The 112476-nt window shown below is 63.2% G+C and carries 107 protein-coding genes (2 of these 107 only partly in view); 53 read left to right on the top strand and 54 right to left on the bottom strand.

Annotated elements, in window-relative coordinates:
- The 7 genes from KI611_RS02530 to glnL form a co-directional block, all read right to left on the bottom strand.
- Positions 1-1213 carry the 5' portion of a DUF4178 domain-containing protein gene (locus tag KI611_RS02530; RefSeq protein ID WP_226418264.1) on the bottom strand. The gene continues 722 nt to the left of window position 1, outside the view, so the window shows 1213 of its 1935 coding nt (coding positions 1-1213); its start codon is at positions 1211-1213; the stop codon falls past the left edge of the window.
- Positions 1214-1223: 10 nt separating this feature from the next.
- Entirely contained in the window at positions 1224-2240 is a 1017-nt protein-coding gene (locus KI611_RS02525; RefSeq protein ID WP_226418263.1) for an SPFH domain-containing protein, read from the bottom strand.
- Positions 2241-2257: 17 nt separating this feature from the next.
- Positions 2258-2659 carry a DUF350 domain-containing protein gene (locus KI611_RS02520; RefSeq protein ID WP_226418262.1) on the bottom strand — a complete coding sequence of 134 codons (402 nt, stop codon included), beginning with the start codon at positions 2657-2659 and terminating at the stop codon, positions 2258-2260.
- Between the two features lie 91 nt (positions 2660-2750).
- Positions 2751-3485, bottom strand: a complete 735-nt coding sequence (locus KI611_RS02515) for a type III pantothenate kinase (RefSeq protein WP_226418261.1) — start codon at positions 3483-3485, stop codon at positions 2751-2753.
- Positions 3482-4300, bottom strand: a complete 819-nt coding sequence (locus tag KI611_RS02510; protein ID WP_226418260.1) for a biotin--[acetyl-CoA-carboxylase] ligase — start codon at positions 4298-4300, stop codon at positions 3482-3484. The genes KI611_RS02515 and KI611_RS02510 overlap by 4 nt, the downstream gene beginning before the upstream one ends.
- Before the next feature lie 81 nt (positions 4301-4381).
- Complete coding sequence (gene ntrC / locus KI611_RS02505; RefSeq protein ID WP_226419863.1) at positions 4382-5800, bottom strand: nitrogen regulation protein NR(I); 1419 nt, start codon at positions 5798-5800, stop codon at positions 4382-4384.
- 49 nt (positions 5801-5849) lie between these two features.
- The gene (glnL, locus tag KI611_RS02500; RefSeq protein WP_226418259.1) at positions 5850-6920 is read right to left on the bottom strand and encodes a nitrogen regulation protein NR(II); all 1071 of its coding nucleotides are present in this window, start codon (positions 6918-6920) and stop codon (positions 5850-5852) included.
- A 90-nt stretch (positions 6921-7010) separates the two neighbouring features.
- Between glnL and KI611_RS02495 the strand changes: the two genes are divergently transcribed.
- Both KI611_RS02495 and KI611_RS02490 read left to right on the top strand, forming a co-directional pair.
- Positions 7011-8099, top strand: coding sequence for an efflux RND transporter periplasmic adaptor subunit (locus KI611_RS02495; RefSeq protein ID WP_226418258.1), 1089 nt, complete (start codon positions 7011-7013; stop codon positions 8097-8099).
- A gap of 3 nt (positions 8100-8102) precedes the next feature.
- Positions 8103-11243: an efflux RND transporter permease subunit gene (locus KI611_RS02490; RefSeq protein WP_226418257.1), complete on the top strand. Its 3141-nt coding sequence runs from the start codon at positions 8103-8105 to the stop codon at positions 11241-11243.
- Positions 11244-11332: 89 nt separating this feature from the next.
- On the opposite strand, the gene KI611_RS02485 is transcribed toward KI611_RS02490, so the two are convergent.
- The 3 genes from KI611_RS02485 to KI611_RS02475 all read right to left on the bottom strand — a co-directional run bounded on the left by KI611_RS02485 (position 11333) and on the right by KI611_RS02475 (position 14665).
- A complete protein-coding gene (locus KI611_RS02485; protein ID WP_226418256.1) occupies positions 11333-11779 on the bottom strand; it encodes a DUF4124 domain-containing protein in 447 nt (148 codons plus the stop codon).
- 111 nt (positions 11780-11890) lie between these two features.
- Positions 11891-13306 (bottom strand): type I glutamate--ammonia ligase, encoded by a 1416-nt coding sequence (gene glnA / locus KI611_RS02480; RefSeq protein ID WP_226418255.1) that lies wholly within the window; start codon positions 13304-13306, stop codon positions 11891-11893.
- 186 nt (positions 13307-13492) lie between these two features.
- Positions 13493-14665: a cation diffusion facilitator family transporter gene (locus KI611_RS02475; protein ID WP_226418254.1), complete on the bottom strand. Its 1173-nt coding sequence runs from the start codon at positions 14663-14665 to the stop codon at positions 13493-13495.
- A gap of 47 nt (positions 14666-14712) precedes the next feature.
- On the opposite strand from KI611_RS02475, the gene KI611_RS02470 reads away from it, so the two are divergent.
- The 4 genes from KI611_RS02470 to clsB are packed head-to-tail and all read left to right on the top strand — an operon-like array spanning position 14713 to position 18273.
- The gene (locus KI611_RS02470) at positions 14713-15165 is read left to right on the top strand and encodes a rhodanese-like domain-containing protein (protein ID WP_226418253.1); all 453 of its coding nucleotides are present in this window, start codon (positions 14713-14715) and stop codon (positions 15163-15165) included.
- Positions 15166-15208: 43 nt separating this feature from the next.
- Entirely contained in the window at positions 15209-16306 is a 1098-nt protein-coding gene (nadA, locus tag KI611_RS02465) for a quinolinate synthase NadA (RefSeq protein WP_226418252.1), read from the top strand.
- A gap of 7 nt (positions 16307-16313) precedes the next feature.
- A complete protein-coding gene (locus KI611_RS02460; protein WP_226418251.1) occupies positions 16314-17072 on the top strand; it encodes an endonuclease/exonuclease/phosphatase family protein in 759 nt (252 codons plus the stop codon).
- Entirely contained in the window at positions 17062-18273 is a 1212-nt protein-coding gene (gene clsB, locus KI611_RS02455) for a cardiolipin synthase ClsB (protein ID WP_226418250.1), read from the top strand. The genes KI611_RS02460 and clsB overlap by 11 nt, the downstream gene beginning before the upstream one ends.
- Here the strand turns inward: clsB and gluQRS are convergent.
- The 10 genes from gluQRS to KI611_RS02405 form a co-directional block, all read right to left on the bottom strand.
- Positions 18248-19195 carry a tRNA glutamyl-Q(34) synthetase GluQRS gene (gene gluQRS, locus KI611_RS02450; RefSeq protein WP_226418249.1) on the bottom strand — a complete coding sequence of 316 codons (948 nt, stop codon included), beginning with the start codon at positions 19193-19195 and terminating at the stop codon, positions 18248-18250. The genes clsB and gluQRS overlap by 26 nt on opposite strands.
- Positions 19196-19215: 20 nt before the next feature.
- Positions 19216-20571 carry a GTPase HflX gene (gene hflX / locus KI611_RS02445; RefSeq protein ID WP_226418248.1) on the bottom strand — a complete coding sequence of 452 codons (1356 nt, stop codon included), beginning with the start codon at positions 20569-20571 and terminating at the stop codon, positions 19216-19218.
- 120 nt (positions 20572-20691) lie between these two features.
- Positions 20692-21663: a bile acid:sodium symporter family protein gene (locus tag KI611_RS02440; protein ID WP_226418247.1), complete on the bottom strand. Its 972-nt coding sequence runs from the start codon at positions 21661-21663 to the stop codon at positions 20692-20694.
- A gap of 46 nt (positions 21664-21709) precedes the next feature.
- Entirely contained in the window at positions 21710-23299 is a 1590-nt protein-coding gene (locus KI611_RS02435; RefSeq protein WP_226418246.1) for a gamma-glutamyltransferase family protein, read from the bottom strand.
- Between the two features lie 12 nt (positions 23300-23311).
- Positions 23312-24007, bottom strand: coding sequence for a GntR family transcriptional regulator (locus KI611_RS02430; protein WP_226418245.1), 696 nt, complete (start codon positions 24005-24007; stop codon positions 23312-23314).
- Complete coding sequence (locus tag KI611_RS02425) at positions 24007-24987, bottom strand: ABC transporter ATP-binding protein (protein WP_226418244.1); 981 nt, start codon at positions 24985-24987, stop codon at positions 24007-24009. The genes KI611_RS02430 and KI611_RS02425 overlap by 1 nt, the downstream gene beginning before the upstream one ends.
- Entirely contained in the window at positions 24984-26048 is a 1065-nt protein-coding gene (locus KI611_RS02420) for an ABC transporter ATP-binding protein (protein ID WP_226418243.1), read from the bottom strand. Before KI611_RS02420 ends, KI611_RS02425 begins: the two co-directional genes overlap by 4 nt.
- Entirely contained in the window at positions 26045-26941 is an 897-nt protein-coding gene (locus KI611_RS02415) for an ABC transporter permease (RefSeq protein WP_226418242.1), read from the bottom strand. Before KI611_RS02415 ends, KI611_RS02420 begins: the two co-directional genes overlap by 4 nt.
- A gap of 13 nt (positions 26942-26954) precedes the next feature.
- Positions 26955-27908, bottom strand: coding sequence for an ABC transporter permease (locus KI611_RS02410; RefSeq protein WP_226418241.1), 954 nt, complete (start codon positions 27906-27908; stop codon positions 26955-26957).
- Between the two features lie 63 nt (positions 27909-27971).
- Positions 27972-29582 carry an ABC transporter substrate-binding protein gene (locus tag KI611_RS02405; RefSeq protein WP_226418240.1) on the bottom strand — a complete coding sequence of 537 codons (1611 nt, stop codon included), beginning with the start codon at positions 29580-29582 and terminating at the stop codon, positions 27972-27974.
- Between the two features lie 326 nt (positions 29583-29908).
- Here KI611_RS02405 and KI611_RS02400 point away from each other — a divergent pair, with 326 nt between their 5' ends.
- The 14 genes from KI611_RS02400 to KI611_RS02335 all read left to right on the top strand — a co-directional run bounded on the left by KI611_RS02400 (position 29909) and on the right by KI611_RS02335 (position 41416).
- On the top strand, positions 29909-30244 hold the full coding sequence (locus KI611_RS02400) for an ArsR/SmtB family transcription factor (protein WP_226418239.1): 336 nt from the start codon (positions 29909-29911) through the stop codon (positions 30242-30244).
- A 24-nt stretch (positions 30245-30268) separates the two neighbouring features.
- Entirely contained in the window at positions 30269-30769 is a 501-nt protein-coding gene (locus KI611_RS02395) for an arsenate reductase ArsC (RefSeq protein WP_226418238.1), read from the top strand.
- A gap of 49 nt (positions 30770-30818) precedes the next feature.
- Positions 30819-31184 carry an arsenite efflux transporter metallochaperone ArsD gene (gene arsD, locus KI611_RS02390; RefSeq protein WP_226418237.1) on the top strand — a complete coding sequence of 122 codons (366 nt, stop codon included), beginning with the start codon at positions 30819-30821 and terminating at the stop codon, positions 31182-31184.
- 16 nt (positions 31185-31200) lie between these two features.
- Positions 31201-32973, top strand: coding sequence for an arsenical pump-driving ATPase (arsA, locus tag KI611_RS02385; RefSeq protein WP_226418236.1), 1773 nt, complete (start codon positions 31201-31203; stop codon positions 32971-32973).
- A gap of 12 nt (positions 32974-32985) precedes the next feature.
- The gene (gene arsB / locus KI611_RS02380) at positions 32986-34041 is read left to right on the top strand and encodes an ACR3 family arsenite efflux transporter (protein ID WP_226418235.1); all 1056 of its coding nucleotides are present in this window, start codon (positions 32986-32988) and stop codon (positions 34039-34041) included.
- 127 nt (positions 34042-34168) lie between these two features.
- Positions 34169-35599 carry a F0F1 ATP synthase subunit beta gene (atpD, locus tag KI611_RS02375; RefSeq protein ID WP_226418234.1) on the top strand — a complete coding sequence of 477 codons (1431 nt, stop codon included), beginning with the start codon at positions 34169-34171 and terminating at the stop codon, positions 35597-35599.
- Positions 35596-35997, top strand: coding sequence for a F0F1 ATP synthase subunit epsilon (locus KI611_RS02370; RefSeq protein WP_226418233.1), 402 nt, complete (start codon positions 35596-35598; stop codon positions 35995-35997). Before atpD ends, KI611_RS02370 begins: the two co-directional genes overlap by 4 nt.
- Positions 35994-36266: an AtpZ/AtpI family protein gene (locus KI611_RS02365; RefSeq protein ID WP_226418232.1), complete on the top strand. Its 273-nt coding sequence runs from the start codon at positions 35994-35996 to the stop codon at positions 36264-36266. The genes KI611_RS02370 and KI611_RS02365 overlap by 4 nt, the downstream gene beginning before the upstream one ends.
- Entirely contained in the window at positions 36266-36976 is a 711-nt protein-coding gene (locus KI611_RS02360) for a F0F1 ATP synthase subunit A (protein WP_226418231.1), read from the top strand. Before KI611_RS02365 ends, KI611_RS02360 begins: the two co-directional genes overlap by 1 nt.
- Complete coding sequence (gene atpE, locus KI611_RS02355; protein ID WP_226418230.1) at positions 36973-37239, top strand: ATP synthase F0 subunit C; 267 nt, start codon at positions 36973-36975, stop codon at positions 37237-37239. Before KI611_RS02360 ends, atpE begins: the two co-directional genes overlap by 4 nt.
- Before the next feature lie 9 nt (positions 37240-37248).
- Positions 37249-37992, top strand: coding sequence for a F0F1 ATP synthase subunit delta (locus KI611_RS02350; RefSeq protein WP_226418229.1), 744 nt, complete (start codon positions 37249-37251; stop codon positions 37990-37992).
- Positions 37985-39454 carry a F0F1 ATP synthase subunit alpha gene (locus KI611_RS02345; protein WP_226418228.1) on the top strand — a complete coding sequence of 490 codons (1470 nt, stop codon included), beginning with the start codon at positions 37985-37987 and terminating at the stop codon, positions 39452-39454. Before KI611_RS02350 ends, KI611_RS02345 begins: the two co-directional genes overlap by 8 nt.
- Positions 39438-40280, top strand: coding sequence for a FoF1 ATP synthase subunit gamma (locus KI611_RS02340; protein WP_226418227.1), 843 nt, complete (start codon positions 39438-39440; stop codon positions 40278-40280). Before KI611_RS02345 ends, KI611_RS02340 begins: the two co-directional genes overlap by 17 nt.
- 47 nt (positions 40281-40327) lie before the next feature.
- The gene (locus KI611_RS02335; protein ID WP_226418226.1) at positions 40328-41416 is read left to right on the top strand and encodes a DUF3616 domain-containing protein; all 1089 of its coding nucleotides are present in this window, start codon (positions 40328-40330) and stop codon (positions 41414-41416) included.
- Positions 41417-41527: 111 nt separating this feature from the next.
- Here the strand turns inward: KI611_RS02335 and KI611_RS02330 are convergent, their stop codons facing one another.
- The 3 genes from KI611_RS02330 to KI611_RS02320 all read right to left on the bottom strand — a co-directional run bounded on the left by KI611_RS02330 (position 41528) and on the right by KI611_RS02320 (position 43447).
- Positions 41528-41962: a cupin domain-containing protein gene (locus tag KI611_RS02330; protein ID WP_226418225.1), complete on the bottom strand. Its 435-nt coding sequence runs from the start codon at positions 41960-41962 to the stop codon at positions 41528-41530.
- A 41-nt stretch (positions 41963-42003) separates the two neighbouring features.
- Positions 42004-42846 carry an alpha/beta fold hydrolase gene (locus KI611_RS02325; RefSeq protein ID WP_413464013.1) on the bottom strand — a complete coding sequence of 281 codons (843 nt, stop codon included), beginning with the start codon at positions 42844-42846 and terminating at the stop codon, positions 42004-42006.
- A gap of 172 nt (positions 42847-43018) precedes the next feature.
- Complete coding sequence (locus KI611_RS02320) at positions 43019-43447, bottom strand: organic hydroperoxide resistance protein (RefSeq protein ID WP_226418223.1); 429 nt, start codon at positions 43445-43447, stop codon at positions 43019-43021.
- Positions 43448-43534: 87 nt separating this feature from the next.
- Here KI611_RS02320 and KI611_RS02315 point away from each other — a divergent pair, with 87 nt between their 5' ends.
- Positions 43535-44410 (top strand): AraC family transcriptional regulator, encoded by an 876-nt coding sequence (locus KI611_RS02315; RefSeq protein ID WP_226418222.1) that lies wholly within the window; start codon positions 43535-43537, stop codon positions 44408-44410.
- A gap of 457 nt (positions 44411-44867) precedes the next feature.
- Here KI611_RS02315 and KI611_RS02310 read toward each other — a convergent pair whose 3' ends face one another.
- Complete coding sequence (locus tag KI611_RS02310; RefSeq protein WP_226418221.1) at positions 44868-47204, bottom strand: penicillin-binding protein 1A; 2337 nt, start codon at positions 47202-47204, stop codon at positions 44868-44870.
- A gap of 66 nt (positions 47205-47270) precedes the next feature.
- Entirely contained in the window at positions 47271-48071 is an 801-nt protein-coding gene (locus KI611_RS02305) for a phytochelatin synthase family protein (protein WP_226418220.1), read from the bottom strand.
- A 341-nt stretch (positions 48072-48412) separates the two neighbouring features.
- Here KI611_RS02305 and KI611_RS02300 point away from each other — a divergent pair, with 341 nt between their 5' ends.
- From KI611_RS02300 to KI611_RS02280, 5 genes are all read left to right on the top strand, one after another.
- On the top strand, positions 48413-49465 hold the full coding sequence (locus tag KI611_RS02300) for a permease (protein ID WP_226418219.1): 1053 nt from the start codon (positions 48413-48415) through the stop codon (positions 49463-49465).
- A 42-nt stretch (positions 49466-49507) separates the two neighbouring features.
- Positions 49508-49738, top strand: a complete 231-nt coding sequence (locus KI611_RS02295) for a thioredoxin family protein (protein WP_226418218.1) — start codon at positions 49508-49510, stop codon at positions 49736-49738.
- Positions 49739-50096: 358 nt separating this feature from the next.
- Positions 50097-51002: a hypothetical protein gene (locus KI611_RS02290; protein ID WP_226418217.1), complete on the top strand. Its 906-nt coding sequence runs from the start codon at positions 50097-50099 to the stop codon at positions 51000-51002.
- Between the two features lie 242 nt (positions 51003-51244).
- Positions 51245-51721, top strand: coding sequence for a VF530 family DNA-binding protein (locus tag KI611_RS02285; protein WP_226418216.1), 477 nt, complete (start codon positions 51245-51247; stop codon positions 51719-51721).
- Positions 51722-51932: 211 nt separating this feature from the next.
- Positions 51933-52451 carry a hypothetical protein gene (locus KI611_RS02280; protein WP_226418215.1) on the top strand — a complete coding sequence of 173 codons (519 nt, stop codon included), beginning with the start codon at positions 51933-51935 and terminating at the stop codon, positions 52449-52451.
- A 784-nt stretch (positions 52452-53235) separates the two neighbouring features.
- Here KI611_RS02280 and KI611_RS02275 read toward each other — a convergent pair.
- Genes KI611_RS02275 through KI611_RS02260 form a run of 4 tightly spaced genes read right to left on the bottom strand, consistent with a single transcriptional unit; the run spans position 53236 to position 57464 of the window.
- A complete protein-coding gene (locus tag KI611_RS02275) occupies positions 53236-53805 on the bottom strand; it encodes an NTP transferase domain-containing protein (protein ID WP_226418214.1) in 570 nt (189 codons plus the stop codon).
- A 3-nt stretch (positions 53806-53808) separates the two neighbouring features.
- Positions 53809-54813, bottom strand: coding sequence for an XdhC family protein (locus KI611_RS02270; protein WP_226418213.1), 1005 nt, complete (start codon positions 54811-54813; stop codon positions 53809-53811).
- Position 54814: 1 nt separating this feature from the next.
- Positions 54815-56995, bottom strand: a complete 2181-nt coding sequence (locus tag KI611_RS02265; protein ID WP_226418212.1) for a xanthine dehydrogenase family protein molybdopterin-binding subunit — start codon at positions 56993-56995, stop codon at positions 54815-54817.
- Positions 56996-57005: 10 nt separating this feature from the next.
- Complete coding sequence (locus KI611_RS02260) at positions 57006-57464, bottom strand: (2Fe-2S)-binding protein (RefSeq protein WP_226418211.1); 459 nt, start codon at positions 57462-57464, stop codon at positions 57006-57008.
- A 205-nt stretch (positions 57465-57669) separates the two neighbouring features.
- On the opposite strand from KI611_RS02260, the gene KI611_RS02255 reads away from it, so the two are divergent.
- Positions 57670-58596, top strand: a complete 927-nt coding sequence (locus tag KI611_RS02255; RefSeq protein ID WP_226418210.1) for an AraC family transcriptional regulator — start codon at positions 57670-57672, stop codon at positions 58594-58596.
- Positions 58597-58615: 19 nt separating this feature from the next.
- Here KI611_RS02255 and KI611_RS22070 read toward each other — a convergent pair whose 3' ends face one another.
- Positions 58616-58738 (bottom strand): hypothetical protein, encoded by a 123-nt coding sequence (locus KI611_RS22070; RefSeq protein ID WP_264180022.1) that lies wholly within the window; start codon positions 58736-58738, stop codon positions 58616-58618.
- Positions 58739-58769: 31 nt separating this feature from the next.
- Complete coding sequence (locus KI611_RS02250) at positions 58770-59429, bottom strand: TetR/AcrR family transcriptional regulator (RefSeq protein WP_226418209.1); 660 nt, start codon at positions 59427-59429, stop codon at positions 58770-58772.
- 261 nt (positions 59430-59690) lie between these two features.
- Here KI611_RS02250 and KI611_RS02245 point away from each other — a divergent pair, with 261 nt between their 5' ends.
- The 4 genes from KI611_RS02245 (at position 59691) to KI611_RS02230 (ending at position 65988) form a co-directional block, all read left to right on the top strand.
- The gene (locus tag KI611_RS02245; protein WP_226418208.1) at positions 59691-60872 is read left to right on the top strand and encodes an efflux RND transporter periplasmic adaptor subunit; all 1182 of its coding nucleotides are present in this window, start codon (positions 59691-59693) and stop codon (positions 60870-60872) included.
- 10 nt (positions 60873-60882) lie between these two features.
- The gene (locus tag KI611_RS02240; RefSeq protein WP_226418207.1) at positions 60883-64020 is read left to right on the top strand and encodes an efflux RND transporter permease subunit; all 3138 of its coding nucleotides are present in this window, start codon (positions 60883-60885) and stop codon (positions 64018-64020) included.
- 1 nt (position 64021) lies between these two features.
- Positions 64022-65419, top strand: a complete 1398-nt coding sequence (gene adeC / locus KI611_RS02235; protein WP_226418206.1) for an AdeC/AdeK/OprM family multidrug efflux complex outer membrane factor — start codon at positions 64022-64024, stop codon at positions 65417-65419.
- A gap of 284 nt (positions 65420-65703) precedes the next feature.
- The gene (locus tag KI611_RS02230; protein ID WP_226418205.1) at positions 65704-65988 is read left to right on the top strand and encodes a hypothetical protein; all 285 of its coding nucleotides are present in this window, start codon (positions 65704-65706) and stop codon (positions 65986-65988) included.
- A gap of 21 nt (positions 65989-66009) precedes the next feature.
- Here KI611_RS02230 and btsR read toward each other — a convergent pair whose 3' ends face one another.
- The 13 genes from btsR to KI611_RS02165 form a co-directional block, all read right to left on the bottom strand.
- Positions 66010-66723: a two-component system response regulator BtsR gene (btsR, locus tag KI611_RS02225; protein WP_226418204.1), complete on the bottom strand. Its 714-nt coding sequence runs from the start codon at positions 66721-66723 to the stop codon at positions 66010-66012.
- The gene (locus KI611_RS02220; RefSeq protein WP_226418203.1) at positions 66720-68441 is read right to left on the bottom strand and encodes a sensor histidine kinase; all 1722 of its coding nucleotides are present in this window, start codon (positions 68439-68441) and stop codon (positions 66720-66722) included. Before KI611_RS02220 ends, btsR begins: the two co-directional genes overlap by 4 nt.
- An 85-nt stretch (positions 68442-68526) precedes the next feature.
- A complete protein-coding gene (locus KI611_RS02215; RefSeq protein ID WP_226418202.1) occupies positions 68527-68868 on the bottom strand; it encodes a hypothetical protein in 342 nt (113 codons plus the stop codon).
- 27 nt (positions 68869-68895) lie between these two features.
- Positions 68896-69288 (bottom strand): DUF2118 domain-containing protein, encoded by a 393-nt coding sequence (locus KI611_RS02210; protein ID WP_226418201.1) that lies wholly within the window; start codon positions 69286-69288, stop codon positions 68896-68898.
- A gap of 13 nt (positions 69289-69301) precedes the next feature.
- Positions 69302-69586, bottom strand: coding sequence for a hypothetical protein (locus KI611_RS02205; RefSeq protein ID WP_226418200.1), 285 nt, complete (start codon positions 69584-69586; stop codon positions 69302-69304).
- Positions 69587-69596: 10 nt separating this feature from the next.
- On the bottom strand, positions 69597-71135 hold the full coding sequence (locus KI611_RS02200) for an acyl-CoA carboxylase subunit beta (RefSeq protein WP_319002336.1): 1539 nt from the start codon (positions 71133-71135) through the stop codon (positions 69597-69599).
- Positions 71136-71156: 21 nt separating this feature from the next.
- On the bottom strand, positions 71157-72659 hold the full coding sequence (locus KI611_RS02195) for a methylmalonyl-CoA carboxytransferase subunit 5S (protein ID WP_226418198.1): 1503 nt from the start codon (positions 72657-72659) through the stop codon (positions 71157-71159).
- Positions 72656-73621 carry a formate/nitrite transporter family protein gene (locus KI611_RS02190; RefSeq protein WP_226418197.1) on the bottom strand — a complete coding sequence of 322 codons (966 nt, stop codon included), beginning with the start codon at positions 73619-73621 and terminating at the stop codon, positions 72656-72658. Before KI611_RS02190 ends, KI611_RS02195 begins: the two co-directional genes overlap by 4 nt.
- Positions 73622-73690: 69 nt before the next feature.
- On the bottom strand, positions 73691-74902 hold the full coding sequence (locus KI611_RS02185) for an acetate/propionate family kinase (RefSeq protein ID WP_226418196.1): 1212 nt from the start codon (positions 74900-74902) through the stop codon (positions 73691-73693).
- A 10-nt stretch (positions 74903-74912) separates the two neighbouring features.
- Positions 74913-76322, bottom strand: a complete 1410-nt coding sequence (locus tag KI611_RS02180; RefSeq protein ID WP_413463944.1) for a bifunctional enoyl-CoA hydratase/phosphate acetyltransferase — start codon at positions 76320-76322, stop codon at positions 74913-74915.
- 154 nt (positions 76323-76476) lie between these two features.
- The gene (gene pflA, locus KI611_RS02175) at positions 76477-77271 is read right to left on the bottom strand and encodes a pyruvate formate-lyase-activating protein (protein WP_226418194.1); all 795 of its coding nucleotides are present in this window, start codon (positions 77269-77271) and stop codon (positions 76477-76479) included.
- Positions 77258-79513, bottom strand: a complete 2256-nt coding sequence (gene pflB, locus KI611_RS02170; RefSeq protein WP_226418193.1) for a formate C-acetyltransferase — start codon at positions 79511-79513, stop codon at positions 77258-77260. Before pflB ends, pflA begins: the two co-directional genes overlap by 14 nt.
- Before the next feature lie 114 nt (positions 79514-79627).
- Positions 79628-81442, bottom strand: coding sequence for a carbon starvation protein A (locus tag KI611_RS02165; RefSeq protein WP_226418192.1), 1815 nt, complete (start codon positions 81440-81442; stop codon positions 79628-79630).
- A 306-nt stretch (positions 81443-81748) separates the two neighbouring features.
- Here KI611_RS02165 and KI611_RS02160 point away from each other — a divergent pair, with 306 nt between their 5' ends.
- Positions 81749-83398, top strand: coding sequence for an OFA family MFS transporter (locus tag KI611_RS02160; RefSeq protein ID WP_226418191.1), 1650 nt, complete (start codon positions 81749-81751; stop codon positions 83396-83398).
- Positions 83399-83486: 88 nt separating this feature from the next.
- Here the strand turns inward: KI611_RS02160 and KI611_RS02155 are convergent, their stop codons facing one another.
- Positions 83487-85124 carry a methyl-accepting chemotaxis protein gene (locus tag KI611_RS02155; RefSeq protein ID WP_226418190.1) on the bottom strand — a complete coding sequence of 546 codons (1638 nt, stop codon included), beginning with the start codon at positions 85122-85124 and terminating at the stop codon, positions 83487-83489.
- A 328-nt stretch (positions 85125-85452) separates the two neighbouring features.
- Here KI611_RS02155 and KI611_RS02150 point away from each other — a divergent pair, with 328 nt between their 5' ends.
- Genes KI611_RS02150 through KI611_RS02130 form a run of 5 tightly spaced genes read left to right on the top strand, consistent with a single transcriptional unit; the run spans position 85453 to position 89758 of the window.
- The gene (locus KI611_RS02150) at positions 85453-86421 is read left to right on the top strand and encodes an aliphatic sulfonate ABC transporter substrate-binding protein (RefSeq protein WP_226418189.1); all 969 of its coding nucleotides are present in this window, start codon (positions 85453-85455) and stop codon (positions 86419-86421) included.
- 12 nt (positions 86422-86433) lie between these two features.
- Entirely contained in the window at positions 86434-87273 is an 840-nt protein-coding gene (locus KI611_RS02145; protein ID WP_226418188.1) for an ABC transporter permease, read from the top strand.
- Between the two features lie 8 nt (positions 87274-87281).
- Entirely contained in the window at positions 87282-88100 is an 819-nt protein-coding gene (locus KI611_RS02140) for an ABC transporter ATP-binding protein (RefSeq protein WP_226418187.1), read from the top strand.
- Between the two features lie 15 nt (positions 88101-88115).
- Complete coding sequence (locus KI611_RS02135; RefSeq protein WP_226418186.1) at positions 88116-88628, top strand: OsmC family protein; 513 nt, start codon at positions 88116-88118, stop codon at positions 88626-88628.
- Positions 88625-89758 carry a trans-sulfuration enzyme family protein gene (locus tag KI611_RS02130; protein ID WP_226418185.1) on the top strand — a complete coding sequence of 378 codons (1134 nt, stop codon included), beginning with the start codon at positions 88625-88627 and terminating at the stop codon, positions 89756-89758. Before KI611_RS02135 ends, KI611_RS02130 begins: the two co-directional genes overlap by 4 nt.
- Positions 89759-89778: 20 nt before the next feature.
- Here KI611_RS02130 and KI611_RS02125 read toward each other — a convergent pair whose 3' ends face one another.
- Positions 89779-90306, bottom strand: a complete 528-nt coding sequence (locus KI611_RS02125) for a hypothetical protein (protein ID WP_226418184.1) — start codon at positions 90304-90306, stop codon at positions 89779-89781.
- A 208-nt stretch (positions 90307-90514) separates the two neighbouring features.
- Between KI611_RS02125 and acs the strand changes: the two genes are divergently transcribed.
- The 4 genes from acs to KI611_RS02105 all read left to right on the top strand — a co-directional run bounded on the left by acs (position 90515) and on the right by KI611_RS02105 (position 95100).
- The gene (gene acs / locus KI611_RS02120; RefSeq protein WP_226418183.1) at positions 90515-92470 is read left to right on the top strand and encodes an acetate--CoA ligase; all 1956 of its coding nucleotides are present in this window, start codon (positions 90515-90517) and stop codon (positions 92468-92470) included.
- Positions 92471-92900: 430 nt separating this feature from the next.
- Entirely contained in the window at positions 92901-93446 is a 546-nt protein-coding gene (locus KI611_RS02115; RefSeq protein ID WP_226418182.1) for a YkgJ family cysteine cluster protein, read from the top strand.
- Positions 93447-93671: 225 nt separating this feature from the next.
- Positions 93672-94559 (top strand): alpha/beta fold hydrolase, encoded by an 888-nt coding sequence (locus KI611_RS02110; protein WP_226418181.1) that lies wholly within the window; start codon positions 93672-93674, stop codon positions 94557-94559.
- A gap of 91 nt (positions 94560-94650) precedes the next feature.
- Positions 94651-95100 (top strand): c-type cytochrome, encoded by a 450-nt coding sequence (locus tag KI611_RS02105; protein ID WP_226418180.1) that lies wholly within the window; start codon positions 94651-94653, stop codon positions 95098-95100.
- 18 nt (positions 95101-95118) lie between these two features.
- On the opposite strand, the gene recG is transcribed toward KI611_RS02105, so the two are convergent.
- A complete protein-coding gene (gene recG, locus KI611_RS02100; protein WP_226418179.1) occupies positions 95119-97158 on the bottom strand; it encodes an ATP-dependent DNA helicase RecG in 2040 nt (679 codons plus the stop codon).
- A complete protein-coding gene (locus KI611_RS02095) occupies positions 97158-97538 on the bottom strand; it encodes a RidA family protein (RefSeq protein ID WP_226418178.1) in 381 nt (126 codons plus the stop codon). Before KI611_RS02095 ends, recG begins: the two co-directional genes overlap by 1 nt.
- Before the next feature lie 52 nt (positions 97539-97590).
- On the opposite strand from KI611_RS02095, the gene KI611_RS02090 reads away from it, so the two are divergent.
- From KI611_RS02090 to KI611_RS02075, 4 genes are all read left to right on the top strand, one after another.
- Positions 97591-97917, top strand: a complete 327-nt coding sequence (locus KI611_RS02090) for a tetratricopeptide repeat protein (protein WP_226418177.1) — start codon at positions 97591-97593, stop codon at positions 97915-97917.
- Between the two features lie 116 nt (positions 97918-98033).
- Positions 98034-98471, top strand: coding sequence for a hypothetical protein (locus KI611_RS02085; RefSeq protein ID WP_226418176.1), 438 nt, complete (start codon positions 98034-98036; stop codon positions 98469-98471).
- On the top strand, positions 98472-99014 hold the full coding sequence (locus KI611_RS02080) for a hypothetical protein (RefSeq protein WP_226418175.1): 543 nt from the start codon (positions 98472-98474) through the stop codon (positions 99012-99014).
- 89 nt (positions 99015-99103) lie between these two features.
- The gene (locus KI611_RS02075; protein WP_226418174.1) at positions 99104-99427 is read left to right on the top strand and encodes a hypothetical protein; all 324 of its coding nucleotides are present in this window, start codon (positions 99104-99106) and stop codon (positions 99425-99427) included.
- 1 nt (position 99428) lies between these two features.
- Here the strand turns inward: KI611_RS02075 and KI611_RS02070 are convergent, their stop codons facing one another.
- The 4 genes from KI611_RS02070 to KI611_RS02055 are packed head-to-tail and all read right to left on the bottom strand — an operon-like array spanning position 99429 to position 102439.
- Positions 99429-100238: an SPOR domain-containing protein gene (locus KI611_RS02070; protein WP_226418173.1), complete on the bottom strand. Its 810-nt coding sequence runs from the start codon at positions 100236-100238 to the stop codon at positions 99429-99431.
- Positions 100235-100768 (bottom strand): DUF2802 domain-containing protein, encoded by a 534-nt coding sequence (locus KI611_RS02065; protein WP_226418172.1) that lies wholly within the window; start codon positions 100766-100768, stop codon positions 100235-100237. The genes KI611_RS02070 and KI611_RS02065 overlap by 4 nt, the downstream gene beginning before the upstream one ends.
- A gap of 21 nt (positions 100769-100789) precedes the next feature.
- Positions 100790-101971 (bottom strand): OmpP1/FadL family transporter, encoded by a 1182-nt coding sequence (locus KI611_RS02060; protein WP_226418171.1) that lies wholly within the window; start codon positions 101969-101971, stop codon positions 100790-100792.
- 54 nt (positions 101972-102025) lie between these two features.
- Positions 102026-102439, bottom strand: a complete 414-nt coding sequence (locus KI611_RS02055) for an acyl-CoA thioesterase (protein ID WP_226418170.1) — start codon at positions 102437-102439, stop codon at positions 102026-102028.
- Positions 102440-102540: 101 nt separating this feature from the next.
- Between KI611_RS02055 and KI611_RS02050 the strand changes: the two genes are divergently transcribed.
- The 8 genes from KI611_RS02050 to KI611_RS02015 are packed head-to-tail and all read left to right on the top strand — an operon-like array spanning position 102541 to position 111893.
- Positions 102541-104358 carry an ABCB family ABC transporter ATP-binding protein/permease gene (locus KI611_RS02050; RefSeq protein ID WP_226418169.1) on the top strand — a complete coding sequence of 606 codons (1818 nt, stop codon included), beginning with the start codon at positions 102541-102543 and terminating at the stop codon, positions 104356-104358.
- Positions 104359-104396: 38 nt separating this feature from the next.
- Positions 104397-106322, top strand: coding sequence for a CHASE domain-containing protein (locus KI611_RS02045; RefSeq protein WP_226418168.1), 1926 nt, complete (start codon positions 104397-104399; stop codon positions 106320-106322).
- Positions 106315-107223, top strand: a complete 909-nt coding sequence (locus tag KI611_RS02040; RefSeq protein ID WP_226418167.1) for a response regulator — start codon at positions 106315-106317, stop codon at positions 107221-107223. Before KI611_RS02045 ends, KI611_RS02040 begins: the two co-directional genes overlap by 8 nt.
- A 12-nt stretch (positions 107224-107235) precedes the next feature.
- Positions 107236-108774, top strand: a complete 1539-nt coding sequence (locus tag KI611_RS02035; RefSeq protein ID WP_226418166.1) for a SpoIIE family protein phosphatase — start codon at positions 107236-107238, stop codon at positions 108772-108774.
- The gene (locus KI611_RS02030) at positions 108761-109693 is read left to right on the top strand and encodes a glutamate/aspartate ABC transporter substrate-binding protein (RefSeq protein ID WP_264180084.1); all 933 of its coding nucleotides are present in this window, start codon (positions 108761-108763) and stop codon (positions 109691-109693) included. The genes KI611_RS02035 and KI611_RS02030 overlap by 14 nt, the downstream gene beginning before the upstream one ends.
- 60 nt (positions 109694-109753) lie before the next feature.
- Positions 109754-110491 carry an amino acid ABC transporter permease gene (locus tag KI611_RS02025; RefSeq protein ID WP_226418164.1) on the top strand — a complete coding sequence of 246 codons (738 nt, stop codon included), beginning with the start codon at positions 109754-109756 and terminating at the stop codon, positions 110489-110491.
- A gap of 2 nt (positions 110492-110493) precedes the next feature.
- Positions 110494-111168, top strand: coding sequence for an ABC transporter permease subunit (locus tag KI611_RS02020; protein WP_226418163.1), 675 nt, complete (start codon positions 110494-110496; stop codon positions 111166-111168).
- Positions 111165-111893: an amino acid ABC transporter ATP-binding protein gene (locus KI611_RS02015; RefSeq protein WP_226418162.1), complete on the top strand. Its 729-nt coding sequence runs from the start codon at positions 111165-111167 to the stop codon at positions 111891-111893. Before KI611_RS02020 ends, KI611_RS02015 begins: the two co-directional genes overlap by 4 nt.
- A gap of 49 nt (positions 111894-111942) precedes the next feature.
- On the opposite strand, the gene rplQ is transcribed toward KI611_RS02015, so the two are convergent.
- Together rplQ and KI611_RS02005 are read right to left on the bottom strand one after the other, a co-directional pair.
- Positions 111943-112344, bottom strand: a complete 402-nt coding sequence (gene rplQ, locus KI611_RS02010; RefSeq protein WP_226418161.1) for a 50S ribosomal protein L17 — start codon at positions 112342-112344, stop codon at positions 111943-111945.
- Positions 112345-112402: 58 nt separating this feature from the next.
- Positions 112403-112476, bottom strand: the 3' portion of a protein-coding gene (locus KI611_RS02005; protein WP_226418160.1) for a DNA-directed RNA polymerase subunit alpha. Its footprint extends 901 nt past the window's final position; the window shows 74 of its 975 coding nt (coding positions 902-975); its start codon lies beyond the right edge, outside the window; the stop codon is at positions 112403-112405.

Raw genomic sequence — 112476 nt, 5'->3', positions numbered from 1 at the left:
AACTCAAGTCGCTGGCGGTCGATTCACGCGACAGCATCAGCGGCGGCGCGACGTAATCGACCACCCGGTTGGTTTCGCCGCGCCGGACGCGCCAGGTGAACTCGCCGGCGACCTGGATGACTTCGGCCGCCTGCGTCGTCGCAAAATGCTTGAACGCCTGCCCGCCGTAACGCACCGCATCGACTTCGATGATGCCGCTGGTGGCGGGCGGATTGGACAGCACGTCGGCAATGTTCCAGTGGCCGTTGTACTCGGTCAGCCAGCGATAGCTGCCATGCTCGGCGGCGAGCAGGTATTCGCGCCAGTCGTAGGCGATGCCATCGACCTTGCACAGCTTGACGAGAAAACCGATCACCTCGACCGCCTGATCCTCCAGTTTGCCCTTGCTGCCGAGCGGCAGGCGCGGCACGTATTTCTCGTCGCGCTGGCCGAGCGCTTTGGAAAGCACCTGGTAATTCTCGTTGGCCGTATCGACCACTGCCCCGCAACTGGCGCAGCCGACCGCCAGAATGTCCTTCGCGCGCGCCTGCAGCGGCGCGCCGCAACTCGGGCAGCGGAAAACCCTGGCTTCGACGATTACCGTCGGGATCGCCATGCCGTCGCGCAGGTTGGTCATTTTCAGCGACGAGAAAGCAACCGCCTCGCCGACAAAGAACAGCGGCGGCACTTCCGAATAATCGAGCGTCGCGAAATTGGCCCCGTTGCGCAGATCCACCGCAGCCACCGGGTAGCCGGCCCCGACCTTGAACGGCAACTCCCCCTGGCCGGCAACGCATTCGGCGTTTTCGATATTGCTGACCGTCCACGTCCGGCTGGCCAGCACGAAGCGCTGGCCGATCTTCAGCTCAGCCAATTGCGGCAGGGCGTCCGCGACAAATTCGGCAAATGTGAGTACATACTCGCCGCCCGCCTCCGACAGCCAGCCGGTGCGCATGTCATCGAACAGCAGGTGCCATTCGTTCCACAGGCCCTGGCTGTACTTGATCTGGATCCGCCCGATCAGCGCGAAATGGACGCCCTTGTAGGCGCCCTCGGCGCCGAGCTGGAGCGGCGAGCGGTCCTCGACCAGCGCCGCCATCTTGCCGATATCTTCGAGCGCCTGGTCGTGGCGGACCAGCGTGCTCTGACAGTAGGCGCAGACGGCAAAGACCGACGACGCCGACTGGAAGACAACCGGCGCGCCACAGGAAGGGCAGGAGGCGGTCAGCGCCACGGGCCGCCGATCAGGTCAGTTTCTTGAGCAATTCGACTTTCTTGGCCTCGAACTCCTCTTTCGTGAGGATGCCCTTCTCGACCAACCCATGCAATTTCTCCAGGGTCGCGACGACCTCGTCGGCCGACACAGACGCGACGCCCGGCGCGGCAGCCGGCACCGACGGGATGGCGGCGGCCATCGCCTGGCCCATGACCTGGCCGAAGCCGACCCCGGCGCCAAGGCCGACGCCCATGCCGGCCATGCCGCCCTCGTTCTTCGCCGCTTCCGGAATGGCGTTGGCGACCTGGTACTGGGTGTAGCGACCCATGTCGCCGATCATGTTCATGCCGATTTTCTGGTCGAGGATCTTCTGCAGCTCTTCCGGCAGCGAGACGTTCTGGACGACCAGCGAATCGAGGATCAGGCCGTATTCGGCGAACAGCGGCTTCATTTTGAAGAGCATGGCAGCGCCAAACTCGTCCTGATTGCCCGCCATGTCGACGAAGGAAACGCCCGACTCGCCGAACAGGTCAGTCAGGCCGGCCACCATGCTGTTGCGCAACTGGCCTTCGAGTTCCTCGCGGCCGTAGCTGTCGCGGGTGCCGGAAATCTTCTGGTAGAAAGTCTTGGCGTCGCTCAGGTGGTAGCTGTAGATGCCGAAGGCGCGCATCCGGACGATGCCGAATTCCTTGTCGCGGATGGTGATCGGATTCGGCGTGCCCCATTTCTGGTCGAGCTGGTGACGCGTCGAGAAGAAGTAAAGGTCGGACTTGAACGGGGATTCGAACAGCTTGTCCCAGTTCTTCAGGTAGGTCAGGACCGGCAGCGTCTGCGTCGTCAGCTTGTACATGCCGGGGCCGAAGACGTCGGCCACCGTGCCTTCATTGACGAAGAGGGCGAGTTGCGAATCGCGCACGGTCAGGCTGGCACCGTTCTGGATTTCCATTTCCTGCATCGGAAAACGCCAGGCCAGCGTGCCGTCGGCATCCTCGGTCCATTGCAGGATGTCGATAAACTGTTTCTTGATGAAATCCATCAGTGCCATGTAGCCTCCTTGAATGATCAGGCGATGCAGCCGGCGTTCAGAATGCCGACGCCGATCGAGAGCGATGCAAGAAAAATCCCCGAAGCCAGCTTGTCCTGGGGAATGTTGTGGTTGATCGTCGGCAGCGCCAGACGGGCCGCGCTGAAGGTCAGCAATTGGACGACGCAGGCCACTACGCCCCAGCCGAACATCGCGTAGAGATTGTGGCTGGTGGCAACGGCCACGGCGATCGGCAGGGCGAAGCCGATGACGGCGCCGCCGAGACTAACGGCGGCCGCCGTGTTGCCCTCGCCGATCAGCCGCAGTTCGCTGTACGGCGTAACAAAAACATAGAGGCCGAGAAACACCGCGAGAAGCGCGACTGCGGTCAGGAAAAAGCTGGCAAATGCCGGCAAACTGCTGAGTACCGGATCGAACATGTTATCTCCCGGAGGCGGTGCAAGAGCAGCGGATTGTCATGGTTTAGCCAAGTTAATTCAAGTCAGGCGCGCCGGGAAACGCTGGAATCGCCTAGCCTTCCGGCGCCTTGCCGTGGTCGAGGGCGATCTGCAACAAGCCTTCGAGCGGGAGATTTTCGACCAGCACATGGGGTATGACAAGACGATCGGCCAGCTCGCCGGCATTGCCGCCGGACAGCAGGCAGACGCCATCGCCGCCGGGCAGACGGCCGAATGCCCGCTCGATCGCCCCAGCCTGCGCTTCGAGCGCCCCGCTGACGATGGCATCGTCGGTACACCGCGGATGGACGGCGTAGTGCCCGTCGGCAAAGGGCAGCCCGGCCGTGTCGCGGGCCAGGGCACGGCGCATCAGGTGGCTGCCCGGCAGAATGAAGCCGCCGAGGAAATTGCCGGCGGCATCGAGCGTGTCGATGGTGGTCGCCGTGCCGGCCATCACCACGAGACAGGCGGCACGGCCGAGGCGGCGCGCGCCGATCAGCGCACACCAGCGGTCAACGCCGAGGCGTCCGGGGCTTTGGTAGAGATTGGTCACGCCGGCCCGCCTGAATTCGGGACTGACTTCGCGTAGCAGCGGCGACCATGCCGGCAGTAGCTCGCGGATGCGCTGTGCCGCGCCATCACCCGCCACATTGGCCAGCAACACCTGTTCCGGCAGCGGCCAGGCGGCCGGCAGAGCGGCCAGTTGGGCACTGTCGGCATGGCTTGCCGCGCCCTGGGCGAGCCACGTCCGGCCGTCATGGATGCCCCATTTGATACGGCTGTTGCCGCTGTCCAGGCAAACGATCATGCGGAGCGTCCCCCAAGGGTACTTCCTACGGGGCGGAGGCTGACGTCACCCGAGAAAATCCGCTCGATGCCGGCCGCCGTTTCGAGCAGCAGGGCGCCATCTTCATCGGCGCCCAGGCAACGGCCGACCAGCGGGGCCGCACCTTCGCCGAGAATCTGCACCGGCAGGTCCTGCCAGGCGTTGCGTTGCTGCCAGTCGGCTTTCAGCCCGGCAAATCCTTCGAGCGCAAACGTTTCCAGCACGCCAGCCAGTTCGCTCAGGACGGCGGCCAGAATGACATGCCGGTCGGCCACGCTATGACCGGCCTGACTCAAGGCGGCGGCCGGTTGCGCCAGGTCGCCGTCCGGTGGCGCCAGATTGATGCCGATACCGATGATCGCCTGGGTGCCGCGCCGGTCGCCGGCCAGCTCGACCAGAATGCCGGCCAGCTTGGCATGGCCCTCGCCGGTTTGCAGCAGCACGTCGTTCGGCCACTTCAGGCAAACCCCTTGCGCGCCGAGGCCTTCGAGAGCCTTGGCGACGGCCACGCCAACCGCCAGCGACAAGCCGCTGAGGCGGCCGAGCGGCCCGGAAAAACGCCAGAGCAGGGAAAAGGTCAGGCTCGATTCGGGAGCCGACAACCAGTTGCGGCCACGCCGCCCGCGCCCGGCGCTCTGCCGGTCGGTAACGATCACCGTGCCGGCCGGGGCGCCGTGTTCGGCGCGCCGCATCAATTCGCTATTGGTCGAATCGCATTCGTCCAACGCATCGACATCGAAGCGCCCGGCCAGGAAACCCAGCCGGGCTTTGAGTAGAACAGGATCGATCAGGGCCATGGCCGAATTTTACCCGTCCCGACGACAATCACCGCACACCATGCCGGGCAACGACAACGCCGCTCGGCAGGCAAAAGAAGCTTATTCGGCGGTGGCCGCCGCCTCCTTGCCGCCGTCGATGCCCAGTTCGGCGATCTTGCGGGTGATCGTGTTGCGGCCGATCCCCAGCGCCTGCGCCGCTTCGATCCGCCGGCCGCCGGTATGGGCCAGGGCGCGCGAAATCAGGATGCGCTCGAAGGTCTGGGCCAGCACGCCATGGACATCCGGCACGCCGCGCGCCAGCAAACGGTCGACTTCGCCTTCCAGCGCGCTTTCCCAGTCGGAAGCCAGGGCCATCGGAATCGATTCGCGCAGTTCGCCAGGCAGATCGCCGATTTCGACCTGCTGACCGGGGGCCATCACGGTCAGCCAGTGACAGAGGTTTTCCAGCTGGCGAACGTTGCCCTGAAAATCGAGACCGTTCAGATATTTCAGCGCCGCATCGGACAGGCGCTTGGCCTCGACCCCCAGTTCGCGGGCGCTCTTCTGCAGGAAGTGGCGGGTCAGCAGCGGAATGTCCTCGCGCCGCTCGCGCAGCGACGGCAGACGAATGCGGATGACGTTCAGGCGATGGAACAAGTCTTCGCGGAACAGGCCTTCCTTGACCCGGGTTTCGAGATTCTGGTGGGTCGCGGCGATCACCCGGACATTGGCCTTGATCGGCGAATGACCGCCGACCCGGTAGAAATGGCCGTCGGACAGCACGCGCAGCAGACGGGTCTGCAATTCGGAGGGCATGTCGCCGATTTCATCGAGGAACAGCGTGCCGGTTTCGGCCTGTTCGAAGCGTCCGCGGCGCTGCGCCTGGGCGCCGGTAAAAGCGCCCCGCTCGTGGCCGAACAGTTCCGACTCGAGCAGGTCCTTCGGAATGGCCGCCGTGTTGATCGCGATGAACGGCTTTTCCGAGCGCGGGCTGTGCCGGTGCAGGGCGCGCGCCACCAGTTCCTTGCCGGAGCCCGATTCGCCATTGATCAGCACCGTCGCATGCGACAGCGCCAGGCGGCCGATGGCCCGGAAGACCTCCTGCATGGCCGGCGCCTGGCCGAGAATTTCCGGAACCAGCCCTTCTTCTTCAAGCGCACCGCTTTGGTGCATCGATTCGTCGATCGCCCGCCGGATCAGCTCCACCGCCTGATCGACATCGAAGGGCTTGGGCAGGTATTCGAAGGCGCCGCCCTGGAAAGCCGCGACCGCGCTTTCGAGGTCGGAAAAAGCCGTCATGATGATCACCGGCACCGACGGGAAGCGGGTCTTCACCTCCTGCAGCAGCTCCAGGCCGGACTGGCCGGGCATTCTGATATCCGACATCAGCACCTGCGGCGGCTCGACGCCCTGTTCGAGCTGCGAAATGGCTTCGCTGGCCGAGGCATAACTCTTGAACGGAATGCCCTCGCGGGTCAGGGTTTTTTCCAGCACCCAGCGAATTGAACGATCATCGTCCACGATCCAGACCGGTTTCATATTCTGTTGGCTCATTTCTTCGTTAGTATGACCAACACACTAGCAAAACTCAGGCCTGCTCGACCGGCAGGCGCAACGTGAAAATCGTGTTGCCGGGCTGGCTGAAACAATCGATCGTCCCGTGGTGGTGCTGGATGAAGTTCTGGGCAATGGTCAGCCCCAGTCCGCTACCGCCCTCGCGACCGGAAACCAGCGGGTAGAACATGCGTTCGCGAATATCCTCGGGAATCCCCGGGCCGTTGTCGATGACCTTGATTTCCATGGCCAGCCGGTAACGCTTCTTGGCCAGCGTCACCTGACGCAAGGAACGCGTGCGCAGCACGATTTCGCCTTCGCCATGCATCGCCTGGGCGGCATTGCGGGCAATGTTCAGCACCGCCTGGATCAACTGCTCGCGGTCGCCGACCAGTTCCGGCAGGCTGGTGTCGTAGTCGCGGGCGATTTCCAGCGAGCCGGGAAATTCGGCGGTCAGCAGGCTGCGCACCCGTTCGAGGATTTCATGGATATTCACCGTCGTCGGCAGCATCGCTCGGTGCGGCGTCAGCAGGCGCTGCATCAGATCCTGCAGGCGGTCAGCTTCCTTGATGATGACCTGGGTGTATTCCTTGAGCGACGGGTTGGCCAGTTCGTGTTCCAGCAACTGGGCAGCACCGCGGATGCCGCCCAGCGGGTTCTTGATCTCGTGGGCCAGGTTGCGGATCAGTTCGCGGCTCGCCTGCTGCTGCTCGATCAGGCGTTCCTCGCGGGTCGCCGCCAGATGATGCTCGATCGGTTGCAATTCGAGCAGCAGGCGGACGCCGCCGGCCAAATCGGGGCGCAAGGGCGTCACCGTGCAATTGAGATGCAGCGTCTCGCCGTCGCTGCGCTTCAACTGGATATTCTGGCCGGTGTAGCCCCAGTTGTTTTGCAGGCCGTTGTCGAGCGCCGACTGCAGCGTGGCCGAACAGGTGCAGACAACCGCCAGGGTCTTGCCGACCACCGAACGACCGCTGACCGCCAGCAGGTTTTCGCCAGCCGGGTTGATATAGCGGATGAGCTGCCCATCATCGATCAGCAGCACCGCCGAAGCCAGCAGATCGAGGCCGGCGAAGGAAGCGTGGGTGACATTCATGTTCGTCATTGTAGCTATTTGCCCCTCCCCCATCAGGACAACTTGCGTTACTGACCGATCGTTCATTATCATCCGCACTCTTGCCTTCGGCCCAGGATCATGCACAAGATTGCCCCGCTTTCCGTTTCGCTGAGCCTCGTCGCAGCCACCCTGCTGGCCGGCTGCGGCAGCGATGTCGCTCCGCCCCCGGTGGCGCGCAGCGTGCTCGTCCAGCCAGCCGCCCCGGCGTCCCGCACCAGCAGCGTCTATACCGGCGAAATTCGCGCCCGCCACGAGTTCGACCTGGCCTTCCGGGTCGGCGGCAAGCTGGCCGCCCGCCTGGTCGATGCCGGCGCCGAAATCAAGGCCGGCCAGCCGCTGGCCAGACTCGACCCGGCCGATCTCGAACTGGCGGCCAGCGCCGCCCGCGCCCAACTGACGGCCGCCGAGAGCGAATTCGCCACGACCGGCGCCGAACGCGAACGCTACGCCGGACTGATCGCCAAAAAGTTCGTCAGCCAGGCGGCTTTCGAGGCCAAGGAAAACGCCCTCAGCGGCGCCCGCGGCCGCCTCGAACAAGCCCGCTCGCAAAGCCGGATCAGCGGCAACCAGAGCACTTACGGCACCTTGAGCAGCGAATTCCCGGCCATCGTCACTGCCGTACTGGCCGAAGCCGGGCAGGTGCTCAGTGCCGGCCAGGCGGTTTTCCGGCTGGCCCGGCCGGAGGAAAAGGAAGTCGCCATCGCCATCCCGGAAAGCCGGCTGGCCGAACTGAAGGCGGCCAAGGCCATTGCCGTCCTGCTGTGGGCCGACCAGGACAGCCGGATGAGCGGCGAATTGCGCGAACTGGCACCGGCCGCCGACCCGGCGACCCGGACCTACGCGGCGCGCATCCGGATCAACAACCCGCCGCCCGGCCTCAAGCTCGGCATGACGGCCCGTGTCGCGCTCGATGGCGCCGACGATGCGGCCCTGCTCGTCCCGCTCGGCGCGGTGATCGACCGCGGCGACGGGCCGACGGTGTGGGTAGTCAGCGACGGCCAGGCCAAGCCGCGGCCGGTCAAGCTGGCCGGCTACCGCGAAGATGGCGCCCTGGTCGCCGCCGGGCTGCAGGCCGGCGAGCTGGTCGTCGCGGCCGGCGCCGGCCGGCTGGTCGCCGGGCAAAGCGTGGACGCCAAGCCGGTCACCCCGCCGGCCCGGCAGCGCTAGATCGTGAGCCAGCGCTTCAACCTTTCCGACTGGACGCTGCATCACCGCACGCTGGTCGGCTATTTCCTGTTCGCCATCGCGTTGATGGGCATTTTTGCCTACGGCAAGCTGAGTCAGGCCGAGGACCCGCCCTTCACCTTCAAGGTGATGGTGATCCGCACCCTGTGGCCGGGCGCCACAGCCCGCCAGATGGAACAGCAGGTCACCGACAAGATCGAGAAGAAGCTGCAGGAAACGCCCTTCATCGAACGCGTCTCGAGCTATTCCCGACCCGGCGAATCGACGGTGATGTTCGTCGCCAAGGACAGCACCCCGCCAGCCGCCGTTCCCGACGTCTATTACCAGGTCCGCAAGAAGATCGGCGACATCCGCCAGACGCTGCCGAGCGGCGTTCAGGGCCCTTATTTCAACGACGAATTCGGCGATGTGTTCGGCAACATTTACGCGCTGACCGCCGAAGGGCTCGATTACCCGCAGCTCAAGGACACGGCAGAGCGCATCCGCGACGACCTGCTGCGCCTGCCGAATGTCGGCAAGGTGGAGATTTTCGGGATTCAGGACGAAAAGATCTTCATCGAACTGTCGAATACCAAACTGGCGACGCTCGGCATCGACCAGTCGGTCATCGTTCAGGCGCTCAGCCAGCAGAACGCCGTCGGCGGCGCCGGCTTTTTCGAGACCGAGAGCGAGCGCATCCAGATTCGTCCGGGCGGCGCCTTCGATACCGTACAGGCCGTCGCCGATACGCTGATCCGCTCGGGCAGCCGCAGTTTCCGGCTCGGCGACATCGCCACCGTCCGACGCGGCACCAGCGACCCACCGACCACCCGGGTCCGCTTCAACAGCAAGCAGGCGCTGGCGATCGGCGTCTCGATGAGCAAGGGCGGCGACATCATCGTGCTCGGCAAGGCGCTCGACGCCCGCATCGCGGCGCTCAATGCCACGCTGCCGCTCGGCGTTGAAATCAGCGAATCGGCCAGTCAGCCGGCCGCCGTCAAGCGCTCGGTCGCGGCATTCACGCATGCGCTGGCCGAGGCGATCCTGGTCGTCCTGCTGGTCACCTTCATCAGTCTCGGCTTGCGCACCGGCATGGTCGTCGCCATTGCCATCCCCCTCGTGCTGGCCGCCACTTTCCTCGCCATGAACCTCTTCAACGTCGGCCTGCACAAGGTTTCGCTCGGCGCGCTGGTGCTCGCCCTCGGCCTGCTGGTCGACGATGCGATCATTGCCGTCGAGATGATGTGGGTGAAGATGGAGCAGGGCTGGGAACGGACCCGCGCCGCCTCGTTCGCCTATACCAGCACGGCCGGGCCGATGCTCTCCGGCACGCTGGTCACCGTCGCCGGGTTCATCCCGATTGCGCTGGCCAAGTCGGCGACCGGTGAATATGCCTTCGCCTTTTTCCAGATCAATGCGGTCGCCCTGCTCATTTCGTGGCTGGCAGCGGTCGTCGCCATTCCGTGGCTGGGCTACAAATTGCTGCCCAATCCGCGCGCCCCGCGTCAACCCGGCCGGCTCGAACGCCACCTGCCGCGCCTCGCCCACCGCCTCGCCAAGCTCGGCCTGGGCGGCGGCACCCACGGCGCCGACCATGACGTCTATGGCACGCCTTTCTACACCCGCTTCCGCCACCTGGTGGACTGGTGCGTCAGGCGGCGCTGGCTGATCATCGGCATCACCGTCGCGCTGTTTGCCCTGGCAATCGTCGGCATGGGCAAGGTGCAAAAGCAGTTCTTTCCGAACTCGACGCGCCTCGAACTGACCGTCGAAATGCGTCTGCCGGAGGGCGTTTCGGTGAGCGCCACCGATGCCGAAACGAAGCAGCTGGAAGCCTGGCTGGACAAGGACAAGCAGGAGTTCGACCAGTTCGAGCACTACATCACCTACGTCGGTTCGGGCTCACCGCGCTACTACCTCGGCCTCGATCAGCAGCTGCCGGCCAGCAACGTCAGCCAGCTGGTCATCGTAGCGCGCAGTGTCGAAGCCCGCGAAGCCTTGCGCAGCCGGTTGATCAAACTGTTCGACAGCGCCAGCTTCAGCGCCCGCGGCAATATCAGCCGGATCGAGAACGGGCCGCCGGTCGGCTATCCGATCCAGTTCCGCGTCTCCGGCGAGGATCTCGCGACGCTGCGCAAGACCGCCGACCAGGTCGCCGAAATCATGCGCAAGAACCCGGAGATTTCCAACGTCAATTTCGACTGGAGCGAACTCTCGAAAGCCGTCGACATCGAGATCGACCAGGACAAGGCGCGCCTGCTCGGCGTCTCCAGCCAGGACCTGGCGGCGCTGCTCAACATGTCGCTGAATGGCTATACGGTGACCAGCTACCGCGAGGGCGAGAAGAGCATCGATGTCGTCTTGCGCGGCGACCGCGAGGAGCGGACCCATCTCGCCGCCTTGCCCGATCTGGCCGTGCCGACGCGGAGCGGCAAGAGCGTACCGCTGAGCCAGATCGGCCGCCTCAAATACGATTTCGAACCCGGCCTGATCTGGCGCCGCGACCGCCTGCCGACGATCACCGTGCGCGGCAGCCTGTATGGCAAGACGCAGCCGGCCACCATCGTCGACCGCCTCGCCCCGGAAATCGCCACCGTCCAGGCGGCGCTGCCCGAGGGCTACCGGATCGTCACCGGCGGCTCGGTCGAGGAATCGGCCAAGGGTTCGACCTCGGTCATCGCCGGCATCCCGATCTTCCTGCTCGCCGTGATCACCATCCTGATGATCCAGTTGCAGAGCGTTTCGCGGGTCGTCATGGTGTTGTTGACCGCGCCGCTCGGCATCATCGGCATTGCGCTGTTCCTGCTCGTCTTCAATCAACCGTTCGGCTTCATGGCGCTGCTCGGCAGCATTGCGCTGTTCGGCATGATCATGCGCAACTCGGTGATCCTCGTCGACCAGATCGAACAGGACATGGCGGCCGGCAAGCCGCGCTGGGAAGCGATCGTCGAATCGACCGTCCGGCGTTTCCGGCCGATCGTGCTGACCGCCGCGGCCGCCGTGCTGGCGATGATTCCGCTGTCGCGCAACGATTTCTTCGGGCCGATGGCGGTCGCCATCATGGGCGGCCTGATCGTCGCCACGGCGCTCACCCTGATTTTCCTGCCGGCCCTGTACGCCGCCTGGTACAAGGTGAAAGCTAGTTGATGGTTATTGGTCGGTAGTCTTTGGCAACAACAAGGGGCGCCACAGCGCCCCCCAATTTCAGCTAACAACCAACGACTATCGATTAACAGCTAGCGAAGGTTGCCCAGTTCCTTCTGGATCGCCTGGATGTTGCGCTCATGTTGCCCAACCCGGTCACGATAGGGGGCCAGACGATCGGCCGGACCACGCAGACCTTCCTGCTCGCTGAGGTCCTTGCGCGCCAGATCGAGGTTGCGCTGCTCGCCGGCCAGTTCCTGTTCGAGAATGTGCCGACGGTCGCCGTCGCGCGCCTTCTGGGTATCTTCCTGCACCCGCGGAAAACTGGATGGCGTCGGGTTGGCAGCGCCCCCCGCCGGCCTGGCCTTGGGCGCGGGAATCGTCGATTCCGGGCCGCTGACGATAGCCTTGCAGTTCTTGTCGACACGCGCATTGGAAATCAGCGTTCCACCATTGGCATCGATACATTTGTAAATGGTCTGCGCCGAGGCCGGAACGGCCAGCGTGGCAATCAGTAAAGCAAGGGCACTGCGTGTCATCGTCATCGATCCTCGTAACCGATTTAGTGTACCGGACTTAACGGCCGGCGCGCCGAAAAGTGCACAAAAAAAGGGCGGGGAAAACCCGCCCTTTATTGGCTACTGAACCGCTTAGCAGGAGTAGTACAGGTCGAACTCCACCGGGTGGGTGGTCATGCGAACCTTGTTCACTTCTTCCATCTTCAGGCTGAGGTAGGCATCGATCCAGTCGTTGGAGAAGACACCGCCACGGGTCAGGAACTCGCGATCCTTGTCCAGCGCATCCAGGGCTTCTTCCAGGGAGGCACAGACGGTCGGGATCAGCGCGTCTTCTTCCGGCGGCAGATCGTACAGGTTCTTGTCAGCCGGGTCGCCCGGGTGGATCTTGTTCTGGATACCATCCAGACCGGCCATCATCAGCGCCGAGAAGCACAGGTACGGGTTGGCGATCGGATCCGGGAAGCGGGTTTCGATACGACGGGCCTTGGTCGAGGCAACGTACGGGATGCGGATGGAAGCGGAACGGTTCTTGGCGGAGTAAGCCAGCTTGACCGGTGCTTCGTAGTGCGGAACCAGACGCTTGTAGGAGTTGGTGCCCGGGTTGGTGATGGCGTTCAGGGCCTTGGCGTGCTTGATGATGCCGCCGATATAGAACAGGGCCATTTCCGACAGACCGGCATAGCCGTCGCCGGCGAACAGGTTCTTGCCGTCTTTCCAGATCGACTGGTGAACGTGCATGCCGGAACCGTTGTCGCCAACGATGGGCTTCGGCATGAAGGTGGCGGTCTTGCCGTACTGGTGGGCAACGTTGTGCACCACGTACTTCAGGATCTGGGTCCAGTCGGCACGCTTGACCAGGGTCGAGAACACGGTACCGATTTCGCACTGACCGGCAGTGGCGACTTCGTGGTGGTGAACTTCAACCGGCACGCCCAGGGATTCCAGGGTCAGCACCATGGCGGAACGGATGTCGTGCAGGCTGTCGACCGGGGGAACCGGGAAGTAGCCGCCCTTGACGGTCGGACGGTGACCCGTGCCGCCGCCGCCTTCGGTCTTCTCGCCGGAGGTCCAGGCCGCTTCGGACGAGTAGATCTTCAGCGAACAGCCCGACATGTCGACGTTCCACTCGACGGAGTCGAAGATGAAGAATTCGGGTTCCGGACCGAAGTAGGCGGTGTCGCCAATGCCGGAAGACTTCAGGTAGGCTTCGGCGCGCTTGGCGATCGAGCGCGGGTCGCGGTCGTAGCCACGGCCATCGGCCGGGTCGACGACGTCGCAGGTGATGACGATGGTGGTTTCGTCGAAGAACGGGTCGATGTAGGCGGTGGCGGGATCCGGCATCAGTTGCATGTCGGAAGCTTGAATGCCCTTCCAGCCAGCAATGGAGGAACCGTCGAAAGCGTGGCCGTTTTCAAACTTGTCTTCGTCAAAAGCGGAGACCGGCACGGTGACGTGCTGTTCCTTGCCGCGGGTATCGGTAAAACGGAAATCGACGAACTTGGCGTCGTTTTCCTTGACCATGTTCATCACGTCTTGCGGGGTTGCCATGAGCGTAAGTCTCCTAAGAAAACAGGGTGCCGGTTGATCCGGCGCCAATAAAAAATTTCAACGCGGGGAAATTAGCAGAAAGCGTGCCAAAGTCCGGCAGCTAGACTTTGTATTTTGCCACAAGGAGATACAGGGTTTAAGCAAGAAATTAACGCACCAAGTTTGTGCCAACAAGAACAATACGCACTATATTGGTGCAATCATGCAATTCAAGGACACCGCGCGGATTGTCGGATGTTCATGCAGACGGGCCGCAACCACCGATTCGGCCCGGCGCAAGACCTCGCCGTTCTCGAAAAAGGCGTGACCGAGAAACACCTCGACTTCGACTCCGCCACCTAGGTAATGCAGCACGATCTTTTCCGGCTCGGGCAGTTCAGCGAGCAGCGGTTTCAATTCCTGCAACAAGACTTCACGGGATGGCAGGCGGACCACCATCTGATCGGGATCGAAATCATCTTCCGGGTCGATATGGACCAGCACATCGAGGACCTCGGGGTGCTCGCGCAAAACCCTGGCGCGCGCCGATTCGGCAATGCGGTGGCCTTCCGAAACGCTGATCCGGGCATCGACCTGGACATGCGCATCGACCAGCGCCTGATGCGCCATGCGCCTCGTCCGCAGTTCGTGCAAGCCGCGCACGCCGGGCGTCGCCAGCAAGCTCAGGCGGATGGCGTCGACCTGCGCCTCGTCCAGCCCGGTATCGATCAGCTCCTTGATCGCTCCCCAGGCCAGGCCGGCGCCCATGCGCAGGATCATGAAACCCATCAGCGCCGCCGCCAGCAGGTCGAGAAAGGACCAGCCAAGCAGCGCGCCACCGATACCGACCACGACGACCAGCGCCGACGCCGCATCGGCCCGCGTGTGCAGGGCATTGGCGATCATCAGTTGGGAACGCAGCCGTTCGGCGACCTTGATCAGGTAGCGATAGAGCACCTCCTTGGAAACGACGGTCGCCACCGCCACCCAGAAGGCCGAAAACTCGACCGCCGGCAGCGCCTCGATGTGCTGCAGACGCATGCCGGATTCCCACAGGATCCCGCCGCCGATCAAGCTGAGCGATACGCCGAGGAGCAGCGTGGCCGCGGTTTCGACGCGGGCATGGCCGTAGGGATGCGACTGGTCGGCCGGATGGGCGCTCTCCCGACTGGCGTAGATAACCAGGAAATCCGACAGCAGATCGGAGAACGAATGCAGCCCGTGCGCGACCAGCGATTGCGAGTGGGCCAGCCAGCCGACCAGCAACTGCACCACGGTCATCACCAGATTGACTGCGACGCTGACCCAGGTAGCGCGTTGCGCCTCGACCGCCCGGTCGGCCGGCGAGGCCTGTGTTTGCGGGGGTTGTCCGTGTTCCATGTTGTCTGCCCTATACTGTCGGGCCACGATTCTAGCAGCCATTGATTATGGGAAAGTTAACCGAGATCCTTACCCTGGCCCAGGCCCGCAGCCAGGCTCTGGGGCGCGCCTACAACGGCGAACTGACGCCGCAGGAGGCTTTTGACCTGCTCCGCCTCGCCCCCGGCGCCCGGCTCGTCGATGTCCGCACACGCGCCGAGCAGGACTGGGTTGGCCGCGTACCGGGCGCCGTCGAAATCGAATGGAACCAGTACCCCGGCGGCATCCGCAATCCGAACTTTCTCGCCGAACTGCAACGCCAGGTCGATCCGGAAGCCGCCGTGCTCTTTCTCTGCCGCAGCGGCGTCCGTTCGGTCGCCGCGGCGACGGCCGCGACCGAAGCCGGCTACGCCAACAGCTACAACATCCTCGAAGGCTTCGAAGGCGACAAGGATGCCAACGGCCAGCGCAACAACATCGGAGGCTGGCGGCGAGCCGGCCTGCCCTGGCATCAGGGATAATTCACCTCACCGGGCCGCAGAGCCCGCTTTTTCAGAGACCAGCATGCACACAGCGACAATTGCTTTCGACCCCTTCAACAAGCTCTCCGACGACGCCTGCCAGGAACGCATCCGGGTTGCCCGCGCCAAGCTCGGCAAGAAGGCGGTCATCCTCTGCCACCATTACCAGCGCGCCGACATCTACCAATATGCCGATCTGACTGGCGATTCGCTGAAGCTCTCGAAGCTCGCCGCGCAGACCGATTCGGAATACGTGATTTTCTGCGGCGTGCATTTCATGGCCGAAGTCGCCGACATCATGACCGCGCCGCACCAGGTCGCCATTCTGCCCGACCTCGCCGCCGGCTGTTCGATGGCCGACATGGCCAACCTGGCCAAGGTGGAACGCTGCTGGCGCGAACTGAACTCGGTGCTGAATGCCGAGGAAGAAGTGACACCGGTCACCTACATCAACTCGGCAGCCGACCTGAAAGCCTTCTGCGGCGAACACGGCGGCATCGTGTGCACGTCGTCGAATGCCGGCACCATCGCCAAATGGGCCTTCGCCCGCCGCCCGAAAGTGCTGTTCTTCCCCGACCAGCATCTCGGCCGATGGACCGGCCACAACATGGGCATTCCGATGGACGAGATGGTCGTCTGGGATCCCGACCTCGAACTCGGCGGTCTGACTCCGGCGCAGATCAAGAAGGCCAAGATCCTGCTCTGGAAGGGCCACTGCTCGGTGCACCAGATGTTCCAGAAGTCGCAGATCGACGCCTTCCGCGCCAAGTACCCGGAGGGCAAGGTGATCGCCCACCCGGAATGCAATTTCGAAGTCTGCGCCGCTTCCGATTATGTCGGCTCAACCGAACACATCGTCAAGACCATCAAGGAAGCGCCGGCAGGCACGCGCTGGCTGGTCGGCACCGAGCTGAACCTGGTCGACCGGCTGGCGAAAGAAGTTTTGCCGCAGAACAAGATCGTCCAGTTCATGGCGACCACCGTCTGCATGTGCTCGACGATGCAGCGCATTGATCCGCAGCATCTGGCGTGGACGCTGGAGAATCTGGCCGAGGGCAAGATCGTCAATCAGATCAAGGTTCCGGAACACGAGGCCAAGCTGGCCAAGCTGGCCCTCGACCGCATGCTCGAAATCTCCTGAGCTGGCGATGACCCAACCAGCCCTGCACGTCACCACCTACAACATCCACAAAGGCTTTTCGCAATTCAACCGGAAGATGATGGTGCACGAGTTGCGCGAGCGGCTGCGCCATCTCAATCCGGACATCGTTTTTCTGCAGGAAGTCCAGGGGCTGCATATCGGTCACGCCGAAACCCACGACAACTGGCCGGCCGAAGCGCAGCATGAATTTCTCGCCGAGGACATCTGGCAGGCTTCGGCCTATGGCCGCAATATGATCTACGACCATGGCCACCACGGCAACGCGATCCTCTCGCGCTTTCCGATCCTGCACTCGCACAATCAGGACGTGACGCACCTGAAGTTCGAAAAACGCGGCCTGCTGCATTGCCGGATCGACTTGCCGAATGGTCCCGCGGCCCATTGCGTCTGTGTCCATCTGTCGCTGTTCGGCTATTCCCGGCGCAAGCAGATGGGCGCCCTGGCCAAATACCTGGAGAACATGGCCGAACCGGACGCGCCGCTGATCATCGCCGGCGATTTCAACGACTGGAACAACCGGGCCAACGGCCAGCTGGCCCAGCGCCTCGGCCTGAGCGAAGTGTTCAGCCACGGAGCCGGGCGGCCGGTGTGCAGTTTCCCGGCGGCGCGGCCGATGTTCCGGCTCGACCGTATCTACGTGCGCGGCTTCGCGGTGCAGCGCACCGAGGTGCATTTCGGCCAGCCGTGGTCGGCCATCTCCGACCACGCCGCACTGTCGGCCCATCTGACGCGAGATGTCGCCTGAATTCCTGCCGGGCAACCGACTGACGCTGCTCAACTCGGGGGCGGAGTACTTCCCTGCCCTGCTCGCCGCCATCGACGCGGCGGCGCTCGAAATTTTCCTCGAAAGCTATATTTTCGCCGCCGACCCGGTCGGCCACGAAGTCGCCGCGGCGCTCTGCCGCGCTGCAGCGCGCGGCGTCCAGGTCAATGTCACGGTCGACGGCTTCGGCGCGCGGAATTTCACCGCCGACTTCCTGCCGCGGCTGACCGCCGCCGGCGTTCGCGCCATGCTCTACCGGCCGGAAATCGGGCGCTTTCACATGCGCCGCCACCGGCTGCGCCGCCTGCACCGCAAGCTGGTGGTGATCGACGCGCGGATCGCCTTTGTCGGCGGCATCAACATCATCGACGACGACAACGCCCCGGAAGAGATGCGGCCGCGCTACGACTACGCGGTCCGCATCGAGGGCCCGGTCTTGCGCCCGATGCACCACGCGGTTCGCCGGATGTGGGAAATCGTTTCGTGGGTCAATTTCAAGCGCCGTTTCCGGCTCGACCCGCCGCTGCTGCCGCCGGCCGAGGTCAGCGGCTCGCAATCGGCCGCCTTCCTGATCCGCGACAATATCCGGCACCGCAACGACATCATCCACGCCTACCTGCGCGCCATCAACACGGCGCAGCACGAAATACTGATCGCCAACGCCTACTTCCTGCCCGGCCTCCGTTTCGGCCTGGCGCTACAGGCCGCCGCCCGGCGCGGCGTGGCCATCACCATCCTGGCCCAGGGCAAGACCGACCACCCGATGCTCCGCTTCGCGACCCAGGCGCTCTATGCGGTAACGCTGGAGCAGGGCATCCGGATCTTCGAGTACGAAAAGAGCTTCATGCACGCCAAGGTGGCGGTGATCGACGGTCAGTGGGCCACCGTCGGCTCGTCGAATATCGACCCGTTCAGCCTGTTGCTCGCCAAGGAAGCCAATCTGGTCATCCACGACGCGGTGTTCGCCGGTCAGCTGCAGGCCAGCATCAAGGCGGCCCTGACCTCCGGCGGCCGGGAAATTCGCCGCGACGACCTGAGTCGCCAGCCCTGGCATTCCCACTTCATGCGCTGGCTGAGTTACGGCCTGGTCCGCATCCTGGTCGGCCTGACCGGCTACGGACCCAAGCACTGGCGGGCCGACGAAGAAACGCCGGGCGTCAGCCCGGAGCCGACAGAGGAATAGCGGGCAGCCGCGGAATGGCGGCAAAGACCCAGTTGGCAAAGGCCCAGGCCCAGACTTCGGCGAGCGGCGCGCCGGCCAGTTCGGCCGGTGCCGCCTGGCCGAGAAAGCACAAGGCAGCGACCAGTTCGGCCGCCGCCCGGTCGGTCGCCAGCGCCGGTGCCAGCGTCTGCTTGGAGAGCTTCTCGCCGGCCGCATTGCTCGCCACCGGCAAGTGGGCATAGCGCGGTTCGGCAAAACCCAGGCAACGCTGCAACCAGATCTGGCGCGGCGTCGACGCCAGCAGATCGGCACCGCGCACAATATCGGAAATGCCCTGGAAATGGTCGTCCACGGTCACCGCCAGTTGATAGGCGAACAAACCGTCGGCCCTGAGCAGCACGAAATCGCCGACGTCGCGTTCGAGGTGCTGGCTGATCCGGCCCTGCAGCCGATCGGTGAAGGCGATCTCCCGGTCATCGACCCGCAGCCGCCAGGCCCGTGCCGCCCGCCCGGGCGGCAGGCCAGTGCGGCAAAGCCCCGGGTAGGCCAAGCCGCCGTCAATCGCCGGGCGCCCGGCCGAATCGGCGATTTCCTTGCGCGAACAGGCACAGCCATAAACCAGCCCGGCCGCTGTCAGGCTTTCCAGCGCCGCCTGGTACGCCTCGCGGCGCCGGCTTTGCCAGAGCACCGGGCCATCCCACTCGAAGCCGAAAGCTTCCAGCGTGGCGAGGATTTGCTCGGCCGCGCCCGGCACGTTGCGCGGCGTATCGATGTTCTCCATGCGGACCAGCCATTCGCCGCCCTGGCTACGGGCGTCGAGATAGCTGCCGACGGCGGCGATCAGCGAGCCGAAATGCAGCGGGCCGGTCGGCGACGGGGCGAAACGGCCGCGATAGTTCTTAGGGGTGCCGATTGCCGGCGAAACCTGTGAACTGGCATTCATGGAGATTTCCGGACACCTGTTCAGCGCGGCTGCGCGAACTGTTCGCGCAGCCGCTGCAGGACACTGCCCTCGCAGCGCACGCGGAAAAAGGCGCCGTCGCCGTCGGCGCGTTCTTCCAGCACCTCGCAGTTGGCGTAGATCTCGCCGCGCAGTTGCTGCGCCGACCAGGACAGGAAGAGTTCGTCCTCGACCAGATCCTTCTGGAAAAAGGCGACGATGGTCTGGCGGAGGCTGGCGACCTCGTCCGGCCGGCGGGCGCTCATCACGATGCAGTCCGGATACTTCGCCCGCAGGGCCGCCGTGCACTCGGCCTGGGCCGCTTCATCGCCGACGTGGTCGATCTTGTTGAAGATGCGCAGGCGCGGCACGGCATCGGCGTCGATTTCGGCCAGCACTTCGTCGGTGACTTCGAGCTGGCGTTCGAAACCGGGATCGCTGGCGTCGATGACGTGGAGCAGCAGCGAGGCATCCAGCGCCTCGTCGAGCGTCGATTTGAACGAGGCGACCAGGCCGTGCGGCAGGTTCTTGATGAAGCCGACGGTGTCGCTGACCAGCACGCGCGGCACGCTCTCCGGGTGGAGGGCGCGCACCGTGGTGTCGAGGGTGGCGAACAGCTTGTTGGCGACCAGCACCTCGCTGCCGGTCAGGGCGCGCATCAGTGTGGACTTGCCAGCATTGGTATAGCCGACCAGGGCGACACCGGCGTGCTCCTGGCGACCTTGCCGGCGGGCGCGCTGGGTCTGGCGCTCGGCATCCATCGCGATGATTTCCTGTTGCAGTTCGGCGATCCGGTCGCGGATCTTGCGTTTATCCAGCTCGGTGTGCGACTCGCCGGCCCCACGGCCGCCGACGCCGCTGCGCTGCCGGCCTTGCGGCCCGGCCAGCTTGGCCGCCTCGCGCAGGCGCGGCGCCATGTAGCCGAGGCGGGCGATTTCGACCTGCGCCTTGGCGGCACGGGAGCGGGCGTTGCGGTGGAAAATTTCGAGGATGACCATGGTCCGGTCCATCACCTCGCAACCGACGTCCTTCTCCAGATTGCGCGCCTGCGACGGCGAGATCTCGTGGTCGACAAGGATCGCCCCGATCTCGAGAAAACCGGCCTTGGGCGTGCCGGGCGCCGCGCCATCCAGCTCGGCGAAATCGGCTTCGTGATTCACGTAGTGATGGATTTCCTGCCGCTTGCCAACCCCGAGGTAGGCCGTCGTATCGAAACTGGCGCGTTTCTGGACGAAGGTGCGGACCACCTTGATACCCAGCGTTTTGGCCAGTTCGCGCAACTCGGTGAGCGAGGCCTCGAACTCGACGTCGCTGACGCTGGGCAGTTGAACGGCCGCCACGACGGCGTACATGGGCTTTTCTTCTACATCTATCGGCATTCGGGAATTGCTTCTCTGCAGTGGGCGAAGTCGGATATTACCTGCCAATCCGCCCGCCGCCGGCATTCAGTATGCGCCGGGCGCCTGGCCCGTGCTGCCGCCAGGCGCCCGGCCGCCGCCTCAATCCCTGGCCGGCCGGCCAGCCCAGTGCTGGGCCAGCACGCCGCCGACCGCCAGCTGCAGAGGGTGATAGATCATGATCGGTAGCAGGATCAGGCCGAGCGCCGGGTTGGCGCCGAAGATCAGATGGGCCATCGGCACCCCGGAGGCCAGCGTCTTCTTCGAGCCGCAGAACACCGCCGCGATCTGCTCCGCCATCGGCAGGCCGAGGACCCGGGCGAGCCACCGGGTGAGGCTGAGCACGATGAAGAACAGCAGGCTGGCGCCGACCACCGTTTCGACCAGCACCAGCGGCCCGTAGTGCGACCAGACGCCCTGCTGCACGGTATCGGCGAACGAGGTGTAGACCAGCGTCAGGATGGTCAGCCGGTCGACGATCTGGATCCGCGCCTTGTGGCGAGTCGCCCAGGTCGCCAGCAGCGGCCGCGCTAATTGCCCGAGGACCAGCGGCAGGACCAGCCAGAGCAGCAGGTCGATGATCACCGGCCCGACGTTGAAGTCGCCGCCGCTCTGCCCGAGTATCCAGGCCATCCACAACGGCGTCAGGACGACGCCGATCAGGCTGGACAGCGTCGCGTTGAAGACGGCGACCGGGACGTTGCCGCGCGCCGCAACGGTCAGCGCGACCGACGACGAGACGGTCGACGGCAAGGCGCAGAGATAGAAGAAGCCGGTCTGCAGATCGGGTGACAGCCAGCCGCCGCTCAGCTTGAGCAGGCCCCAGCCGAGCAGCGGAAAGACCAGGAAGGTGCAACCCTGGATCAGCAGATGGACCCGCCAGCGCAGCGCGCCATCCTTCAACGCGGCGAGCGACAGGCCGAGGCCGTTGAGGAAGAAGACCAGCGCGATGCCGATCTTGTTGAGCAGCTCCGGGTGCAGGAAGCCGCCCTTGGCGCCGGGCGCCGGCCAGAGAAAGGCGAGCGCCACGGCGATCAGCATGCCCTTGAGAAACCAGTCGAATTTGAATTTCATTTGAATGACCTGTTGTTGAGGCTCGAAGAAGTCCGCCAGTCCTGCCTTACCAGCCGGCCACACTGCCGTCGCTGCGCGGATCTTCGCCGCCCTCGATCCAGCCGTCGGGATGCAGCACCAGCGCCCCGGCATGCCCCATGCGCTCGTCGAAGGCGCCTACCACCTCGACCGGGTGGCCCATCGCACGGAGCGCCGCGACGATCTCGGGGGCATAGCGCGCCTCCAGCTTCAGCGTCGTGCTCTGCTCCGCCCAGGTCCGCCCGAGCAGCCAGCGCGGCGCCGCCACCGCCGAGCGGACGTTGTGGCCGCCCCAGACATAGCGCGCGAAGACGGCCGCCTGGGTCTGCGGCTGACCTTCGCCGCCCATCGTCCCGTACACCAGCAGGCGGCCGTCGGCTAGCCGGGCCATCGCCGGGTTCAACGTGTGGAAAGGCTTGCGCCCCGGTGCCAGGCTGCGCAGCTGGTTCGGCCGCAGGTCGAAGGAACAGCCGCGGTTCTGCCACCAGATGCCGGTCTGCGGCAGCACGACGCCGCTGCCGAATTCGAAGTAGATGCTCTGGATCATGCTCACCGCACGGCCTTCGCCATCGACGACGCCCATCCAGGTGGTGTCGCCGTCCGAGTTGGGGGCCGGCCACGGGCTGGCCTTGTCGAGCGGCACGGCGGCGGCCAGGGCGGCCAGCGTCGAGTCGCCGAGCAGGCTGGCCGGATCGATCTGCATCGCCGCCGGATCGGTGACGTGCTTGTCGCGCAGCATGAAGGCCTGCTTGGTCGCTTCGACCAGCGCGTGGATGCCGGCGACGTTGTCCGGATTCCAGCCGGCCTGGCGAATGCGATCGTAGATGCCGAGGATGAGCAATGAAGCCAGGCCCTGGGTCGGCGGCGCCAAGTTGTAGACCTTGCCGCAGGACAGCTGGACTTCGAGCGGCACCTTGAGTTCGGCCTGGTGCCGGGCGAGATCGTCGGCAGTGAGCGGGCTGCCGACGGCGGCCAGATCGGCGCCGATCTGCTGCGCCAGTTCGCCGCGATAGAAATCGTCGGCACCGGCCCGCGCCAGTTGTTCGAGCGTCGCCGCCAGCGCCGGAAAACGATGCCGCTGGCCGTAGGACGGAACCTTGCCGTCGGCCAGGAAAGCCGCGGCGAAACCCGGTTGCATGTTCAGTTCGGCCAGCTTGTTGCGGGTGTTCTCTTCCTGGCTATGGGTCACCGGAAAGCCTTCGCGGGCATAGTGGATGGCGCTTTCGAGCAGCCGGGCGAAAGGCAGCCGGCCGCCCCATTCGCGGCGGCTGAATTCATAGGCAGCGCCCCAGCCGGACAGCGTGCCGGCCACCGTATTGGCGGCCAGCGGGCCGCGCCAGGGAATGCTCGACAGCGTCTGGTAGAGGTCGCGCGTCACGCCGGCGCCGGCCGCGCCGCAGGCATCGATCGAGCGCATCGGCTGGCCCGGCGCATGCATCAGCCAGAAACCGTCGCCGCCGATGCCGGTCATGTGCGGATAGACGACGGCCAGCGTGGCGGCGACGGCGATGGTCGCCTCGATGGCGTTGCCGCCGTCGCGCAGGATGTCGAGACCGGCCTGGGAAGCCAGCGAGTGCGAGGCGACGACGGCGCCGCGGGTGGCGAGGATGGGATTCATGACGGTCTCCGTTTATTTGCCGTTGGTATTGGGGCCGGCCCAGGCCGGCGCGACGCGGTTCGTCGCGCTGCGCGCCGAAAGCAGGTGGGAGCGCATCTCCCGGTAAGTGGTGATGACGTCGTGGGCGAGGATGGCCTCGACGATCACCGTGTGTTCCTCGAAGGATTCGCCCATCCGCTCGACGTTGCGGAACTGCGTCCGGCGAAAGCTCGAGACGCGGTGGCGCAGGCTGGTCGCCAGTTCGATCAGCACCGGGTTGTAGCAACCGCGGATGATCGTGGCGTGCAGCTCCAGGTTGGCGGCGTCGTAGCGGTCGATGTCGCCGACCTGCATCGCCGCCCGGCCCTCGGCGTGCAGTTCGAGCATCCGCGCCCGGTCGGCCTCGGTCATCCGCAAGGCGGCATGGCGGGCACAGGCGGCTTCGAGTTCGCCGATCGCCTCGAACATCTGGTCGAGCTGGTCGACGCTCAGCGCCGCCACCACCGAGCCGCGATTCGGCCGGGTGTCCACCAGGCCCATGATGGCCAGCTGTTTCAGGGCTTCGCGCACCGGCGTCCGCGAGACATTGAAGCGCGCCGCCAGACTGACCTCATCGAGGCGGCTGCCCGGCGCCAGATTGCCGAGGACGATTTCATCGGCGATGCGCCGGCACACATCGTCGGCCAGACCACCCCGGCCACGGCCGGCTTCGACAGGATCGCTGTTCATCAGGCAGCCTCCGCCAGCGGCTGGATCGGATGCCAGCAAGCCAGCGCCTGATTGCCCAGCGTTTGCAGCGGCGGCACCTCGCGCCGGCAACGCTCGCTGGCCTGGGCGCAGCGCGGCGCAAAACTGCAGCCGGGCGGCAAGGCGGCCAGGTTGGGCGGCGAACCGGGCACCGCGAGCAGCGGCTGGCCGCGGTTCTCGGTGCCGACCGTGGCGGCGAGCAGGCCGGCGGTGTAGGGATGGCGCGGCGAGCGGACGATCTGGCCGACCGGCCCCTGCTCGACGATGCGCCCGGCGTACATCACGGCGATGCGGTCGGCGACCTCGACGGCGGCGGCGATGTCGTGCGTCACGAAGATCACCGACATGCCGGTTTCGCGCTGCAGTTCGCGCAGCAGCAACAAGATCTGGATCTGCACCGTGGCGTCGAGCGCCGTGGTCGGCTCGTCGGCGAGCAGCAGTTTGGGCTGGCAGGCCAGCGCCAGGGCGATCATCGCCCGCTGCCGCATGCCGCCGGACAGTTCGTGCGGATAGGCGTCGAAACGGCGTTTGGCCTGCGGGATCTGCACCCGTTCAAGCATCGCCAGGGCCTGGGCGCGGGCGGCGCTTTCCTTGATCGCGGCGTGGGCGCGGATCGCTTCGGTGATCTGCTGGCCGATGGTGTAAACCGGGTCGAAAGCCAGGCCCGGCTCCTGGAAAACCATCGACACCGTGCCGCCGCGATAGAGATCGAGGGCGCGGCCCTTGAGGGCCAGCACGTCCTGGCCATCGACCAGCATCCTGCCCTGGACCTTGGTCGTCCGTTCCGGATGCAGACGCAGCAGCGTGCGCAGCGTGACGCTCTTGCCGGAACCGGATTCGCCGAGCAGGCCGAGCACCTCGCCGGCCGCCAGTTCGATATTGACCTCGTTCAGCGCGCTGGCGGTGCGGCTGCCGCAAAACTGCACCGACAGGTCCTGCAGGGAAACCACGGGGGTAGTCATGGCTGAATCTCCGTAAGGGCGGCGGGATGACCGGAAGCCGGGTCGTTAAGATGGCAGGCGGCCTGATGCGCCGGTTCGCCGGCGATGCCGATCAGCGCCGGCGCCTTGCTGGCGCAGACCGGATGGGCATGCGGGCAGCGGTCGCGGAAGCGGCAGCCGCTCGGCGGGTTGATCGGGTTGGGCGGATCACCGGCCAGCGGCGAGGCCTGCGTCCGGTTGTCCGGGTCCATCGACGGCACGGCGGAGAGCAGCGCCCGCGTGTAGGGATGCGCCGCCTGGCCGTAGATGCGCTCGACCGGCCCGGTTTCGACCACCTGGCCGAGGTACATCACCATCACGTAATCGGAGATGTAATGCACGACGTGCAGGTCGTGCGAGATGAACAGGTAGGTCAGCTGGCGCTCGGCCTTGAGTTCCTGCAGCAGGTTGAGGACCTGCGCCTGGACCGACTTGTCGAGCGCCGCCACCGCTTCGTCGAGGATGACCAGGCGCGGATCGAAAGCCAGCGCCCGGGCGATATTGACCCGCTGGCGCTGACCGCCGGAGAGCTCGTGCGGATAGCGGCTGGCGAACTGCTCCGGCTCCAGCCCGACCCGGGCCAGCAGGTCGCGCGCCTGGCGCATCGCCTCGACCGCCGGCATGCCATGGACGCGCGGCCCGTAGGCGATGGTTTCGGCAATGGTCAGGCGCGGGTTGAGCGAAGCGAAGGAATCCTGGAAGACCATCTGCAGGTTGCGGCGGAATTCCTTCAGGCGGATGCCGCCGAATTCCTCGACGCCTTCGCCGTCGAACACCATGCTGCCGGCGTCGGCCGCCATCAGCCGGGCGATCAGCCGGGCGGTGGTCGATTTGCCGCAGCCCGATTCGCCGACGATGCCCAGCGTCTTGCCCTTGGGCACCGAGAAGCTGACGCCATCGACGGCATGGACGAACTTCTTGCTCCGTTCAAGCGGGCTGCCGCGCACGGCGAAGTGTTTTTTCAGGTCGCGCACCACCAGCAGCGGCTGGGCGGGACCGCCCCGATCCTGGATCGGCGGCGGGAAATGGGTAGTTTGTGTCATCGACGGATGTCCATGGCCGAGCGCACGCTATCTGCCAGCAGATTGAATGCGATTGAGGTGACGAAGATCAGGGCGCCGGGCAGCGCCGCGATCCAGGGATTGACGTAGATCGCCGAGCGCAGCGTGTTGAGCATCAGGCCCCACTCCGGCTCCGGCGGCTTGACGCCGAGACCGAGGAAGGACAGGCCGGAGGCGAGGATCATGCTGACGCTGAGCAGGCCGGTGGCATAGACGAAGACCGGGCCGAGCACATTGCCCAGGACATGCACGCGAATGATCGAGAAAGCGCCGGCACCGCTCATCCGCGCCGCCTCGATGTAGTCGAGCTGGCGCACCTGGGTGGTGACGCTTTCGGCGACCCGGACCACCTGCGGAACGAAAACCAGGGTCAGGGCGAGCAGGCTGTTGCTCATGCCCGGCCCGAGCGCGCCGGAGATGGCGACGGCGAGCAGCACCGAGGGGAAGGCGTAAAAGACGTCAAGCACCCGCATGATGATCATGTTGACCTTGCCGCCGACGTAGCCGGCCAACAGGCCGATGGTGGTGCCGATGCCGAAGGCGGCGAGGACCGGTACGACGCCCATCAGCAGCGACAGGCGGCCGCCGTGCATCAGCCGGGAGAGCATGTCGCGGCCGAGTTCGTCGGTGCCGAGCAGGAAGCCGGGGCTGCCGATCGGCAGCAGGCGCTTCAGCATGCTCGCCTTGTAGGGATCGGCCGGCGCCAGCCAGGGCGCGAAGACGGCGGCGCCGATGATGATCAGCAGGACCAGACCGGCGGCCAGCGCCATCGGATCGCACCGCAACTGGCGCCAGACGACCAGCCAGTAGCTGCGGCTCGGAGCCGGGGCGGCCACTGCCGGCGTTGGCAGGGAAAGTTCGAGAGTAGCGGACATCGATAGTCTCCGGTCAGCTCCGACCCATGCGCGGGTCGATCAGCGGTTGCAGGATGTCCACCAGCAGATTGAGGACGACGAAGAACATGCAGAGCACCAGGATGGTTCCCTGGAGCAGCGGGATGTCGCGCTGGAAGATCGCGGTATTGAGCAGAAAGCCGGTGCCCGGCCAGGCGAAGACGGTTTCGACCAGGATCGAGCCGCCCATCAGGTAGCCGATCTGCAGGCCGGCGACGGCGAGCACGGTCGGTGCGGTGTTCTTGGCGATGTGGCGGAAGATGGCGAGGCCGGAGAGGCCACGGGCGCGCAGCGCGGTGACGAATTCCTGCTCCAGCATGTCGGCGACCAGGGCGCGCACGGTGCGGGTGATGATGCCCATCGGGATCACCGACAGCGTCAGCGCCGGCAGCACCAGGTGGCGCATGTGCTCGACATCCCACAGCCATTCCGAGGAACCGCCGGGGCCGGCGCCCATGGCCGGAAACCAGGGCAGCCAGATGGAGAAGACAATGGTCAGCACCAGGCCGAGCCAGTAGTGGGGAATGCTGACGCCGATCACCGAGATCACGGTGGCGACGCGGTCGATCCAGGTGCCGTGGCGGTAGCCGGCCAGCGCGCCGAGAATGCAGCCGATCAGCACGCCGCCCAGCGCCGCCATGCCGGCGAGCAGCAGCGTGTTGCTGACGGCACTCAGGACTTCGGCGGTGACGGCGCGGCCGGAGGCGATCGAGGTGCCGAGGTCGCCCTGTACGGCGCGCAGCAGCCACAGGCCATATTGCACCGGCACCGGCTTGTCGAGGCCGTAGGCGCTCTTCAGGGCCTGGATGACTTCTTCCGGCGCATCGGCCGGGGCGATGGCGTTGAGCGGATCGCCCGGTGCCAGATAGACCAGCACGAAGGAAACCACCGTCACGCTGAGCGCGATGGGGATGGCGTAGATCAGACGCTTGATGATGTAGGCAAACATGAGGCGCTTTCTTCGATCCGGCCAAGGCCGGTGAATGGCCGGGGCAAGCCCCGGCCCGGTGGATCACATGCGGATGGTGGTGAGGTCCTGGAACCAGTGCTGGGCCTGGACGAACTCCTTGACCTTGGGCGACATCGCATGCGGATTGACGTCATGCACCACCCACAGCATCAGCGCGTCGTCGACCATCGATTGATGGACGAAGGCGAGCAGGCCGTCCTGCGTCTTGGTATCGAAAGTCGTCTTGATCTTGTCGATCGCGGCATCGACCTTCGGGTTGTTGTAGCCGCCCCAGTTCACCCCGTTCGGCGCGACGTAACGGCTGTCGGCAAAGCGGGTCAGCGCATAGAACGGATCGGCGGTGACGTAGCCGAGGTTGATCGCGGTGATGCCCTTGCCGGCGTTCATGTCGGCCTTGGCGCCACTACGCCAGTGCAGGTAGAGGTTCTCCAGCTCGACGACTTCGAAAGTCACCTGGATGCCGACTTCGGCCAGGCTCTGCTGGATGAACTCGTTCATCGGCAGCGACAGCATCTGACCGGTACCACCCTGGGCGATGATCACCTTGGCCTTCAACGGCTTGGCCTGGCTGTAGCCGGCCTGGGCCATCAGCGCACGGGCGGCGGCCAGGTCGTAGCCGATCTTGAAGCTCGGCTTGCCGAACCACGGGCTGGTCTGGTCGAGCTGGCCCTTGGCCGGCGTCGCCAGACCGCTCATCAGGCTGACCACCGAATTGCGGTCGATCGCCAGATTGGCGGCCTTGCGCACCCGGATGTCGGTCCACGGCGAGCCGGGCTGGGTCGAGAAGTGATACGGCCAGACGTGCGGCGTGACGTTCTGCACCAGCTTGAAGCCGGCGCCCTTCAATTGCGGCAGCACATCGGGCGGCGGCGTTTCGATGATATCGACCTGACCGTTCAACAGCGCGTTGGCCCGGGTCATCGCATCGGGGATCGGCACCAGCACGATGCGATCCGTCTTCGCCATGCGGCTCTTGTCCCAGTAGGCGGTGTTCTTGACCAGGTCGGCCCGCTCACGCGGCACCAGCTTGTCGAGCTTGAAGGGACCGGTGCCGGACGGCTTGCTGGCGACCTTGTTCCAGTCCTTGCCCATCTTTTCCCACTGCGTCGGGCTGGAGATCAGGAACCATGGCAACTGGTAGGGGAACAGCGCGTCGACATCCTTGGTGGTGATTTCCACCGCGTAGTCGCCGACCTTGCGATAGGAGGCGATCGACGGAATGCGCGGGCGCACCTGGGCGCTCTGCTTGGCGTCGAACTGCGGCGACTTGTCGGCCAGCACCTTGTCCAGGTTCCAGACCACGGCGTCGGCATTGAACTCGGAACCGTCGTGGAACTTGACGCCCTTGCGCAGCGTGAAGACCCACTTCTTGTTGTCCTTGGCATCGACCTTCCACTCGCTGGCCAGGCCCGGCACCAGTTTGCCCGGACGATTGCCGACGTTGGCCTCCCAGGCGACCAGCGGGTCGTACAGGGTGTGGCCGGTGAACTGGTAGGCACCGGCGCCGCGATCCGGCTGACCGGTGGTCAGCGGGATGTCGGCCATCGAAATGCCGTAGCGGGCGACGGTTTCTGCATGCAAAACACCGTGCAGCGCGAGGCTCAGCGGGACTACCGCCAGCCAGCGAGAAAGCTTCTTGCAATTGGGCTTCATGAACATCTCCAAAGTGGGGAAAGCACTTCAGTGATTGCATGCAATGTGCCAATTGCTGCCCTTTTTGGAATGTATTTCCTAAGCGTCTGTTCAGCCGGCGTTAACTTGGAAATTGTTCAATTCGCCGGCGTTCACAATGTGAAATCGCACCAGATTCCGCACCAGACATTGCATGCAAGATGCACCGCCACAGGGCATCCGGCCGGGCAACGCACCCAAGCTGGGGCGGCGAAAATTCGCTGAGCGCGGCCGGCCCGGGCGCAAGGAGAACTCGGCACCAGTCGCCTGCCGTTGAATGATTTAAACATTTCTATTACTATGGAAATATGATCATCAAAGAAGCCGTTGCCGCGCTCGGTGCGCTGGCCCAGGAAACCCGTCTGCAGATCTTCCGCTTGCTCGTTCAGGCGGGAGCCGAAGGGCTTGCCGTCGGGGTTATTGCTGAACGTCTGGGCACCGAGGCAAACGGTCGCCTGTCATTTCATTTGAAGGAATTGGCCATTGCCGGCCTGGTCAGCGCCAACCAGTCGGGTCGCTTTGTCTACTACTCGGCCAACTATCCGGCGATGAACGAACTGCTCGCCTACCTGACGGAACATTGCTGCGGCGGGACGCCCTGCGGCATCGATGTTGTTCCCTGCGATCCCGCCAAGACTTGCTAAACAACCCGGATATCGACCACCGCCATGTCTCAACCGATCTGCAACATCCTGGTCCTGTGTACCGGCAATTCCGCTCGCTCCATCCTCGGCGAAGCCTTGTTCAACCATTTCGGCCAAGGGCGGATCCGCGCTTACTCGGCGGGTAGCCAGCCGTCGGGAAAAGTCCATCCGGTCGCCCTGGAAACCCTGATCAGGCATGGCATTCCGCTGCCTGAAGCGCGCAGCAAATCGTGGGACGAGTTTGCCGCGCCGGGGGCGCCGGCCATCGACTACATCATCACGGTTTGTGCCGGGGCCGCCGGGGAGACCTGCCCGGTGTGGATCGGCCACCCGACCACGGCGCACTGGGGGATTCCCGACCCCGCCCATGTCGAACCGCTGGCCGCCCGCGTCGAAGCCTTCGAGGCGGCGTATCAACAGCTCGAACGACGGGTCCGTGCGCTGCTCGCCCTGCCGCTTGAAACCATGAATGCAGCCGAAATCAAGGCTGCGGCCAAACGAATCCACGAAGAAGCAGCGGCTTGAATCCTCGCCCTTTCTCAAATCCACGTTGAAATTTTCAAAGGAACCCGCCATGCCGACCATCCAGATTTTCGACCCCGCCTTGTGCTGCAGCACCGGTGTCTGTGGCGTCGATGTCGATCAGCAATTGGTCAGCTTTTCGGCCGATGTCGATTGGGCAAAGCAGCAGGGAGCGCAAATCGAACGCTTCAACCTCGCTCAGCAGCCCATGGCCTTTGCCGAGAATGCAGTCGTCAAAGGCTTTCTCGAACGCTCGGGACATGAGGCATTGCCGCTGATTCTGGTCGGTGGCGAGTTTGCCCTGGCAGGTCGTTATCCGAACCGTAGCGAGTTGGCCCGCTGGGCAAAAATTGAAGTTGCTGCGACTGAACCGGAACAACCGGCAAAAAGCTGTTGCAGCGGCTCCAAGTGCTGCTAAGCATTTAAAGGTCACCATGAAATTCCTCGAACTGCCGCCGCGTTACCTGTTTTTTACCGGCAAGGGTGGCGTCGGTAAAACCTCGATTGCCTGCGCCAGCGCGATCCAACTGGCCGCTGCCGGACGGCGCGTGTTGCTGGTCAGCACCGATCCGGCCTCGAATGTCGGCCAGGTATTTGGCGTAGAAATAGGTAACCGCATTGTCGCGATAGACGCTATTCCCGGTTTGTTCGCGCTGGAGATCGACCCACAAGCAGCGGCCCAGGCCTACCGGGACCGGATTGTCGTTCCGGTGCGCGGGGTGTTGCCGGAAGCCGTGGTCAAAGGAATCGAGGAGCAGTTGTCCGGTGCGTGCACCACGGAAATTGCCGCCTTCGACGAGTTCACCGCGCTGCTGACCGACTCGGCCCTGGTGGCCGGCTACGATCACATCATTTTCGATACCGCGCCGACCGGGCACACCATCCGCCTGCTGCAACTGCCCGGCGCATGGACGGGCTTTCTCGATGAAGGCAAAGGCGATGCCTCCTGCCTGGGGCCGCTGGCCGGGCTGGAAAAACAACGTACCCAATACAAGTCGGCAGTCGAGGCTTTGGCCGATCCGGTGCGGACCCGGCTGATCCTGGTTGCCCGGGCCCAGGCGGCAACGCTGCGCGAGGTCGCTCGAACGCATGAGGAATTGGCGGGCATTGGCCTCAAGCAACAATATCTGGTGATCAATGGTGTTCTGCCCGAGGCAGCCGTCGGCGGCGATCTCCTGGCCAAAGCCATTTTCAAGCGCGAGCAGGCTGACTTGCTCGACATTCCGGAAGCCTTGAAAGCCTTGTCCATCGATCAGGTCGGCCTGAAGCCGTTCAATCTGGTCGGCCTCGCGGCGCTTCGGAAATTACTCGTCACCGATGCCGACATTGCCGCTTCCGATATCCCGGCCGCGACGGTACTTCCCGAAGTACCCAGTTTGTCGGTACTGGTCGATGGTATTGCGGCCGATGGTCACGGACTGGTGATGTTGATGGGCAAGGGCGGGGTCGGCAAGACCACGCTGGCTGCCGCCGTCGCCGTCGAACTGGCCAGCCGCGGCTGGCCGGTTCATCTGACCACCTCCGATCCGGCCGCGCATTTGTCGGAAACCCTGGCCGGCAGTCTTGAGCATTTGACGGTCAGCCGGATCGATCCGCATGCCGAAACCGAGCGATATCGCCAGCAGGTACTGGCAAGCAAAGGGGCAACGCTCGATGCGCAAGGCCGGGCACTTCTGGAAGAAGACCTGCGTTCGCCGTGCACCGAAGAAATTGCCGTCTTCCAGGCGTTCTCCCGGGTCATCCGCGAGGCCGGCAAGAAATTCGTCGTGATGGATACGGCGCCGACCGGTCACACCCTGCTGCTGCTCGATGCCACCGGTGCCTATCACCGCGAAATCGCCCGTCAGATGAGCGACAAGCACATGCACTACACGACGCCGATGATGCAGTTGCAGGATCCCAGGCAGACCAAGGTGCTGATCGCGACGCTGGCCGAAACGACGCCGGTGCTCGAAGCCGCCAACCTGCAGGCGGATTTGCGCCGCGCCGGCATCGAACCCTGGGCCTGGATCATCAATAACAGCGTGGCGGCAGTGCAGTCGTCGTCACCGCTGCTGCGCCAACGGGCCATCAATGAACTGGCCCAGATCGACCTGGTCGCCGCTACGCACGCCAACCGTTACGCGGTTGTCCCGCTGATTCAGGATGAACCGGTTGGGGTTGAGCGTTTGCGCGCCCTGGCCAATTGCCGTCCGGTAACCGACTGATCGAGGTCAAGCATGAGTGAAGTCACAAAAAAACTATCCTTCCTCGACCGTTACCTGACGGTCTGGATCTTCGCCGCGATGGCGCTGGGGGTCGGTCTCGGTTATTTCGTGCCGGGCACCGAGGCTTTCATCAACCGCTTCCAGGTCGGCACGACCAACATCCCGATCGCCCTCGGCCTGATCCTGATGATGTACCCGCCCTTTGCCAAGGTGCGTTACGAGGAACTGCCCGACGTCTTCAGCGACAAGAAGGTGCTCGGCCTGTCGCTGGTCCAGAACTGGATACTCGGGCCGCTCCTGATGTTCGCGCTGGCCATCATCTTCCTGCCCGACAAGCCGGAGTACATGGTCGGTCTGATCCTCATCGGTCTGGCCCGCTGTATCGCCATGGTCATCGTCTGGAACGAAATTGCCAAAGGCTCGACCGAATACGCCGCCGGCCTGGTCGCTTTCAACTCGATCTTCCAGGTGCTGTTCTTCAGCGTCTATGCCTGGTTCTTCGTCACCGTGCTGCCGCCACTGTTCGGACTGAGCGGCATGGTGGTCGATATCTCGATTGGCCAGATTGCCGAAAGCGTCTTCATCTATCTCGGCATTCCCTGCGTCGCCGGCATCCTGACCCGCGTCATCATGCTGCGCTTCGTCAGCAAAGAGTGGTACCACACCCATTTCGTCCCGAAAATCGGGCCGATCACGCTGGTCGCGCTGCTGTTCACCATCGTCGTGATGTTCAGTCTCAAGGGGCAATTGATCGTCACCATTCCGCTCGACGTCGTGCGCATCGCCATCCCGCTGTTGATCTACTTCGTCGTGATGTTCCTGTTCTCGTTCTACATGAGCCGGAAGGTCGGGGCCAATTACAAGAAGTGCACGACGCTGTCCTTCACCGCCGCCAGCAACAACTTCGAGCTGGCCATCGCGGTGGCGATTGCCGTCTATGGCATCAACTCCGGTGCCGCGTTCGCCGCGGTGATCGGCCCGCTGGTCGAAGTGCCGGTGATGATCGCCCTGGTCAGCCTGTCGTTGTGGTTCCGCAAACGTTTCTTCAGTGGTGAAGCGGCCGGATGAGTGCCCCCAGCCTGATGACCGCCTGGTCGGCTTGGCAGTAATTCCAGGAGTTAACCTTATCGATTGCCTTTGCTGAGCAATTGCTGGTCAAATACCTTATCGGAATAGCAAGTTCGGACGAGCAACGATGGCTGAGCTTCTGATTGCCCCTGATCCACCGGAAACGACAAGACCGCCCTGCCCCGCCCCCGGCTCGCCGCCGCTCGGCGTTATCGAGGAAGTGCATGGGCCGGTCATCGATATTCTTTGCGAACGCCTGCCGCCACTGCATCAGGCGGTCTACGTCTGCCTCGATGGCGAGCGCTACACCTTCGAGGTGCATCGCCATCTCGACGAATCCCGGGCGCGCGCCATCGCCCTGCATCGCACCGGCGGCCTGCGCCGGCTGATGCCGGTCTTCGACACCGGCGGGCCGTTGCAGGTGCCGGTGACGCCCGATTGCCTGGGCCGCCTGCTCGACATTTTCGGCCGGCCGCTCGATGGCGGGCCGTTGTTGAATGCCACCGAAACGCGACCGATCGTCGCCGCCCCGGCCCCACTCTCCGAAGCGACCGGCATGGGCGAAATCCTGCCGACCGGCATCAAGGTCATCGACCTGCTCTGCCCCTTCGTGCGCGGCGGCAAGACCGGCCTGTTCGGCGGCGCCGGGGTCGGCAAGACGGTGCTGATCATGGAATTCATGAACGCCATCGTCCGCCTGCACCAGGGCGTCTCGGTCTTCGCCGGGGTCGGCGAGCGGATCCGCGAGGGCCACGAGCTGTGGCACGACATGCAGGACGCCGGGGTCATGCCGCGCACGCTGATGGTCTTCGGCCAGATGGACGAATCGCCGGGCGTCCGTTTCCGCATCGGGCTGTCGGCGCTGACCTATGCCGAATACCTGCGCGACCACGTGGCGAAAGAAGTGCTGTTCCTGATGGACAACGCCTTCCGCTTCGTCCAGGCCGGCAGCGAATTGTCGGGCCTGCTCGGCCGGATGCCGGCCACCGTGGGTTACCAGCCGACGCTGCTCTCGGAAGTGGCGGAATTGCAGGAACGCATTTCGTCGACACGCAGCGGCAACATCACTGCCGTCGAAGCCGTCTATGTGCCGGCCGACGACATGACCGACCCGGCGGTCGGCGCCATCCTCGCCCACCTCGACACCACGGTGATCCTGTCGCGCCAGCAGGCGGCCAAGGGGATTTATCCGGCGGTCGATCCGCTCGCCTCGGGCAGCCGGATGATGGATCGCATCACGCTGGGCGAGCGCCATTACCGGGTGGCGCAGACGGTGCGCGAACATCTGGCGCGCTACCGCGAACTCGAAGACATCATCGCCATGCTGGGGCTGGAAGCGCTGTCCGAAGCCGACCGCCTGACGGTGCTGCGCGCCCGTCTGCTGCAGCGTTACCTGACCCAGCCGTTTTTCGTGGTGGCCGAGCACACCGGCATCGCCGGCGCCTCGGTGCCGCTGGAAACGACACTGGCCGATTGCGAGGACTTCATCGCCGGCCACTACGACGACCTGCCGGAAGAGCGCTGCTACATGCGCGGCAGCATGGCGGGGGCGCGATGAGCGGCATCACCCTGCACCTGAACAGCGCCGTGCGCAGCGAACGCATCGACGCGGTGAGCAGTTTTGTCGGCAGCGATGCCAGCGGCAGTTTCGGCATCCAGCCGGGGCGGGCCCGCCTGATGACCATTCTCGACTACGGGCTGTCCCGCTTCTGCACGGCGCGTGGCGACTGGATCTATCTGGCTTGCCCCGGGGCGGTGCTCGACTTTGCCGACAACCAGCTGACGGTGAGCACCCGGCGCTATCTGTGCGATGGCGATTACCAGCGGATTTCGGCACTGCTGGCCGGCCAGCTGGCGGAGGAAGAAGCCGCGCTGAAGAGCGTCAAGGACAACCTGCAGCAGCTGGAACAGGAACTGTTCCGGCGCCTGCGCAATCTGGACCGGTGGCCGGCATGAACGACGAGAAATGGCGCAACGACGTGGCGCGGGATAGCGAGCGCCTGAAGACCGCCGAACGCAACCGCCGTTCGCTGCTCGCCCAGACGGTTTTCCTCGGCAGCCTGTCGGTGCTCTTCATCGTGCCCCTGCTGGCCGGCGCCTATCTCGGGCGCTGGCTGGACAGCCAGGGTGACGGCTACACCGTGCGGTGGACGATGAACCTGATCATCCTCGGCCTGGCGCTGGGCATCTTCAATGTCTATTTCTTCATCCGGAAGTACTGGTAATGGAAGCGGCCGGCGTCGTCTTCACGCTTGGCTGGCTGCAGATCACCACCACGGTGGTGACCACCTGGGGCCTGTTGCTGGTGTTCGGCATCGGCAGCTGGCTGGCCACCCGGCACCTGTCGGTCGATCAGCCGGGGCTGGTGCAGACGGCGCTGGAGGGCGCCGTGCAATCTATCGCCGCGGCCATCGACGGCGTCCTGCCGGGGCGGTCCGAGCTGCTGCTGCCTTTCATCGGCACCCTCTGGCTGTTCGTCGCCGTGGCCAACCTGACCGGGCTGGTGCCCGAACTGCATTCGCCGACCGCCGATCTATCGACCACCGCAGCGCTGGCCTTCGTGGTTTTCCTCTCGGTGCATTGGTACGGCATCCGCAGTGCCGGCCTCAAGGACTATCTCCAGCACTACCTGACGCCCAGCCCGATCCTGCTGCCCTTTCATCTGCTCGGCGAATTGTCGCGCACGCTGGCGCTGGCCATGCGCCTGTTCGGCAACATCATGAGCCTGGAAATGGCGGCCCTGCTGGTACTGCTGGTCGCCGGCCTGCTGGTGCCGGTCCCGGTGCTGATGCTGCACATCGTCGAAGCCCTGGTCCAGGCTTACATTTTCGGCATGCTGGCGCTGATCTACATCGCCGGCGGCATGCAATCCCATGAAGCTTCGGCCAGCCCTGAAGCGCCTCAAACCAACGACAAGAAAGGAAGCGCACCATGAGCGACATGCACTGGTTTGTCCTGATTTCCACCGTGGCGGCGGCCGTCGCCATCGCGGCCGGGATCATTTTCCCGGCCATTGCCATGGGCAAGGCCATCACCCAGGCCCTCGAATCGCTGGCCCGCCAGCCGGAAGCGGAGAAATCGATCACCCGCACCCTGTTCATCGGTCTGGCGATGATCGAATCGCTGGCAATCTACGTTCTGGTCATCGTGCTGATCATCCTCTTCCGCAATCCGCTGCTCGAATACCTGCTCAAGTAGGCGGCGGTCATGGAGCTGAACTGGACCACTTTCGCGCTGGAAATCATCAATTTCCTGGCCCTGCTCTGGATCCTCAAGCGCTTTCTCTATCGGCCGGTGCTGCAGACGCTGGCCGAGCGGCGGGCCGGCATCGAGCGCACCCTGGCCGAGGCGCGGGCGAGCGAAGCGCAGGCGGCGGCGATGCAACAGCAGTTTGCCGGCCGGCTGGCCGACTGGGAGCAGGAGAAGGCCAAGGCGCGCCAGGATTTTGCCGCCGAACTGGCCAGCGAACGGACCCGGCAGATGGCGGCATTGGCTACGGAACTGGCCAGCGAGCGGGAACGCAGCGCCGCCCAGGATGCCCACCGCCAGGCGACGCAAAGGCGCGAACTGGCCGCCCAGGCGAGCACCGAAGCCCGCCAGTTCGCCAGCAAGCTGCTCGCCCGACTGGCCGGACCGGAACTGGAGGAACGCCTGGTGCAACTATTCAGCGAAGAACTGGCCGCCTTGCCGGAAGAGCATCTGGGTGCCGTGCGGGCCGGCCAGAACGGTGACGGGCGGGGCATGGTGAGCAGCGCTTTCGCCTTGAGCGCCGGCCAGCGCCAGCAACTCTCGGACGCCATTGAAACGCGGCTGGGCAAAACCCTGGTCCTCGATTTCGTCGTCGATCCCAGCCTGCTGGCCGGGGCGCGGCTGACGCTCGGGGCCTGGCAGCTCGACTTCAGTCTGGCCGGTGAACTGGGCGTGTTTTCGGAGGCCGCCAATCGTGGGTGATATCCCCGATCGCCCCTGGCTGGCCGATTACCGGCCCCGGTTGCGAATCAGCGAAGTCGGCAAGCTGGTCGCCATCGGCGACGGCATCGCCCGCATCGAAGGATTGCCTTCGGCGGCGATGGACGAGATCTTGCGCTTCGAGGATGGCAGCGAAGCCCTGGTTTTCGATCTCGGCAGCAAGCGCATCGGCGCGATCCTGCTCAATCAGCGCGAAGGCTTGGCGGCCGGCAGTTCGGCCCAGCTCACCGGGCGGCGCCTGGACATCGGGGTCGGCGACGGCTTTCTCGGGCGGGTGGTCGATCCGCTCGGCCATCCGCTTGATGGCGGCCGACCGGTTGAATTCAACCGCCGGCGCGCCCTGGAGGTTTCCTCGCCGCCGATCACCGCGCGCGATTTTGTCGAACGGCCGCTGCTCAGCGGCAACAAGATGGTCGATACGATGATTCCGATCGGCAAAGGCCAGCGCCAGCTGATCATCGGCGATGCCGGCACCGGCAAAAGCTCGCTGGCCCTCGACACCATCGTCGCCCAGAAGGGGCGCAATGTCCTCTGCGTTTATGTGCTGATCAGCCAGAAGCGTTCGGCCGTCGTCGCCACCATCGAAACCCTGCGCCAGGCGGGCGTCCTCGACATTTCCTGCATCGTCGTCGCTGAGGCCACGACGACGCCCGGCCTCAAGTTCCTCGCCCCCTTTGCCGGCTGCGCCCTGGCCGAAGAATGGATGGGCGCCGGGCGCGACGTGCTGATCGTTTACGACGACCTGACCACCCATGCCCGGGCCTATCGCGAACTGTCCCTGCTGCTCCGCCGGCCGCCGGGGCGGGAGGCCTATCCCGGCGATATCTTCTACCTGCATTCCCGCCTGCTCGAACGCTCGACCTGCCTGGCCGCCCGCCTCGGCGGCGGCAGCATGACCGCCCTACCGATTGTCGAAACCGAGCAGGGCGAGATTTCCGCCTACATTCCGACCAATCTGATCTCGATCACCGACGGCCAGATTTACCTCGATCCGGCCCTCTACGCCCGCGGCTTCCTGCCCGCCATCGACATCACCCGCTCGGTTTCGCGGATCGGCGGCAAGGCCCAGGTGCCGGCGATCAAGAGCGAAGCCGGGCGGATGAAGCTGGATTTCCTGCAATTTCTCGAACTGGAGGTGTTCACCCGCTTCGGGTCGCGCCTCGAAGCCAGTGTCGAAGCCAAGATCAAACGCGGCCGGCTGCTCCGTGAATTGCTCAAGCAGGATCGGCTGGCGCCACTGTCGCCCGAACAGCACATGGCCTGGCTGGTGGCCTTCAACGAAGGCTGGTTCGACGGACCGGAAGGAACTGTCACCCGCGCCAAACTGGACAAGCTGCTTCGCCGGGCCGCCACCGACAGCCCGGCCTTGAGCGCCAGCCGCGACGCCTGGCGGTCGGCCGTCGCCGCCTGGCTGCAGGAGCAGGACGATGAGCCGGCGGCGTGAAATCGCCCGGCGGCTGGAGGCGCTCGCCGACATTGCCGGCATCATGTCGGCGATGAAGGGGCTGGCGCTGATGGAGGTGCGCATCCTGACCGATTTTCTGGCCAGCCAGCAGCGCATGGTGGCCGGCATCGAAGCGGCTGCCGCCGATTTTCTCGCGGCCCATGGCGAATTCGCCAGCACCGACCAGGCGGGAAACGAGCTGTACATCCTGATCGGTTCGGAACAGGGCTTCTGCGGCGATTTCAACGAATCCCTGTTGAGCCGGATGGAATTGCTCTGCCAGCAAAAAAGCGCCCCGCCACGCTGGCTGGTGGTCGGCCGGCGACTGGCCAGCCGGATCGGCGAGCGCGATTGCCTCGAACTGGCGCTGCCCGGCGCCACCGTCGCCGACGAGGTGCCGGCCGTCCTGCTGCATCTGACCCATGAGTTGAGTCGCCGGCTGAGCGGCTTCAAGCTTTCCGCTCTTTACCACTGCGCGGCGACCGGCGACATTCGCCAACGTCGCCTGTTGCCGCTGCGCGACTTGCCGGCGCCCGAGCGCGGCTATCCTTATCCGGCTGAACTGAATCTGCCGCCCGAAACCTTCCTGCGCGGCCTGACCGGGCACTACCTGCATGCGGTGCTCAACGAAGTGCTCTACAGCTCGCTGATGGCCGAAAACCGCCAGCGCCAGGTGCATATGGACAGCGCCTTGCAACGGCTCGACGAAGACAGCGCGCGCCTCAAGCTGACCTACAACATCCAGCGCCAGGAGGAAATCACCGAGGAAATCGAGGTCATCCTGCTCTCGGCCGACATGCTGCACGAGGCCGAACACGGCGGCTGATCGGCATCAACTCCCTACCAGAAACCCTTTCAGAAAAGAGCCATGACATGCCCAGCAAATGCCTTAAAAACGCCATTCGTCTTGAGTTTTCTCCGGGGGCACTGGTTCATGCCAACCTTTCCGGCGCCGCGTTTTCCGGTGAATGTTTGTGGGTTGCCGGTGACGAGGCCTGTGGCATCGACCGCCTGCGCCGCCTCGATCCGAGCGGCAGCGAACTGCTGCGCTTCGGCGACGGGCTGAGCTTTCCACTCTCCGAACTGCTGGACTTGCCCGGCGCGGCTGACGAGGAAGCCGACCTGGAAGGCATGGCCGTGGCGGATGGCTATCTTTGGGTGGTCGGCTCGCATGGCCTGAAGCGCAAGAATGCGAAGAGCGATCGGGACGACGCAGAAAACGCCAAGCGGCTGGCCAAGGTGACGCTCGACGGCAACCGCCGCCTGCTAGCCTGTTTGCCGATTGAAATCGGCGACGACGGCCAACCCTGCCTGGTCCGCGAGGCGAAAGATGGCCGCTGGGCGCGCCGACTGAAAGGGGATGCCGAGTCCAACCTGCTCACCCAGGCTTTAGCCGATGATCCGCATATCGGGCCGTACCTGGGCATTCCCGGCAAAGACAATGGTTTCGATATCGAAGGGCTGGTGGTGGACGGCAACCGCCTGCTGCTCGGACTGCGCGGCCCGGTGTTGCGCGGTTGGTCGGCGCTGCTGGAAATCGCCCTCGAAGCCAAGGGCGAGCAACTCCGGCTGGCGCCGCTGGACGGCAGCGGCTGCCTGATCCGCAAGCACTTCCTGCAACTGGAAGGACTCGGGATACGCGATCTGCAATTTACCGGTAATGACCTCTACATCCTGGCCGGGCCGACGATGACCTTGGATGGCGATATCCGCGTTTTCAAGTGGCCGAACGCCAAGTCCCAACTGGCGGCCAACCGCGAACCGGTGCGTTTCGAAGCGGCCCTGACCGAGCTGCTTTCCCTGCCCCACGGGCAAGGCACCAATCGCGCCGAGGCCCTTTGCGAATTACCGTCTGAGCTCGCTCCGCACACGCCGAGCTGGCTGGTGCTCTACGACGCCCCCGGCCCTGATCGCAAGGATGGCGAATACACGGTGTTCGGTGATGTTCTGGAAAATGATTGAGCTTCGGCCAATGTCAGGTGCAGGTGCAGCCGGACCTGTCGCTGGTCGATCAGGTCATCGCACGGTCTGGATGGCGTCGCTCCGGCCACGGCTGCGACGCCATCAAGCCACTTATTTGTCGAAAACCACGATCGGCTTGTCTTTCTCCACCAGATACGTGGCCAATTCGGAAGTGCTGCCGGATCCGATATTCTTGGCCGAGTGCATTGCGCCAACCGGAATATAAAGCGACTCGCCTGCTTGCAAGCGGATCGTCTTACCGTCCATTTCGTATTCGATTGCACCGCTCAGGACGTAGGCAATTTCCACCCCGGGATGGGAATGCTTCGGAAATGAGGCGCCTGGTGCGAAATCGACGCGGACCTGAATGGCTTGTCTTTTGCTGTCAAACTCTTCCCGCACCGTTTCGGTACGGGCAATTCCCTTGGCATCGAACTTCGGGGCCGGTAATGACGCAACATGGTCGTGACTGCTGCACGGCGATTGCGCCCGGACTTGGCGGTAGCTCCTTGGCGCCGTTGACGACATGGCGCTGGTCAGCACCATGTCGTCGGGGGTGACGATGAAGCCGGAGCCAACGCCGAGCTTCAGTTTCTCACGAAGTCCAGGAGATCCTGGTTGAGCCGGTCTTTGTGTGTGTCGGTCAGGCCGTGAGGAGCACCGGGATAGACGATCAGCTTGGCGTTCTTGAGCAGCTTGGCCGCAGCTCGGCCAGCGGCGTCAATCGGAACAACCTGGTCGTCGTCGCCGTGGATGACGAGAGTCGGCACATCGAATTTTTTCAGATCCTCACGAAAATCGGTTGCTGAAAACGCTTCGATGGAGTCGTAAGTGTTCTTGTGGCCTGCCTGCATTCCCTGCATCCAGAAGGATTGAACCAGTCCTTCAGAGGCTTTGACACCGGGTCGGTTGAAGCCAAAGAACGGTCCGGAGGCGATGTCCAGGTAGAGCTGCGACCTGTTGTCCAACGATGCCTTGCGGAAGCCATCAAAAACCTCAATCGGCAGTCCACCTTGATTGGTCGCTGTTTTCAGCATCAACGGCGTGACCGATGAAACCAGTACCGCTTTCTTGACCCCCGCTGTACCGTGACGACCAATGTAACGAGCCACTTCGCCGCCACCTGTCGAGAATCCAACCAAGGTTATGTTTTTCAGACCTAACGCTTTGATTACCGATGCCAGATCATCCGCATAATGATCCATGTCATTTCCATCCCACGGCTGACTGGAGCGACCATGACCACGGCGGTCATGCGCCACAACCCGGTAACCATGGGCGGCTAGAAAGATCATTTGCGATTCCCAGCTATCCGAGCTCAATGGCCAGCCATGGCTGAAGACAACGACCGGAGCGTCTTTGGGACCCCAGTCCTTGTAGTAGATTTGCACGCCGTCGCTCGTTGTGACATAGCTGGAAGACTTCTGCATCGATACAGGCGTAGATGCATCCGGTTGTCCCACAGCTTCTGTCAGCACGGCCATCGAAGATGTTGCGGCGGTGGCTAGCAGGGTCGCTACGGCAATCGAACGCAGGTGATGTTGAATGGATTTCATGATGTGCTCCTATCTATATATGAGAAAGAAAATGATTGTGGCGGGCTTATTCGGCAATGTTCAGGACAACGTCAATGTTGCCGCGCGTGGCGTTCGAGTAAGGGCAAACGATGTGAGCTTTTTCCACCAGGGCGCGCGCTTGTTCGGCCGACAGGCCTGGCAGACTGATCGTCAGCGCAACCTGAATGGCAAAGCCGGTCGGGATTGGCCCAATACCCACTTGCCCGGTAATTTGCGCATCGGCAGGCAAGCTCACCTTATTCTGAGCCGCGACGAATTTCAGCGCCCCAAGGAAGCAAGCTGAATAGCCAGCGGCAAACAGTTGTTCCGGGTTCGTCCCCGGGCCACCTGCACCACCCAGTTCGCGGGGGGTGGAAAGCTGAACGTCAAGCGCACGGTCAGACGATACGGCACGACCTTCGCGTCCGCCGGTGGCAATGGCTTCTGCGGTATAAAGAATCTTATCTAGCGACATTTGGAACTCCTTGGTTAAGTAACTCGGTGTAAAAACGTTTGCCTGTTGGCAAGACGAAATGTACGCTTCCGATTGATACTAAAAGGCATGATTAGTATCAACAACATGATCAGGAGTATTTTTGTGACCGATCGTTTAGCGGCTCTTTTGGATCAATTTCCCGTAACTGCGCGTATCTTCAACACCAGCGCGCTCTGTGGGATAAACGACTTGAGTCGAAGTGACGAAGTCGGATACCTCCATCTGATTCGCCAAGGGCGGGTGGCGGTTTATCACGGGGGGCAGGAGATGGCACAAATCACCGAGCCTAGCCTGTTGCTCTATCCGCTGCCGATAGCGCATCGTTTTGTGACGGATCCGGAACGGGGGGCTGATTTCGTTTGTGCCGATCTCGGTTTCGAAGGTGGCGCGAGCAATCCGATAGTGATGTCGCTTCCTACTTTCATTTGCTTGCCGCTGGCGATGATAGGCGGTGCCGAATCCATGCTGAACCTCCTTTTTACCGAGGCGTTTGCGCAGAATTGTGGGCGTGAGGCAATGCTGAACCGCATGGTCGAAATCGTGTTGATCCAGGTGCTCCGGCATCTGATGGAAGCGGGTGGCATTCAGGTCGGGATGCTCGCCGGGATGTCCCATCCCCGCCTTCGCATGGCATTGGTTGCCATGCATGAGAAACCCGCTCATGACTGGTCCTTGGAGGAACTTGCCAAGCAGGCGGGGATGTCGCGAAGTGTGCTGGCAAATACGTTTCGCGAACGGGTAGGTAGTACGCCCGGTGCCTATCTGCAGCGCTGGAGAGTCAGCCTTGCCCAGCGCGAACTCCTGCTCGGGCGATCCTTGAAATGGGTCGCCACCCTGGTCGGCTATGGTAGCGAAGCTGCCTTATCCCGCGCATTCAAAGCGAACTGCGGCGTATCCCCCAGGCATTGGCTGGCAGAACGCCGTGCGAGAAGCAGCGGATAAGCTGCCTCTCGCGGGCAGACATTAACATCGCCGGCAAGCCGACCTCGAGCGCTCGTATCAATAGTGGGGGACGGAGCCCGATGCTCGGTTCTTTGTATGCGATTACTGCAAACGCAAAAACTATGTGTAGCACGCACGACTGGAAGACAGTCAACACAACACATACGGAGTTACCTGTAGACAGTTTCGAACTGTGCATGGGGGTGAAGGGTGAGTAGCGATTTTCGGTAAGCGGCCGCTCGCTCATCTCACCACAAAATTCTCGTTGAACACGTTCGAATGGCGGTAATGCGACGGGGTGCGGTCGCCCAAGCAGCAAGGCCTGGATAACCGCTGAGGCCGACTTGCGCGCATTGACGATCACCCAGATTCCCAAGCCTTGACGGCAGAGCGCTTCCGGCGAGCGACCGGCGCTCCTTCGCCGGCGCGCCCAGACGGCGACTGAAGCTTTCCTGCTTCAGTCGGTAAACACCTTCCGTATTGCATCGAAGATGGATTTGAGCGGCGACTCCTCGACGTCCACGGCCTTGACCCCGTCATCGCCCTTGAATTCATCGTAGAGCCAGTCGCCATCGACGTAGGAGACGCCCGGCGGCGGCTTTCTTTCGTTGGCCGGCTTGCCGGATAGGAACTGGCGCATGTAGTCGATCCAGATGGGCAAGGCCAGCGTCGCGCCGAATTCCCGGCCACCGAGCGATTTAGGCTGGTCGTACCCCATCCACGAAACGGCTACGACATTCCCGGAATAGCCGGCAAACCAGCCATCGACGGCGTCGCTGGTGGTGCCGGTCTTGCCGGCCAGGTCGTTGCGCCCGAGGCGCTGGCTCGCCTGGGCGCCGGTGCCGCTTCTGACCACCTCGCGCAGCATGCTGTCGATGATGAAGGCGTTGCGGGGGTCGATGGCCCGTTGCTCTTCCTGCCTGGGCGGCGGCGCAGGTGCCTCCCACAGCACGTTGCCGCGGGCATCGGTGATTTTCTGGATCAGCCGTGGGGTGACCCTGAACCCGCCGTTGGCGAACACCGCGTAGGCGCCGACCATCTGCAGCGGGGTGACCGAGCCGCTACCCAGCACCATGGTCAGGTTGGCCGGATGTTTGGCCGCATCGAAACCGAAGCGTTGCAGATAGTCGCGCGCATATTGCGGCGAGATGGCTTGCAGCAGGCGGACCGCGATGACGTTCTTCGAGCGGGCCAGCGCCTGGCGCAGGCTGATCGGGCCGTCAAAGCCGTCGTCATTGCGCGGCTCCCAGGCCTGGCCGCCTTCGCCGCCGGGCAGCGAGAGCGGCGCATCGTTCATCAGGGTGGCCGGCGAGAAGCCTTTTTCCAGCGCCGCCGAATAGACAAAGGGCTTGATGCTCGATCCCGGCTGGCGCCAGGCGCTGGTGACATGGTTGAACTGATTGCGGGAGAAGTCGAAGCCGCCGACCATGGCCCGGTAAGAACCGTCCTCGGCGTTCAGCGCGACGAAGGCGGCATCGACTTCCGGCATCTGCACGATCGACCACCGGCCCTTGGCGTCCTGGCTGGCGCGGATCACCGAACCGACGCGTATCCTGAGATCCAGTTTGGCGTTCGGCTGCAGGGAACGGGCGGCAAAACGCAGCCCGTCGCCCTTGATTTCCAGCGTGTCGCCGGAGGCCGGTTCGGCGCGCACGCGCTTGGCGGAGACTTCGGTGACGACGGCCGCGATCAGGTTGTCGCTGCCGGGATGCCTGGCCAGGATCTGGTCGATGGCATCCTCCTGCTCGTCAGCATTGTCCGGCAGCTCGACATAAGCTTCCGGCCCGCGGTAACCGTGGCGTTGGTCGTAGGCCAGCACATTGCGCCGGACCGAGTCGTAAGCGGCGTTCTGCTCGGCCTTGTCGAGCGTGGTATAGACATTGAAGCCCTGGGTATAGGCCTCGCCCTTGTATTGCGCATAGAGCTCCTGGCGCACCAGTTCGGCGACATGGTCGGCATGGGCGTCGAACTGCAGGCTGCGGCCGATCTTGAGTGGCTGGCCGACGGCCTCGTCGTGTTGCACCTGGGTGATCTTCCCGAGGTGCAGCATGCGCTTCAAGACGAGTTCCTGGCGGGCCTTGGCGCGTACCGGATTGACCGCCGGATTGTGCTTGGCCGGGTTTTGCGGGATGCCGGCGAGCATGGCCGCTTCGGCCAGGGTCAGCTCGGCGAGCGGCTTGTTGAAGTAGGTGCGGGCGGCGCTGGCAAAGCCGTGCGTGCGCTGGCCGAGGTAGATCTGGTTCATGTAGAGCTCGAGGATCTGGTCCTTGCTCAAGGCCGATTCGATGCGGTAGGCCAGCACCACCTCGGCCAATTTGCGCTTGACGGTTTTTTCCTGCGAGAGGAAGAAAGTGCGCGCCACCTGCATCGTGATCGTCGAGGCGCCCTGCCGAAAACCGCCGGTCAGATCGGCCGCCAGCGCCCGCGCAACCCCGCGGTAATCGACGCCGCCGTGCTCGTAGAAGCGCGAATCCTCGATCGCCAACAGCGCATCCTTGAGGACCGGGGGAATTTCCTTGATCGGCGTGAAGTCCCGGTGTTCCTCGCCGAATTCCCCAAGCAGCGCGCCATCGGCCGTATAGATACGCAACGGTATCTTCGGGCGATAGTCGGTCACGACATCGAAGGCCGGCAGGTTGGGCAGGACGGTGACGAGCATGGCGCCGACCAGCACCAGCAGCATCAGGGCGCCATCGGCGCTCAGCGCCAGCAGCGTGCGCCGCAGGTCATTGCGGTAACTGGCGAGCGCAAAGGGTAAGGCAAGAAATCTGACGACGGTCGAGAAGAAGCTCACGCACTGGTCCTGGCTAAGGTGCCACCTTGGGCGGTTGATGGCCGCCGACGGTTGCCAAAATGAAGATCAACGGGATTGAACCAGAATGTAACCCCGATTCTCGACCACGTCCCTGGTTCGCATCCCTTTGAGCAAGGTCGCCAGGGGCATCCAAACCCAGGGATAACGGCTGGGATTCACATCCAGGATCAGTACCGAATCCGTTGCCGCGTCGTAGGCTCCAAGCGGCGAGATATGCCCGCCACCGGATTGACCAATCGCTTCGCGCTGATAATTGACGATTACGAAATCACCGGCCCGGCTCAGGTTGTCGATAAGCTCCTTGCGAATATCGGCTTCTGCGACATCTGCATTGACGATCACCAAACGGGTGACGACGTTGTGGGCCTGGAGCATTTCGTCAAGCTGGCGCAACTGGTAGCCGCCATCGCGCACGGCTTTGTCGTTGATCCTGGCCGGTTCGCCAAAGACTTGCGCCCGCGTTTTCTTGCCGGCAGCAATGACGCTTTCCTGGGTATGCCGGGGAACAGTCAATTCCAGATTTTTCGGCAGATACCGCGCATCCTCCGGCAGCAGTCTGCTGCGATCACGTGGCGCCTCATTTCCCTGCGGGTGCAAGGCATTCAGCACAATGGCCGCCGATGTCGGGCCGCAGAATGCGATCGTCGCCTGGGCTTCAAACTGATTGGCTAGCGCAGCGAAGTCTTTTTTTGCTGTCGCCCGAGCCAATCGCTCCCCGCCTTCCTCAGAGACAAACGGGACGAGCGTTTGGAGTTTCTGCTGCGGCGCGTCGTCACGAGCCAGTGCGAAGGTGTGCAGTACACCAGTCATCAACAGAGCAGATGCAACGCGGGCAAGGAATAACATTCGTCTCTCCAGTGGATGGGGCAAGCATCGATCGCCAGCCGTGAAACACCCTGTCGGCGCCAGCCAAACCGCCCATCAGTCCGGCGGCAGCACGCCAAGGCTTTAGCTCGGGCGTTGCTACGGCCAGGGATTTTGGCATTGCCGCATTTTAGCGCCCCGCCCATGGCGGTTTTCGAACAATTTGCCGCCACCATTCATCGCCACGGCTTTGGCGCGGCGGCCGGGTTGAGGATGTTTAACCTAGCGCTACCAATGTGCGTCTTTTTCGAGCGAGCTTCGTCTCCTTTGGCATGAAGCATCGATAGACCGCAAATTTTCACATTGAAGCCCGGAGAAAACCCATGAGCGCAGTTCCCATTGAAATGGCCGATCGCCGCAAATTGATTCAATGGTTGCTTGGCATTTCCGTTGCTACCGTCGCTTGGTTCATTGCCTACAGCCAGCTTTCCGATTTCGCCGAATGGCTGGTCGGCCTGTTAGGGCTGTCACGCCAGACGCATTTCGGTGAAGCCATGCATTTCTTTCTGTACGACACGCCGAAAGTACTGTTGTTGCTGACCGGCATCGTCTTCGTCATGGGCATCATCCAGACCTTCTTTGCGCCGGAACGCACCCGCGCCCTACTCTCCGGCAAGCGCGAAGGAGTCGGCAACGTGCTGGCGGCCAGTCTGGGCATCGTTACTCCGTTTTGCTCCTGCTCGGCCGTGCCGCTGTTCATCGGCTTCCTGTCGGCCGGCGTGCCGCTCGGCGTGACCCTCTCTTTCCTGATTTCGGCGCCGATGGTCAATGAAGTCGCGCTGGTGCTGCTGTTCGGCATGTTCGGCTGGCAGGTCGCCGCTCTCTATCTCGGCATGGGACTGCTGATCGCCATCGTTGCCGGCCTGGTCATCGGCAAGCTGAAGATGGAACGCTTTCTTGAAGACTGGGTACAGAAAATCCTCGCCGGGCAGACGGCCCATCCGGTTGACGAGAAGTTTTCCTGGCTGCAGCGCTTTCAGGCCGGCCGCAACCATGTCCGGGAAATCGTCGGCAAGGTCTGGCCTTACATCCTGCTCGGCATTGCCCTCGGGGCCGGCATTCACGGCTTTGTGCCGGAAGATTTCATGGCCTCCTTCATGGGCCGGGATGTCTGGTGGGCGGTGCCGGCCGCCGTCGTACTCGGCGTCCCGATGTACACCAACGCCGCCGGCATCATCCCGATTGTTGAGGCGCTGCTCGGCAAAGGGGCTGCGCTGGGCACGGTGCTCGCCTTCATGATGGCGGTGATCGCCCTCTCGGCACCGGAAATGATCATCCTGCGCAAGGCGCTCAAGCCGACCTTGATCGCCACGTTTGCCGGTGTCGTGGCGGTCGGCATCATGCTCGTCGGTTATGTCTTCAACTGGCTGTTGTGAGGCAAGCCCTTCGCACTCGCCAATTCAATGAAAGGAAGCACCATGAAAAGCATCAAGGTTCTTGGCACCGGCTGTGCCAACTGTCGTAACACCATTGCCCTGGTCGAAGCCGTCGCCAGGGAAAAGGGCGTCGCGATCAGCCTCGAAAAAATCGAGGATCTGCCGGCCATCATGGCCTATGGCGTGATGTCCACACCCGGCGTGGTGATCGATGGCACGGTGGTGCACGCCGGCGGCGTGCCGACACGGAGCAAGGTGGAAGGCTGGCTGTAGCCGGAAGCGGAGGCAGCCGCCAGCCACCTCCGCCCTAGCTGTCATTTCGTTTTGCCGGGGATTCGATCATTGACCGCTCGCGGGTTTCGATTTCCAGGCCTTGCCGTGCGGCGGAGCGATCCAGGTGATCGAGCACGCGGGGAAGCGCGAAATGCCGGCCAGATTCAGTAATGCGATTGGTCTTTACCTGTCTTAATCTAAACTGCGAAGCCGTAATCGGGTGACGCCCGCTTTGGCATCATCGATTGCCGATCATGATCCGACTGATCGGCATCGAGCCGGGGCCTGCTCCGCATACGACAAACGCTCTTTCGTCCAAAAACCGCAGCAACTCTTTCATATAACCAATCCATTTCTCATGCTTCTGAAAACATTCGTCCTATCGCTACTCCTGCTCTCCGCCTCAATCGCCAATGCCGGCCCGGCGCCAAGCATCTACGTCGCATCGACCATTCCCTACGCCGCCCCGGCCGCCGACGGGAGCACCTCGCCCGGCCAGGAGTGCCCTTGGGACGCCCGTCTTGTCGAGTATCTGGCCAAGAGCAGCGGCAACCGGGTGGTCATCACGCCCAAACCGATGGAAGCCCAGGGCCAAAAACTGATACTGACCGGGCGACTCGGCCCGACCGTCGGCACCGGCGAAAAGGCGGCGCCAAGCTGGATCGAGGTAACGGGAACGCTGCTCGACGAAAACGGCAAACCCCTCGGCGACTTCGGTTTTCGCGACGACCGGTATTCCGGCAATCTGCACAAGTGCAAGCAAGCCATTCGCCTTGGCGAAGGCCTGGGGGACAGCATTGCCGGCTGGCTGGAAGAGCCGAAGCCGGGCATCAAGATCGCCGAAACGATCAACACGCTGCGGGACGACACTATCGATCAGGAGATCAAGAAATCCTGCCCGTGGAACACCGAACTGCCAAACTACCTGACCGGGATGACCTTCGGAAACGTCTATCAGGTGACCGACGATATCGGCACTGCCGGCGGCAAGAAACTGCTGTTGACGATTGTGAACTCCCGCCTGCTCGGCGGCGGGCTGTACTCAGGCTTCAAGTGGCTGACGGTAACCGGCTCGCTGGTCGACAACGATCATGAAATCGGCAGTTTCATTGCCGTGCGAAAGTCGTTTCGTGCCTGGACCGGATGCGGCATATCGGATCGCCTGAGCTACGAAATTGCCTACGACATATCCAACTGGCTGCAAAACCCGACACTGAATGCCCGCCTCGGGGATGCCGAGGACGCCACGGACGCCAACCCCTGAAGGTTTGGCGACAGACGCATTTTGATGGGCTTTTCGAATGACCACGGGGGCATCTGCCTTTAAATCCTGATGCCATTTGGCATCAGGCAGAAGGTAGCCATCTCCACATTCATTTCAATTAGCCCATCGATGGATTTGCAATATGCCAGTCCAATTCAATAATAATCGTTCAATAACCGTTGCTGCATGCGCCATGCCGCGACGGGTATAATTGATAATCCGCCACTTGTTTGAGAATTTCCATGGAAACCGATATAAATTACAACAATAATCCTCTGCACGGCATTGCTTTAAAACAATTGATAACCGAAATAGTCGACCACTACGGCTTTGAAATTCTATTCGCCTATTTAAATATCAATTGTTTTAATAAAAACTCGAGCATTGATTCCAGTGTCAAATTCCTTAAGAAGACGGATTGGGCACGCGAAAAAGTCGAAGCATTTTATTTATATCAATTCAAGAGCTTGCCTCGAGCATCTGACGAACAATTTGAATTGCCGCCCAGAGATCGCATTATCCCACCGGGTCAAACGCCGGGCAAGCCGGCTGAATTGAGTCTGGAAGACGCCGAGCGGTTGCGCGAAAAACGCGCCAAAAAAGCGGCTCTGCGAGACCAAGATACAGACCACCGCTTCAAAACCGACAAGCGTGTATCGAATAATGCAAGAGCCTCTGTTAGTCACGATCCAGATCCATGGGCGAAGTGGAAAAAATAAATCTGGTTCCAAAATATTTTAAGGCTGGGGTTAGCTATGGGTTTCGGAAAAACCATCTCGCCGCCAATATCGCGCACCTGGCGAGTTGCAGCTAGAAGCGGCCATTGACATCTTTCCTTCAATGCAGACATTCGCAGCTGATGCGTATTCGGTTATGCTATCAACATTCGAATCAGACGAATATTTATTCTAAGCACAGCTAGGAGCTTATGTGAAAACGCGATTTTCAATTTTAGTGATAGCAGCTTTGCTGACATTTCCATTCTCTGCTTACGCAATTAAATTTACGTTGGAAGAAACGATTACTACAGATGGGGTGAAATATTCGTTTTATAAATACGTGCCGAACATACGCATATCAGGATGCCCTTGGCGTCAAGCGTCTTACGTCTTTGCGGAATCGCTTCCCTCAGCGACGGTAGCGGTCAGAGGAGAAGGCTGTTGGATTCAAGATGCTTCTTGGGGTGATATCACCGTTTGGATCGAAAACCAAAAAGGCAATGATGTAACCCGTATGGTTCAACGAACTTCGGATGCGTACCGTCCAGATGACGTCATTTCGAATATTGAGAAATCAAACAAGATTTGTCAGACTGCCGAACAGGATACCGAAGCAGCTTGCGATAATCGCGAGTCGGCAGTCAAATATTTGCGCGTGCACGGATGGTGCTGGAACAAAAACACTCCTATTGATTCCAAAAAGCGTTGGTTCAGATGCCCTCCTCAATAGCATTTTATATTTATTGCGTTGAGTAACTGATAGCCCGCCCTCTACCATGCTAAGCGTCTACTGCGATACAGGTGCGTATCGTTCCGAGTTGTCAGAGCTGGAACGAAATGGGGCAATTCGCGTGTATCAATTCAAGTATGAGAACAAGAACCGGAAGATCAGGCATAGAGCATTGCCTTCTCGTCCAACCTGGAGCGAAACGAAATACACGTGCAATGAGCTTGAAGGCCTCACATGGAACGATATGGGAAAACAATCCGATCACTGGCCGGCAATCCAGTCCCTCATTGGGAAGGGCAATAGAGTCGATGCAAAGCACCTTGATTCAGCCTATATGGAGGGGTGCCAAGTCTTTCTTACCAGCGACAAAGGAGACATCTGTACTCACAAGCGGACGCTTGAGCAACTACTCGGAATCAAGGTTTTTCATTACCGTGAGGACTGGAATGAATTCCTCTCGCTATTCCCAGCAGCGGGCTAAACTCGGTCAACCGGGCCGCCTGCAAGCCGCGCGAGCCTGTCCCCTCCGCGCTTCACGCTCTGGCTGCCGAGTACCTTAAACATTCTGATTGACCGCTTCCCTAAGCCGACTACGGCAGCTTAGGGCTGCACAGCACCCATTCGCGGAAGCTGAAAGTAGCTACTCCACCGTATCTCGCGAGCCAACGCACAGGTTGGCCGCGCACATCTAAGCGGGATAGCCGCGCCCGAATACGAGCCCGCCGAATAAGACAAAGGGCATCACCGCCGCCGATTTGCACCGGGCAAACAGATCCAGTCCGACCTATTCCAGATCGTCAGGCCGGTCGATATCGCGGAGCACGCCGGGATCGGCCACCGGGCAAAGTTGCAGTCTGTCGCGATGGGCTTGCAGGATCGTTTTTCCGCCCTGGTCGCCGGTCAGCGTCGATAGTTGAGCCAGCCACTCCCGGGCAAAGCCGACTGGGTGGCCGCGCCGGCCGTTAAATTCGCTGGCCGCCAGGCTGGCGCCGGCGCGCAGGCGGGCGGCGACGGCTTGATGGCTGCTTGGCAGGATGAAAGGCATGTCGGCCAGGGCGACCAGCCAAGCGGCCGCTTCGGTACTGGCCCGGACGCCGGCGGCCAGGCTGTGGCCCATACCGGCATCGGCATCCGGGCAAATCACCGTTTCATATCCTTCGGCGGCGAGCAGGCTGGCCAGCGCCTCGCTGCCCGGATGCAGGACGGCCAGCCGGCGCTCGCAGGCCGGGTAGAAATGGCGCGCTGCCGCCACCGCCAGCGGCGTTCCGTCGGCCAGCGGATGGCGCAGCTTGTCGCTCCCGAAGCGGCTGCCCCGCCCGGCGGCGAGCAGGATGCCGACGATCGCGCCGGGCACGATTCAGCCGACGCCGCAGCCGACCGTCGCCGGGGCTCGCGCGGCGAGCAAGCCGTCGGCTGGCCGGACGCCGTTCTTGACGGCGGTCATCTCGGCCAGAATCGAGACGGCGATTTCCGGTGGCGTCCGGCTGCCGATCGGCAGACCGACCGGGCCATGCAGGCGATCGACTTCGGCCCGCGACAGGTCGAAATATTGCAGCAAGCGCTCGCGCCGCCGCTCGTTGTTGATCCGCGAACCCAGCGCGCCAACGTAGAAGGCCGGCGACTTCAGCGCTTCGAGCAGGACCATGTCGTCGAGCTTGGGATCGTGGGTCAGCGCCACCACGGCGCTGTGCGGATCAAGGCCCAGGGCGATCACCGCATCGTCCGGCATGCCCGGCACCAGGGTGGTGCCTGGGACATTCCATTCGGCGGCATATTCGCTGCGCGGATCGCAGATGTAGACGTGGTAATCGAGGGCCTGCGCCATCTGCGCCAGATAGCTCGAAATCTGCCCGGCGCCGACGATCAGCAGGCGCCAGGCCGGGCCGTGCAGCGTGGTCAGCGTCCGGCCATCCCAGCCCAGGGCATCGCCGGCCGAGCCGGCGCCGATGCTCGCCCCCGACTGGCCGACGACGACGCTGCGGCGGACCAGCTGGCCGGCCGCGAGGCGCTCGCCGAGCAGATGCAGCGACGCCAGATCCGGCGCCGGTTCGATCAGCAGTTCCATGCGGCCGCCGCAGGGCAGACCGTAGCGGCGGGCTTCTTCCTGGGTCACCCCATAGCTCACGACGAAGGGTGCCGAGGCGGTGAAATCGCCGGCCAGCAGGCGGTCGATCAGGTCGGTCTCGATGCAGCCGCCGGAAACCGAACCCTGCACTTGCCCGTCGTCACGCAGCGCCATCCAGGCGCCGGGCGGGCGCGGCGCGGAACCCCAGGTGCGGGCCACGGTGACCAGCGTGAAACGGTGGCCGGCCGCCGCCCAGCGGCGGGCGGCGGCGAGGACCTGAGTGTCCTGGCTGTCCATCTCAGGCCACCAGTTCCGCCGGATTGAACGGCATCCGATGCAGGTGCTTGCCGGTCGCCGCCGCAATGGCGTTGGCCACGGCAGGCGCCAGCGGCGGCACACCCGGTTCGCCGATGCCGGTTGGGGCGGCGGTGGACGGCACGATATGCACCTCGACCACCGGCATTTCGCCGATGCGCAGCAGCGGGTAGCCGTCGAAATTGCCCTGCTCGACGCGCCCGGCCTTGAGCGTGATTTCCCCGCTCAGCGCCGCGCTCAACGCGAAGCCGACGGCGCCTTCGACCTGCGAACGGATGTTGTCGGGATTGATCGCCGTGCCGCAATCGACCGCGCAGACGACGCGGTCGACCTTGACCGAACCGTCTTTCCGGACGCTCACCTCGGCGACCTGGGCGACGTAGGAATTGAAGGATTCATGCACCGCGATGCCGCGCCCGCGCCGGACCCCGGCCGTCGCCTTGAGCGGCTTGCCCCAGCCGGCCTTGGCGGCGGCCAGCTTGAGTACGCCGGCGTGGCGCGGATGCTCACCGAGCAGGTCGAGGCGCAGGGCCAGCGGGTCCTTGCCCATCGCCGCCGCGACTTCGTCGAGGAAGACCTCGGTCGAGTAGGCCGTGTGCGACGAGCCGACCGAGCGCCACCACAGCACTGGCACGCCGATATCGCTCGGGGTGTGCAGGTCGACGGTCAGGTTGGGAATGGCGTAGGGCAGGTTCGAAGCGCCCTCGACCGAAACATGATCGATGCCGTCCTTGACCATCATTTGCTCGAACGGCGAGCCGGTCAGGATCGACTGCCCGACCAGCCGGTGCGTCCAGCCGACCAGCTTGCCGTTGGCGTCGAGCGCCGCCTGCAGCGCGTGATGAAAGAGCGGCCGGTAGTAGCCGCCGCGCATGTCGTCTTCGCGCAGCCAGACCAGCTTGACCGGCGCCCGGCCATCGATCGCCTTGACGATGTGCGCCGCTTCCAGCACGTAGTCGGACTGGGTACAGGCCCGCCGCCCGAAGCTGCCGCCGGCGTACAGCATGTTCAGCTTGACCTGCGCCGGCTGGAGGCCGAACACCTGCGCCACCCGGCCCTGGTCGACGGTCTGGAACTGCTCGCCGTTCCACACTTCGCAACCGTCAGCATTGAGGCGGACGACGCAGTTCAACGGCTCCATCGCGGCATGCGCCAGGTAGGGAAAATCGAAGGCCGCGCTGACCACCTTGGCTGCCCCGGCGAAGGCCTGGCTGGTGTCGCCAGTCTGCTTGGCGACCAGCCCCGGCGTCTTGGCCAGCTCCTTGTAACGGGCCAGGATTTCGTCGCTGCCCAGCTTGAAGGCGGCGCTGTCGTCCCAGATCACCGTCAGCGCATCGCGGCCTTTCTTGGCGCTCCAGGTATCGGCGGCGAGCACTGCCACCCCCTGCGGGATCTGCACGACCTCGACCACGCCCTTGATCGCCTTGGCCTGGCTGGCATCGAAGGATTTGACCCGGGCCCCGAACAGCGGCGGATGGGCGACGACGGCGACCAGCATGCCGGGCAGGAAGACGTCCTGGGTGAATTGCGCGCTGCCGTCGGTCTTGGCGGCGCTGTCCTTGCGCTTGGCCTGCTTGCCGATCAGGCGGAAATCCTTCGGGTCTTTCAGCTTGACCGCGCCCGGCACGGCCTCGTTGGCAGCCTCGGCCGCCAGTTCGCCGAAGCTCGCCCGGCGGCCGCTGGCGGCATGGCTGACCACACCGTCGCGCACGGCGATATCGGCGGTGCCGACCTGCCAGCGCTTGGCGGCGGCCGAAACCAGCATGGCCCGTCCGGTGGCGCCGGCCTGGCGCATCTGTTCCCAGGAATTGGCCATCGCCGTGCTGCCGCCGGTGCCCTGCGCCGGCCCCCAGAAGACGTTGTTGTAGCGCTTGGCATCGGCCGGCGCGCCTTCGACGCGGACCTGTTGCCAATCGGCATCGAGCTCGTCGGCGAGGATGGTCGCCAGGCCGGTGTAGGTGCCCTGCCCCATCTCGAGATGCTTGGAGATGACGGTAACGCTGTTGTCGGCCCCGATGCGCAGGAAGGCGTTCGGCTCGAAGCTGGCAGCGGCTGCCGGGCCGGCCGCCGCGGCGATAGACGGCAGGCAGAAGCCGAGGGTCAGGCCGGCGCTCCCTTGCAGGAAACGGCGGCGGCTGAGGTTTTCAATATGGATGTCGGACATGGCGATCTCCTCAGGCCAGCGCCTTGGCGGCTTCGTGGATGGCGGCGCGGACGCGCACGTAGGTGGCGCAGCGGCAGAGGTTGCCGGCCATCGCCTTGTCGATGTCGGCATCGGTCGGCTTGCGCTTTTCGCTGAGCAGCGCGACGGCGCTCATGATCTGGCCGGACTGGCAGTAGCCGCACTGCACGACATCCAGCTTGCGCCAGGCGTCCTGCACCGCCTTGCCGACCCGCTGGCGGTCGACCGCCTCGATGGTGGTGATCTTGCGCCCGACCACCGCCGAGACCGGCAGCGTACAGGCGCGGGCCGGCGCGCCGTCGAGATGCACGGTGCAGGCGCCGCACAGCGCCTGGCCGCAGCCGTATTTGGTTCCCGTCATCTGCAGGGTATCGCGCAGCACCCAGAGCAGGGGCGTATCGGGCGCCACATCGACTTGATGCGGCTGGCCATTCACATTGAGGGTAATCATTTGGCAGGCTCCGTTGATCGGGTTGGGGTGGCTGGCGGTCTGTGCCGCCAGCGGTCGATGAGCGAGTGTGGATGACGGCGGCCGACGATCGTTAGCAACTTCCTGCGAGTTTCTTGCCTAATCGTGCACCGCCGGCCTTCGCCACTCGTCGCCATCCGGCGATTCCGTTAATCTCGACAGCATTGGAATTTCAGATCGGACCAGAATGAACACGATTAGTTCGGCATCCCGTCAGGCAGTGGACTTCGCCAGCCAGCGCGGCGAACTGGCGGCGATCATTGATCGATATTGCGGCGCCGACGGCAGTCATCCGACGCCGATTCCCGGCCTGACCTTCTTCCGCCAGAGCTCGCCGAGCACGCCGGCCTGTGCCGTGGTCAAGTCGGCTTTCGGCCTGCTCGTCCAGGGCGAAAAGCGGGTGGTGCTGGCCGACCAGGCCTACGATTACCACCCGCAACGCTACCTGATCACCTCGGTCGACCTGCCGCTGCTCGCCCAGATCACCAAGGCCTCGCCCGCCGCCCCCTATCTCGGCCTGGCGCTCGATCTCGACGCCCGCCGGGTCGGCGAACTGATCAGCAAGCTGGCCGCCGCGCCGGCATCCCCCGCCAGCCTGGCGCGCGGTCTGGCGATCGCCGACCTGACCGCCGAGATTCTCGATGCCGTGCTCCGCCTGACCCGCCTGCTCGCCACGCCGGCCGCCATTCCGGTGCTTGCTCCGCTGATCGAGCAGGAACTGCTCTATCACCTGCTGACCGGTGAACTGGGCGGCCGCCTGCGCGACGTGGCAATCAAGGGCAGCCAGAGTTATCAGATATCGCGCGCCATCCAGTGGATCAAGCAGCGCTACGCCCAGCCGATGGCCATCGACGAACTGGCCGGCGCGGTCAGCATGAGCAAGTCGTCGCTGCACCACCATTTCAAGGAGCTGACGACGATGAGCCCGCTGCAATACCAGAAGACCCTGCGCCTGCAGGAGGCCCGGCGCCTGATGCTGATCGAGCAACTGGACGCCGCCTCGGCCAGCCACCGGGTCGGCTACGAAAGCCCCTCGCAGTTCAGCCGCGAATACCGCCGGATCTTCGGCGCGCCGCCGCTCAAGGACATTGCCCTGATGCGGCAGGCGCCTTAGCGGAACCGGCCTATCGCAGTTAGCTAATAACGGCGAGCGGCTCTACCGCGCCTTTTTCGACCTCGACCACACGCTCCTCGAAGCGGTCAGCCACCCGGTGGCGGTTAACGCCGATGCCCGCCTCGGAGAAATCGCCCTTCAAAGGGGCTGGAAAACCTCGCTTGGCGTAGCCGCTAAGGCAATGCAGACGCGCGAAATGAAGGCGGCTTGGCTACCAGTTCTTCGAAAATGAACTCCAGAGCACGGCGCAACGCCGGCATTACTGCGGCCATATCCAGCTTGGGATTACGAATGGTGCGAATACTCAAGCCCTCGCACAGGGCATAAAAAATTTCGAGCGGACCATCCAAATCGGCTTCCTGGAAATCGATATCACGAAACCGGAGTCCATCCCGGATCAATTCCCGGAAGTGCTCCATGGCTTTTTGGTCAGCCGCCTGAACAATGCTGGCTACCGCCGGATTGCGCGCTGCCTCGGCAACGATTTCCAACATCAGCGGTGCATTCCGGTCGTTCAGCGTTTCTTCAATAACGAACTGCGCGTCCATTGTGGCGTGCAACAGATCGCCACCGGAACTGTTCTCGCGGAGGCGCTCGACAAGCGTCAGGAGATGCAGCACCTCCCGATCGACGATGGCCGAGATGATGGCTTCCTTGTTCTCGAAATAATGGTAGATATGGCCGACGCTCATCCCGGCCGCTTTTGAAATCTGCACCATGCTCGTGTTGTGAAAACCATGCAGCCGGAAGCAATCGGTTGCCGCATCCAATACCTGGGTCTTGCGCAGTTCGGCGCGAGGCTGTTCCGGCGGTTGATTGGCATTTGCATTCATTGCTTTTCCTCTTGTCTTCCCCGACGATTATTCTCGTCCTTGATGGCCAGGACCTCCGACGGAGATCTACCATTGGCTCAATCGTGAGATCCCTTGACCGCTACAAAACAAGTTCCTGGCGATTGGTTCAAGGCATTGGTTATCTTTTAATTCTAATATAGAATGAGCGCTCGAACTAGAATGAACGTTCACTCCATTCATGCACTCTCTGTCGTTGGACGGAAAGTTCTTCGCCCTTTCACCTGTGGAACGAGGTTGGCTATGGCAATCAAAATCAAACGGCTGCTCCCGGCCGGCGTCGCGTTGGTATTCAGCGCTGTCATGCTGAGCGGCTGTGGTCGCCAGGCAGCCTCGGAGGCGGCAGCGACGCCGCCGGAAGTCGGGGTAATAGACATCCAGGCGCAAGCGCTGACGCTGACGACCGAGCTGTCAGGCCGAACCTCGGCCTATCTGGTTTCCGAGGTCCGCCCCCAGGTCGGCGGGATTATCCAGAAACGGCAGTTCGTCGAGGGGGCCGAGGTCAAGGCCGGGCAGCCGCTCTATCAGATCGATCCGGCAAGCTATCAAGCCACTTACGACAGCGCCCGGGCCAGTCTGGCCAAGGCGGAGGCAAGCCTGGTCAGTACGCGCAACAAGGCTTCCCGATATGAAGAGCTGGTGGCCATCAAGGCGGTCAGTCAACAGGACAACGACGACAGTCAGGCCGCCCTGAAACAGGCGCAAGCCGACGTGGCCGCCGCCAAAGCCGCAGTCGAAACGGCCCGGATCAATCTCGACTACACCCGGGTAGCCTCCCCGATCTCGGGACGGATCGGCCGTTCCAGCGTCACCCCGGGGGCCTTGGTAACGGCCAGCCAGGCATCGGCGCTGTCCACCGTGCAGCAGCTCGATCCGATCTACGTGGATGTGACGCAATCCAGCGCCGAGTTGCTCCGTCTCAAGCGTGACCTCGCCAGCGGCCAGCTGAAGCCGGCCGGCGCCAATCAGGCGGCGGTCAAACTGCTCCTCGAAGATGGCAGCGCCTACCCCCTGCCCGGCAAGCTGCAGTTCTCCGATGTCACGGTCGATCAGAATACCGGCACCATCATGCTGCGCGCCGTCTTTCCCAACCCCAAGGGCGACCTGCTGCCCGGCATGTATGTCCGGGCGGTGCTGGAAGAAGGCGACGAGGCCCAGGCCATCCTGGCGCCGCAGCAGGGCGTGACCCGCGACACCAAGGGCAACCCGACGACCCTGGTGGTTGGCGCGGACAACAAGGTCGAATTGCGTGTCCTCAAGACCCGCCGGGTGGTCGGCGACAAGTGGCTGGTCAGCGAAGGCCTCAAGGCCGGCGACAAGTTGATTGTCGACGGCCTGCAAAAGATCGCGCCGGGCATGGCGGTCCACCCGGTCTCCGCGGACAAGGCCGTGCCGGCTGCGCCGGCCGCCGCCGCGCAACATTAAGGGGCATTTCATGTCGCGTTTCTTCATTGATCGGCCTATTTTTGCCTGGGTGATCGCCATCGTGATCATGCTGGCCGGCGTGCTGGCCATCCGCACCCTGCCGGTTTCCCAGTACCCGCCCATTGCCCCGCCGGCCGTCTCGATCAGCGCGTCCTACCCGGGCGCCTCGGCCAAGACGGTTGAAGACACCGTCACCCAGGTCATCGAGCAGAAGATGAAAGGCATCGATCATCTGGCCTACATGTCTTCCGCCAGCGACTCCTCCGGGACCGTGACCATTACCTTGACCTTCGACTCCGGCACCAATCCCGATGTCGCCCAGGTCCAGGTCCAGAACAAGCTGGCCCTCGCCACGCCGATGCTGCCGCAAGAGGTCCAGAAGCTGGGCGTGCAGGTCGCCAAGGCCACGTCGAATTTCCTGATGATCCTGGGCTTTGTCTCCGAGGATGGCGGCATGACCGATATCGACCTGGGGGATTACGTCGCCGCGAATATCCAGGATGTCGTCGCCCGGATCAACGGGGTCGGCGAAACCCAGCTCTTCGGCAGCAAGTACGCCATGCGGATCTGGCTCGACCCGGCCAAGTTGCAGAACTATCGCCTGACGACAAGCGATGTCAGCGCTGCCATCACGGCGCAGAATGCCCAGGTTTCCGCCGGCCAGCTGGGCGGCATGCCGTCCGTCAAAGGGCAACAGCTCAATGCCACGGTCACCGCGCAGAGTCGGTTCCAGACGCCGGAGCAGTTCGGCAACATCATCCTGCGCACGACGGCAAACGGCGCCATGGTCCGTTTGCGCGATGTTGCCCGGATCGAACTGGGCGGCGAAAGCTACGACATCGTCTCGCGCTACAACGGCAAACCGGCGACCGGTCTGGCTGTCAAGCTCGCCACCGGCGCAAATGCGCTGGATACCGCCGATGCGGTCAACGCCAAGATGAAAGAGCTGACCCCTTTCTTTCCCGCCGGCATGAAAGCGGTGGTGGCCTACGATACGACGCCCTTCGTCAGGATCTCGATCGAGGAAGTGATCAAGACGCTGGTCGAAGCCATCGCCCTGGTCTTCCTGGTGATGTACCTCTTCCTGCAGAATTTCCGCGCCACGCTGATCCCGACCATCGCCGTTCCGGTCGTGCTACTGGGGACCTTCGGCGTACTGTCGGCCGCCGGCTATTCGATCAACACCCTGACCCTGTTCGGTGTCGTGCTGGCCATCGGCCTGCTGGTCGATGACGCCATCGTCGTCGTCGAAAACGTCGAGCGCGTCATGAGCGAGGAAGGTTTGCCGCCACGCGAGGCGACCAAGAAGTCGATGGGCCAGATCACCGGCGCCCTGATCGGCATCGCCCTCGTGCTGTCCGCCGTCTTTGTGCCGATGGCCTTCTTTGGCGGTTCGACCGGCATCATCTACCGGCAGTTCTCGATCACCCTGGTCTCGGCCATGGTCCTCTCGGTCGTCGTCGCGCTGGTCCTCACCCCGGCCTTGTGCGCAACCTTGCTCAAACCCGTGGACAAGGGCCATACGGCAGGCGAAGGCGGCCTGCTGGGCAGTTTCTTCGCCTGGTTCAACCGGATCTTCGACCGCACCAACAGTGCCAGCCAGTCGACGATCCAGCGCATGCTCGGGCGCAGCAAGCGCTACCTGTTGATCTACGGCCTGATCATCATCGGCATGGGCGCACTGTTCATGCGCCTGCCGACGGCTTTCTTGCCGGATGAAGACCAGGGCTTCCTGATGGCCCAGGTGACGCTGCCGTCGGGCGCCACCACCGAGCGAACGCTGGAAATCATCGAGAAAGTCGAACGTCACTTCCTCGAAGAGCAGAAAGAAGCCGTCGATTCGGTCTTTACCGTGATCGGCTTCAGCTTCGGCGGCAGTGGGCAGAACAACGGCCTGGCCTTCATCAATCTGAAGGACTGGAGCGAGCGCAAGCGACCGGATCTCAAAGTCGCGGCCGTCGCCGGCCGGGCCATGGGCTACTTCTCGACCTTTCGTAACGCCATGGCCTTCGCCTTCGCTCCGCCGGCCGTGGTCGAATTGGGCAACGCGACGGGCTTCGACTTCCAGTTGCAGGATCGTGGCGGCCTGGGTCACCAGAAGCTGATGGAGGCGCGCAACCAACTGCTCGGCATGGCGGCGCAAAACCCTGCCCTGATCGCCGTCCGTCCGAACGGCCAGGAAGATACGCCGGAATACCAACTCGACATCGATCTGGCCAAGGCCGGCGCCCTGGGGCTGAGCCAGTCCGACATCAACAACACCTTGCAGACCGCCTGGGGGAGTTCCTACGTGAACGACTTCATCGACAAAGGCCGCGTCAAACGGGTCTTTCTGCAGGGCGATGCCACGGCCCGGATGCAGCCCGAGGACTTCAACAAATGGTATGTCCGCAACAGTGCCGGCGAGATGGTGCCGTTCTCTTCCTTCGCCTCGGCCCACTGGGCGTATGGCTCGCCGCGGCTGGAACGCTACAACGGCCTGGCCTCCGCCGAGATCATGGGCGATGCGGCAGCCGGGCGCAGCACCGGCGAAGCCATGGCGCAGATGGAAGAAATGGCGGCCAAACTGCCGCCCGGCATCGGTTACGAATGGACCGGCCTGTCCTACCAGGAACGCATGTCCGGATCGCAGGCCCCCTCCCTGTACGCCATTTCGCTGCTCGTCGTCTTCCTGTGTCTGGCCGCCCTCTATGAAAGCTGGTCGATCCCGTTTGCGGTGATGCTGGTCGTGCCGCTCGGCGTCATCGGCTCCCTGCTCGGGGCGTCGCTGGCCGGGTTGTCGAACGACGTCTACTTCCAGGTCGGCTTGCTGATGATCATCGGTCTGTCGACCAAAAACGCCATCCTGATCATCGAGTTCGCCAAGGAACAGATGGAGCATGGCAAGGAACTGATCGAAGCGACGCTGGAAGCGGTCCGCCTGCGCCTGCGTCCGATCATCATGACTTCCCTGGCCTTCATTCTCGGCGTACTGCCGTTGGCCATCTCGAGCGGCGCCGGCTCCGGCGCCCAAAACGCGATCGGGATCGGCGTGATCGGCGGCATGCTGAGCGCCACCGTCCTTGCCGTGCTGTTCGTCCCGCTCTTCTTCGTCGCCGTGCGTCGTATTTTCAAAGGCAAGCCGACGCTTGCCCAGGAGGATCACTGATATGTCCCGGACCATTCTCGCCGCTGCCTTGGCGACTGCCCTGATCAGCGGCTGCACGACGTTGGCCCCCGACTATTCGACGCCGGCCGCACCGGTCGCCGCCACATGGCCCGGCGGCGTGGCCGCCACGGTCGCGGCATCGCCGGCGGAACTCGGCTGGGAGAGCTTTTTCACCGACCCCAAGCTGCGCCAGCTGATCGCCCTGGCGCTGGCCAACAACCGCGACCTGCGCGTCGCCGGGCTGAATATCGAAAAAGCCCGCGCCCAGTACCAGATCCAGCGCGCCGATCTGTTCCCGAGCATCAACGCCGGCGCCAGCGGCACCAACCAACGCATCCCGGCCAGCCTGTCGAACACCGGGCAGGCGGTGGTTTCGCATGAATACAGTGCCAACCTCGGCTTTGCCTCCTACGAACTGGATTTCTTCGGGCGCATCCGGAGCCTCAAGGACCAGGTGCTATACCAGTTCCTGGCCACCGAAGAGGCACAGCGCAGCGCCCGGATCAGCCTGATCGCCGAAGTAGCAAACGCCTACCTGACGCTGGCCGCCGATAGCCAGCGCCTCAAGCTGGCCGAAGAGACCTGGCGTAGCCAGCAGGCCTCCTACGCGCTGACCAAGCGGCGCTTCGAACTGGGCAGCAGCTCGGCGCTGGACCTCCATCAAGCGCAGACCAGCGTCGAGTCGGCACGGGCCGACGTGGCCCGCTACACCGGCCAACAGGCCCTGGATCGCAACGCCCTGGTTCTGCTGGCCGGCAACGACCTGCCCGAGGAAATGCTGCAGGCCGACGCACCGGCAAGCGTTTCCGGCATCGCCGACATCCCGGCCGGCTTGCCGTCGGCCCATTTGCAGCGGCGTCCCGATGTCCTCCAGGCCGAACGCCAGTTGCAAGCGGCCAATGCCAACATCGGCGCGGCCCGCGCCGCCTTCTTTCCGAGCATCAGTCTGACGGCCAGCGGCGGCTCGGCGAGCAACCAACTCGCCGAGTTGTTCGGTTCTGGCTCCGCGGCCTGGCGCTTCGTTCCCCAGATCAGCTTGCCCATTTTCGATGCCGGGCGGATCAGGGCCAATCTCGATGTCGCCAAGATCCAGGAGCAGATCAGTCTGGCGCAGTATGAGAAAGCCATCCAGACCGCCTTCCGCGAAGTCGCCGATACGCTGGTCCAGAACATCCCTTTGCAGCAGCAGCTGGCGGCCCAGCAGGCGCTGGTCGAGGCGACTTCCGCCAGCCATCGTTTATCGCGCGCCCGTTTCGACAAGGGCGTGGACAGCTATCTTTCGGTACTCGACTCGCAACGCGCCGAGTATGCGGCCCAGCAAAACCTGATTACCGTCCGCCTGGCCAACTACGGCAATCGCGTCACCTTTTACAAGGTGATGGGTGGCGGGGCTCTATGAGCGGGCGCCATCAACCGACGGCTTGCCCGAGTTGCCGGGCAAGATGCGCGACTGAATCGACCCAACCGGCTCACTCGCGCTAACCGCTCGCCGCCATCTGGCGACCGCACGACCGCCCTGGCTGACCGTTAGCGCGAATATCGCTTTGCCCCTGGTGGGCATTCCTAAAATGGGAGGTGAAAAGGCTGGCGAAATTCCGTTTCGCCATCGCTTGTCCCCATCGCACCCCTTCCGTTGTCAGCGGAAGTCGCCGTGGGAATCACCATCACCTGGAGCGCATTGCCATGCTTACCCTCTCAGAAGATGCCCTGGCCCTGATTGCCGAGCGCCAGCAGCCGGTCTATATCGACGTGCCGGAAACCATCGAAGCCTGTTGCCTGGAAATAACCACCTGCCCGGCCGTCCGCTTCGGCACGCCGCGCCAGACCGACCAGCACGCGCTGACCCGGATTCAGGGCGCCGAGGTTTTTGTCCCGTATTGCTTCCCGAGCCGGCAGGAACTGCTGATCCGCGCGAAAACCTTCTGGGGCCGCCACTATCTGTTCATCGACGGCTGGAAGCTCGTCTGAGCCGGGCAACCCGGCCGGGCCTCAGAGCAGTCCGAGCTTTTCCTTGAGTTCGCCGAGCAGGCGGCGGCTGACCGGTATCCGGTGGTTGTTGCGGGTGATGATTTCAACCGTGCCGGCTTCGAGAAAACTGATTTCCTTGATCTGCTCCGGGTTGACCAGGTATTGCCGGTGGCAGCGCAGGAAAGGGGTCTTTTCTTCCAGGGTGCGCAGCGTCAGTTCGGTGAAATGTTCGCTGCCGTTGCCGATCGTCACATAGACGCCGCTGGCCTTCGAGGTGGCGTATTCGATGTCGTCGATCTTGATCAACAGCACCCGGTGGTGGCCGGGACAAGGGATCTGCTTCAACGGTGCCGCCGCGTTGAACAGCGCCGGACTGGGCGTCCGGTCGCGGCGCAGGCGCTTGAGGGTGACATCGAGGCGGACCGGATCGATCGGCTTCAGCAGATAATCGAAGGCATTCTGATCGAAGGCCTGCAAGGCGTATTCGTTGAAGGCCGTCAGGAAGACGACGCGCGGCATTTTCTCCGGGTCGAGCATGCCCAGCATCTCCAGGCCGCTGACGCGCGGCATCTGGATGTCGAGGAAAATGACCTCGGGGTTCAACCGGTTGATCGCGGAAATGCCTTCGATCGCATTGGCGCACTGCCCGAGAATCTCGATGTCGGGCTCCTTGCCGAGCAGGCGGGCGATTTCTTCGCGGGCCGGCAACTCGTCGTCGATGATCAGAACCTTCATGCGTGATAGCCCTCCAGTGCAGTCGGTGCGTCGCAAGGCTTGAGCGGCAGCTTGAGTGTGACACGCGTAAAGACGTCGCGTTCGCACGCCACCTCGAGCCCGAACGAAGAACCGTAACGCATGGCGATGCGCCGCTGCACCAGATGCATGCCGAGCCCTGTGCCGCCGGAGGATTCGACATACAGGCCGGCATTGTCTTCGACGCTCAACAACAGCATATCGTCGCTCGCCCTGGCCGAGATGCGGATGCGGCCGACACCGAGCAGTTGCGAAGTTCCGTGCTTGATGGCGTTCTCGACGACCGGCTGCAGCGAAAAGGCCGGCATGCGGATATGGCGCAAATCGTCCGGGATATCGAAATCGACCACCAGCTGGCCGAGAAAACGCGCCTGTTCGATTTCAAGGTAGGCCGTGACGTGTTCGATTTCCTCATTGAGACTGGCCTCTTCGCTCGGCCGCTTGAGGTTGTTGCGAAAGAAGGTGGACAGGTTGAGGACGAGATGGCAGGCCCGCTCCGGGTCGCGCCGGATAACCGCCGACAAGGTGTTGAGGGCGTTGAACAGGAAATGCGGATTGACCTGGGCGTGCAGCAATTTGATTTCCGACTGGGCCAGCAACTCGCGTTGCCGCACGTAGCGGCCGGCCAGGATCTGGTTGGAAAGCAGGCGGGCGATCCCTTCGCCGAGCGCCCGGTTGATGGTCGAGAAAAGCCGGGTCCGCGGTTCGTAGAGCTTGATCGTGCCGATCACCCGGTTTTCCTCGCCGAGCAGCGGAATGATCAGCGACGCGGCGAGCGGACACTTGGCGCTGATCGAGCAGCGGTAGGCCACTTCGTTGCCGTCGGCGTAAACCACTTCGTTGTTCTCGATGGCCCGGTGGGTGAGCACCGAATTGATCGGCGTGCCCGGCACGTGATGGTCGCTGCCGATGCCGATGAAGGCCAGCAGGTTTTCCGTATCGGTGATGGCGACGGCGCCGACCCCCGTTTCTTCGTAGATGATCCGGGCGACCAGGGTGCTGGTGTCGATATTGAAACCGGAACGGAGCAGCCCTTCGACGCGCGCCGCGATGGCCAGCGCCTTGGTCGAGAAGACGCTCGACTGGCGCTCGTAAAGCTGGCGCCGGTCGAGCAGGATGCGCATGAACATCCCGGCGCCCAGCGCGTTGGCGACCAGCATCGGCACGGCGATCTGCTCGACGAGGTGTTTGGCCACGCCGGGCGGCTCGACCAGCAGCAGCAGAACCAGCATCTGCGCCACTTCCGCCGCCAGCGTGACGAGGGCCACCGCAAGCGGATTGAACAGCGAGCGGAAGTGCCCGCGCTGCGTCATGTAGCGATGGAAAAGCCCGCCGATCAGGCCTTCGATGACCGTCGACACCATGCAGGCGAAAGCCGACGAACCGCCCAGCGAATAACGGTGCAGGCCGCCGGTAAAGCCGACCGCCAGCCCGACCGACGGCCCGCCGAGAATGCCGCCGAGAACGGCGCCGATGGCGCGCGTGTTGGCAATCGAATCGTCGATCTTCAGACCGAGATAGGTGCCCATGATGCAGAACAGCGAGAACACGACATAGCAGGTCACCCGGTGCGGCAACTGGATGGTGACGTGCATCAGCGGGATGAAAATCCGGGTCCGGCTGAGCAGATAGGCGATGACCAGATAGACGCAGGTTTGCTGCAACAGCGTCAGGGTCAGTTCGATTGAGTCGAGAATCATTTGCGCATTCTATGCTGACAAACGAGGCGCCAAAACCTCATTCACCACCCGGCATTCGGCCGGTCGGCGCCGGGCAATTCATCGATCATTTTTCGGGCAATGCCGATGGCGTGCTGCGCCGGCCGAGCACGCCATCGATGAAGGCGCGGCTGGTCGGTCCGAGACCCGGATCGCGGCCGGCCGAGGCTGACTGGCGGAGCAATCTGACCAGTAGCAGGCCAAGGCCGAGCAGATCGGCGGTCGTCGAATCATGCTGGCCGCCCGCCTTGCCGGCCGGCGGGCCGGCCAACAATCGCCGGATGCCTGCCCGGTCGTCCGGCGCGATCCCGAGCAGGCGCAGCCGGCGGGCCACTTCGTCTTCGAGGCGTGCCACCTCGCGACCGGGGTTTCTGAAGAAGCCCCCGGCCTCTGCCTGAATCGTTGCCATCGCTACCTCCTTGCCGTCCCGGCTGCCTTAAACGAACTCGATCAGGATGTTCCCGGTCTGGACATGCTGGCCGGCCCCGACCTTGACTGCGGCCACGACGCCGCCAACCGGGGCGGTGATGTTGGTTTCCATCTTCATCGCTTCGAGCAGCAGCAACGAATCGCCGGCCTGGATGTTGTCGCCGGCCTTGGCGAACACCTTGACGACGACGCCGGAGACCGGGCTGCGGCAGACCCGGTCCTCGTCGGCCAGGGGCCGATCGGGCAGGCTGGCCGGCGCGGCGCTCGGCGGACTGGCGGCGCTGCCGGCCAGTCTGGCCGAGCCGACCGGATAGGCCGGCGGCAGGCTGGCGTGGTCGGCTTCGGCAACTTCGACATCGACCTCGTAGGTGGTGTCGGCGATGGTGATCTTCAGTTTCATGCTGGTTTCCCGATCAATTGAGGCGGTGCGAAGCGTGCACCCCGATGCGCCCGACCTGGGCCCAGACCTTGGAGTGGACGACGCGGACCTGGCGGATGCGGGCCGGCACGCCGAGGAAAGCGGCGACCGCCGCCGAAATGGCGAGCAAGGTCTCTTCGCCGATTTCAGCCCGCCCGGCCGATGCCCTCTCGTCCAGGCCGTGCTCGAGTTGCGACACCCGGCCGGTCAGCGTTCCGATCTCGGCGCGCATCAGGGCGATCAGCGCCAGCAAGTCGTCTTCGGGTTGTTTGTTTTTCATGCGAGCCTTCTCACAGCGGTATCAAACCGTGCTTCTTGTGCGGCCGGGGCACCCGCTTGATGCGCAGGTACTCGAGCGCCTGGGCGATGTGCTGGCGGGTCAGGGCCGGTTCGATGACGGCATCGACCAGCCGCTGTTCGGCGGCGACATAGGGGTTGGAGAAGGTCTCGCGATAACTGGCGATCAGCTCGGCCCGCCGTTGCTCCGGGTTGGCCGCCTCGCCGATCTCCTTGCGGAAGACGATCTCGGCCGCGCCTTCGGCGCCCATCACGGCGATTTCGGCGGTCGGCCAGGCGAACACCCGGTCGGCATCGAGATCCTTGCCGCACATCGCGAGGTAGGCACCGCCGTAGCTCTTGCGCAGGATGATCGTGATCTTCGGCACGGTCGCCGACGAATAGGCGAAGAGCAGCTTGGCGCCATGGCGGATGATGCCGCCGTACTCCTGCTCGACGCCCGGCATGAAGCCCGGCACATCGACGAAGGTGACGAGCGGAATGTTGAACGCGTTGCAGAAACGGATGAAGCGCGCCGCCTTGGTCGACGCATCGATGTCGAGCACGCCGGCCTTGACCGACGGCTGGTTGGCGACGATGCCGACCGAGGCGCCGCACACCCGGGCAAAGCCGACGACGATGTTCATCGCATGGCCGGCCTGGACTTCGAGGAAATCGGCCTCATCGACGATCGCCGCGATCACCGTCCGGACGTCGTAACCCTGCTTGCTTTCCTCGGGCAACAGCGTTTCGAGCAGCGGATTGGCTTCGATCAGGTAATCGCCCTCGACCAGCGGCGGATCTTCGAGATTATTGGCCGGCAGGAAGGCGAGCAGTTTGCGACAGAGCGCGATGGCGTGCTGATCGTCGTCGGCGATGAAGTGGATGACCCCGGAGTGCACCATGTGCGCATCCGGCCCGCCGAGTTCCTCGGCGGTGACGCTCTCGCCGGTGACCTGCTTGATGACCTGCGGCCCGGTGATGAACATCTGCGCCTGGCGGGTCTGGATGATGAAGTCGGTCAGTGCCGGGCTATAGGCCGCGCCGCCGGCGCACGGCCCGCAGATCAGCGAGATCTGCGGCACCGCGCCGGAGAGCAGCACGTTGGCGTGAAACACCTTGCCGTAACCGGACAGCGAAGCGATCCCTTCCTGTACCCGGGCGCCGCCGGAATCGTTGATGAAGACGAAGGGCGAGCCGGTCTTCAGCGACGATTGCATGATCTCGGCGACCTTGATCGAATGCGTCTCGCCGGCCGAACCGCCGGCCACCGTGAAATCCTGGCTGGCCAGATGGACCAGCCGGCCGCCGACCGAGGCCGCGCCGGTGATCACGCCATCGGCGGCAAAGACCTTGTCGGCCATGCCGAACAGCGTCGCGCGATGCGTGGCGAACTGGCCGACTTCCTCGAAGCTGTCGGCATCGACCAGCGCGGCGACCCGTTCGCGGGCGGTCAGCCGGCCGGACTGGCGATGCTTCTCCTGCTTCTCGGCGCCGCCGCCGAGGGCATTCACCGCGCGGCGGCGGCGCAGTTCGGCAATCTTCTCTTGCATGGTGCTCATGGTTCGTCCTGTCTATTCGCTGACCGGCGTCACCGAGACCCGGTGCGAGCGGCCGTTCAGTTTGACGTCGTAGGTGATCGGGCTGCGCAGCGGGGCCGCCTCGCCGGCCGGGCTGCCGGCCGGAGCGGCGGGCGGCGCCGGGTCGACGCCGAGGTTCTTCGGGCCAAGGGCGCGGCTGGCGAAGAAACCGGGGGCGACCTGCGGGAACATCGCGTAGGTCAGGACGTCTTCTTCGCTGCCGTCGCAACCCGGCAACGCTGTCGCCGCAGCCTGCAGGGCGCCCCACTCGGGTTGCAGCAGATCGGCCGGGCGCTGTTCGATGGGCGGCTTGTGGGCGTGCTGTTCGGCCAGGGCGAGGACCGCCGGGTCGCGCTCGCCCGGTGCCTGGCCGTAATAGCCGAGCATCAGGTCGGCGAATTCGCTGGACATCACTTTGTAGCGGCCCATCAGCACATTGAACACGGCCTGCGTCCCGACGATCTGGCTGGATGGCGTGACCAGCGGCGGAAAGCCGGCATCCTCGCGGACCCGTGGCACTTCGACCAGAACCTCATCGAGGCGGTCTTCCGCCTTCTGCTGCTTGAGCTGGCTTTCCATGTTGGAAATCATGCCGCCCGGGATCTGGCTGTCGAAGATGTCGGTCTCGACGCCGTGGATGTTCGACATGAAAGCTTGGTAGCGCGGCCGCAAGGCGGCGAAGTGATCCTTGATGCGATGCAGGCAGGCTTTGTTCAGGCGGGCTTCGTAGCCGGTGCCGTCGAGCATGGCGACCAGGCTCTCGGTCGGATTGTGGCCGGGGCCGAGGCTGAGCGAGCTGATCGCGGTATCGACGCAGTCGGCGCCGGCTTCGATGGCTTTCATCAGGGAGACCAGCGTGACGCCGGTCGTCGCATGGGTATGGACGTGAATGCGCACGCCCTCGCCGCAGCGCGTCTTGATGCCCTTGACGATGTCGTAGGCCGGCTGCGGCTTGAGCAGTGCGGCCATGTCCTTCAGGCAGATCGAGTCGCAGCCGAGGTCGACCAGTTGTTCGGCCATTGCCACAAAGGTTTCGGTGGTGTGCAGCGGACTGACCGTGTAGCAGATCGTCCCCTGGGCATGTTTGCCGTTGCGGCGTACCGCCTGGACCGAATGGCGGATGTTGCGGATGTCGTTGAGGGCATCGAAGACGCGGAAGACATCCATGCCGTTCTCGGCCGCCTTGTCGACGAAGCGGTCGACGACGCCGTCCTCGTAATGCCGGTAGCCGAGCAGGTTCTGGCCGCGCAGCAGCATCTGCAGCCGCGAATTGGGCAGCAACTTGCGAAAGACGCGCAGCCGTTCCCACGGGTCTTCGTTGAGGAAACGGATGCAGGCGTCGAAGGTCGCGCCGCCCCAGCATTCGACCGACCAGTAGCCGGCCTGGTCAATGTCGGCGCAGGCCGGCACCATGTCGGCTAGCGCCATCCGGGTCGCCAGCAGACTCTGGTGCGCGTCGCGCAGGCACAGCTCGGTGATGTCGATTGTTTTGGTCATATGCTTTTGTAGAGCTTTTCCTTGATCGGGTCGGCGAGCTTGCTGCCGCTGCGAAAGATCAGCCAATAGACGGCGCCGACCAGCACGGCGCCGCCGACCCAGTTGCCGAGCGTGACGGCGGCCAGGTTGATGGCGAACTGATCGAGCGGAATTTCCGGCGGCGTGCCGCCATGGCTGGCCAGATCGGCCCAGAAGGCGTCGGGCGCCCACCACTTGATGAACAGGCCGACCGGGATGAAATACATGTTGGCGACGCAGTGCTCGAAGCCGGCGGCGACGAAAGCGGCGATCGGGAAGAACATCGCCAGGATCTTGTCGCCGATGCTGCGTGCCGCCATGGCCACCCAGGCCGCCAGGCAGACCAGGACGTTACAGAGGATGCCGAGGAAGAAGGCCTTGTCCGGCGCCAGCGTGCTTTTCGCGGTGGCCAGGTAAAGCGCCGAGGCGCCCACTTCGCCATGCCCGAAGGTGTATTGGCCGGACAGGAAGACCAGGGCGGCGACGCCCAGCGCGCCGACGAAATTGCCCAGCCAGACGGTGGTCCACACGCGCAGCATGCGCCCGGTCTTGAGCCGGCCGCTGGCCCAGGCCATGACCATCAGCGCGTCGCTGGTGAACAGTTGGGCGCCGGCGATGACGACGAGCATCAGGCCGAGCGAGAAAGTCGCCCCCATCAGCAGGCGCATCACCCCGTAGGGCAGATGCCCGGCCGCGCCGGAAATCGTCACCGTGGCGAACAGCCCGCCGAGAGCGACGAACGCCCCGCCCAGCACCGACAAGCCGAATAGCACACCCGGACTGAGTTTGGCTTTCTTGACGCCGACATCCTCCGCCGCCTGGGCAATGGCGTCCGGCATCAGGGGGTCGAGCGCGAAGCTGAGGCTCGCCTCGCCATGCGCCGCCGTCGGCCGGCTGCTGTCGCGCGCCTCGAGGAGGCGCCCGCCGTCTATTTTCTTGAGCATTTCATGCCTTCCTGTGAAGCGGCCGGGTGCTGTCACCCGGCTGCCATGGTCATCCGCTGCCTGAACCGCTCAGGCATGGCCGATCGTTTGCCCCAGCACGTTGATCGTGTGCTTGGCGATCATCATTTCTTCGTTGGTCGGGATGACGAAGACCGGCACCTTGGAGTCCGTTGCCGCGATGTAATACTCGCGATTCCGGTTGGCCGCGGCATCGACCTTGACGCCCAGCCATTCGAGACGCTCGGCGATCAGGGCGCGAATCTCCGGCGAGTTCTCGCCGATGCCGGCGGTGAACACCAGGGCATCCAGGCCGCCCATCGATGCCGCCAGGGCCGCCACTTCCTTGGCGACGCGGAAGCAGAACAGCTCGACGGCTTTCTGGGCGCGCGGGTCGTCCGAGGCCTGCAGTACCTGCATGTCGTTCGACACGCCGGACACGCCGAGCAGGCCGGATTGCCGGTAGAGCAGGTCTTCCAGCTCTTCCAGGCCCATCTTCTTCTCACGCATCAGGTACAGGATGACGCCCGGATCGACGCTGCCGGCCCGCGTGCCCATCGGCACGCCGTCGAGGGCCGAGAAGCCCATCGAGGTATCCATGCTGCGCCCGCCCTTGACCGCGCACAGGCTCGAGCCATTGCCGAGATGGCAGATGACGACGTGGCCTTCCGCCAGATCGGGGCGATTCTCCAGCAACTGACTGGTCACGTACTCATAGGACAGGCCGTGGAAGCCGTAGCTGCACACGCCTTCATCGGTCAGCGCCTGGGGCAAGGCGAAGCTGCGCGCGATGGCCGGCTGGCTGCTGTGGAAAGCGGTATCGAAGCAGGCCACCTGCTCCAGATCCGGGAAGTTCTTGGCGAGGATGCGCATCGGCGCCAGATTGTGCGGCTGGTGCAAGGGCGCCAGCGGGACCAGGCTGTCGAGCTGGTCGAGCAGTTGCGGGCTGACGCGCATCGGCTGGCCGAGGGCGAGTCCGCCATGCACGACGCGATGTCCGACGGCGACGATCTCGTCGTCGACCAGCGTCGCGCGGACCCAGCGCAGCACATATTGCAGCAGCGTATCGCGGCACAGCGAATCCTTGTCGTCCCAGCGATGCTCGGCGAGCAGGCGGCGGTCCGCCCCCTTGGCGGCGAAGTGGGCGCTGCTGCCGATACCGGAAATCTGCCCGGAGAGCAGGGTTTCCAGATCGGCGCTGGCGGCCTGCTGGCGGAAGGCCGAGAATTTCAGGCTCGACGAGCCGGCATTGAGGACCAGGTAGGCGGCTTGTTTGCTAGTCATGATCCGCTCCTCAGTTGCCGGCGGGCGCTGGATGCGCCTTGCGGTTGGCGGTGGCGAGCAAGGCAGCGACGGCGCAGGAGGCCAGGCGCGAGCGCAGGTTGTCGGCGCGGCTGGTCAGGATGATCGGCACCTTGGCGCCGAGGACGATGCCTGCGGCATCGGCATTGGCCAGGAAGGAAAGCTGCTTGGCCAGCATGTTGCCGGATTCGAGATCGGGCACCAGCAGGATGTCGGCGGCGCCGGCGACCGGCGAGTTGATGCCCTTGGTCTTGGCGGCCTCGGCCGAGATGGCGTTGTCGAAAGCCAGCGGGCCGTCCAGCACGCCGCCGGTGATCTGTCCGCGGTCGGCCATCTTGCACAGCACGGCGGCTTCCAGCGTTGAGGGAATCTTCAGGTTGATGTTCTCGACCGCCGAGAGGATCGCCACGTTCGGTTTGGCGACGCCGAGCACGCGGGCCAGATTGATCGCGTTCTGGACGATATGCACCTTGTCCTCCAGCGTCGGGGCGATGTTGATCGCCGCATCGGTGATCAGCAGCGGGCGCGGATAGGTCGGCACGTTCATCAGGAAGACATGGCTGATCCGCGAACGCGTGCGCAGGCAGTTCTCCTTGCGGACGACGGCGCCCATCAATTCGTCGGTATGCAGCGAGCCTTTCATCAGCGCTTCGACCTCGCCGTCGCGCGCCAGGCGGGCGGCCGTTTCGGCGGCGTCCGGGGCGAGTTCGACATCGACCAGACGGTACGGGCTGATGTCGAGATCGAAAGTCATCGCGATCTCCTTGATCAGCGCGGCCGGGCCGACCAGGACCGGCGAGATCAAGCCGGCCTCGGCCGCCTCGACGGCACCGCGCAGCGAACTCTCGTTGCACGGATAAACCACCGCCGTCGGCACCGGGACCAGGTCGTCGCACTTGTGCAGCAGGGCATCGTGCTGGTCGTGGTGGATCAGTTGCACTTCGGGCAGGTCGAGCGCGTCGCGGTGCACCTTCTGGGTCGGCGCCACGACCTCGGCATTGCCGGTGACGATGACTTCGCCACGCTGGTTAACACAGATGCAGTCGAGGATGACGATATTGCTGGCCGGCTTTTTCTCGATCACCGTCACCGTTGCGGTAACGGTGTCGCCGAGGCCGACGGTATGCTCAAAATTGAGATTCTGGCCGAGATAGACCGTGCCCGACCCCGGCAACTTCGAACCCAGCACCCCGGAGACCAGCGCCCCCGACCACATGCCGTGGGCGATGATTTTGTGGTGGCTGGTATTGGCCGCGAAATTCTTGTCGAGATGGACCGGATTGGTATTGCCCGAAACGGTGGCGAACAACTCGATGTCGTCCATCGTCAATTGCCGCGACATGCTCGCCGACTGGCCGATTTCGATCTCGTCGAAAGGCACGTTGTCGACACCGGCAGCCAGCGCCTGTTGATCGAAACAGGGCAGCGCCGCGGCGGGCGAACCGTTGGCCAGCAAGCTGGCATCCAGACCGATTTTTGAAGCGAATTCTGCTAACACGCTATTCTCCTAATACTCAATTGACGCTTGTTTGTTGGCGCGGTGCCGATCGAGGCGATCAGTGCGCCAGAAGTCCGGCGGCGCGAAACGTCTGCCGCACGGTTTCAAGCAATTCCTGCGATGGCGGTTCGACGCGTTCAAGCCGATAATCCAGGCCGCGATCGCGCCACTTGTGTTCGCCCAACTTGTGAAACGGCAGGACATCGACCCGCTCGACATTGCCCAGCCCGGCGGCGAAGGTCGCCAGCGACTCGATTTCGTCGAGGTTGTCGGTCAGGCCGGGAACCAGTACGTAACGCAGCCACACCGCCTTGTTGATCGCCGCCAGATCCTCGGCGAACTTGATGGTCGGCTTCAGTTCGACGCCGGTCAGCTGGTGATAGCGCCGGCCGCTGGCCGCCTTGATATCGAGCAGCACCAGATCGACATTGGCCAGCAATTCGTCGTCGGCCAGGTTGCCCAGGTAACCGGAGGTATCGAGCGCGGTATGCAGGCCCATCGCCTTGCAACCCTGCAGCACGGCCTTGCAGAACCTGGCCTGGACCAGCGGCTCGCCGCCGCTCAGCGTGACCCCGCCATTCGCCCGGATGAAGCCGCGATAGCTGCCGATGTCGGCCAATACGTCCTCAACCGGGGTGAGCGTGCCGTCCTGGCGATGCCAGGTATCGGGGTTGTGACAGTATTGGCAACGCAGCGGGCAACCGGACAGGAACAGCACGTAGCGGATGCCCGGGCCATCGGCCGTGCCAAAGGTTTCGGTGGAATGCACCCAGCCCTCGAGCAGTGCCGGGCGTGCCGACACCCCCGAGGAGGTGGCGGCAGAGCAAGCCGAAGCGAAGTTAGTGGCTGGCATGGAAAGTACGGTTGATGACATCAAGCTGCTGCTCACGGGTCAGCTTGATGAAATTGACCGCATACCCCGAGACCCGGATCGTCAGTTGCGGATACAGCTCCGGATGATCCATGGCGTGCATCAGCGTTTCGCGATCGAAGACATTCACATTGATATGGTGACCATGGCTGGCGAAGTAGCCGTCGAGCATGGTTGCCAGGTTGGCGACCCGTTCGCTTTCGGTTGGGCCGAGGGCGGCGGGAACGATGGTGAAGGTGTAGGAAATGCCGTCCTGCGAGCAGGTGTAGGGCAGTTTGCAGACCGAGGCCATCGAGGCCAGGGCGCCCTTGTGATCGCGGCCGTGCATCGGGTTGGCGCCCGGCGCGAAGGGCTGGCCGGCCTTGCGACCGTCCGGCGTATTGCCGGTCTTCTTGCCATAGACGACATTCGAGGTGATGGTCAGCACCGACATGGTCGGCGTCGCATCGCGGTAGGCGCGCTGCCGCTTCAGGTAGTTCATGAAGGTCTCGACCGCCCAGGTGGCGATGGAGTCGACGCGCTCGTCGTTGTTGCCGTAGGCCGGGTAATCGCCTTCGATGCGGAAATCGGTGGCCAGGCCGCGCTCGTCGCGCACCACATGGACCTTGGCGTAACGCATGGCGGACAGCGAGTCGGCGACCACCGACAAACCGGCGATGCCGCAGGCCATGGTGCGCAGGATGTCGCGGTCGTGCAGCGCCATTTCGATGCGCTCGTAGGCGTACTTGTCATGCATGTAATGGATGGTGTTGAGCGCCTTCATATAGACGCCGGACAGCCACTCCATCATCGGCAGGAACTTGCCGACGACTTCGTCGTAATCGAGCACATCGCCGGTGATCGGCTGGAATTTCGGCCCGACCTGTTCGCCGGAGAGTTCGTCGCGGCCGCCGTTGATGGCGTAGAGCATGGTCTTGGCCAGATTGGCGCGGGCCCCGAAGAACTGCATCTGCTTGCCGATGCGCATCGCCGAAACGCAGCAGGCAATGCCGTAGTCATCGCCCCAGTACGGGCGCATCAGATCGTCGTTCTCGTACTGCACCGAGCAGGTGTCGATCGAGACCTTGGCGCAGAATTCCTTGAAGCCCTGCGGCAGGCGTGCCGACCACAGCACGGTCAGGTTGGGTTCGGGGGCCGGGCCGAGGTTGTAGAGGGTATGCAGGACGCGGAAACTGCTCTTGGTGACCAGCGGCCGGCCGTCTTCGCCGACGCCGCCGATCGATTCGGTGACCCAGGTCGGATCGCCCGAGAACAACTGGTCGTATTCCGGGGTACGCAGGAAGCGGACGATGCGCAGCTTGATCACCAGGTCGTCGATCATTTCCTGGGCTTCGTCCTCACTGATCAGGCCCGAGGCCAGGTCGCGCTCGAAGTAGATGTCGAGGAAGGTCGAGATGCGGCCGATCGACATCGCGGCACCGTTCTGTTCCTTGACCGCGGCGAGATAGGCCAGGTAGGTCCATTGCACGGCTTCCTGGGCGTTGGCGGCCGGCCGGCTGACGTCGCAGCCGTACAGGGCGGCCATCTGCTTCAGTTCGTCGAGGGCGCGATATTGCTCGGAGACTTCTTCGCGCAGGCGAATGACGCTTTCGGTGAATTCGGCACCGTCTAGTTCGTGGAACGACTGCTTCTTGGCAGCGCGCAGCGCGTCGGTGCCGTACAGGGCGACCCGGCGGTAGTCGCCGATGATCCGGCCGCGCCCGTAAGCATCGGGCAGACCGGTCAGGATGGCCGATTTGCGGGCCTTCATGATTTCCGGCGAATAGACGTCGAAGACGCCGCTGTTGTGATCCTTGCGATACTTGGTCCAGATTTCGGAGACGATCGGGTCGATCTTGAAGCCGAAGGCTTCGAGGCCGCCTTCGACCATGCGCAGACCGCCATTCGGCATGATCGAGCGCTTCAGCGGCGCATCGGTCTGCAGGCCGACGATGATCTCGTTGCCCTGGTCGATATAGCCGGCATCGTGCGCCGTGATGCTCGACGCGCGGTCGGCAGAAACATCGAGAACGCCCTTCTGCTGTTCCTGCTTCAACAGTTCCTGCATTTTCGCCCAGAGGGCGGTGGTGCGCTGCGTCGGGCCTTTGAGGAAGGAACTGTCACCCAGGTAAGGGGTGTAATTGGCCTGGATGAAACTCCGGACATCGACGCTCTTCGACCACTCGCCGGTGGCAAAACCGGCCCACGGATCCTGGCGACTTGCGATTTTGTAGAGTGCGTTCATTTGTTGCTCCTTGAAGGTAATTCTGCTTTTGGCGGGCGGCTGCGATGTTCTGGTAGGTCATCGCAGCCGCTGGTCTTGGCAACGGCCGGGTAGGCCGTTACCGTTGATTGCTGGTCAGGCGGCGGAAGGCAGCATGGTCGGCGGGATCACCGAAGACGCACCGCGTGCTTTCCACAACACCACCCAACGCTTCAGCGAGGCGAACATGATGATGAAACCGAGAACCATCATCGACGAGGCGATCACCGCGTTGAACAGGTTGTAGCCCTTGGTACCGGCGGCGAGATAGACGTTGGCGATCATCCAGTAGCCGGCGTAGTTGACCGTGACGAAGAGGTAGGCCAGCGGGATCAGGCAGGTCAGGGCATAAATCCGCTTCTTCGAGATGCGCATGATGATGGTCGCGCCAATCATCAGGCCAACCGAAGCCATCAACTGGTTGGAGACACCGAACAGCGCCCAGACCGAACTGATGTCGCCGGAGAGCAGCAGGTAACCCCAGAGGACGCAGGCAATGACGCTGGCGGTAATGGCGGCCGGCATCGAGTCGAGACGCTTCATCGGCGGGAAGATGTCGCCAAGCAGATCCTGGATCAGGTAACGCGAGACACGGGTGCCGGAATCGACGGCCGTCAGGATGAACACTGCTTCGAACATGATCACGAACTGGAAGAAGTAGGCGGCCAGATCGGAGAACCACGAGAGCTTGGTGAAGATGTAGGTCATGCCGACCGCCAAAGTCACCGCACCACCGGTGCGTCCGTACAGGTCAATGCCCATCTTCTGGCTGAGTTCCGGCAGATCGACAACGGTCATGCCCAGGGTCTTGAAGACTTCCGGCGAAGAGTTGATCGCGAAGTAGTCAGCCGGATGCAGCGAGGTAGCGGCGATCAGGGCCATGACGGCGACCAGACACTCGGCGAGCATGCCACCGAAAGCCACCGGACGAATGTCGCTCCACTTGTCGACCAGCTTGGGCGTGGTACCGGAACCGATGAAGGCGTGGAAGCCGGAGATCGCACCGCAGGCAATGGTGATGGAGATGAACGGCCAGACCGCACCCTTCAGGATCGGGCCACCGCCGTGGATGAATTCGGTAAGGGCCGGGAACTGGATGGTCGGGTTGATGAACACGACGCCGACGATCAGGGCAGCGAAGACACCGATCTTCATGAAGCTGGAGAGGTAACCGCGCGGCGTCAGCAACATCCACACCGGCAGGGCGGTAGCGAAGAAGGCGTAGACCGGCAGCAGCCAGCTCACCGTCGTCTTGTGCAGGGTCAGCCAGTCACCGAGCATCGTACCTTGCAGGTGCGGGCCGGCAGCAACCGAAGCCATGACCGCGGCAACACCGATGTAGGTGCCCCACTTCGAGGAACCGAAGTAGCGTTCATAGAGACCGAGACAGATCGCGATCGGCACCGTCATGAAGACGGCGAAAGTACCCCAGGCATTGCGCTCGAGGGCATGGACGACGACGATCGACAGACCGGCCATCGTGATGGTGATGATGAACAGCATCGCCAGACCGGTACTCCAGCCGGCAACCGGCCCGAGTTCGGCTTTGGCGACTTCCGACAGGGATTTGCCCTGATGCTTCATCGAAGCAAAGAGCACCACCGTGTCGTGTACCGCACCGCCGACCACCGCGCCGACCAGCAGCCAGATGAAGCCTGGCAGGTAGCCGAACTGGGCGGCCAGCACCGGACCGACCAACGGGCCGGCGGCGGCGATCGCCGCAAAGTGTTGACCTGCATTAACCCATTTTTTCGTGGGCACGTAATTCTTGCCGTCCTGGAATTGATGGGATGGCGTAACTTCACTGTCGTCGGCAGCTAGGACCTTGCTTACAAAAAATATCCCGTATATGCGATATGCGAGGGCAAGGACACAGACTGTTGCGATAACAAAATAGATCGCTTGGTCCATTTTTATCTCCTCAAGAGTCGTGAAAAAGATTGTTCACGAGTTGAATCTTAGGAGTCGGTAAAGCGTCTATTCAGGCTTTCCAGAGAGCGGTAAAAAGGCGGGGGCGAACGGTCGGATTGCGAGTGTGAGTGGAAACGCCCGGGCGGCGACGGATCGATTTCCAGTCGCTCGGCGCGCCCGGTCTTGCCCTCGCCGCCATTGCCGGATGGCGCATCGCCGAGGAAAACCGCGGGCCGATAGGGGTAAAATCGCGCCCCCTAGTAATTCGCCAGTCTGGCGGATTTGACACCTCCGGGAGGAGATTCCATGGCGGCCAACCAAGCCCCCGCAGCACCTGACTTTTTCGACCGTCGCCGGACGGTCGCCCAGCCCGGCTTCAACCGCTGGCTGGTTCCGCCGGCCGCGCTGGCCATCCATCTGTGCATCGGCATGGCCTACGGCTTTTCCGTGTTCTGGCTGCCGCTGTCGCGGGCGCTCGGCATCACCCAGTCGATCGAATGCGCCAAGGACATGGGCTTCTTCGAGCAGGTGTTCAGCTCCGGCTGCGACTGGAAGATTTCCATGCTCGGCTGGATGTACACGATGTTCTTCGTCTTCCTCGGCTCCTCGGCCGCGATCTGGGGCGGCTGGCTGGAAAAGGCCGGGCCGCGCAAGGCCGGCGTCGTCTCGGCGGTGTGCTGGTGCGGCGGCCTGGTCATCTCGGCGCTCGGCGTGCATCTGCACCAGATCTGGCTGCTCTGGCTCGGCTCCGGCGTGATCGGCGGCATCGGCCTCGGCCTTGGCTACATCTCGCCGGTGTCGACGCTGATCAAGTGGTTCCCGGACCGCCGTGGCATGGCCACCGGTATGGCGATCATGGGCTTCGGCGGTGGCGCGATGATCGGCGCGCCGCTCGCCGACAAGCTGATGAAGTATTTCGCGACACCGACCTCGGTGGGCGTGGTCGAAACCTTCCTGACCCTGGCCGCGATCTACTTCGTCTTCATGATGGCCGGGGCGCTCGGCTACCGCGTGCCGGCCGAGAACTGGAAGCCAGCCGGCTGGACGCCGCCGGCCAAGGCCAAGACCTCGATGATCACCGACAGCCACGTGCACCTCGACGTCGCCTGGAAGACGCGCCAGTTCTGGCTGATCTGGGCCGTGCTCTGCCTCAACGTGACGGCCGGCATCGGCATCATCGGCATGGCCTCGCCGATGCTGCAGGAAGTCTTCGCCGGCAAACTGATCGGCGTCGACGTCGCCTTCAACGATCTCGATGCCGCGCAGAAGGGCGCCATCGCCGCGGTCGCCGCCGGCTTCACCGGCCTGCTCTCGCTGTTCAACATCGGCGGGCGCTTCTTCTGGGCCTCGCTGTCCGACCGGATCGGCCGCAAGGCCACCTATTTCACCTTCTTCCTGCTCGGCTTCGCGCTCTACGCCGCCATCCCGAGCACCGCGCAAGCCGGCAGCCTGGCGCTGTTCGTCGCCTTCTTCTGCATCATCCTGTCGATGTATGGCGGCGGCTTCGCGACGGTGCCGGCCTACCTGGCCGACATGTTCGGCACCCGCTTCGTCGGCGCCATCCACGGCCGCCTGCTGACCGCCTGGTCGGCCGCCGGCATCTTCGGGCCGGTGCTGGTGAACTACATCCGCGAATACCAGCTCGACCAGGGCGTGGCGCGGGCCGATGCCTACACCATCACCATGTACATCCTGGCCGGCCTGCTGGTCCTCGGCATGCTCTGCAACTGGCGCATCCACCAGGTGGCGGAAGAGCATCACATGACGCCGGCCGAGTTGACGGAAGAAAAGAAGGGCGCCGACGACACGCACCAGCATTTCGTCGAGGACGTCTCGGCGCTGGTCAACGAAGCCAGCCATTCCTGGCGCGTCTTCCTGGCCTGGCTGGCGGTATGGATTCCGCTCGGCTGGGGCGGCTGGATGACGGTGCAGAAAACCATCGTCTTCTTCAAGTAAGACCTGTGCGTCGCGTGCAGCAGGCGGCATGCCTGCTCACGCGACCGGCCGCTGACCGGGCATCACCTTCCCGGACGCTGACGCATTTTCAGCAATGGAAGCGCTGCACCAACAAGGTCAGCTGATGGGCCACTTTGTCGAGGTCTTCGGCGGTCTCGGCAGTCGATTTCATCGCTGCCGAGGTTTCCTCAACCATGGTCGCGATCTCTTCGACCCGCTGGGCGATGCTGTCGCTCGCCTGACTCTGTTCCTTGGTCGATTCGGCGACCTCGCGTATGCGCACCAGCGTCGTTTCAGCCCCCGTCTTGATGTGGCTCAGCGCCTCGGCCGCGTCCTCGGCGGCTTTCACCCCCGCCACCACCTGCGGCAAGGCGGCATCCATGACGCCAACGACCTGCACCGTATCCGACTGGATACCTTCGATCATCTTTTCGATCTCTATCGTCGCCAGCGATGTCCGCTCGGCCAGTTTGCGCACTTCATCGGCCACCACCGCAAAGCCGCGCCCCTGCTCGCCGGCGCGCGCCGCCTCGATCGCCGCATTGAGCGCCAGCAGATTGGTTTGCCCGGCAATATCCTTGATCACCCCGGCAATCGAGGAGATCTGCCTGGCTCCTTCTTCCAGCTTGCGAATCCGGCCCGAGGCGTTATTGACGCTCGCCGCGATCTCGTTGATTTCATGGCTGGCCACCTGAATCCGCTTGAACCCGTCCTCGGACAAGGAGACCGACTCCCGCGAATTGTGCTGGGTATCTTTGGCACTGTCCGAAATATGGTTGATGCTCACCGTCATTTCCTCGATCGCCGCCGCCATTGACGAGGTCGCATCGGATTGCCGTTCGGAGGCGATGGCCACTTCGCGGGCCGCGGTGTTGATGCGCTCGGTACCCTGCGTCAGCTGAGTCGAACAATGACTGATATCGCCGAGCATCTGGCGGACCGAGCCGACCATGTCGCGCATCGAATCGAGCATGCTGCCTTTCGCGGCCGGCGGAATATCGCCGGTCAGATCACCCGCCGCGACTTGCGACATGAAGCGGATGGCATCGGCCGGCTCGCCGCCGACCTGGCGCAGCACCCCTCTGACGATGACCACGCCAAACGTCGCCATGACCAGCAGGACAACGAGCGCGAATGACAGCGAGAAAACCAGGCGTTCATTGAACTCATGTTTGATGTCGTCCATATAGACACCGGTGCCGAGCATCCAGCCCCAGGGCTCGAAATGCATGACGAACTGCAGTTTTTCGACCGCCACCTGCTCGCCCGGCCGAGGGAAAAACGAGTCTACAAAGGCGCTGCGCTGGCTTTGCAAGGCGGCCAGCAGATCCTTGATGGGATAGCCGCCCCGGCTGTCCTTGATCTTTTCCCGCAAATCCTGACCAATGAACTCGGCCTTGGTGTGATAAATGTTTATGCCTTGCATCGTGTAGGCATAAAAATATTCGGTTTTTCCATCCGCCCCGCCGTAGCGAGCCGTTCGGATTGCCGCCAGCGCAGCTTGTTGCGCCTGTTCGCGCGTCAGCTTGCCGCTCTGCTCTTGTGCCTGGAAGTCGGCAATCGTATTGAACAAAGCTTCGGTGACCGATTTGATCTGGACCTTTTTGCTCGCCGACAAATCGCGCTTCATCTCGACGACGGAAACCGTTGTCAGGCCGACCATGCCGATCAACGACAGCACGACCAGCAGAATGACCTTGGTCCTGAACTTGAGTTTGTTGAACATATCTCCTCCTCAATGGCCCTGTTTTTTCAAATAATTTTGAAAATACAAAATGCTCATCGCGCTCTGTTATCGATATTGAATTCGCCACGCAATGTGTTGAATATCTTAGATAACTCCGGTCTTCGCCAGGCAGATTTATGATGAGCGGCAATAATCTGCCGGCCAGAGGCCGGATACGGCAGCCCAACGGTAAGCGGCGCCTTCCCGGAAGGCCGGTCAAATTTTGCTTATTCGTTATACCGGAATAAGCAATGAAGAAGTTCGTCCTTCGCCGGTCGCGCCCGGCACCTTAGATTCGCTTCCTTCATTCACATTCTGGAACCGGACAATGAATTCAGTCTTCAAGCGGATCGTTTCATCTGTAGCCATCGCGCTGGCCTCCGTCGGCATCGCCCAAGCCGAAGCCCCCAAGGAAATCCGCCTGGATTACGCTTATTACTCGCCCCCCAGCCTGGTGCTCAAGCGCTTTGGCTGGCTGGAGCAGGACCTCAAGACTGAAAACATCCCGGTCAAATGGGTGCTCAGCGCCGGCAGCAACCGGGCGCTCGAATATCTCAACAGCGGCAGCGTCGATTTCGGCTCCACCGCGGGCCTGGCCGCCGTACTGAGCAAGGCCAACGGCAACCCGATCAAGGGCGTCTATATTTTCTCCCGCCCGGAATGGACGGCGCTGGTCGTCCCCAAGGATTCGCCGATCAAGTCGATCAAGGATCTGAAGGGCAAGAAAGTGGCCGCCACCAAGGGCACCGATCCCTTCCTCTTCCTGTTGCGCAGCCTGCATGCCGAAGGCCTGAAGAAGACCGACATCGAGCACGTCGCACTGCAGCACGCCGACGGCCGTGCCGCACTGGAACAAGGCAAGGTCGATGCCTGGGTCGGACTCGATCCGCTGATGGCGGCCAGCGAAGTCGAGGCCGGATCGAAGCTGATCTATCGTAATGTGGCCTACAACACCTACGGCTTCCTCAACGTCACCGAGAAATTTGCCAAGGATCATCCGGATCACGTCAAGAAGGTCATTGCCGCCTACGAAAAGGCCCGCAAGTGGATCATCGCCAACCCGGATGAAACCGCCAGGATCGTTTCCGAAGAAGCCAAGCTGGCGCTGCCAGTGGCCAAGCTGCAACTGACCCGCAACGATTTCAGGAACCCGGTTCCGGGTGAAGAGCACGTCAAGGCCTTCAAGTCGGCCGCTTCGATCCTGGTCGAAGAAGAACTGGTCAAGAAGGGTACGGACGTGAACAAGGTGATCGATGATCTGATCGAGCCGAGCTTCGCCAAAGCCGTCGTTCGCTAAAGAGGCCACCGGATGAGCCTGAGCAGCACCGCCGCCCTCCCCGTCGCAGGCGAGATCCCGGCCGGCAACTCATTCCGCTGGCAGGCCCTGGCCCGCAAGGGCCAGGGCCTGATCGTGCCGGTCATCCTGCTGATCGTCTGGGAAAGCGTCGTCCGGCTCGGCTGGGTCAGCGCCCATTTGTTGCCGCCGCCGAGCGAACTGGTCTTTACGCTGGCCGATCTCGGACAGAGTGGCGCCATCTTCGGCCATATCGGCGTCAGTTCGCTGCGTGTCGCGATCGGCTTTTCGATCGGCGCCTTCCTGGCCCTGGTCGTCGGCGCCGCCGTCGGCCTGTCGCGCCGGGTCGAAGCCCTGCTCGACCCGACTTTCCAGGCCATCCGCGCCATCCCGTCGCTCGCCTGGGTGCCGCTGCTGCTGCTCTGGCTGGGCATCGACGAGTCGCCGAAAATCACCCTGATTGCGATCGGCGCCTTTTTCCCGGTCTACCTGAACTTCGTCGCCGGCATTCAGAACGTCGATCGCAAGCTGGTCGAAGTCGGCGGCATCTACGGGCTGAGCGGTCGCAAGCTGATTACCCGGATATTCCTGCCGGCTTCGCTGCCCAATCTGTTTACCGGGCTGCGCTCCAGCCTGTCGCTGGCCTGGATGTTCCTGGTGGCGGCCGAACTGATCGCCGCGACCAAAGGCCTCGGCTATCTGCTGACCGATGGCCGCGAAACCGGCCGGGCCGACCTGGTCATCGTCGCCATCATCGTCCTGGCCCTGCTCGGCAAATTCAGCGACAGCCTGTTGTGCGGGCTCGAACGCCGCCTGCTGGCCTGGCGCGACGTCTTCGACAGCCGCCCCTCCTGAGCCTCCCCATGTCACAACAATTGCTAGAACTGGCCGTCAAGGCCAAGGATTTCCAGAGCCATCGCGTCATCGACAATGTCGAGTTTTCCATCGGCCAGGGCCAGGTGGTCAGCCTGGTCGGGCCGAGCGGTTGCGGCAAGAGCACCTTGCTGCGCATCGTCGCCGGACTGGATGCCGACTATCAGGGCGAGGTCCGCATCAAGGGCGAAAAGCCGCACCTGCATTCGCGCGATGTCGGCTTCATCTTTCAGGAGCCACGCCTGCTGCCCTGGCTGACCGTCGCCGAAAACGTCGGCTTCGACCTCGGTCGGGCCGGCGGCAAGCATCCGCGCGTCCATGAACTGCTGGCCGAAGTCGGCCTGGCCGATTTCGCCAACGCTTACCCGAAGCAGCTTTCGGGTGGCATGGCGCAGCGGGCGGCGATTGCCCGCGGCCTGTTCACCCAGCCCGCGCTACTGCTGCTCGACGAACCGTTCAGTGCCGTCGACGCTTTCACCCGCATGCGCCTGCAGGACCTGCTGCTCTCGATCGCCAGCCACCATGGCACGACGCTGCTGCTGGTCACCCATGACGTCAACGAGTCGGCCTACCTGAGCGACCGGGTCATCGTCATGGCCAGCCGCCCGGGGCGGATCAGCGGCGATGTAACGATCGACCTGGCGCGCCCGCGTGACCGCCGCAACCCGAAGCTGGCACGCAAGGAAGCGGATATCCTGACCCTGCTCAACGGCGGCAGTCACAATTACCTGGACATCTCGGAAGACCTGGCACAATCGACAACCGCGCATCAACCCTTGATGATTTCCCGCTTCAATTTTGCCTACTAATCCCCGATACCCCCTATGAATGCAGAAGAACTCAAGGCGCGCCAGGCGCCGATCAAAGCCCAATACCAGCAGGATCCGGCGAGCGCCTTGCGCACCCTTTCGGCCCGCGGCCGCTTGACGCCCAACGACCAGACCGTGCGCATCGAAACCGGCCACGGCAAAGTACTGGCCGGCCTGCATCCGGCCACCGGCGGCAGCGGCGAGGACGCCTGCTCGGGCGACATGCTGCTCGAAGCGCTGGCCGCCTGTTCCGGCGTCACCCTGCAAGCCGTGGCGACCGCCATGGGCATCGCAATCCGCGAAGGCACGGTGTCGGTCGAAGGCGACCTCGACTTTCGCGGCACGCTCGGCGTCAGCAAGGATGCGCCGGTCGGCTTCAGCGACATTCGCCTGAAGTTCGTACTCGACACCGATGCCACCGACGACCAGTTGAACAACCTGCTGCGTCTCTCGGAGCGCTACTGCGTCATTTATCAAACGCTGAAACAGCCGCCCCAGCTGCATCTCGAACGGCAGAGGCAGGCATGAGCCGGATCGCCCCTGAAACCCTCGCCGCCCATGGCGGCAGCGGCATCACCGAACCGTATCGCGACATCGTTCAACCGATTCATCTGGCGACCACCTTCGAACGCGCGGAAGACGGCAGCTACCCGGGCGGGCGGGTCTATTCGCGCGACCAGAGCCCGGCCTACGACAGCAGTGAAAAACTGCTGGCCGAACTGGAAGGCGGCGCCCAGGCGCTACTGTTCGCCTCCGGCATGGCGGCGGCAACAGCCGTCCTGCAAGCCCTCAAACCGGGCGACCGGATTCTCGCCCCGCGCTCGACTTACTGGGCGTGGCGCAACTGGTTGCGCGACTTCACCAGCCAGTGGGGCATCGAACTGGCCTTGTACGCCAATAGCGACCTGGCCGATCTCGAACGCCAGCTGAATGCGGCGCCAACCCAGTTGCTGTGGATCGAAACGCCGGCCAACCCGACCTGGGAAATCACCGACATTGCCGCCGCTGCCGCGCGGGCCAAGGCCGCCGGGGCAAAAGTGGTGGTCGACTCGACCGTCGCCACGCCGGTCTTCACGCGGCCGATCGAGCTGGGAGCCGACATCGTGCTGCACTCGGCCACCAAATACCTCAACGGCCATTCGGACGTGGTCGCCGGCGCACTGGTCGCCCGGGCGACGGATGATTTCTGGTTGCGCATCCGCAAGGCTCGAAACCTCGGCGGGGCGGTGCTTGGCCCGTTCGAAGCATGGTTGCTGCAGCGCGGCTTGCGCACGCTCTTTCTGCGGGTACGGACGGCGGCCGCCAACGCCGAGAAAGTGGCTCTCTTTCTGGCCGGCCACCCGGCGGTCGTCGAAGTGCTTTACCCGGGCCTGCCGGGCAACCCCGGCTACGCGGTGGCGGCCCGCCAGATGCAGGGCGGCTTCGGCGCCATGCTTTCGGTACGGATTGCCGGCGGGGAAAGCGGATCCCGGGCCGTGGCGGGCAAACTCAAGCTGTTCCGGCAAGCCACGTCACTGGGCGCCGTCGAAAGTCTGGTCGAACACCGCGCCAGCGTCGAAGGCGCCGGCACGCTGGTGCCCGACGACTTGCTGCGGCTGTCGATCGGCATCGAGTCGGCCGAGGATCTGATTGCCGATTGGCAACAAGCATTAGCGTAAAAACCGGAACGAAGATCGCTTCAAGCCAACAGGGGCGCCTGGGCAAAGCACAACGCCAAGCTCAGGGAGTCCCGCTTTCTTTGGAGACGCTGGCAGAAGCTAACTCCTTCTCCGAGCGCGATTAGCGCATCGTCGAGGCGCGCTTCGTCGCGCGGCTGCAGAACCGGGACTGAGCGACTCCAGTCATCGAGCAAAGCCGGCTTGATATGTATTTCGACACCCGCCGCCTGCAAGGCGTACCACAGCCTGGCATGCGTGAAATCGCCAGCCACCGGATGGATGGATGGCCCGATCCAGAGAAACGGCTTTCCGGCGAGTGAGTCGGCCGGCAATCCCGCAAGCAGGGCGCCCAGCGCGCTCGCCGCCTGATCGCCGCCGACCAGGACAAGCGCGCTCGCCGCAAGGATTCCCTGAGAAATGCCGGGCGACGCCACGGACAACGCTCGCCAGCGGATCGAGCGGGCCGCAAACCAGCTACCGAGGTTGCCCAGTAGCGCGGTTACCACCGGTGGTGCCTCGACGGGGGCAGCAACTATCAATATCGACATGCAAATCGACCAGGCCGGGTGAAAGGAGAGACATCAATCTAACCCTTGGTGGCGGTGCTCCGAACGACGAAAAAACGCTTTCGATATAAGCCAAGCGCCGGACAGTTTTTATCGACATAACCTAATAAAAATTAGATCGTTTCCCAGATCGTTGGCGGCCTTGAACATAGCGCCGAAGCATTTCCAATTCCCCTCTCCTGAACAAACCATGCCCACTCCCGTCACATTTCCGGTTCCCGAAGACATCGCCGCCAACGCGCACATCGACGCAGTAACTTATGCCGCCAACTACCGCCGCTCAATCGAAGACCCATCGCGCTTTTGGGCAGAACAGGCGAAATCGATCGACTGGATTCAGCCGTTCACCGTCGTCAAGGACACGCGCTTCGACCCGGTCGATCCGACCATCCGCTGGTTTGCCGACGGCACCCTGAATGCCTCGGTGAACTGCATCGATCGCCATCTTCCCGGCAAGGCCGACAAGCCGGCCATTTTCTGGCAAGGCGATGACCCGGATGAATCGCGCACGGTAACTTGGGGCGAACTGGCCGACCAGGTCAATCGATTCGCCAACGTCCTGAGTGGGCTCGGCGTCCAGAAGGGAGATGTGGTCACGATCTATTTGCCGGTGATCCCCGAGATCATGGTCGCGATGATGGCTTGCGTTCGCATCGGCGCCATCCATTCGGTCGTATTTTCCGGGTTCTCGGCCGAGGCGCTCGCCAACCGGATCGAGGATGCCGGCGCCAAGGTGCTGATTACGGCGGACGAGAGTCGACGCGGCGGCCGGGTCGTGCCACTGAAAGAGAACGCCGATGCGGCGCTCAAGAATCAGCCATCGGTCACCGATGTTGTCGTAATCCGCCGGACCGGCGCCCGCGTTCCCTTCACCGCCGGGCGCGACCACTGGTTCGACGAGGCCATCGCCCAGGCCGACCCTTGGTGCCAGCCCGTCGTCGTCGGCGCCGAGGATCCGCTGTTCATTCTGTACACCTCCGGCTCGACCGGCAAACCGAAAGGGCTGGTACACACGACCGGGGGCTATCTCGTCCACACTGGGACCAGTTGGCGGAACATTTTCGACTGGCACGAGGGCGATGTTTTCTGGTGTACCGCCGACGTCGGCTGGGTGACCGCCCATACCTACAAAATCTACGGCCCGTTGCTCAATGGCGCAACCAGCGTGCTGTTCGAAGGCGTTCCGACCTGGCCGGACAGCTCGCGCTGGTGGTCCATCATCGAGCGCTACCGCGTGAACATCTTCTACACGGCACCGACGGCAATCCGCTCGCTGATGCGCGAAGGAGAGGCGCCGGTCCGCCGGCACGATCTCTCTTCATTGCGCATCCTCGGCTCGGTCGGCGAACCGATCAATCCGGAAGCCTGGCACTGGTATCACAAGCTTATCGGCGGCGGTCGCTGCCCGATCGTTGACACCTACTGGCAGACCGAAACCGGTGCCGTCCTGCTCGTCCCGATGCCCGGCGCCATTCCCAATAAGCCGGGCTACGCGGCAAAGCCCTACTTCGGCATACGCCCGGAACTCACCAACAGCCAGGGCGAGGTTCTCGCGGGCGAAGCCGAAGGCAACATGTGCTTTGCCGACTCCTGGCCGGCCCAGGCACGAACCATCCTGCACGACCACGAACGTTTCGTCCGCACCTATTTTTCCCAGTTTCCCGGCTACTTCTTCACTGGCGACGGCGCCAGTCGCGACGCCGACGGTTATTACCGGATCAGCGGCCGGGTGGACGATGTCATCAATGTCTCAGGCCATCGCCTCGGCACGGTTGAGCTGGAAAGCGCCATCGCCTCCCACCCGGCAGTCGCCGAATCGGCGGTGGTCGGCTACCCCCACGAAATCAAGGGGCAAGGCGTCTTTGCCTTTGTGACCCTGAAGGCAACGGTAGAAGAAAGCGATCAACTGCGCCACGAGATCGTCAATCTGGTCCGCAGCCGCATCGGCCCGATTGCCTCGCCCGATCTGATCCAGTGGGCGACAGCGCTGCCGAAGAATCGGGCCGGCAAGATTCTGCGTCGCATATTGACCAAGATCGCGGCCAACGAATTCGACAATTTCGGCGATACGTCGACTGTCGCCGACCCGCTGATTGTCGATGACATCGTCGAGAGGCGACGTCAATCGATCAACCCGGCTCGGTGAGCCGCCCGTTCCAAAGCACGAACTACTTCATATCTCGCGGATGGTAGTGCTTAGTCTTGTCCTTGGCGGCATTCTTCTTGGCAGGGGTGGCGGGTAGCACATCCTGCGGAACCCCCGTCTTATCCTGAACATGGGAGAGAGGGAGCTGCAACTCGCGAGCGGGCTTCTACCCCAGGCGCTTATCCAATGCCTGCCGATCGGTACAATCGCATTCGGAACCGCCGGCACGTAGGACAGGCATTGCCCTCTTTTTAGTTTGGCGATCATTCGGAGTTCCCGCCGCCGATAACGGACGTTAGCCGTATACTGGTCACTGCTTAGGATCCAGTCCGGGCAGCCGCTGGAGCAGCCGCTCCACTTCCGCTACGTGATATCAGGTGCCTGTGATCCTTCTTCGACAATCCGCCGCGCTTCCCCGGTCTGCCCTTCGATGAGCAGCCGGGCGTCCCGCCGTCTCCTGGCCAAGGAGCTGGCTGCAGCGGCCGCCGCCTATCAGGCTGCCGCCGTCATCCCGCATTGCGCCGAGTGCGCCAAGCCTTGTTGCCGACTCGACTCGCTGGTCCTCGAACTGGAATGGAAGCAACTCAAGTCGTTCTGGCGACTTGAAGAGTCGCGCACCGCCTTCGACAGAAAGCTCTCCGCCGGCCAAGGCCCGGAGGAGATCCGAGCGGGCGACGGGCTCTACTACATCCATAGCAAAGCCTGCCCCGCCTACGACGAAACGCACCGCTCGTGCCGGGTCTACGGCCAGGAACTCAAGCCTTTGGGGTGCACGGATTTCCCGGTATACGAGGATCGCGGCTGCGTCGTCGCGGACCTGCGCTGCGAAGCCGTGAACATCGAGGCATTGGCGGCCACGATTGCCGGCGCTGTGGGGCAAGAGTTTCGCATCGTCAAATCGGCCGACGAAGAGTTCCCCTTCCTCGTCTCACTGTCGGCAAGAAAAGTGGGCACCAAGCGGAAGTTGGGCGATTGACTGCGCGGCGGTTCAGGACGGACGCTGAACAGGCCGCTATGCAACAAAGTGGAATTCAGGGCTTGAGAACCTTTTGAATCGGGTGAAAACGGGAAGCGCCGCCTCAACTTAAGCGGTGTTCGAGAACCCCAGCGGGCCGGCAGACTGCTAGAATCCTTCCCCCCACGCCGCCTCGCCGGTTGCCGCCGCGAACCGGTCTTTTTCCCGAAAACCAGAACTAATCCCATGCGCCGTTCCCGTTCCGAATACCTCGACCTGCCCAGCGTTCGCCTGCACGTCCGCCGCTGGGGCAAGCCCGATGCCCCGACGCTGTTCCTGCTGCACGGCTGGATGGACGTGTCGGCCTCCTTCCAGTTCGTCGTCGATGAACTGCAACAGGACTGGAACATCATCGCGCCCGACTGGCGCGGCTTTGGGCTTTCCGAGTGGCTGAACCGGCCCTATTTCTTCGCCGAACACCTGGGCGACATGGAAGCCATCCTCGACCATTACGCGCCCGAGGGGAAAGTCCGGCTGGCCGGTCACAGCATGGGCGGCATCCTGGCCTGCCTGTATGCCGGCATCCGGCCGGAGCGGGTGGACAAGCTGGTCACGCTCGAAGGCTTCGGCATCGCGCCGAGCCAGCCCGAGATGGCGCCGGAACGTTACCAGCAGTGGCTGAATACGCTGAAAAAGCCGCCACGCATGCACGTTTACGCCGATCGCGACGCTTTTGCCCGGCGCCTGCTGCGCACCGATCGTTTCCTGACCGCCGAGCGCGCCGAATTCCTCGCCAAACATCTGGCCCGCATCGGCGATGGTGAAAACCGCTGCGGCCAGCGCCGGCATGGCGTGATCTGGAACGGCGACCCGTGGCACAAGCCGTCGTCGCCCTACTTGTTCCGCCTGGAGGAATCGATGGCAGTGTGGAACAAAATTACCTGCCCGGTCCTCTGGGTAGCCGGCCGCCAGTCCTGGGTGGTGCGCGAATACGCCACCCGGCCGGGCGACTGGGAAGCCCGCCGGGCCTGCTTCGCCGATGTTGCGGAAAGCTGGATCGAGGACGCCGACCACATGCTGCACCACGACCAGCCAGCCGATGTGGCGCGCCTCATCGAAACATTCCTTACCTGATTGCGCGCCAAGGCCGGCAAATTAATACCGGGGGCCGGCCAAACGACGGCCCATAATACGCTCCCCATTTCTGCCAGCAGACGCCACCACCATGCCTTGCCGCCGCCTCTTCATCGTCGCCCTGATTCCCCTGCTGCTGACTGCCTGCAGCGAGCCGGAAGACACCGGGCCGGGCCAGCCCGTCGCCCATCGCCGCACCGCCTTCAACACCATCCTGAAAGCCTTCGAGCCGATGGGCAGCCAGTTGCGCAAGAGCCAATACAAAGCGGACGATTTCATCGCCCTGGCCAAGCGTTTGAACCAGGCGAAACAAGGCCCCTGGGAATACTTCACGCCGGGTAGCGACTATCCGCCAAGCCGGGCGACCGGCGCAGTGTGGTCGGAAGCGGAAAAATTCGAGGCGCATCGCCAGGATTTCTTCAAGGCCGCCGACCAATTGCTCGTCGCCGCCGAAACCCGCGACGAAGCCAAGGCGAAAGCCGCCTACGAGGTACTCCACGATACCTGCCGCGAGTGCCACAAAACCTTCAAGAAATCCTAGGGCCGGGGATTCCCGGGCTCAGGACTTGAGCAGCTCTTCCCGCATCCCGAGCCAGCGCCGCAGGTGGCGCTCGGCCTGGTCGGGCGCCTGCAGCAACATTTCTTCGGCGACTTCGCGCGCCATGTCGACCAGATCGGCATCCATTTCCAGATCGGCGTAGCGCAACAGCGGCACACCGCTTTGCCGGCTCCCGACGAATTCGCCGGGACCGCGCAGATGCAAATCCTGGCGGGCGATCTCGAAGCCGTCGGTGTTCTCGAAAATGATTTTCAGACGCTGGCGGGCCGTTTCCGAGAGCGGCCCGGCAAAAACCAGCACGCAACTCGACTCATGCGCCCCGCGCCCGACCCGACCACGCAACTGGTGCAACTGCGACAGGCCGAAGCGTTCGGCATGCTCGATCACCATCAGGCTGGCATTCGGCACATCAACGCCGACTTCGATCACCGTCGTCGCCACCAGCACATCGATTTCGCCGGCTGCGAAGGCGGCCATCACTGCCTGCTTCTCGTCGGCCTTCAAGCGGCCATGGACGAGGCCGATGCGCAACAGCGGCAGGTCGGTCGACAATTGCTCGTAGGTATCCTGTGCCGTCTGCAATTGCAGCGCTTCGGATTCCTCGATCAGCGGACAGACCCAGTAGGCCTGCCGGCCTTCGCCGACCAGCTTGGTGACGAAGCCGACCACGTCTTCGCGCCGGTTGTCGGCGACCAGCCGCGTCTTGATCGGCGTCCGCCCCGGCGGCAGTTCATCGAGCACCGTCACGTCGAGATCGGCGTAATAGCTCATGGCCAGCGTGCGCGGGATCGGCGTCGCCGACATCATCAGCTGGTGCGGATTCGCCCCCTTCTTGCGCAGCGCCAGGCGCTGGGCGACGCCGAAACGGTGCTGCTCGTCGACAATGGCCAGACCGAGCCGGGCGAAATCGACGCCATCCTGGATCAGCGCATGCGTCCCGACGACCAGTTGCGCGCCGGCCGCCAGCGCCGCCAGTTGCGCTCGTTTGGCGGCGCTCTTCAGGCTGCCGGACAGCCAGGCGACGCGGATGCCAAGCGGCTCCAGCCAATCGCGCAGTTTCAGATAATGTTGCTCGGCGAGGATTTCGGTCGGCGCCATGAAGGCCGCCTGCCAGCCGGCCGAGATCGCCTGACAGGCAGCCAGTGCGGCGACGATGGTCTTGCCGGCACCGACGTCACCCTGCAACAGGCGCTGCATCGGGTAAGGCTGCGCGAGATCAGCGGCAATTTCGGCCATGGCGCGCAATTGCGCCCCGGTCAAACCGAACGGCAGCTGATCGACGAGGCGCGCCCCGAGATCGTCCTGCGCCACCAGCACCGGCGCCCCCTGCTGGCGCCGGGCCAGATAGGCGCGGCGCAGCGACAACTGCTGGGCCAGCACTTCATCGAACTTGACCCGCCGCCAGGCCGGGTGATTGCGGGCATGCAGCGTATCGACCGCAGTGCCGGGCGGCGGCGCATGGAGAAAGCGCAGACTGCGGGCGAAGCCGGGCAGTTTCAGGCGCTGGCGCAAAGCTTCGTCGAGCGTCTCGGAAAGGTCGCCATCGGCCAGGGCGCGCGTGATCAATTTCTGCAGCACCGAATTGGCCAGCCCGGCGGTGGTCGGGTAGATCGGCGTCAAGCCCTCGGCCAGCGGGGCATCCTCGGCCACCTTGCGAAAGCGCGGGTGCACCATCTCGGCGCCGAAGAAGCCGCCGCGCACTTCGCCAAAGGCCCGGATCCGCGAACCCTCGCTCAGGACTGCCTGCTGGCTCGGGTAGAAGCTGAAGAAACGCAGCGTCAGTTCGCCGCTCTCGTCCTCGGCCCGAACGATCATCTGGCGGCGCGGCCGGAACTGGATTTCACTCGACAGCACGACCACCTCGACCTGCACCGGCGCACCGTGACAAGCCTGCGCCACCGGCGTGATGGACGTTTCATCCTCGTAGCGCAGCGGCAGGTGCACCAGCAAATCGGCCTCGCTGTGGAGGCCGATTTTCGCCAGTTTCTTGCGCAACGCTTCCGTAGCGCGAATCGGGGCCGGCGCCCCGCTCTCCGGCATCAGCCGATGAACATCACCGCATCGGCCTCGACCAGCGCGCCCCGCGGCAGTTCCTTGACGCCGACGGCAGCCCGTGCCGGATACGGCGCGCTGAAGTAAAGCGCCATCGTTTCATTGACCCGGGCAAAGTGGGCCAGGTCGGTCAGGAAGACATTGAGCTTGACGACATCGGCCAGCGAACCGCCTGCCGCTTCGGCGACAGCCTTGAGATTTTCAAAGACGCGAACGATTTGCCCGTCGATGCCGTCTACCATCTGCATGGATGCCGGATCGAGTCCGATCTGGCCGGACAGGTAAACAGTGTCGCCAACCCGGACGGCTTGCGAATAAGTGCCGATGGCAGCCGGGGCGTGCGGCGTGGCGATGATGGTCTTGGCCATTAGAGACTTCCTGTATCTGGATTGCAAAACCCTATTTTAGCCTTTGAAAGCCATGAACCCACGTATCGAATCCCTGGAAAAAATGCTCGACGGTCCGCGTGACGGCGCCCTGCTCCGCTTCTCGCTCGGCAACGAATACCTCAAGGCGGGCGATCCGGCGAAGGCCGGAAAATGCTTCCAGGAAGCCGTCGACCGCGACAGTCAGTACTCGGCGGCCTGGAAAGCACTCGGCAAGGCCCTCGCCGAAGCCGGTGAACACGTCGCCGCGCTGGCCGCCTACGAACGCGGCATCAGCGTCGCCGAAAGCAAGGGCGACATTCAGGCCGCGAAGGAAATGACGGTCTTTGCCAGACGGATCCGGAACGCGCTTGGCCGTTGAGTTCGACGCCGGGACAAGGCTTTCCAGCCGCCGCACGGGTTCGCCGGAACGATTGGCCGCCATGCCGAATGGGATAGAATCACACCTCCTTTCAATCAAGAAAACAGGGAGAAGGCGTGAAAAATATTCTCAAACTTGCCGCACTACTTGGCCTCGTCGCGACGCTGACCACCGGCTGCGCAGTCAATCGAGCCACAGGCAGCGTTGATCCATCAACCAATCTGTCAGCCATCAAAACCATGTATGTGAAAAAGATCCCGGCCGAGGATGGCGGTACCAACGAGTTGATTGCCGACAAATTGCGGACCAAAGGCGTTACCGTGACGACCGGCACCGAAGCCCCGCCGAGCAACGTCGATGCGGTCGTCACCTATATCGACAAATGGATGTGGGACATCACCATGTACATGCTCGAACTGACCATCACCATCCGCGACCCGAAGACCGATTTCCCGATGGCGACCGGCAATTCGTATCACACCTCACTGACTCGCCTATCTCCGAAGGAAATGGTCAACGAAGTCGTCGACAACATCTACAAAGGGGCGAAATAAATGGGACGATCAATTTCCCGCGGCAGCGCGCTTCTCCTTGCGACCGCCCTCGCCTTCACCCTGGTTGGCTGTTCCTCGCCGGCCAGTCGCGAAGGGATGACACCAACGGGCCTGACGACCAGCAAGCATTTCCCCCATAGCCTGGCGGTTCAAGCCAGTGGCGGCGCGGAAACCGGGGCCATGGACAGCAGCAATATCGCCGATGCCGACCTGAAGGCGGCCATCGAAGATGCCGTGGTGCAAAACAAGCTGTTCAAGAGCATCGTCCAGGGAGCCGGTGGCGATTACGCACTGAGCGTTCGCGTGACGAGCCTGGCGAAACCGATCTTCGGGACAACATTTACCGTTGAGATGGAAACCGGCTGGTCGCTATCGCGGACGGCCGACCAATCGGTGGTCATGCGCAAATCAGTCAAATCCTCCGGAACGGCGACCATGGGCGACGCCTTTGCCGCCGTCACCCGCCTGCGACTGGCAGTCGAGGCAGCCGCTCGGGACAATATCAGTCAGGGCCTTGCCGCCATTGCCGGACTAGACCTCTAACGTCTTGTTACAAAGCAGCCCGGCCCTGCCGTCGGCCGGGCCGGGGGCGAGTGCGTTAAACAGGTACACACTGAACGGAGTCGCCCCCAATGCCCTTGCTGCAAAAACTCATTCGATTCGCCCTCGCTGCCGCCCTGCTCGGCAGCCTGGGGGGCTGCATCGTGGCCCCGGCGCATCCAGTCGGCTATCGCGGGCCGCCGGTCTATGTCGAGACCTACCCGACTTACCGCCACGCCTACCCGAATACCTATTACGACGGCTATGGCTACGGCGATCGCGGCGGCCGCTATTACCGGGAAGAACGTCGCTACGAAGAGCCGCGCCGGATGGAGGCGCCGATTCCCAGCCCGGCCCAGGTGCACCGCGACATTCGCCGCAGCCTCGGATTGCCGCGCCTGCCCGGGATGCCCTGAGTTAGGGGCGGCCGCCCTTAGGGGGAACCAGTATTGTCTCGACGCCCAGTTCCCTGAGCTTGGCTTGCGCCGCTTCGGCTTCCTTGCGAGTGCTGAAGGGGCCAACTTGGACCCGCGTCTCCAGCGTCGACGGTACGCCGCTCAAGGTCAGTTTGGCGTGCAACTCCTCAGCCCGCTGCGCACTGGTAAACACCCCGGCCTGCAAAACGAAGCCAGCGAATAGCCGTGCCACGCCGGACGGCGGAGCGGGCGGTGCGCTGCGCGTCTCGACAACGCGGGCCGCCGGTTTGGCGGGCGCGACAACCGACGGCTCGGGTGCCACGCTAGGGCCGGCGCTAGCCTCGGGGGCCGCACGCGGCGTTGGTGATGGCTGACGAACCGGGGCTGGCGCCAGCGGGCGCACCGGCGCCGGCGTCGCAGCTGGCGACGGGGCGCCTGGAGTCTTCGCTGGGGCGGCGGGAGATGGCGCTGCTGGACGGCTTTCCGGACTTGGCTCCGGTTTGCTCTCGGCCACGGCCGGTGCGGCGGCTTCGGCAACCGGTTCCGGCACGGCCGCGGCGGTAGGCGGTTCCGGCAGGTTCTCGGCCGGCGTCACCGGCTGCGACACTTCCTTTTTCGGGGCAACCGGTACCGGCTGGGTGAATACCTGGGCCTCCGGTTCTTCCGGCGGCGAAGCCAGGTAGTCGAAGAAAGCCAGCACGCCGAGCAGGACGGCAACCAGGACGCCGGCAACCGCCAGACGCTTGATCAGCGTACCGCGCAAATCGGCAGCGTTGTCCTCGTTTTCGGGTGTTGTCGATTTTTCCGTCATTCCGCCCCTCCCCGCTCCTGGCTCTTGGCCAGCGCCACCACCAGTTCCGCCTCGGCGCGGGCAATGCCGCAACGTTCGGCAATCATCGCCGGCTCGTAACCGGCCAAAGCCATCTGCATCGCATCGCCGTAAATCGGGGAAACCGATTGCGATGCCTGGACATGCGCCAACTCCTGCAACATGTCTTCGCGCAAGGCGGCCAGTTCGCCGCGAATGGAATCGACTTCGTCGCGCAATTGGGCCATTTCCTGCTCAAGGCTCTGCCGCATCATTTCCTCGGCCATGCCGGCCGGCGCCCGCTCCCAAAGCTCCTCGGCCGCCCCAGCCTCTTCCGCAGCCGATCCGGCCAGGGGTTCGACCGATGGCTCTAGCGTCGGCGGCGTTTCCGGCAGGGTCGCCGACAGGCGCTTGTGACGGATGCGCCGCATGCGCCACAACTCGAACACCATATAGATGGCGACCAGCGAAATCAGGATGATTACGCCTTCACGCACCCCCAGCGAGATACCGCCCAGTTCAAGTGTCGGCAAATTCCCTCCGAGCACGAAGGCTTAGAACCCTACCGAATACTGCACGCCGACAACGTGGGCGCTGACGTCATAGCTGCCGCGCAGCGTCGTCGTTTGCTTGAGCTGGGCAACGCTCGGATCCTTGGCGTAAAGATAGGCGTAACCGAGATCGACCTTGCCGTAGCTGCCGGCATTCCATTGACCGCCGAGCGACAACCAGACGCGGTCGTTGTCCGGCACACGGGCCGAACGATCGTTGTCGGTGACCGGCGTACGGTCATAGGCGATGCCGAACTTGAGCTTCAGCGCATTGCTGGCCTGATATGCGGCGCCCCAGGCAAAGCGCCATGAATTCTTGTAGTTGAAGGCCTCCGAGGAAGCCAGCGCACCGGAGTTGCGACTAAAGACATCGAGCGACTTGATGGTATTCCAGCGCGTGTAGGACAAATCACCCATCGCTTCCCAGCGGTCGGAAACCTGCTGCCAGACGGAGAGAATGAACGTATCCGGCAATTTGACATCGGCTTTCACCGGCATCACGCCATTCGCCGTGCCTTCGAGCGTGTAGTCGATGGCCGAACGATAGGAAACCCCGACCCGCATGGCCGGCGACAACGTGAACAAGGCTCCGGCATTCCAGCCCCAGGCGGCATCGTCGCCTTTCAGGCGCGCCCCGGCGCTGGTCAGTTCCGCATCGATGGTCTGGTAATTGATCCCGAAGCCCAAGGAAACCTTGTCATTGAGCCGGTAAGCGATCGACGGGTTGTAATTTACCGTCTTGATTTCCGACTTCAGCGAATAGCTACGGCCAACCCAGTTGCTGTCGTCGTATTTTGTCTGGAGCCCGAACGGCGACGAGATACCGAGGCCGAGAAAGACTTGCGGCGCCACTTGCCAGGACAGGTAGGCATTCGGCACGGCCGCCCAGCCGCCGGCATTGCCACCGTTGCCGCCCGAACCAAGCAGGGGGCCGGTCGAACCCTCATTGCGGAACTCATAGCTTGGCCCAACGCCCGCGACGCCGGCCGACAGCTGAAAGCCGGTCAGCTGCGTCATGCCGGCCGGATTGAAAAAGACCGTACCGGCGTTGTCGGCGACCGCTGCCGAGCCGGCATATGCCGTAGCCAGGCCGCTGGCATTCTGCTCCCAGAGCTGGAAGGCAGCGGCCGATGCAGCGCCGGAAAAGGCAGCCAACAGCAGAGCAGGCAGGATACGCAGCGTCATTTTATTCATTGCTTGATTCTCTCGAAGGCGGGCGAATTGATTAACCGCGCGATTTTATTCCATTTCGGACGGTTTTTCGGGCGGAAGCGCGCGCTTGTTTCCGGCCATATCGATTGCCACGTAGGTCAGCTCCGCCTCGGTCACCTTGACGGTGATCGGATCGCTGTAATTGCGCTCGGCATAAACCTCGACCTTGACGGTAATCGAGGTTTTGCCGACCCGTACGATTTCGGCATAAAGACTGACGATATCCCCGACCGAGACCGGCTGCTTGAACAGGAAGGAGTTGACTGACACCGTCGCGACCCGGCCGCGCGCCCGGCGCATCGCCGGAATGGCGCCAGCCACGTCGACCTGGGCCATGACCCAGCCGCCGAAAACATCGCCGTTCTGGTTGAGATCGGCCGGCATCGGAACAACGCGCAGCGTTGAGTGCCGGGCAGGGAGGACGATGCGGTCGACGGTCATAATTTATCCAAAATTAAATCAATGCCTGATTTTCGCGGAAACCGGCCAGTTTTCATATACTGGCGCCCACCACCGAACAACATCCCAGAACAGGTTTCACGATGCGCCGCACCACCGCCCTCCCCAAACCGCCAGCCGGCCAGCCGCTGGCCGAAACCCACCTGTGGCTGACCGTGCGGACGCTGTTCCCCTATCTCTGGCGCTACCGGTTGCGCGTCATCGCCGCACTGGGCTGCCTGGTTGCCGCCAAGGTCGCCAACGTCAGCGTCCCGATGGTCTTCAAGGAGATGATCGACGGCCTGTCGAACACCCAGCAGGTACTGGCGCTGCCGGCGCTGCTCCTCGGCCTGTACGGGATGCTGCGCTTTTCGACGGCATTGTTTACCGAATTGCGCGAAATCCTCTTCGCCCGCGTCACCCAGCGCGCCGTCCGCCAGGTCGCCTTGGAAGTGTTCGGCCACCTGCACGCGCTCAGCCTGCGCTTTCATCTCGAGCGCCAGACCGGCGGCGTGTCGCGCGACATCGAGCGGGGTAGCCGGTCGATTTCCAGCCTGATTTCCTACACGCTGTATTCGATCCTGCCGACCCTGGTCGAAATCGGGCTGGTGCTGGCCATCCTGTTCGTCAAATACGACAGCGGCTATGTATTGATCACGCTGGTTTCGCTGGTCAGCTACATCGTGTTCACGGTCAAGGTCAGCAACTGGCGGATCGACATCCGCCGGGCGGTCAATGAAAACGACTCGGCGGCCAACACCCGGGCGGTGGACAGCCTGCTCAATTACGAGACCGTCAAATATTTCAACAACGAAGCCTGGGAAGCCCGTCGCTACGACGAGCAGATGCTCAAGTGGGAAGACGCCGCGACGCGCAGCCAGACTACCCTCGCCTTCCTCAATCTCGGTCAGCAGGCGATCATCGCCCTCGGCGTCACGGCGATGATGTGGCGGGCGGCCAACGGCGTGGTCGAGGGCCACATGACGATCGGCGACCTGGTGCTGGTCAATGCATTCCTGATCCAGCTTTACGCACCGCTCAATTTCCTCGGCATCGTCTATCGCGAAATCCGCCAGGCGCTGGCCGACATCGAGCGGATGTTCAAGCTGCTCCAGGAAAACCGCGAGATTGCCGACGCCCCGGACGCCCGCGAACTGCCGAGCGGGCCGCTGCAGATCAACTTCGACGCGGTCAATTTCGGCTACGACCCGGACCGCCAGATTCTCAAGAACGTCGATTTCGCCATCGCGCCGGGCAAGACGGTGGCCGTGGTCGGCCATTCCGGAGCCGGCAAATCGACGCTGTCGCGCCTGCTCTACCGTTTCTACGACGTTACCGGCGGGGCCATCCGGATCAACGGCCACGACCTGCGCAGCCTAAAGCAAAACAGCCTGCGCGCCGCCATCGGCATCGTGCCGCAGGATACCGTGCTGTTCAACGACTCGATTTTCTACAATATCAACTACGGCCGACCGACGGCCAGCCGGGAGGAAGTCTATGGCGCGGCCCGCGCCGCCCAGTTGCACGAGTTCATCGAATCCTTGCCGCAAAAATACGAAACCCGGGTCGGCGAACGCGGCCTCAAGCTGTCCGGCGGTGAAAAACAGCGGGTCGCCATTGCCCGGGCACTGCTCAAGAATCCGCCCATCCTGATATTCGATGAAGCCACCTCGGCACTCGACTCGGCGACCGAACGGGCCATCCAGAGCCAGCTTGAATTCGCCGCCATCGGCCGGACCACGCTGGTCATCGCCCACCGGCTATCGACCGTGATGAATGCCGACGAAATCCTGGTCATGAGCGATGGCCACATCATCGAGCGCGGCAGTCATGGCGCGCTGCTCGCCGCCGACGGGCAATACGCCCGGATGTGGAACCTTCAGCAGCAGGAAGACAGGGAAAAGAGCCCGGCCGGCGCGTAGCTTAAGTTCTATACTGCCGGCCGTTACGCCCTCCATCGATGAACAATCCACCGCCCTATTCCGATGCCGCAGACCGTTCGTTGTCGAGCTGGCTGTTGCCGGTCGTCGTCTTTTTACTGCTGGCGGCGGCGACGCTGGGCGCCTGGGTTTGGCAGTCCCGCGTGCAAACCGAAACCCGTGCGGCTTTCGCTATCCAGCAAAGCGCCGCGATCACCGGCGAAATTCGCGAACGGCTGCGCTTGCATGCGCAGTTCCTGCACTCGCTGCAGGCTTTTGCCGCAGCGCACCCGGAGCTCGACTTGCCAGCCTGGCGGCGCTTCGCACGCGAGACCGAGGTCGGCGGCCGGCTTTCCGGGCTATTCGCCTTTGGCTACGCATCGGCCGTCCGGTCCGGCGAAGAAAAGGCGTTTGTCCGGTCGATGCGCCGGCAGATCGACCGCAGCACTTTCCGGATATTTCCGCAATCGGCCGGCGATATCGCCGCACCGCTCACTTTTGCCGCCCCGGAAGGGCCAGAACTCAAGTCGTTCATCGGCTTCGATCTATTGAGCGAACCGACCAGGCGCCAGGCCGTCGAAGCCGCCATCGCCCGGCGGGAAATCGCCATGACTGGACCCGTCACCCTGCTCGCCGACAAGGAAAAGCCGCGCCCGGGCTTCCTGCTCGTGCATGCACTCTATCGTCCGGACATGCCATTGAAGAATACCGAGCAGCGCCGCCAGGCTTTCGCCGGGATTGTCCTCAGCAGCTATCGCACCGAGGAGTTCCTGTCCGCTCTGAAACAGACCACGCAGGGCAATTTCGCACTGAAAATTTTCGACGAACCCCTCTCCGGCGGCTCGTCCGGAGCCACTTCGCCAACCCTGATCTACGACTCCGACCCAAGCCTGGCGACGAACACCGCCCTGCCGTTTTTCCATCACGAGATCGATTTTGGCGGCCGCAACTGGATCCTGCATTTTTACCCGCGCCTCAACCACGCCGACGACGGAGTACTCGATCCGGCCTTGCTGATCCTCTATGGCGGCCTGACCGGGAGCCTGTTACTGGCCCTGCTGATCTTTCACCTGAGCACGCACCGGGCGCGTGCCGAGCGTTACGCCCGCCGGGTAACGCATGAACTTCGCCTGCATCGCGACCATCTGCATGAACTGGTCGAAGAGCGGACGGTCCGGCTCAACGAGGCGCTGCATCAGGCGCGCGCCGCCAGTCAGGCGAAGTCGGAATTTCTCGCCAACATGTCGCACGAACTGCGAACGCCGATGCACGCTATCCTGAGCTTTGCCCAGCTCGGCATCAAGCGCGCCGAGGGCGGCAATCAGCCAAAATTAAGCCAATATTTCCAGCGCATCGAACTGAGCGCCAAGCGCCTGCTGGGCCTGATCAACGAGCTGCTTGACCTCTCGAAACTGGAAGCCGGGAAGATGAATCTGACGTTAAGCCAAGTCGATGTCCTCGACTTGCTGGCTCACGCCAGAACACAGCTCGAATCGCTGCTGCTCGCTCGCCAACTCAGCATCGAAACCGTGGTCATGACGTCCGATACCGAGATTCGCGCCGATCCGATGCGGCTCAGCCAGATTATCTACAACCTGCTGGCCAACGCGATCAAATTCTCCCCGCCGCAGGGCAAAATCCGCCTCGAACTCGGCGCCGCCGAACTGCCAGGCGGACGCCGCCTCGACGATACCGGCAGCCAGCCGGCGCTGGCCATTCGCTTCATCGATCACGGGATCGGCATCCCGGAGGCGGAACTAGAAAGCATTTTCGACAAGTTCGTGCAAAGCTCCGCCACCCGCACCGGAGCGGGCGGCACCGGGCTTGGTCTGGCGATCAGCCGGGCAATCGCCATGCAACACCGTGGTACGATTGTTGCGAACAACAATGCTGCGGGCGGCGCCTGTTTTACGGTAACCCTGCCGACCAATAGCCGGACTGGAGAGGTTTCGGAGCTACATGACTAAAGCACGCGTTCTGGTCGTCGATGACGAAGCGCTCAATCTGGAAATATTGCTCGAATATTTCGAGGATGAGGCATCGCTGGCCTTGCGGACAGCCGATAACGGGGAGGCTGCCTGGCGCATGCTGCAGGACCCGGAAGCGGACTTCAAGGTCATCCTGCTCGACCGCATGATGCCCGAACTCGATGGCATCGGCCTGCTCAAGCGGATCAAGGGAGATCCCCGTCTGGCCGGCATCCCGGTCATCATGCAGACGGCGGCCGACTCGCCCGCCGAGATCCGCGAGGGTCTCGAAGCCGGCGCCTACTATTACCTGACCAAGCCCTACGATCGCGACGAGTTGCTGGCCATCGTCCATGCCGCCCTGACCGATGCCGAAACGCGGGACGAGTTGCGGCGACAGTTGCACAACCACATCGGCTCCCTGAGCTTTCTCACCCGGGCAGAATTTTCGATTCGCACCGTCGATGAGGCCGGGCAACTCGCCTCCTTCATCGCCCAGGCGTGCCCCGATCCGGGCAATGTGGTGGTCGGCATTTCCGAACTGCTGATCAACGGCATCGAGCACGGCAACCTTGGCCTGAGCTACGCAGAAAAATCCCGACTCAAGCGGGAAGACAACTGGCGCGCTGAAATCGACCGTCGGAGCAGCCTGCCGGAGAATGCCAACAAGCACGTCCGGCTTGCCTTTCAACGTCAAGACGACGGCATTTCGCTACGCATCGTCGATGAGGGCAAAGGTTTCAACTGGCAGCAGTATCTCGAATTCGATCCGGAACGGGCCTTCGACCCTAACGGCCGGGGTATTGCACTGGCCCGGATGCTGAGTTTCACGAATATCTGCTATGAGGGCTGCGGCAACATCGCCGTGGCCACGATCACCCGCAATGCAACGACCACCTAGCGCTTGCCGACCATGACTCCGCAACTCAACAAAATGAAGGTACTGGCGGTCGACGACAACCGTACCAACCTGCACATCCTGCAGGTTTTTCTGAAGAAGCTCGGCCACGAGGTCATCCTCGCCGAGAACGGCGAAGAGGCGGTACGGCGCTTCGAGGCGGAGGCGCCCGACCTGATCCTGCTCGACATCATGATGCCGGTGATGGACGGCTTCGAGGCGGCACGCCGGATCAAGAGCCTGACGAACGAGCGGTGGACCCCGATCATTTTTCTCTCGGCGCTCAATCGCGATGAAAACCTGGTCGAAGGCCTCGATGCCGGGGCCGACGACTACCTGACCAAACCAATCAATTTCGTCGTCCTTGAAGCCAAATTGCGCTCGATGCAGCGTTCGCTCTCATTGCAGCAGGCATCGATCGACTCATTGCGCCGGGTCCAGGCTATTTCCGACAATGTTCTCGATGCCATCGTCACAATCAACGAGCGGGGCTTGATTGCTTCGGTCAACCGCTCGACTGAACGTATTTTCGGCTGGACGAACGCCGAGATGCTCGGGCAGGAGATCAGCCTGCTGATCCCCGAACCGCCGCTCATTGCCGACAAGTTTGGCCAGGAAGCACCAGGCAGCAAGCCGCTCAGGAGATCCGGCAAGGAACGCGAAGTGGAGGCCCGGCGCAAGGATGGCCAATCATTTCCGGCAACGATCGCGCTGAGCGAGATCGAACTCGATAGCAAGCCGATGTCGATCGGCGTCATCCGTGATATTTCCGAGCGCAAGCAGGCCGAGCAAAAGCAGCGCGAAAGTGCCCGCCTGCTTCAGGCCTATTACGACCAGACGCAAAACGAGCAACAGCTCGCCATGCGGCTGATGGAAAAGCAGTTGCACCGGCGCGGCCTGACCGATGAGCGACTGCATTACAAGGTGATTCCGGCCGAGAATTTCAGCGGCGACATTGTTGCTGCCGCACGCTCGCCCGAGGGCCGCTTCTACGCCCTGCTCGCCGATGCGACCGGGCATGGGCTGACCGCCGCGATCAGCGTGCTGCCGGTGCTCGCCCTGTTCTACCGGATGACAAAGCTGAATCGCTCGGTCAAGGAAATCATCCAGGAATTGAATCAACAGTTGAAGGAATCGATGCCGGTCGGTCGTTTTGTCGCAGCCACGCTGCTTTGCCTTGACGAAGTCGCCCAAAATGGCGAAATATGGGTGGGCGGCACGCCCGAAGCCTTTCTGTTCGACCGCTGGGGTCGGGTCAGCCGTGTTTTTGCTTCGGAACACCTGGCCCTGGGCATCGTCGACAACAGCCAGATGGAATGTGAGCCGACCATTTTCAACTGGGAAAAGGAAAGTCAGCTGGTGCTGTGCTCCGATGGACTACTGGAAGCCACGGACAAGGAAGGTGCGCAATTCGGTGCCGAAGGTCTGGCCGCCGCCGCAGCGAATACCTCGCCGGCCACCCGTTTCGGGCAAATCGAAGCAGCACTCGACCGTCATCTCGACAACGGCGTTGCCGCCGACGATGTCTCGCTGATGATCATTGACTGCCCCTGAATTACAACAAAGGAGAAAGACCATGAACTTCATCAAGATCGCTTCTGCCGTCATCATCGCTTCCGCCTTCAGCACCACCCCTGCCTTCGCGCAAGAGTCGGCGACCCTGAAGAAGATCAAGGAGACCGGGACGATCACCCTCGGCCACCGCGAATCGTCGATTCCGTTCTCCTACTATGACGACAAGCAGCAGGTCATCGGCTATTCGCACGAACTGATGCTGAAAGCCGTCGATGGCATCAAGGACAACCTCAAGCTGGCCAAGATCGACACCAAGCTGATGCCGGTCACCTCGGCCAACCGCATCACGCTGATCCAGAACGGCACGGTCGATATCGAATGCGGCTCGACGACCAACAATCTCGACCGCCAGAAACAGGTCGCTTTCTCGACCACCATCTTCGTCATCGGCACCAAGCTGATGGTCAAGAAAACCGCCGGCATCACCGATTTCGCCGACCTCGCCGGCAAGAACGTCGTAACCACCGCCGGCACCACCTCCGAGCGCCTGCTCCGCAAGATGAACGAAGACAAGAAAATGGGCATGAACGTCATCTCCGCCAAGGACCACGGCGAAGCCTTCCTGACCCTGGAAACCGGCCGCGCCGTCGCCTTCATGATGGACGACGCGCTGCTCTTCGGCGAAATGGCCAAGGCCAAGAAGCCGGGCGACTGGACGGTGGTCGGTACCGCGCAATCGAAGGAAGCCTACGGCTGTATGCTGCGCAAGGACGACCCGGGCTTCAAGAAGGTGGTCGATGCGGCGCTGACCAAGGTGATGACCTCGGGCGAAGCCGACAAGATCTACGCCAAGTGGTTCATGAACCCGATTCCGCCGAAGGGCCTGAATCTGAACATGCCCTTGTCGGATGAAATGAAGGCGCTGTACAAGGCCCCGAACGACAAGGCTTTCGAGTAATACTGCTTAGAGCCTGTGGAGGCAAAAATGCCCCACAGGCCATTGGGGGATGGTTAGGCAATGGCGTACAGCTGGAATTGGCAAGTCTTCCTGCAACCGAGCGCGACCGGGGAAGGAACCTATCTGGCGTGGCTGTTTGAGGGATTCAAATGGACCATCGCCCTCTCCCTCGGCGCCTGGCTCATTGCCTTACTGATCGGCTCCATCGTCGGCGTCCTGCGCACCGTCCCCAACCGCTGGCTAAACAAGCTGGCGACCGGTTATGTCGAAGTCTTTCGCAACATCCCGCTGCTCGTTCAGCTCTTCATCTGGTATTTCGTGCTTCCGGAACTCCTGCCGGTCGACTGGGGAAATGCCTTCAAGCAGACCGATCCCCTGCTCCAGCAATTTCTCTCGGCAATGCTCTGTCTGGGCCTGTTCACCTCGGCCCGGGTGGCCGAACAAGTGCGCGCCGGGATCAACTCGCTGCCGCCGGGGCAAAGAGCGGCCGGCCAGGCGATGGGCTTCACGTTGCCGCAGTTGTACCGCTATGTACTGCTCCCGATGGCCTATCGCATCATCGTGCCGCCACTGACTTCCGAATTTCTCAATATTTTCAAGAACTCCGCCGTCGCCACCACGATCGGCCTGGTCGAACTCTCCCGTCAGGCCCAGCAACTGGTCGATTTCACCGCCCAGCCATATGAAGCGTTCATCGCGGTCACCCTGCTTTACGTCATCATCAATGTGACGGTGATGTCGCTAATGCGCCGCCTTGAACAGCGCGTTCGCATACCCGGGTATATCGGGAGCAAATGAACATGTATGAATTTGACTGGTCGTCGATTCCCGGAGCGATTCCGCTCCTCGCCAAAGGCATGCTGACGACGCTCGAGATCACGGGTACCGCAATCGTCGTCGGTGTTGTCTGGGGCACCGTCCTCGCCATCCTGCGCCTTGGCAACAGCCGGCTGCTCGCCACGCTGGCCGCCGGTTACGTCAATCTGTTCCGCTCGGTACCGCTGGTGATGGTTATCTTGTGGTTCTACCTGATCATCCCGCAGGCGATCAAATCGGTATTTGGCGAAGGTCTCGGCGACATCCGCCTGACTTCGGCACTGACTGCCTTTGCGTTGTTCGAAGCAGCCTATTACTCCGAAATCATTCGCGCCGGTATCCAAAGCGTTCCGAAAGGCCAGGTCGCCGCCGGCCAGGCACTCGGATTCACCAATGCCCAAACGATGCGGCTGATCGTTCTGCCCCAGGCTTTCCGCAACATGATGCCGCTCCTCCTGACCCAGGCGATCATCCTGTTCCAGGACACCTCCCTGGTATACGTCATCGGCCTCTCCGACTTTTTCGGCACCGCCTCCCGGGTCGGCGACCGCGACGGCCGACTGGTCGAACTGCTGCTTTTCGCCGGCGCCGTGTATTTTGTCATTTGCTTCTCCGTCTCCCGGCTAGTGAAGCGCCTCCAAGCGAGATTCTCCCAATGATTGAAATCCGCAATATTTCCAAATGGTATGGCGACTTTCGGGTGCTGACCGATTGCACGACGACGGTCCAGAAAGGCGAAGTTGTCGTCGTTTGTGGGCCATCGGGCTCCGGCAAATCGACGCTGATCAAATGCGTCAACGGACTCGAGCCGTTTCAGTCCGGAGAAGTCATCGTCAAGGGCACCTCGGTCGGCGACCCGAAAACCAATCTGCCCAAGCTGCGATCCCGCGTTGGCATGGTCTTCCAGCATTTCGAGCTATTCCCGCATATGAACATTACCGAAAACATGACCATTGCCCAGATCAAAGTCCTCGGCCGCAGCAAGGACGAAGCACTCGAGCGCGGAATGAAAATGCTCAATCGCGTCGGATTGAACGCCCAAGCCAAAAAATATCCCGGCCAACTCTCCGGCGGCCAACAGCAACGTGTCGCCATTGCCCGGGCACTGGCCATGGACCCGATTTGCATGCTGCTCGATGAACCGACCTCGGCCCTCGACCCGGAAATGATCAACGAGGTACTCGATGTCATGGTCGAACTCGCCCAGGAGGGCATGACCATGATGTGCGTCACCCATGAAATGGAATTTGCCCGCAAGGTGGCTGACCGGGTCATTTTCATGGACGAGGGCAAGATCATCGAGGACGCGACGAAGGACGATTTCTTCGGTACGCAGCGTTCGGAGCGAGCGACCCAGTTTCTCTCGAAAATTTTGCAGCACTAAAAAAAAGGCCGGGAAACCCCGGCCTTTTAACTTTTGATGCAGACGCTGCTTAGGCAGCAGCGCTTTCGTCGATTTCCACAGCCTCGGTAGGCTCCGGACGATCAAGCAACTCGACGAAGGCCATCGGTGCATTGTCACCAACGCGGAAGCCACACTTCAGGATGCGAAGGTAGCCACCCGGACGCTTGGCGTAACGCGGGCCGATTTCGGCGAAGAGCTTGACGACGATGTCGCGATCGCGCAAACGGTCGAAGGCCAGACGCTTGTTAGCGAGCGTCGGGTTCTTGCCGAGCGTGATCATCGGTTCAACAACACGGCGCAGTTCCTTAGCTTTCGGCAGGGTGGTCTTGATGGCCTCGTGCTTGAGCAGGGAAACGGTCATGTTGCGCAGCATCGCCAGGCGATGGCTGCTAGTACGGTTGAGTTTGCGAAGTCCCAAACGGTGACGCATGGTTAATCCTTTCTATGTTCTACAGGCGTCCCTTGACTGCCCGGGTCGAAAAAAGTCCTTAGACTTTTTCCAGACCGGCCGGCGGCCAATTTTCCAATTTCATGCCCAGAGTCAAGCCGCGCGCGGCCAACA

It is taken from the genome of Dechloromonas denitrificans (assembly GCF_020510685.1).
In the GTDB taxonomy this organism is placed as follows: domain Bacteria; phylum Pseudomonadota; class Gammaproteobacteria; order Burkholderiales; family Rhodocyclaceae; genus Azonexus; species Azonexus denitrificans_A.
The sequence above is the reverse complement of the archived record's forward strand: the minus strand, read 5'-3'. Positions and strand labels throughout refer to the sequence as shown.

What these genes read in the sequence shown, in the direction of transcription:
- KI611_RS02510 (WP_226418260.1), bottom strand. Translation starts at nt 4,300, where the DNA reads ATGGCCCTGATCGATCCTGTTCTACTCAAAGCCCGGCTGGGTTTCCTG.
- KI611_RS02435 (WP_226418246.1), bottom strand. Translation starts at nt 23,299, where the DNA reads ATGAATCCCATCCTCGCCACCCGCGGCGCCGTCGTCGCCTCGCACTCG.
- KI611_RS02025 (WP_226418164.1), top strand. Translation starts at nt 109,754, where the DNA reads ATGGCGTACAGCTGGAATTGGCAAGTCTTCCTGCAACCGAGCGCGACC.
- rplQ (WP_226418161.1), bottom strand. Translation starts at nt 112,344, where the DNA reads ATGCGTCACCGTTTGGGACTTCGCAAACTCAACCGTACTAGCAGCCAT.
- recG (WP_226418179.1), bottom strand. Translation starts at nt 97,158, where the DNA reads ATGCCGGAGAGCGGGGCGCCGGCCCCGATTCGCGCTACGGAAGCGTTG.
- glnA (WP_226418255.1), bottom strand. Translation starts at nt 13,306, where the DNA reads ATGGCAACCCCGCAAGACGTGATGAACATGGTCAAGGAAAACGACGCC.
- KI611_RS02115 (WP_226418182.1), top strand. Translation starts at nt 92,901, where the DNA reads ATGAGCAGCCGGGCGTCCCGCCGTCTCCTGGCCAAGGAGCTGGCTGCA.
- KI611_RS02475 (WP_226418254.1), bottom strand. Translation starts at nt 14,665, where the DNA reads ATGGAACACGGACAACCCCCGCAAACACAGGCCTCGCCGGCCGACCGG.
- KI611_RS02340 (WP_226418227.1), top strand. Translation starts at nt 39,438, where the DNA reads ATGAGCCGGCGGCGTGAAATCGCCCGGCGGCTGGAGGCGCTCGCCGAC.
- arsA (WP_226418236.1), top strand. Translation starts at nt 31,201, where the DNA reads ATGAAATTCCTCGAACTGCCGCCGCGTTACCTGTTTTTTACCGGCAAG.
- KI611_RS02220 (WP_226418203.1), bottom strand. Translation starts at nt 68,441, where the DNA reads ATGATTCTCGACTCAATCGAACTGACCCTGACGCTGTTGCAGCAAACC.
- KI611_RS02360 (WP_226418231.1), top strand. Translation starts at nt 36,266, where the DNA reads ATGGAAGCGGCCGGCGTCGTCTTCACGCTTGGCTGGCTGCAGATCACC.
- KI611_RS02270 (WP_226418213.1), bottom strand. Translation starts at nt 54,813, where the DNA reads ATGGACAGCCAGGACACTCAGGTCCTCGCCGCCGCCCGCCGCTGGGCG.
- pflA (WP_226418194.1), bottom strand. Translation starts at nt 77,271, where the DNA reads ATGCCAGCCACTAACTTCGCTTCGGCTTGCTCTGCCGCCACCTCCTCG.
- KI611_RS02410 (WP_226418241.1), bottom strand. Translation starts at nt 27,908, where the DNA reads ATGTTTGCCTACATCATCAAGCGTCTGATCTACGCCATCCCCATCGCG.
- KI611_RS02040 (WP_226418167.1), top strand. Translation starts at nt 106,315, where the DNA reads ATGACTAAAGCACGCGTTCTGGTCGTCGATGACGAAGCGCTCAATCTG.
- arsD (WP_226418237.1), top strand. Translation starts at nt 30,819, where the DNA reads ATGCCGACCATCCAGATTTTCGACCCCGCCTTGTGCTGCAGCACCGGT.
- KI611_RS02295 (WP_226418218.1), top strand. Translation starts at nt 49,508, where the DNA reads ATGAAAAGCATCAAGGTTCTTGGCACCGGCTGTGCCAACTGTCGTAAC.
- KI611_RS02140 (WP_226418187.1), top strand. Translation starts at nt 87,282, where the DNA reads ATGTCACAACAATTGCTAGAACTGGCCGTCAAGGCCAAGGATTTCCAG.
- KI611_RS02195 (WP_226418198.1), bottom strand. Translation starts at nt 72,659, where the DNA reads ATGACCAAAACAATCGACATCACCGAGCTGTGCCTGCGCGACGCGCAC.
- KI611_RS02285 (WP_226418216.1), top strand. Translation starts at nt 51,245, where the DNA reads ATGGAAACCGATATAAATTACAACAATAATCCTCTGCACGGCATTGCT.
- KI611_RS02430 (WP_226418245.1), bottom strand. Translation starts at nt 24,007, where the DNA reads ATGAACAGCGATCCTGTCGAAGCCGGCCGTGGCCGGGGTGGTCTGGCC.
- KI611_RS02080 (WP_226418175.1), top strand. Translation starts at nt 98,472, where the DNA reads ATGGGACGATCAATTTCCCGCGGCAGCGCGCTTCTCCTTGCGACCGCC.
- KI611_RS02070 (WP_226418173.1), bottom strand. Translation starts at nt 100,238, where the DNA reads ATGACGGAAAAATCGACAACACCCGAAAACGAGGACAACGCTGCCGAT.
- KI611_RS02105 (WP_226418180.1), top strand. Translation starts at nt 94,651, where the DNA reads ATGCCTTGCCGCCGCCTCTTCATCGTCGCCCTGATTCCCCTGCTGCTG.
- KI611_RS02315 (WP_226418222.1), top strand. Translation starts at nt 43,535, where the DNA reads ATGATTAGTATCAACAACATGATCAGGAGTATTTTTGTGACCGATCGT.
- KI611_RS02485 (WP_226418256.1), bottom strand. Translation starts at nt 11,779, where the DNA reads ATGACACGCAGTGCCCTTGCTTTACTGATTGCCACGCTGGCCGTTCCG.
- nadA (WP_226418252.1), top strand. Translation starts at nt 15,209, where the DNA reads ATGCACACAGCGACAATTGCTTTCGACCCCTTCAACAAGCTCTCCGAC.
- KI611_RS02290 (WP_226418217.1), top strand. Translation starts at nt 50,097, where the DNA reads ATGCTTCTGAAAACATTCGTCCTATCGCTACTCCTGCTCTCCGCCTCA.
- KI611_RS02095 (WP_226418178.1), bottom strand. Translation starts at nt 97,538, where the DNA reads ATGGCCAAGACCATCATCGCCACGCCGCACGCCCCGGCTGCCATCGGC.
- KI611_RS02370 (WP_226418233.1), top strand. Translation starts at nt 35,596, where the DNA reads ATGAGCGGCATCACCCTGCACCTGAACAGCGCCGTGCGCAGCGAACGC.
- KI611_RS02395 (WP_226418238.1), top strand. Translation starts at nt 30,269, where the DNA reads ATGTCTCAACCGATCTGCAACATCCTGGTCCTGTGTACCGGCAATTCC.
- KI611_RS02020 (WP_226418163.1), top strand. Translation starts at nt 110,494, where the DNA reads ATGTATGAATTTGACTGGTCGTCGATTCCCGGAGCGATTCCGCTCCTC.
- KI611_RS02230 (WP_226418205.1), top strand. Translation starts at nt 65,704, where the DNA reads ATGCTTACCCTCTCAGAAGATGCCCTGGCCCTGATTGCCGAGCGCCAG.
- KI611_RS02125 (WP_226418184.1), bottom strand. Translation starts at nt 90,306, where the DNA reads ATGTCGATATTGATAGTTGCTGCCCCCGTCGAGGCACCACCGGTGGTA.
- arsB (WP_226418235.1), top strand. Translation starts at nt 32,986, where the DNA reads ATGAGTGAAGTCACAAAAAAACTATCCTTCCTCGACCGTTACCTGACG.
- KI611_RS02015 (WP_226418162.1), top strand. Translation starts at nt 111,165, where the DNA reads ATGATTGAAATCCGCAATATTTCCAAATGGTATGGCGACTTTCGGGTG.
- KI611_RS02425 (WP_226418244.1), bottom strand. Translation starts at nt 24,987, where the DNA reads ATGACTACCCCCGTGGTTTCCCTGCAGGACCTGTCGGTGCAGTTTTGC.
- KI611_RS02300 (WP_226418219.1), top strand. Translation starts at nt 48,413, where the DNA reads ATGAGCGCAGTTCCCATTGAAATGGCCGATCGCCGCAAATTGATTCAA.
- KI611_RS02240 (WP_226418207.1), top strand. Translation starts at nt 60,883, where the DNA reads ATGTCGCGTTTCTTCATTGATCGGCCTATTTTTGCCTGGGTGATCGCC.
- KI611_RS02255 (WP_226418210.1), top strand. Translation starts at nt 57,670, where the DNA reads ATGAACACGATTAGTTCGGCATCCCGTCAGGCAGTGGACTTCGCCAGC.
- KI611_RS02155 (WP_226418190.1), bottom strand. Translation starts at nt 85,124, where the DNA reads ATGTTCAACAAACTCAAGTTCAGGACCAAGGTCATTCTGCTGGTCGTG.
- atpE (WP_226418230.1), top strand. Translation starts at nt 36,973, where the DNA reads ATGAGCGACATGCACTGGTTTGTCCTGATTTCCACCGTGGCGGCGGCC.
- KI611_RS02210 (WP_226418201.1), bottom strand. Translation starts at nt 69,288, where the DNA reads ATGAAACTGAAGATCACCATCGCCGACACCACCTACGAGGTCGATGTC.
- acs (WP_226418183.1), top strand. Translation starts at nt 90,515, where the DNA reads ATGCCCACTCCCGTCACATTTCCGGTTCCCGAAGACATCGCCGCCAAC.
- KI611_RS02035 (WP_226418166.1), top strand. Translation starts at nt 107,236, where the DNA reads ATGACTCCGCAACTCAACAAAATGAAGGTACTGGCGGTCGACGACAAC.
- KI611_RS02250 (WP_226418209.1), bottom strand. Translation starts at nt 59,429, where the DNA reads ATGAATGCAAATGCCAATCAACCGCCGGAACAGCCTCGCGCCGAACTG.
- ntrC (WP_226419863.1), bottom strand. Translation starts at nt 5,800, where the DNA reads ATGAAACCGGTCTGGATCGTGGACGATGATCGTTCAATTCGCTGGGTG.
- KI611_RS02325 (WP_413464013.1), bottom strand. Translation starts at nt 42,846, where the DNA reads ATGCAGAAGTCTTCCAGCTATGTCACAACGAGCGACGGCGTGCAAATC.
- hflX (WP_226418248.1), bottom strand. Translation starts at nt 20,571, where the DNA reads ATGCCGATAGATGTAGAAGAAAAGCCCATGTACGCCGTCGTGGCGGCC.
- KI611_RS02075 (WP_226418174.1), top strand. Translation starts at nt 99,104, where the DNA reads ATGCCCTTGCTGCAAAAACTCATTCGATTCGCCCTCGCTGCCGCCCTG.
- KI611_RS02135 (WP_226418186.1), top strand. Translation starts at nt 88,116, where the DNA reads ATGAATGCAGAAGAACTCAAGGCGCGCCAGGCGCCGATCAAAGCCCAA.
- btsR (WP_226418204.1), bottom strand. Translation starts at nt 66,723, where the DNA reads ATGAAGGTTCTGATCATCGACGACGAGTTGCCGGCCCGCGAAGAAATC.
- KI611_RS02460 (WP_226418251.1), top strand. Translation starts at nt 16,314, where the DNA reads ATGACCCAACCAGCCCTGCACGTCACCACCTACAACATCCACAAAGGC.
- KI611_RS02090 (WP_226418177.1), top strand. Translation starts at nt 97,591, where the DNA reads ATGAACCCACGTATCGAATCCCTGGAAAAAATGCTCGACGGTCCGCGT.
- KI611_RS02045 (WP_226418168.1), top strand. Translation starts at nt 104,397, where the DNA reads ATGAACAATCCACCGCCCTATTCCGATGCCGCAGACCGTTCGTTGTCG.
- KI611_RS02440 (WP_226418247.1), bottom strand. Translation starts at nt 21,663, where the DNA reads ATGAAATTCAAATTCGACTGGTTTCTCAAGGGCATGCTGATCGCCGTG.
- KI611_RS02050 (WP_226418169.1), top strand. Translation starts at nt 102,541, where the DNA reads ATGCGCCGCACCACCGCCCTCCCCAAACCGCCAGCCGGCCAGCCGCTG.
- KI611_RS02260 (WP_226418211.1), bottom strand. Translation starts at nt 57,464, where the DNA reads ATGATTACCCTCAATGTGAATGGCCAGCCGCATCAAGTCGATGTGGCG.
- KI611_RS02520 (WP_226418262.1), bottom strand. Translation starts at nt 2,659, where the DNA reads ATGTTCGATCCGGTACTCAGCAGTTTGCCGGCATTTGCCAGCTTTTTC.
- KI611_RS02415 (WP_226418242.1), bottom strand. Translation starts at nt 26,941, where the DNA reads ATGTCCGCTACTCTCGAACTTTCCCTGCCAACGCCGGCAGTGGCCGCC.
- KI611_RS02190 (WP_226418197.1), bottom strand. Translation starts at nt 73,621, where the DNA reads ATGCTCAAGAAAATAGACGGCGGGCGCCTCCTCGAGGCGCGCGACAGC.
- KI611_RS02265 (WP_226418212.1), bottom strand. Translation starts at nt 56,995, where the DNA reads ATGTCCGACATCCATATTGAAAACCTCAGCCGCCGCCGTTTCCTGCAA.
- pflB (WP_226418193.1), bottom strand. Translation starts at nt 79,513, where the DNA reads ATGAACGCACTCTACAAAATCGCAAGTCGCCAGGATCCGTGGGCCGGT.
- KI611_RS02165 (WP_226418192.1), bottom strand. Translation starts at nt 81,442, where the DNA reads ATGGACCAAGCGATCTATTTTGTTATCGCAACAGTCTGTGTCCTTGCC.
- KI611_RS02400 (WP_226418239.1), top strand. Translation starts at nt 29,909, where the DNA reads ATGATCATCAAAGAAGCCGTTGCCGCGCTCGGTGCGCTGGCCCAGGAA.
- KI611_RS02200 (WP_319002336.1), bottom strand. Translation starts at nt 71,135, where the DNA reads ATGCAAGAGAAGATTGCCGAACTGCGCCGCCGCCGCGCGGTGAATGCC.
- KI611_RS02305 (WP_226418220.1), bottom strand. Translation starts at nt 48,071, where the DNA reads ATGTTATTCCTTGCCCGCGTTGCATCTGCTCTGTTGATGACTGGTGTA.
- KI611_RS02215 (WP_226418202.1), bottom strand. Translation starts at nt 68,868, where the DNA reads ATGGCAACGATTCAGGCAGAGGCCGGGGGCTTCTTCAGAAACCCCGGT.
- KI611_RS02245 (WP_226418208.1), top strand. Translation starts at nt 59,691, where the DNA reads ATGGCAATCAAAATCAAACGGCTGCTCCCGGCCGGCGTCGCGTTGGTA.
- atpD (WP_226418234.1), top strand. Translation starts at nt 34,169, where the DNA reads ATGGCTGAGCTTCTGATTGCCCCTGATCCACCGGAAACGACAAGACCG.
- KI611_RS02420 (WP_226418243.1), bottom strand. Translation starts at nt 26,048, where the DNA reads ATGACACAAACTACCCATTTCCCGCCGCCGATCCAGGATCGGGGCGGT.
- glnL (WP_226418259.1), bottom strand. Translation starts at nt 6,920, where the DNA reads ATGACGAACATGAATGTCACCCACGCTTCCTTCGCCGGCCTCGATCTG.
- KI611_RS02495 (WP_226418258.1), top strand. Translation starts at nt 7,011, where the DNA reads ATGCACAAGATTGCCCCGCTTTCCGTTTCGCTGAGCCTCGTCGCAGCC.
- KI611_RS02405 (WP_226418240.1), bottom strand. Translation starts at nt 29,582, where the DNA reads ATGAAGCCCAATTGCAAGAAGCTTTCTCGCTGGCTGGCGGTAGTCCCG.
- KI611_RS02515 (WP_226418261.1), bottom strand. Translation starts at nt 3,485, where the DNA reads ATGATCGTTTGCCTGGACAGCGGCAACAGCCGTATCAAATGGGGCATC.
- KI611_RS02205 (WP_226418200.1), bottom strand. Translation starts at nt 69,586, where the DNA reads ATGAAAAACAAACAACCCGAAGACGACTTGCTGGCGCTGATCGCCCTG.
- KI611_RS02365 (WP_226418232.1), top strand. Translation starts at nt 35,994, where the DNA reads ATGAACGACGAGAAATGGCGCAACGACGTGGCGCGGGATAGCGAGCGC.
- KI611_RS02160 (WP_226418191.1), top strand. Translation starts at nt 81,749, where the DNA reads ATGGCGGCCAACCAAGCCCCCGCAGCACCTGACTTTTTCGACCGTCGC.
- KI611_RS02525 (WP_226418263.1), bottom strand. Translation starts at nt 2,240, where the DNA reads ATGGCACTGATGGATTTCATCAAGAAACAGTTTATCGACATCCTGCAA.
- clsB (WP_226418250.1), top strand. Translation starts at nt 17,062, where the DNA reads ATGTCGCCTGAATTCCTGCCGGGCAACCGACTGACGCTGCTCAACTCG.
- KI611_RS02145 (WP_226418188.1), top strand. Translation starts at nt 86,434, where the DNA reads ATGAGCCTGAGCAGCACCGCCGCCCTCCCCGTCGCAGGCGAGATCCCG.
- KI611_RS02110 (WP_226418181.1), top strand. Translation starts at nt 93,672, where the DNA reads ATGCGCCGTTCCCGTTCCGAATACCTCGACCTGCCCAGCGTTCGCCTG.
- KI611_RS02150 (WP_226418189.1), top strand. Translation starts at nt 85,453, where the DNA reads ATGAATTCAGTCTTCAAGCGGATCGTTTCATCTGTAGCCATCGCGCTG.
- KI611_RS02350 (WP_226418229.1), top strand. Translation starts at nt 37,249, where the DNA reads ATGGAGCTGAACTGGACCACTTTCGCGCTGGAAATCATCAATTTCCTG.
- KI611_RS02470 (WP_226418253.1), top strand. Translation starts at nt 14,713, where the DNA reads ATGGGAAAGTTAACCGAGATCCTTACCCTGGCCCAGGCCCGCAGCCAG.
- KI611_RS02320 (WP_226418223.1), bottom strand. Translation starts at nt 43,447, where the DNA reads ATGTCGCTAGATAAGATTCTTTATACCGCAGAAGCCATTGCCACCGGC.
- gluQRS (WP_226418249.1), bottom strand. Translation starts at nt 19,195, where the DNA reads ATGAATGCCAGTTCACAGGTTTCGCCGGCAATCGGCACCCCTAAGAAC.
- KI611_RS02330 (WP_226418225.1), bottom strand. Translation starts at nt 41,962, where the DNA reads ATGGTGCTGACCAGCGCCATGTCGTCAACGGCGCCAAGGAGCTACCGC.
- KI611_RS02055 (WP_226418170.1), bottom strand. Translation starts at nt 102,439, where the DNA reads ATGACCGTCGACCGCATCGTCCTCCCTGCCCGGCACTCAACGCTGCGC.
- KI611_RS02335 (WP_226418226.1), top strand. Translation starts at nt 40,328, where the DNA reads ATGCCCAGCAAATGCCTTAAAAACGCCATTCGTCTTGAGTTTTCTCCG.
- KI611_RS02130 (WP_226418185.1), top strand. Translation starts at nt 88,625, where the DNA reads ATGAGCCGGATCGCCCCTGAAACCCTCGCCGCCCATGGCGGCAGCGGC.
- KI611_RS02060 (WP_226418171.1), bottom strand. Translation starts at nt 101,971, where the DNA reads ATGACGCTGCGTATCCTGCCTGCTCTGCTGTTGGCTGCCTTTTCCGGC.
- adeC (WP_226418206.1), top strand. Translation starts at nt 64,022, where the DNA reads ATGTCCCGGACCATTCTCGCCGCTGCCTTGGCGACTGCCCTGATCAGC.
- KI611_RS02185 (WP_226418196.1), bottom strand. Translation starts at nt 74,902, where the DNA reads ATGACTAGCAAACAAGCCGCCTACCTGGTCCTCAATGCCGGCTCGTCG.